Source organism: Lysinibacillus sp. HST-98 (genome assembly GCF_016757845.1).
Classification (GTDB): Bacteria; Bacillota; Bacilli; order Bacillales_A; family Planococcaceae; genus Lysinibacillus; species Lysinibacillus capsici.
On the sequence record NZ_JAENHX010000002.1, the window covers coordinates 400,394 to 515,736 of the forward strand.

Annotated in this window: 102 protein-coding genes and 1 pseudogene (2 of these 103 running past the window's edge); 5 read left to right on the forward strand and 98 right to left on the reverse strand. The window is 37.2% G+C overall.

Features of this window, described 5'->3' with window-relative positions:
* The 10 genes and pseudogenes from miaA to JIN86_RS23485 all read right to left on the reverse strand — a co-directional run.
* Nucleotides 1-513: the 5' portion of a tRNA (adenosine(37)-N6)-dimethylallyltransferase MiaA gene (gene miaA / locus JIN86_RS07655; protein ID WP_004225827.1), read on the reverse strand. It extends 390 nt beyond the left edge of the window; the window shows 513 of its 903 coding nt (coding positions 1-513); it begins with the start codon at nt 511-513; its stop codon lies off the left edge, out of view.
* Complete coding sequence (locus tag JIN86_RS07660; protein WP_004225831.1) at nt 500-1,417, reverse strand: alpha/beta fold hydrolase; 918 nt, start codon at nt 1,415-1,417, stop codon at nt 500-502. The genes miaA and JIN86_RS07660 overlap by 14 nt, the downstream gene beginning before the upstream one ends.
* A 3-nt stretch (nt 1,418-1,420) precedes the next feature.
* Nucleotides 1,421-3,067, reverse strand: a complete 1,647-nt coding sequence (locus tag JIN86_RS07665; RefSeq protein ID WP_202341622.1) for a glycerol-3-phosphate dehydrogenase/oxidase — start codon at nt 3,065-3,067, stop codon at nt 1,421-1,423.
* An 18-nt stretch (nt 3,068-3,085) separates the two neighbouring features.
* Entirely contained in the window at nt 3,086-4,579 is a 1,494-nt protein-coding gene (gene glpK / locus JIN86_RS07670) for a glycerol kinase GlpK (RefSeq protein ID WP_004225835.1), read from the reverse strand.
* Between the two features lie 18 nt (nt 4,580-4,597).
* The gene (gene mutL / locus JIN86_RS07675) at nt 4,598-6,460 is read right to left on the reverse strand and encodes a DNA mismatch repair endonuclease MutL (RefSeq protein ID WP_202341623.1); all 1,863 of its coding nucleotides are present in this window, start codon (nt 6,458-6,460) and stop codon (nt 4,598-4,600) included.
* 15 nt (nt 6,461-6,475) lie between these two features.
* A complete protein-coding gene (gene mutS / locus JIN86_RS07680; RefSeq protein WP_202341624.1) occupies nt 6,476-9,046 on the reverse strand; it encodes a DNA mismatch repair protein MutS in 2,571 nt (856 codons plus the stop codon).
* A 128-nt stretch (nt 9,047-9,174) separates the two neighbouring features.
* Nucleotides 9,175-9,828, reverse strand: a complete 654-nt coding sequence (cotE, locus tag JIN86_RS07685; protein ID WP_202341625.1) for an outer spore coat protein CotE — start codon at nt 9,826-9,828, stop codon at nt 9,175-9,177.
* Between the two features lie 133 nt (nt 9,829-9,961).
* The gene (locus JIN86_RS07690; RefSeq protein ID WP_004225842.1) at nt 9,962-10,399 is read right to left on the reverse strand and encodes a YlbF/YmcA family competence regulator; all 438 of its coding nucleotides are present in this window, start codon (nt 10,397-10,399) and stop codon (nt 9,962-9,964) included.
* Nucleotides 10,400-11,953 (reverse strand): tRNA (N6-isopentenyl adenosine(37)-C2)-methylthiotransferase MiaB, encoded by a 1,554-nt coding sequence (gene miaB / locus JIN86_RS07695; protein WP_004225844.1) that lies wholly within the window; start codon nt 11,951-11,953, stop codon nt 10,400-10,402.
* Between the two features lie 782 nt (nt 11,954-12,735).
* Nucleotides 12,736-13,939 (reverse strand): annotated as a pseudogene (locus tag JIN86_RS23485) (IS3 family transposase); the annotation flags it as partial.
* A 349-nt stretch (nt 13,940-14,288) separates the two neighbouring features.
* On the opposite strand from JIN86_RS23485, the gene JIN86_RS07710 reads away from it, so the two are divergent.
* Nucleotides 14,289-15,017, forward strand: coding sequence for a hypothetical protein (locus tag JIN86_RS07710; RefSeq protein ID WP_233732487.1), 729 nt, complete (start codon nt 14,289-14,291; stop codon nt 15,015-15,017).
* Nucleotides 15,018-16,673: 1,656 nt separating this feature from the next.
* Here the strand turns inward: JIN86_RS07710 and JIN86_RS07715 are convergent.
* The 60 genes from JIN86_RS07715 to JIN86_RS08025 all read right to left on the reverse strand — a co-directional run bounded on the left by JIN86_RS07715 (nt 16,674) and on the right by JIN86_RS08025 (nt 82,555).
* The gene (locus JIN86_RS07715; protein ID WP_004225855.1) at nt 16,674-17,942 is read right to left on the reverse strand and encodes a carboxylate--amine ligase; all 1,269 of its coding nucleotides are present in this window, start codon (nt 17,940-17,942) and stop codon (nt 16,674-16,676) included.
* Nucleotides 17,943-18,057: 115 nt separating this feature from the next.
* Nucleotides 18,058-19,068, reverse strand: a complete 1,011-nt coding sequence (locus tag JIN86_RS07720) for a histidinol phosphate phosphatase domain-containing protein (RefSeq protein WP_009371174.1) — start codon at nt 19,066-19,068, stop codon at nt 18,058-18,060.
* Nucleotides 19,065-19,850: a DeoR/GlpR family DNA-binding transcription regulator gene (locus JIN86_RS07725; RefSeq protein WP_004225858.1), complete on the reverse strand. Its 786-nt coding sequence runs from the start codon at nt 19,848-19,850 to the stop codon at nt 19,065-19,067. Before JIN86_RS07725 ends, JIN86_RS07720 begins: the two co-directional genes overlap by 4 nt.
* A complete protein-coding gene (locus JIN86_RS07730) occupies nt 19,847-20,848 on the reverse strand; it encodes an ABC transporter ATP-binding protein (protein ID WP_202341627.1) in 1,002 nt (333 codons plus the stop codon). The genes JIN86_RS07725 and JIN86_RS07730 overlap by 4 nt, the downstream gene beginning before the upstream one ends.
* Nucleotides 20,845-21,630, reverse strand: a complete 786-nt coding sequence (locus JIN86_RS07735; protein ID WP_202341628.1) for an ABC transporter permease — start codon at nt 21,628-21,630, stop codon at nt 20,845-20,847. The genes JIN86_RS07730 and JIN86_RS07735 overlap by 4 nt, the downstream gene beginning before the upstream one ends.
* Nucleotides 21,627-22,472 (reverse strand): ABC transporter permease, encoded by an 846-nt coding sequence (locus tag JIN86_RS07740; RefSeq protein ID WP_202341629.1) that lies wholly within the window; start codon nt 22,470-22,472, stop codon nt 21,627-21,629. Before JIN86_RS07740 ends, JIN86_RS07735 begins: the two co-directional genes overlap by 4 nt.
* 72 nt (nt 22,473-22,544) lie before the next feature.
* Nucleotides 22,545-23,381 (reverse strand): alkaline phosphatase family protein, encoded by an 837-nt coding sequence (locus tag JIN86_RS07745; RefSeq protein ID WP_202341630.1) that lies wholly within the window; start codon nt 23,379-23,381, stop codon nt 22,545-22,547.
* Nucleotides 23,371-24,459, reverse strand: a complete 1,089-nt coding sequence (locus JIN86_RS07750; protein ID WP_202341631.1) for an ABC transporter substrate-binding protein — start codon at nt 24,457-24,459, stop codon at nt 23,371-23,373. Before JIN86_RS07750 ends, JIN86_RS07745 begins: the two co-directional genes overlap by 11 nt.
* A 235-nt stretch (nt 24,460-24,694) precedes the next feature.
* On the reverse strand, nt 24,695-25,072 hold the full coding sequence (locus tag JIN86_RS07755) for an ELKS/Rab6-interacting/CAST family protein (protein WP_237497165.1): 378 nt from the start codon (nt 25,070-25,072) through the stop codon (nt 24,695-24,697).
* Nucleotides 25,073-25,144: 72 nt separating this feature from the next.
* Complete coding sequence (locus JIN86_RS07760) at nt 25,145-25,663, reverse strand: hypothetical protein (RefSeq protein WP_004225870.1); 519 nt, start codon at nt 25,661-25,663, stop codon at nt 25,145-25,147.
* Nucleotides 25,664-25,675: 12 nt separating this feature from the next.
* Complete coding sequence (locus tag JIN86_RS07765) at nt 25,676-26,893, reverse strand: aminopeptidase (RefSeq protein WP_004225873.1); 1,218 nt, start codon at nt 26,891-26,893, stop codon at nt 25,676-25,678.
* A gap of 28 nt (nt 26,894-26,921) precedes the next feature.
* On the reverse strand, nt 26,922-27,674 hold the full coding sequence (locus tag JIN86_RS07770) for an ABC transporter permease (protein WP_202341633.1): 753 nt from the start codon (nt 27,672-27,674) through the stop codon (nt 26,922-26,924).
* A gap of 3 nt (nt 27,675-27,677) precedes the next feature.
* Complete coding sequence (locus tag JIN86_RS07775) at nt 27,678-28,616, reverse strand: ABC transporter ATP-binding protein (RefSeq protein WP_004225877.1); 939 nt, start codon at nt 28,614-28,616, stop codon at nt 27,678-27,680.
* A gap of 506 nt (nt 28,617-29,122) precedes the next feature.
* Complete coding sequence (locus JIN86_RS07780) at nt 29,123-29,620, reverse strand: S-layer homology domain-containing protein (RefSeq protein ID WP_202341634.1); 498 nt, start codon at nt 29,618-29,620, stop codon at nt 29,123-29,125.
* 11 nt (nt 29,621-29,631) lie between these two features.
* Nucleotides 29,632-29,868 (reverse strand): InlB B-repeat-containing protein, encoded by a 237-nt coding sequence (locus tag JIN86_RS07785; protein ID WP_004225880.1) that lies wholly within the window; start codon nt 29,866-29,868, stop codon nt 29,632-29,634.
* Nucleotides 29,865-30,008 (reverse strand): hypothetical protein, encoded by a 144-nt coding sequence (locus JIN86_RS07790; RefSeq protein WP_153802593.1) that lies wholly within the window; start codon nt 30,006-30,008, stop codon nt 29,865-29,867. Before JIN86_RS07790 ends, JIN86_RS07785 begins: the two co-directional genes overlap by 4 nt.
* Before the next feature lie 73 nt (nt 30,009-30,081).
* The gene (locus tag JIN86_RS07795; RefSeq protein WP_202341635.1) at nt 30,082-33,009 is read right to left on the reverse strand and encodes a cadherin-like beta sandwich domain-containing protein; all 2,928 of its coding nucleotides are present in this window, start codon (nt 33,007-33,009) and stop codon (nt 30,082-30,084) included.
* A 160-nt stretch (nt 33,010-33,169) separates the two neighbouring features.
* Nucleotides 33,170-36,997, reverse strand: a complete 3,828-nt coding sequence (locus JIN86_RS23490; RefSeq protein WP_237497166.1) for an InlB B-repeat-containing protein — start codon at nt 36,995-36,997, stop codon at nt 33,170-33,172.
* 608 nt (nt 36,998-37,605) lie between these two features.
* Nucleotides 37,606-37,743, reverse strand: a complete 138-nt coding sequence (locus JIN86_RS07820; RefSeq protein ID WP_004224881.1) for a hypothetical protein — start codon at nt 37,741-37,743, stop codon at nt 37,606-37,608.
* 287 nt (nt 37,744-38,030) lie between these two features.
* Nucleotides 38,031-38,636, reverse strand: a complete 606-nt coding sequence (locus JIN86_RS07825) for a TetR/AcrR family transcriptional regulator (RefSeq protein WP_202341636.1) — start codon at nt 38,634-38,636, stop codon at nt 38,031-38,033.
* Nucleotides 38,637-38,823: 187 nt separating this feature from the next.
* Nucleotides 38,824-40,206 carry a sensor histidine kinase gene (locus JIN86_RS07830; protein ID WP_202341637.1) on the reverse strand — a complete coding sequence of 461 codons (1,383 nt, stop codon included), beginning with the start codon at nt 40,204-40,206 and terminating at the stop codon, nt 38,824-38,826.
* Nucleotides 40,194-40,856 carry a response regulator transcription factor gene (locus JIN86_RS07835; RefSeq protein ID WP_004224888.1) on the reverse strand — a complete coding sequence of 221 codons (663 nt, stop codon included), beginning with the start codon at nt 40,854-40,856 and terminating at the stop codon, nt 40,194-40,196. The genes JIN86_RS07830 and JIN86_RS07835 overlap by 13 nt, the downstream gene beginning before the upstream one ends.
* 26 nt (nt 40,857-40,882) lie before the next feature.
* Nucleotides 40,883-41,635, reverse strand: coding sequence for a lantibiotic immunity ABC transporter MutG family permease subunit (locus JIN86_RS07840; protein WP_202341638.1), 753 nt, complete (start codon nt 41,633-41,635; stop codon nt 40,883-40,885).
* A 3-nt stretch (nt 41,636-41,638) separates the two neighbouring features.
* Nucleotides 41,639-42,367: a lantibiotic immunity ABC transporter MutE/EpiE family permease subunit gene (locus JIN86_RS07845; RefSeq protein WP_004224892.1), complete on the reverse strand. Its 729-nt coding sequence runs from the start codon at nt 42,365-42,367 to the stop codon at nt 41,639-41,641.
* Between the two features lies 1 nt (nt 42,368).
* The gene (locus tag JIN86_RS07850) at nt 42,369-43,076 is read right to left on the reverse strand and encodes a lantibiotic protection ABC transporter ATP-binding protein (protein WP_202341639.1); all 708 of its coding nucleotides are present in this window, start codon (nt 43,074-43,076) and stop codon (nt 42,369-42,371) included.
* 154 nt (nt 43,077-43,230) lie between these two features.
* A complete protein-coding gene (locus JIN86_RS07855; RefSeq protein WP_004224896.1) occupies nt 43,231-44,097 on the reverse strand; it encodes a 2-oxoacid:ferredoxin oxidoreductase subunit beta in 867 nt (288 codons plus the stop codon).
* Nucleotides 44,097-45,836 (reverse strand): 2-oxoacid:acceptor oxidoreductase subunit alpha, encoded by a 1,740-nt coding sequence (locus JIN86_RS07860; RefSeq protein WP_004224899.1) that lies wholly within the window; start codon nt 45,834-45,836, stop codon nt 44,097-44,099. The genes JIN86_RS07855 and JIN86_RS07860 overlap by 1 nt, the downstream gene beginning before the upstream one ends.
* A gap of 263 nt (nt 45,837-46,099) precedes the next feature.
* Nucleotides 46,100-46,366, reverse strand: a complete 267-nt coding sequence (locus JIN86_RS07865) for a stage V sporulation protein S (RefSeq protein ID WP_004224903.1) — start codon at nt 46,364-46,366, stop codon at nt 46,100-46,102.
* Nucleotides 46,367-46,543: 177 nt separating this feature from the next.
* A complete protein-coding gene (locus JIN86_RS07870; protein WP_004224906.1) occupies nt 46,544-47,341 on the reverse strand; it encodes a TIGR00282 family metallophosphoesterase in 798 nt (265 codons plus the stop codon).
* Between the two features lie 139 nt (nt 47,342-47,480).
* The gene (locus JIN86_RS07875) at nt 47,481-48,590 is read right to left on the reverse strand and encodes an acyltransferase family protein (RefSeq protein ID WP_202341640.1); all 1,110 of its coding nucleotides are present in this window, start codon (nt 48,588-48,590) and stop codon (nt 47,481-47,483) included.
* 77 nt (nt 48,591-48,667) lie between these two features.
* A complete protein-coding gene (locus tag JIN86_RS07880) occupies nt 48,668-50,179 on the reverse strand; it encodes a lipopolysaccharide biosynthesis protein (RefSeq protein WP_202341641.1) in 1,512 nt (503 codons plus the stop codon).
* Nucleotides 50,169-51,260, reverse strand: coding sequence for a glycosyltransferase (locus JIN86_RS07885; protein WP_202341642.1), 1,092 nt, complete (start codon nt 51,258-51,260; stop codon nt 50,169-50,171). The genes JIN86_RS07880 and JIN86_RS07885 overlap by 11 nt, the downstream gene beginning before the upstream one ends.
* Before the next feature lie 5 nt (nt 51,261-51,265).
* Nucleotides 51,266-52,612, reverse strand: coding sequence for a hypothetical protein (locus JIN86_RS07890; RefSeq protein ID WP_202341643.1), 1,347 nt, complete (start codon nt 52,610-52,612; stop codon nt 51,266-51,268).
* The gene (locus JIN86_RS07895) at nt 52,609-53,790 is read right to left on the reverse strand and encodes a glycosyltransferase (protein ID WP_202341644.1); all 1,182 of its coding nucleotides are present in this window, start codon (nt 53,788-53,790) and stop codon (nt 52,609-52,611) included. The genes JIN86_RS07890 and JIN86_RS07895 overlap by 4 nt, the downstream gene beginning before the upstream one ends.
* A 118-nt stretch (nt 53,791-53,908) precedes the next feature.
* On the reverse strand, nt 53,909-55,027 hold the full coding sequence (locus JIN86_RS07900) for a glycosyltransferase family 4 protein (protein ID WP_202341645.1): 1,119 nt from the start codon (nt 55,025-55,027) through the stop codon (nt 53,909-53,911).
* A 94-nt stretch (nt 55,028-55,121) separates the two neighbouring features.
* Complete coding sequence (locus tag JIN86_RS07905; protein WP_237497193.1) at nt 55,122-55,877, reverse strand: tyrosine-protein phosphatase; 756 nt, start codon at nt 55,875-55,877, stop codon at nt 55,122-55,124.
* Between the two features lie 40 nt (nt 55,878-55,917).
* Nucleotides 55,918-56,619, reverse strand: a complete 702-nt coding sequence (locus JIN86_RS07910) for a CpsD/CapB family tyrosine-protein kinase (RefSeq protein ID WP_237497167.1) — start codon at nt 56,617-56,619, stop codon at nt 55,918-55,920.
* A complete protein-coding gene (locus JIN86_RS07915; RefSeq protein ID WP_004224928.1) occupies nt 56,619-57,347 on the reverse strand; it encodes a YveK family protein in 729 nt (242 codons plus the stop codon). The genes JIN86_RS07910 and JIN86_RS07915 overlap by 1 nt, the downstream gene beginning before the upstream one ends.
* Nucleotides 57,348-57,575: 228 nt before the next feature.
* Complete coding sequence (gene rny, locus JIN86_RS07920; RefSeq protein WP_004224930.1) at nt 57,576-59,135, reverse strand: ribonuclease Y; 1,560 nt, start codon at nt 59,133-59,135, stop codon at nt 57,576-57,578.
* Nucleotides 59,136-59,650: 515 nt separating this feature from the next.
* Complete coding sequence (gene recA / locus JIN86_RS07925; protein WP_004224934.1) at nt 59,651-60,715, reverse strand: recombinase RecA; 1,065 nt, start codon at nt 60,713-60,715, stop codon at nt 59,651-59,653.
* A 161-nt stretch (nt 60,716-60,876) separates the two neighbouring features.
* Nucleotides 60,877-62,136, reverse strand: coding sequence for a competence/damage-inducible protein A (locus JIN86_RS07930; protein WP_004224935.1), 1,260 nt, complete (start codon nt 62,134-62,136; stop codon nt 60,877-60,879).
* A 17-nt stretch (nt 62,137-62,153) separates the two neighbouring features.
* Nucleotides 62,154-62,732: a CDP-diacylglycerol--glycerol-3-phosphate 3-phosphatidyltransferase gene (gene pgsA, locus JIN86_RS07935; RefSeq protein ID WP_004224936.1), complete on the reverse strand. Its 579-nt coding sequence runs from the start codon at nt 62,730-62,732 to the stop codon at nt 62,154-62,156.
* Between the two features lie 47 nt (nt 62,733-62,779).
* Nucleotides 62,780-63,709: a helix-turn-helix domain-containing protein gene (locus tag JIN86_RS07940; protein WP_202341647.1), complete on the reverse strand. Its 930-nt coding sequence runs from the start codon at nt 63,707-63,709 to the stop codon at nt 62,780-62,782.
* A 16-nt stretch (nt 63,710-63,725) separates the two neighbouring features.
* Nucleotides 63,726-64,511 carry a DUF3388 domain-containing protein gene (locus JIN86_RS07945; RefSeq protein WP_026023397.1) on the reverse strand — a complete coding sequence of 262 codons (786 nt, stop codon included), beginning with the start codon at nt 64,509-64,511 and terminating at the stop codon, nt 63,726-63,728.
* A gap of 216 nt (nt 64,512-64,727) precedes the next feature.
* Nucleotides 64,728-64,985, reverse strand: a complete 258-nt coding sequence (locus JIN86_RS07950) for a DUF3243 domain-containing protein (RefSeq protein WP_004224939.1) — start codon at nt 64,983-64,985, stop codon at nt 64,728-64,730.
* A 45-nt stretch (nt 64,986-65,030) separates the two neighbouring features.
* On the reverse strand, nt 65,031-65,759 hold the full coding sequence (ymfI, locus tag JIN86_RS07955) for an elongation factor P 5-aminopentanone reductase (RefSeq protein WP_004224940.1): 729 nt from the start codon (nt 65,757-65,759) through the stop codon (nt 65,031-65,033).
* Nucleotides 65,756-67,057: an EF-P 5-aminopentanol modification-associated protein YfmH gene (gene yfmH / locus JIN86_RS07960; protein ID WP_004224941.1), complete on the reverse strand. Its 1,302-nt coding sequence runs from the start codon at nt 67,055-67,057 to the stop codon at nt 65,756-65,758. The genes ymfI and yfmH overlap by 4 nt, the downstream gene beginning before the upstream one ends.
* Nucleotides 67,054-68,325, reverse strand: a complete 1,272-nt coding sequence (yfmF, locus tag JIN86_RS07965) for an EF-P 5-aminopentanol modification-associated protein YfmF (RefSeq protein WP_202341648.1) — start codon at nt 68,323-68,325, stop codon at nt 67,054-67,056. Before yfmF ends, yfmH begins: the two co-directional genes overlap by 4 nt.
* A 170-nt stretch (nt 68,326-68,495) precedes the next feature.
* Nucleotides 68,496-69,455 (reverse strand): ABC transporter permease, encoded by a 960-nt coding sequence (locus JIN86_RS07970; protein WP_202341649.1) that lies wholly within the window; start codon nt 69,453-69,455, stop codon nt 68,496-68,498.
* A gap of 1 nt (nt 69,456) precedes the next feature.
* Nucleotides 69,457-70,503 (reverse strand): ABC transporter permease, encoded by a 1,047-nt coding sequence (locus JIN86_RS07975; protein ID WP_004224945.1) that lies wholly within the window; start codon nt 70,501-70,503, stop codon nt 69,457-69,459.
* Nucleotides 70,503-72,050 (reverse strand): ABC transporter ATP-binding protein, encoded by a 1,548-nt coding sequence (locus JIN86_RS07980; RefSeq protein WP_009371165.1) that lies wholly within the window; start codon nt 72,048-72,050, stop codon nt 70,503-70,505. Before JIN86_RS07980 ends, JIN86_RS07975 begins: the two co-directional genes overlap by 1 nt.
* A gap of 376 nt (nt 72,051-72,426) precedes the next feature.
* Entirely contained in the window at nt 72,427-73,512 is a 1,086-nt protein-coding gene (locus tag JIN86_RS07985; RefSeq protein WP_004224948.1) for a BMP family lipoprotein, read from the reverse strand.
* A gap of 53 nt (nt 73,513-73,565) precedes the next feature.
* The gene (locus JIN86_RS07990; protein ID WP_036080379.1) at nt 73,566-74,294 is read right to left on the reverse strand and encodes a GntR family transcriptional regulator; all 729 of its coding nucleotides are present in this window, start codon (nt 74,292-74,294) and stop codon (nt 73,566-73,568) included.
* Nucleotides 74,295-74,493: 199 nt separating this feature from the next.
* Nucleotides 74,494-76,785 carry an FtsK/SpoIIIE family DNA translocase gene (locus tag JIN86_RS07995; RefSeq protein ID WP_004224951.1) on the reverse strand — a complete coding sequence of 764 codons (2,292 nt, stop codon included), beginning with the start codon at nt 76,783-76,785 and terminating at the stop codon, nt 74,494-74,496.
* A 154-nt stretch (nt 76,786-76,939) separates the two neighbouring features.
* Complete coding sequence (locus JIN86_RS08000) at nt 76,940-78,607, reverse strand: ribonuclease J (RefSeq protein WP_004224952.1); 1,668 nt, start codon at nt 78,605-78,607, stop codon at nt 76,940-76,942.
* A gap of 278 nt (nt 78,608-78,885) precedes the next feature.
* Nucleotides 78,886-79,785: a 4-hydroxy-tetrahydrodipicolinate synthase gene (gene dapA, locus JIN86_RS08005; RefSeq protein ID WP_004224954.1), complete on the reverse strand. Its 900-nt coding sequence runs from the start codon at nt 79,783-79,785 to the stop codon at nt 78,886-78,888.
* Between the two features lie 13 nt (nt 79,786-79,798).
* Complete coding sequence (locus JIN86_RS08010) at nt 79,799-80,836, reverse strand: aspartate-semialdehyde dehydrogenase (RefSeq protein ID WP_004224956.1); 1,038 nt, start codon at nt 80,834-80,836, stop codon at nt 79,799-79,801.
* A gap of 82 nt (nt 80,837-80,918) precedes the next feature.
* Nucleotides 80,919-81,509 carry a dipicolinate synthase subunit B gene (locus tag JIN86_RS08015; protein ID WP_004224962.1) on the reverse strand — a complete coding sequence of 197 codons (591 nt, stop codon included), beginning with the start codon at nt 81,507-81,509 and terminating at the stop codon, nt 80,919-80,921.
* The gene (locus JIN86_RS08020; protein WP_004224963.1) at nt 81,503-82,282 is read right to left on the reverse strand and encodes an NAD(P)-dependent oxidoreductase; all 780 of its coding nucleotides are present in this window, start codon (nt 82,280-82,282) and stop codon (nt 81,503-81,505) included. Before JIN86_RS08020 ends, JIN86_RS08015 begins: the two co-directional genes overlap by 7 nt.
* Nucleotides 82,283-82,291: 9 nt before the next feature.
* Nucleotides 82,292-82,555 carry a YlmC/YmxH family sporulation protein gene (locus tag JIN86_RS08025; protein ID WP_004224966.1) on the reverse strand — a complete coding sequence of 88 codons (264 nt, stop codon included), beginning with the start codon at nt 82,553-82,555 and terminating at the stop codon, nt 82,292-82,294.
* 142 nt (nt 82,556-82,697) lie between these two features.
* On the opposite strand from JIN86_RS08025, the gene JIN86_RS08030 reads away from it, so the two are divergent.
* The 4 genes from JIN86_RS08030 to JIN86_RS08045 are packed head-to-tail and all read left to right on the forward strand — an operon-like array spanning nt 82,698 to nt 85,173.
* Nucleotides 82,698-83,075, forward strand: a complete 378-nt coding sequence (locus JIN86_RS08030; RefSeq protein ID WP_004224968.1) for a GntR family transcriptional regulator — start codon at nt 82,698-82,700, stop codon at nt 83,073-83,075.
* Nucleotide 83,076: 1 nt separating this feature from the next.
* Nucleotides 83,077-83,919, forward strand: coding sequence for an ABC transporter ATP-binding protein (locus JIN86_RS08035; protein WP_004224974.1), 843 nt, complete (start codon nt 83,077-83,079; stop codon nt 83,917-83,919).
* Between the two features lie 2 nt (nt 83,920-83,921).
* A complete protein-coding gene (locus JIN86_RS08040; RefSeq protein WP_009371162.1) occupies nt 83,922-84,548 on the forward strand; it encodes an ABC-2 transporter permease in 627 nt (208 codons plus the stop codon).
* Between the two features lie 10 nt (nt 84,549-84,558).
* Complete coding sequence (locus tag JIN86_RS08045; RefSeq protein WP_202341650.1) at nt 84,559-85,173, forward strand: ABC-2 transporter permease; 615 nt, start codon at nt 84,559-84,561, stop codon at nt 85,171-85,173.
* A gap of 250 nt (nt 85,174-85,423) precedes the next feature.
* Here JIN86_RS08045 and JIN86_RS08050 read toward each other — a convergent pair whose 3' ends face one another.
* The 28 genes from JIN86_RS08050 to JIN86_RS08185 form a co-directional block, all read right to left on the reverse strand.
* Nucleotides 85,424-86,647, reverse strand: coding sequence for a M16 family metallopeptidase (locus JIN86_RS08050; RefSeq protein WP_004224986.1), 1,224 nt, complete (start codon nt 86,645-86,647; stop codon nt 85,424-85,426).
* Between the two features lie 89 nt (nt 86,648-86,736).
* Nucleotides 86,737-88,851 (reverse strand): polyribonucleotide nucleotidyltransferase, encoded by a 2,115-nt coding sequence (gene pnp, locus JIN86_RS08055; protein WP_004224987.1) that lies wholly within the window; start codon nt 88,849-88,851, stop codon nt 86,737-86,739.
* A 615-nt stretch (nt 88,852-89,466) separates the two neighbouring features.
* A complete protein-coding gene (locus tag JIN86_RS08060; RefSeq protein ID WP_202341651.1) occupies nt 89,467-89,988 on the reverse strand; it encodes a DoxX family protein in 522 nt (173 codons plus the stop codon).
* A 434-nt stretch (nt 89,989-90,422) separates the two neighbouring features.
* The gene (gene rpsO, locus JIN86_RS08065; protein WP_008178982.1) at nt 90,423-90,692 is read right to left on the reverse strand and encodes a 30S ribosomal protein S15; all 270 of its coding nucleotides are present in this window, start codon (nt 90,690-90,692) and stop codon (nt 90,423-90,425) included.
* Nucleotides 90,693-90,866: 174 nt separating this feature from the next.
* Nucleotides 90,867-91,814: a riboflavin biosynthesis protein RibF gene (ribF, locus tag JIN86_RS08070; protein WP_009371159.1), complete on the reverse strand. Its 948-nt coding sequence runs from the start codon at nt 91,812-91,814 to the stop codon at nt 90,867-90,869.
* A gap of 12 nt (nt 91,815-91,826) precedes the next feature.
* Complete coding sequence (gene truB, locus JIN86_RS08075) at nt 91,827-92,738, reverse strand: tRNA pseudouridine(55) synthase TruB (RefSeq protein WP_202341652.1); 912 nt, start codon at nt 92,736-92,738, stop codon at nt 91,827-91,829.
* Between the two features lie 115 nt (nt 92,739-92,853).
* Nucleotides 92,854-93,195, reverse strand: coding sequence for a 30S ribosome-binding factor RbfA (gene rbfA / locus JIN86_RS08080; RefSeq protein ID WP_004225003.1), 342 nt, complete (start codon nt 93,193-93,195; stop codon nt 92,854-92,856).
* 77 nt (nt 93,196-93,272) lie between these two features.
* Nucleotides 93,273-93,551 carry a DUF503 domain-containing protein gene (locus JIN86_RS08085; RefSeq protein ID WP_004225006.1) on the reverse strand — a complete coding sequence of 93 codons (279 nt, stop codon included), beginning with the start codon at nt 93,549-93,551 and terminating at the stop codon, nt 93,273-93,275.
* Nucleotides 93,551-95,836, reverse strand: coding sequence for a translation initiation factor IF-2 (infB, locus tag JIN86_RS08090; RefSeq protein WP_202341653.1), 2,286 nt, complete (start codon nt 95,834-95,836; stop codon nt 93,551-93,553). Before infB ends, JIN86_RS08085 begins: the two co-directional genes overlap by 1 nt.
* A 14-nt stretch (nt 95,837-95,850) precedes the next feature.
* Nucleotides 95,851-96,159 carry a YlxQ family RNA-binding protein gene (locus JIN86_RS08095; protein WP_004225011.1) on the reverse strand — a complete coding sequence of 103 codons (309 nt, stop codon included), beginning with the start codon at nt 96,157-96,159 and terminating at the stop codon, nt 95,851-95,853.
* Entirely contained in the window at nt 96,156-96,434 is a 279-nt protein-coding gene (gene rnpM / locus JIN86_RS08100) for an RNase P modulator RnpM (RefSeq protein ID WP_004269250.1), read from the reverse strand. Before rnpM ends, JIN86_RS08095 begins: the two co-directional genes overlap by 4 nt.
* A gap of 136 nt (nt 96,435-96,570) precedes the next feature.
* Nucleotides 96,571-97,710, reverse strand: a complete 1,140-nt coding sequence (gene nusA / locus JIN86_RS08105; protein WP_131521881.1) for a transcription termination factor NusA — start codon at nt 97,708-97,710, stop codon at nt 96,571-96,573.
* Between the two features lie 24 nt (nt 97,711-97,734).
* Nucleotides 97,735-98,211, reverse strand: a complete 477-nt coding sequence (gene rimP / locus JIN86_RS08110) for a ribosome maturation factor RimP (protein WP_004269252.1) — start codon at nt 98,209-98,211, stop codon at nt 97,735-97,737.
* A 335-nt stretch (nt 98,212-98,546) separates the two neighbouring features.
* Nucleotides 98,547-102,878, reverse strand: a complete 4,332-nt coding sequence (locus JIN86_RS08115) for a PolC-type DNA polymerase III (protein WP_202341654.1) — start codon at nt 102,876-102,878, stop codon at nt 98,547-98,549.
* A gap of 268 nt (nt 102,879-103,146) precedes the next feature.
* Nucleotides 103,147-104,853, reverse strand: a complete 1,707-nt coding sequence (locus tag JIN86_RS08120) for a proline--tRNA ligase (protein ID WP_202341655.1) — start codon at nt 104,851-104,853, stop codon at nt 103,147-103,149.
* A gap of 131 nt (nt 104,854-104,984) precedes the next feature.
* Nucleotides 104,985-106,247, reverse strand: coding sequence for an RIP metalloprotease RseP (gene rseP / locus JIN86_RS08125; RefSeq protein ID WP_202341656.1), 1,263 nt, complete (start codon nt 106,245-106,247; stop codon nt 104,985-104,987).
* Between the two features lie 46 nt (nt 106,248-106,293).
* Nucleotides 106,294-107,439 carry a 1-deoxy-D-xylulose-5-phosphate reductoisomerase gene (dxr, locus tag JIN86_RS08130; RefSeq protein WP_004269256.1) on the reverse strand — a complete coding sequence of 382 codons (1,146 nt, stop codon included), beginning with the start codon at nt 107,437-107,439 and terminating at the stop codon, nt 106,294-106,296.
* A 62-nt stretch (nt 107,440-107,501) separates the two neighbouring features.
* On the reverse strand, nt 107,502-108,302 hold the full coding sequence (locus JIN86_RS08135) for a phosphatidate cytidylyltransferase (protein ID WP_202341657.1): 801 nt from the start codon (nt 108,300-108,302) through the stop codon (nt 107,502-107,504).
* The gene (locus tag JIN86_RS08140; RefSeq protein WP_004269258.1) at nt 108,299-109,093 is read right to left on the reverse strand and encodes an undecaprenyl pyrophosphate synthase; all 795 of its coding nucleotides are present in this window, start codon (nt 109,091-109,093) and stop codon (nt 108,299-108,301) included. The genes JIN86_RS08135 and JIN86_RS08140 overlap by 4 nt, the downstream gene beginning before the upstream one ends.
* 310 nt (nt 109,094-109,403) lie before the next feature.
* The gene (frr, locus tag JIN86_RS08145; RefSeq protein ID WP_004269259.1) at nt 109,404-109,961 is read right to left on the reverse strand and encodes a ribosome recycling factor; all 558 of its coding nucleotides are present in this window, start codon (nt 109,959-109,961) and stop codon (nt 109,404-109,406) included.
* Nucleotides 109,961-110,686, reverse strand: a complete 726-nt coding sequence (gene pyrH, locus JIN86_RS08150; RefSeq protein WP_004269260.1) for a UMP kinase — start codon at nt 110,684-110,686, stop codon at nt 109,961-109,963. Before pyrH ends, frr begins: the two co-directional genes overlap by 1 nt.
* Nucleotides 110,687-110,902: 216 nt before the next feature.
* Nucleotides 110,903-111,790 (reverse strand): translation elongation factor Ts, encoded by an 888-nt coding sequence (gene tsf / locus JIN86_RS08155; protein ID WP_004269261.1) that lies wholly within the window; start codon nt 111,788-111,790, stop codon nt 110,903-110,905.
* 100 nt (nt 111,791-111,890) lie between these two features.
* Nucleotides 111,891-112,610 carry a 30S ribosomal protein S2 gene (gene rpsB / locus JIN86_RS08160; RefSeq protein WP_004269262.1) on the reverse strand — a complete coding sequence of 240 codons (720 nt, stop codon included), beginning with the start codon at nt 112,608-112,610 and terminating at the stop codon, nt 111,891-111,893.
* Nucleotides 112,611-112,765: 155 nt separating this feature from the next.
* Nucleotides 112,766-113,344, reverse strand: coding sequence for a DUF6115 domain-containing protein (locus JIN86_RS08165; protein ID WP_004269263.1), 579 nt, complete (start codon nt 113,342-113,344; stop codon nt 112,766-112,768).
* Between the two features lie 9 nt (nt 113,345-113,353).
* Entirely contained in the window at nt 113,354-113,656 is a 303-nt protein-coding gene (locus JIN86_RS08170) for a hypothetical protein (RefSeq protein WP_004269264.1), read from the reverse strand.
* A gap of 23 nt (nt 113,657-113,679) precedes the next feature.
* Nucleotides 113,680-114,450 carry a FliA/WhiG family RNA polymerase sigma factor gene (locus JIN86_RS08175; protein WP_004269265.1) on the reverse strand — a complete coding sequence of 257 codons (771 nt, stop codon included), beginning with the start codon at nt 114,448-114,450 and terminating at the stop codon, nt 113,680-113,682.
* Nucleotides 114,451-114,666: 216 nt separating this feature from the next.
* Complete coding sequence (locus JIN86_RS08180; RefSeq protein ID WP_004269267.1) at nt 114,667-114,915, reverse strand: hypothetical protein; 249 nt, start codon at nt 114,913-114,915, stop codon at nt 114,667-114,669.
* Between the two features lie 212 nt (nt 114,916-115,127).
* Nucleotides 115,128-115,343, reverse strand: partial view of a hypothetical protein gene (locus JIN86_RS08185; protein ID WP_009371156.1) — the 3' portion only. 156 nt of this gene lie beyond the right edge of the window; only the last 216 of its 372 coding nucleotides appear in the window; the start codon falls outside the window, past its right edge; its stop codon occupies nt 115,128-115,130.

The following is a 115,343-nucleotide window of genomic DNA, read 5'->3' on the forward strand; positions in this document are numbered from 1 at the left end:
TGCACGAATAACACGACGTGTATTGTTAGGATGGATTGTCTCCGCTGTTTGAGGGTCTAGTTTTTTTAATTTGTCATGCATTGCTTCAGGGCCAAGCTTTTCTAATTCCTCATAGTAGGCTTTTCGTGCTTCTACATCTACTTTTTCATCAGTAAATTGGAAATCATAGAGGACAGCTTGTACATATAAGCCAGAGCCCCCTACTATTATAGGTAATTTTTGACGAGATTGAATTTCCGCGATCTTCGCACGTACTAATTTTTGATAATCTGCTACCGAAAAAGATTCTGTAGGCTCTAAAAAGCTTAGTAAATGATGAGGAACGCCCTCCATCTCTTCTTCGGTAATTTTAGCTGTCCCAATATCGAGCCCTTTATAAACTTGCATGGAATCACCATTAATGACTTCACCGTTATATTTTTTTGCCAGTTCAATGCTTAATGCCGTTTTACCAGAGGCAGTCGGCCCCACTATTGCTACGACCTCTGCCTGCTGCAATTTAGTTTCTATCATATTTTTCTAACCACCGTAATAAAACTTGAAAGACCGCTTCTTGATTGTCTTCATTTAAAATTTCATGTCGTTTTTCCTCGAATAAATAAACCGTTACATCCTCTACACCCACTGCTGCTAACTGTTCAGCAACTTTGTAAACGCCTAGCCCCTGTTCACCAACTGGATCTTTACTGCCACTAATTAAGAGAATAGGGAGGTCTTTTCTTACTTTTGCTAATTCTCTTTTACGATTTAGTGTGGCAAAGCCAGTTGTCAAATCCACGAAAAATTGATTCGTTGGAATAAAGCCACAATAGGGATCATCGATATACTTTTCCACCTCTTGTTGTACTGAACATAACCAATCATAGGCAGTCTTCGGATTGGGAAATTGCTTATTAAAGCTACCAAAGCTCAATTGATTTAACAGCTTACTTTCAGTTTCTTTTCCTAGTCCCTTAGCTAAAGCCTTGGCTACTAGATTTCCTACAGCATGCAAGGCTGTCACATTTCCAGTGCCACAGAGAATAACATTATCTACTTGCTCTCCATATAATTGAATATAGCGTCTAGTAATGAAGGAACCCATACTATGGCCAAAGAGAATTAATGGTACATTAGCGTATGGTACGTGAAGTTGTGTAATCACTTCATGAGCATCTTTTACAACACGCTCAAAGCCGTTTTCTTCAGCAAAAAAGCCCAATGTCCCATTATATGCTGCCGTTTCACCATGCCCACGGTGATCGTGCATCGTCACAACATAGCCTGCTGCGTTGAGAGTTTTCGCAAATGTTAAATAGCGACCACTGTGCTCTGCCATGCCATGCAAAATGTGAATATGTCCAATACATGGCGTTGAAGGCTCCGATGTTCGAGTGAAGACAAATTGTTCATCCGACATTTGAATATAACGCTCCATCCCTTACTCCCCTTCTTTCACAAAATTTGTTGCATCGTTAATGGCTTGCTCTAATTCAGCAATATAGCTATTTTTTTGTTCCTCCGTATAATTTAAGCGTTGTTGCATCACTTGCATCACTTGCTGTTTATAAAGCTTTACTGCTTCAATATCGAAGTATAATAAACCAGTCCGACGGATAAAGAAGTCGCTTGGTGTATAGACCATTTCGGCTTCAATGCCATACAGTAGCATCGCATGTAAGGCAAGAGGCATTGTACTGCCATGTTCATGTAAAAATTTCACGCGATCAAATAAGGCATCTACATTCGTGCCATACTTTTGTACGAGATGCTTGGCTTCATCATAATTTAAGCCATACTGTACGCCTTCCCGTGCTTTATAGGCAATATAGTCAGGGAAATTAATAGCGTTAATTCCCTTTGCACCAGAAAGTGCTAGCTCACGTGTTAAACAGGCACTTGCATGCTTGTAGCGACGGGCCTTCACAATTTTATCCACAATCGTTTCAGCCATTTGGCGATAGCCCGTAAGCTTACCACCCGCAATCGTCATTAAACCACTTGGCGCTGTCCAAATTTCATCTTTCCTTGAAATTTCTGATGGATCCTTGCCTTTTTCATAAATCAGAGGTCGGACCCCTGCCCAAGAGGATTCAATTGTGTCTCTTGTGATAGTAGCAGTTGGAAAGATCTTTTTTGCAGCCTCCATTAGATAATCCACATCTTGCTGTGTTGCCACTGGATGTATAGGATTACCTTCATAGACAGTATCCGTAGTCCCTACATAGGTTTTGCCATCTCGTGGAATGGCAAAGGCCATACGACCATCAGCAATATCAAAATAAACAGCTTGCTTTAGCGGGAAATCCTTTTGTTTGAAGACAATATGAACGCCCTTTGTTAGACGTAATTGCTTGTTATCTGCTACCTTATCTTTTTGTCGTACGTCATCAACCCAGGGACCTGTTGCATTCACAATTTGGGCGGCATGGACATTGAGCATTTTCCCCGTCACATGATCCCTCACTTTAATGCCAACAAGCTTTTTCTTTTCATAAATAAATTCCGTCATTTCAGCATAGTTGAGGCAAAGCGCTCCATACTCTACTGCCTTTTTTAATACTTCAATTGTTAGACGGGCATCATCTGTACGGTATTCTACATAATAGCCACCGCCGACTAAGCCATCTTGATTGAGTAAAGGCTCTAATGCCAGGGTTTCCTGAGCATTTAACATCGTTCTACGTTCATGTTTTTTGACGCCCGCCAAGCGGTCATAGACCTTTAATGCCATAGATGTTGTGAAGGGACCGAGTGAACCCTTTTTATATAAAGGTAATAGCATTTTTTCAGGCGTTGTGACATGTACAGCATTATCATAAACAATTTCACGCTCTCGCCCTACCTCGGCTACAACTCCTACATCAAATTGCTTTAAATAACGTAGACCACCGTGAATCAATTTGGTTGAACGGCTCGACGTACCAGCTGAAAAATCCTGCATATCAATTAATGCGACAGAAAGGCCTCTTGATGCGGCATCTAATGCAATTCCTGCACCTGTAATACCACCACCAATGACTAATACGTCAAAGCTATAGTGCTCTAGATAATATAAAATTTTTGGTCGCTGCTCAAATGAAAACATACCTTTCTCCCCCAATAGCTATGATTTAAAAATTCGTGTTGCCTCTACAGCCTTCTGCCATCCTGTATACAGAGCTGTGGCTTGTTCTTCATCCATGTGAGGGTGATAGGTTTCCCCACTCACCCATAATGCCGATAAAGCCTCTTGGTTTGGCCAGAAGCTTGTCGCCAGCCCCGCTAAATAGGCTGCACCGAGTGCTGTTGACTCATTCAGTTTTGCTAGCTCTACTTGTAGCTGTAAAACATCACTTTGGAACTGCATTAAAAATTGATTTTTGACAGCTCCACCATCTACACGGAGTACTTCAATCGGAGTACCTGCTGCTTCTTCCATTGCATCTAGTACATCTTTCGTTTGATAGGCTAATGATTCTAGTGTTGCTCGAATAAAATGTTCTTTTGATGTTCCACGGGTTAACCCAAAAATGGCGCCACGTGCATCTGTATCCCAGTAAGGCGTACCTAGACCAACAAAGGCAGGGACAACATAAACCCCATCAGTATGATCTACTTTTCTAGCATAGGATTCAGAATCCTCTGCTGTACGAATCATCCTTAGTCCATCGCGTAGCCATTGAATAGCTGATCCTGCTACAAATACACTACCTTCCAATGCATAGGTCACTGTCCCATCTATTCCCCACGCAATGGTTGTCAATAAACCATTTTCCGATGTCACTGCTTGCTCTCCTGTATTTAATAGCATAAAGCAGCCAGTGCCATACGTGTTTTTAGCCATTCCTTTGCTAAAACAAGTTTGTCCAAAAAGTGCGGCTTGCTGATCACCCGCAATCCCAGCTATCGGAATTTTTTCTCCAAAAAATATACTTGGAGCCGTTTCTGTGTATATTTCTGATGAATTTCTCACTTCTGGAAGCATGGACATTGGGATAGCTAAAAGCTCGCAAAGTTCCTCATCCCACTTCAATTCATGAATATTGTAGAGCATTGTTCGAGCTGCATTTGAGTAATCGGTCACATGAGCCTTTCCCTTTGATAATCGCCAAACAAGCCATGTATCAATCGTTCCAAATAATAAATCCCCATTGTCTGCCTTTTCACGAGCGCCTTCAACATTATCTAAAATCCATTTAATTTTTGTCGCTGAAAAATAAGCATCTAAGCGAAGCCCTGTCTTTTGCTGAAAATGTTCTTCATGTCCTTGTTCTTTTAAGGTATTCACAATGTCCTGTGTTTGGCGTGATTGCCAGACAATCGCATTGTAAATTGGCTGACCTGTGTGTTTATCCCACACCACTGTTGTTTCGCGCTGATTGGTAATGCCGATCGCATGAACCTCACTTGCTTCATGGCCACTTTCGGTTAATACCGCCGCAATAACGGACAAGATAGAACCCCATATTTCATTGGCATTATGCTCTACCCAGCCAGCATTTGGAAAGATTTGTTGAAATTCTTTTTGTGCTACATGAACAATTTGACCTTTTTTATCAAATAAAATGGCTCTTGAACTTGTCGTTCCTTGATCAATCGCTAAAATAAATTCACCCATCTATTTTCCCCCTCTCCCTTACATAACCCGTTTGAACATTTTTTCCACTTCATATGATGTAAAGTGAATAAGCACCGGACGTCCGTGTGGGCATGTAAATGGATTATCTGCATTGCGTAAATCTCGCAGCAATGTTTCCATTTGCTCTTTTGTTAAATAATAATTGGCTTTGATTGACTTTTTACAGCTCATCATAATCGCGGCTGCCTCACGTAGTTTTTTGATATCAGCCTTTTTAGTTGTCAACACCTGTTCAATTAAATCCTCAATGATTTCCTGTTCCTCCCCTTGTGGGAACCAACTCGGATGCTCACGTACAACAAAAGATGACTGTCCAAATTCCTCTAAAAATACGCCTACAGCTTCTAATTCATGACTGTGTTCTCGTAAGATCAGTGCTTCATCGGCTGCATAATGGAATGTTAGTGGTAACAATAATGCCTGACGTTCATGAGGATTAACTTGACCGACTTTTTCACGGAAGAATTCGTATTTAATGCGTTCCTGAGCAGCATGCTGATCAATTAAATAAAAACCATCCTCCATTTGTGCGACAATGTATGTGCCATGGATTTGCCCCACTACTTCGAGTTCAGGAAAGGGTTCCTTCGTAGGCATTTCTTCCAATATTTCCGACTGTTCAGCTATTGTTACTTCATCAATTGTTTCAGCCTCTATTTGTGGTGTAAGCTGCCAACTTTCCTCTCGAACCGTAGAAATTGGCTTAGGCTCATCTATCTGTTCAAGATTGTTTTCTTGAATGGTTTGGACATCATATAATTTTTCTACGATGGCATTCATTTTCTCCACATCAATCTTCGGAGCAGGCTTCCAAATGTTTAATTGCTCAGTAGCTGGTTTAACTATTTTTTCTTTCTTTTCCATTTGTGGGACTCGAATAATGTTGCGTATTGTTTCACGAATGGTTTCCTCTATTAACTTCAAAAGATCAGCCTCTTTACTTAAACGAATTTGATGTTTTGCAGGATGCACATTCACGTCTGTTAAGTAAGGATCACCCTCTATATATAGAACAACTATTGGGAAGCGCTCGATAGGTAAATACGTATGGTAAGCATCTACAATAGCCTTTTGTACTAAATAATGCTTGACCCAACGACCATTGACAAATAGAGTCATATAATTTTTAGAAGCACGTGTTACCTCTGGTAAGGATACAAAGCCAGAAATTCGATAATCATGTGACTCGCCTTGGAATGACACCATTTTCTTGGCATTATGTATTCCATAAATAGCTGCAAGCACTTGTTGTACATCTCCTCGGCCATTTGTTTGCAGTAATTGTTGACCATTATGCAATAATCTGAATGCTATTTGTGGGTTACCAAGTGCGAGGCGATTCATCAGGTCTATTGTATGCCCAAGCTCGGTTTGAATGGTTTTCATATATTTTAAACGGGCGGGTGTATTAAAGAATAGCTGGGAGACTGTTAAATCAGTTCCTTTACGCAACGGACCAGGTTTATGAGTGAGGATATGTCCACCTTCAAGTTCTAAATGTGTTCCGGATTCACCATTTGATGTAATCAATGTCATTTTAGAAACAGAGGCAATGGATGCTAAAGCCTCACCACGGAAGCCAAGTGTTCGAATACGAAATAAATCATGTTCCTGATGAATTTTACTAGTAGCATGACGAGAGAATGACATTAGTGCATCCTCTTCATCCATACCGCTACCATTATCTATTACTTGAATGGAAGTGAGACCTGCTTCTAGTAAAAAAACATCAATGGACGTACTCCCAGCATCAATAGCATTTTCCACTAGCTCTTTTACAACAGAAGCTGGCCTTTCTACTACCTCTCCTGCCGCGATTTTATTGGATAGCCATTCGTCCATAATTTGTATGTTTCCCACTACCGTATCACTCCTTTATTTTTTAACGTTCACTAGTTCTTGCTGTAGCTCATATAAAATATTCATTGCCTGCATCGGTGAAGTACCTAGAATATTTACCTTTTCTAATTTCTTTAGCACCTGTGTCTCGGCTGGGGAAATCGGTTCGTCCTCTGCAAATAAAGACATCTGTACTGGTTGTTCAGCTATCACCTGTGTTTCGGCAACTACTTCTTTCCCTGCCTCAAAGTTCTCAAGTAATACACGTGCTCTAGCTAAAATTTCCTCAGGTAATTGAGCAAGCTGTGCCACATGTATACCATAGGATTTATCAGCCGCTCCTTTTTTCACCTTATGCAGGAAAACGACCGTACCATTTTTTTCAGTGGCTGAAACATGCACATTTTGTAAGCGTGGCAAATCCTTTTCAAGTGCTGTCAATTCATGATAGTGCGTAGAAAATAACGTATTGGCCCCAATTTTGTCATGAATATATTCCATCATCGATTGTGCCAAACTCATTCCATCATATGTCGATGTTCCACGTCCAATTTCATCAAATAGCATCAAGCTATTTTTTGTTGCATGCGTAATTGCATGTTGCGATTCAAGCATCTCCACCATAAATGTAGATTGCCCTGCCGCTAAATCATCGGCCGCCCCAATCCGAGTAAAAATTTGATCAGTAATAGGCAGCTTCGCTTTTTCAGCGGGTACATAGCAGCCCATTTGTGCCATAACAACAATTAATGCAACTTGGCGCATATAAGTACTTTTACCTGACATATTCGGCCCTGTAATAAGCATCATATTGTTCTGCTCTTCTAGCACACAATCGTTTGGTACATACATTTGCTTATTCAGCATTTTTTCAACGACAGGATGGCGTCCTTCTATAATTTCTAGGGCACGTCCACCATGAAATTGCGGTTTCGTAAAGCGATATTTTTCTGAGACACTTGCAAAGCTTAGTAAAACATCCAATTCACTAATATTTGCTGCCAGTGCTTGGACACGCGGAATATAAGCTTTTAATACATCACGGATTTCTACAAATAGGTTGTACTCTAATGTTAAGCTTTCTTCTTCGGCATTTAAAATCAATGCTTCTTTTTCTTTTAGTTCCTGTGTAATATAGCGCTCCGCATTCGCCAGTGTTTGTTTGCGCTCATAGCGTGTTAAATCCGCTAAATGAATATTTGATTTTGTTATTTCAATATAGTAACCAAAAATGCGATTATAGCCTATTTTTAAATTTTTAACACCCGTTTTCACACGCTCTGCTTGTTCAAGTTGGGCAATCCAATCCTTACCATTACGAGCGGCATAGCGAAGTTCGTCTAAGCGTTCATTATAGCCGTCACGGATAACATCCCCTTCTTTAATGGTAATAGGGGGATTATCTGTAATCGCTTTTGCTAATAATGCCTCGACATCTGAGCATGTATCAAGTTCCGCACCTAATTGCTGTAATGTTTCTTTATTTGACCCCATCAACTGCTGTTGAATAGTCGGCACTTGGCGTAAAGAATCACGCAATTGGGCTAAATCTCGTCCACCCACATTGCCAAAAGCAACACGACCAGCCAAACGCTCTAAATCATATACTTGTTTTAAGGATGCTTGAAGCTCTGTTCGTACAAAATATTCTTCCAATAAATCCGTAACAATCGCTAGTCTAGCCTCTATTGCTGAACGTGTGGCAAGCGGTTGGTGTAGCCATTGCTTTAATTTCCGTCCACCCATCGCTGTCACGGTGTCATCTAATAGCCATAAGAGTGTACCTTTTTGATCGCCACCACGAATCGATTGAATCAGCTCTAAATTGCGCTTTGAGCTAGAATCAATGCGTAAATAATTTTTAATTTCATTAAACGTGAATGCCTGAATATGTGATAAAGATCTCATTTGCGTTTGGTCAATATAAGCTAACAGTCGAAGACACGCAATTTGTAACGGTTTTGGTACAGCTTCTAGATAACTTGCTGCTTTGTCCATAGGCATTTCATTCACTTCAATTGAAAGTACGATCCCAGCATTGACGGCATGCTCTGCTAATAATAGCTGCAAACTATCCGTTACAATCAGTTCTCGAATTCCGTAAGCCTGCATTTGCATTAATAAGGCTTTGCCATCGCCTTCAATAGAAGATGCTACTGCCTCACCTGTGGATAAATCTAAATAAGCATAGCCAAATGTTGTGTCATCTAATTGCTCTGCCGCTCCAATAAAATGATTCGATTTACCATCAAGAGCCTTTCCTTCCATAATTGTTCCTGGTGTGATAAGCTGAACCACTTCACGTTTGACCACACCTTTTGCTTGCTTTGGATCTTCTGTTTGTTCACAAATAGCCACTTTATAGCCTTTTTGCACAAGTGTTTCAATATAATTTTTAGCCGAATGATGCGGCACACCGCACATTGGTATTCGCTCTTTTGCGCCTGCATCTCGGCTTGTTAATGTAATTTCTAAAATTTGTGAGGCATTGATTGCGTCCTCAAAAAACATTTCATAAAAGTCACCTAATCTAAAAAATAAAAAGGCATCTTTGTAATCTTCCTTTACCTGTAGATACTGTTGCATCATTGGTGTATATGTTGTCATATCACTATTTACCTCGCTCTTGCCTTATAGATATATTTATTATAACAAAAGATACATGCGAAACGCTTCATTCACCTTTTTTAAGATGCTAGCATTTCGCATGTATCAAAAAATGATGTTTTTTAGACTTATCTTGGTCGTTCATCAGGAAACGATGAAGACTCTAACACATACCTGCCTTCTCCTTCAGAACTTGAAGAGGAGCTAGAACTAGAGCTTGATGAGGATGAAGATGAACTTTCATCATTAAGGCTCCAATCTTCTTCATAGTCTAGTGGATGGACACTAATACAAATTGTTGTTTCACCCATTACCTCAACAACTACTTCACGTTCCACTACAATTTCAAACTTTGTACCACATGGAGAGATAATCGCTTCAATACAATTTGGTTCTTGTATCACACGTACACGAACATCATCACCAACGCTAATTTCACCGTCTCGATAGTGAAGCTTCACTTTGTCTTTATAGTGAATCGTTTCAGAAAACACAGCTGTTTTCGAATGATTACTATAGGCATACCAAACATTTACATCAAATTTCCCTGTTACTTCTACAAATTTCCCGACTCTTTTTGCAGAGCAAGTGTGATTGATTACCCAGCACCCTAAAATACTTGTCGGTTTATTTGTTGGTGATAATGTTACACGTTCTTCCGTTCTCTTCTTCCCTTTGGCAACTACTGCTTTCGTCACGATTTGTCGTAAACGTTTCAGCGCAATTCCTCCTTCGACTCTTTTCACTCCATCATATGCAGATAGCGCCCATTGGGTGAACATATATTTTTAGAGAATGAAATGGACCATTTAAAACTTTTCGATAAGAGGTCTATTATAGTAGCTGAATGCTTCAATAGAAGAAGACGTAAAAAAGCTCGAATGACAGCATTCGAGCTTTGATTTCTATAATCTTTTAAGAGCAGCTACCTGGTTGAGTATTTTCTACGTATGAACCCGTTTCACCACGAAGAACATCGCCACCAGTTGAGCGAATAATTTCATTTGTAACATTATTTGCAATTGTATTTGAAACAAGTTGCAATAAATCATTTACATCGCCTTGTGATTCTTTAAATTGTTGCACAACAGGGATGGCATTAATTTCTTCCTCGATTTTAGCAATTTTATCTTCAATCATTTTTAATGCTTTTTCTTTCCCTAAGTGCTGGAAATTAACCGCTTGTTTTTGTAAGCTTTTTAAGCTTGCAATACGTTCACGTACTTGTTGATTTTCGTTAATTTGCGCTTCTGCCTTTTTGAAAAATTCAACCTCTGGCGTATTTGCAATCATATGTGCAATTTCATGTGATTTTTTAATTAAATCTTCTTTTGTATATAAGACTTGTGTCATTTATGCTTCCACCTTTTCATTTTTTACGACTTCCACAAATTCACCAGTAAGTGAATAGGATGTAGTCTCTGTTATTTTTACTTTCACTAATTGACCAATTACTTCTGCTGGTGCTTTGAAGTTAACTAAACGATTTTTCCTCGTATAGCCCGCTAACACATCGTCGCGTCGTTTACTTGTGCCTTCAACTAAAACTTCGACAACCTGACCATTTAAACGCTCCAATGCTTTGCGAGAGTATTCACCTACCACTTCATTTAAACGTTGAAGACGCTCTTTTTTCACCTCTTCAGGTACATTGTCAATCATTTTTGCAGCTGGTGTACCTTCACGTGGCGAATAAATATACGTAAACGCTGCGTCAAAGCCAACTTCACGGTATAAGGACAATGTTTCCTCAAACTGCTCCTCTGTTTCATTTGGATAGCCAACGATAATATCTGTTGTTAAGGTTACTTCAGGTATTGCCGCTTTAATTCTATCCACTAAACCAAGGAAATGCTCGCGTGTGTATTTACGCGCCATAATTTTTAGCACGTCATTCGAGCCAGATTGTACTGGTAAATGAATATGCTCCACTAAGTTGCCACGCTTTGCAAGAACTTCGATTAAATGATCATCAAAGTCACGTGGATGACTCGTTGTAAATCGAATACGTGGAATATCGATCTTTCTTAATTCATCCATTAAATCGCCAAGACGATAATCAATATCCTCAAAATCTTTGCCGTAAGCGTTGACATTTTGTCCCAATAACATAATTTCTTTGTAGCCCGCTGCCGCTAGCTCACGAACTTCAGCAATGATTTCCTCTGGTCGGCGACTGCGCTCTTTACCACGTGTATATGGAACGATACAATACGTACAGAATTTATCGCAGCCATACATAATATTAACCCAAGCCTTAATGGAGCCAAGACGTTTCTTCGGCAGATTTTCAATAACATCGCCTTCTTTAGACCAAACCTCTATGACCATTTCTTTAGACATGTAGGCTTCTTTTAAAATGTTTGGCAGACGATGAATATTGTGTGTACCAAACACCATATCAACATGTGGATAGCTTCTTAAAATTTTATTAACCACAGATTCCTCTTGCGACATACAGCCACAAACCCCTATTAGCATCTCAGGGTTTTTTCGTTTATATTTCAGCAGGAAACCAAGTTCTCCAAATACTTTGTTTTCTGCATTTTCACGAATAGCACATGTATTTAGCAAGACAACGTCAGCCTCTTCAATCACCTCTGTTGGTGTGTAGCCTAGCTGCATAAAAATCCCAGCCATTACTTCTGTGTCATGCTCATTCATTTGGCAGCCATAAGTCATGATATGATAACTTTTTCCCTCACCTATTCCACGGAAACCGTTTTCTAAAGCATATTGAATATGTTCAGCTACTGTTTTACGTTTTTTTCCATCGATCATTGATGGCCCTTGAAAATATGTTGAATAATCTTTTTCTGATTCTTTATTTTTATTTTTCGGTAATGTTTTTAGTTGTTCTTGCTCTAATTCAAAAACACTCTTACCTGTTCTCATTTCTTCACTCACTAAACGGACGCTCCTTCCTCACAAATGAATTATACAATTATTTTTATGTTTTATCATTAATAAGCAAAAAGTAATTGTTACAAAACTAAAACGTCACATTTCCTGTCCATACAAATAATTTTTACTAATCCTTTATAATAGATGAAACTTCACCTTTCTCAATAGTTATAACAATAATTAGAATAGTTTATAAATAATTCCAAACCTTTGTTATTATTGATTTATATAAAACAAAGTAGTTTAGGCGTTATAGGCTTTACTGTTGTAGCTGACAAATCAGTGGAATTACAAACGATCTTGAAGGAAAACCCGACATAAGTAATTTTGAGTACAAACCAGGGTATTTTTGAGTAGATAATGATATTACTTCAATTTATGACTTACATTCAACTGCAAAAGATGAATTGTTAGTTGTAAATGGAGGCACAGCTTTGGACAGATTGCATTGTTATCAAAGGTTACAAGTGAAGAATTTAAACCCCTTTTAGCTAAAGAAGGTGGCGGTTCAAAATATATAATGGCTTTAGCTCAAACTGTTATTGTTGATGGTAAAACTGTGTCGAACAATTTGTCTTCAGATTATTTGTTCTACAATCAAAACAGGCTATACTAATATTATTTTGGAAGCAACACCCTCAAAGTTATAAAACTAAAGCTAATGAATACGAAAATGTACGAACATTGAAAGATGGAGATATTATTGATCAATAATAAATAACAAAAGACACCAGAGTAATGAACTGCTCCCTGTCAAGTAGACAGTGGAAATAATAAAAAATGTATTAAGCGGCTTGAGCCCTGAATTCTAAAGGACTCAAGCCGTTTAATCGTTTCTGATAACGATAGTAATTATAAAAATGAATATAATCATCAATCGCTAGTTTTAACCCTTCATATGAATCGAACTTATGCAAATAATACTTCTCACACTTCAATGTGCCCCAAAATGATTCAATTGGTCCGTTATCAATACATCGACCAACACGGGACATACTTTGTGTCATATTGGCTGTTTCCACAATTCGTTTAAATCCCTTCGATGTATATTGAAAACCTCGATCACTATGTATTAATGGCTGCTCGCCTGATTGTAATGATTGAATAGCTGATTTTATTGTTTTGAAAACAAGGGAATTATTATTCGAATGACCTAACACATAACTCACAATTGAACCATCATATAAATCGATAATTGCACTTAAATAAGGTTTTTTCCCGTTTCTATACTTAAACTCTGTGACATCTGTACACCATTTTTCATTTGGCTTTTCCGAGGTAAATGCCCGATTAATACGTTCTCCGCCACTGATGCGCTGGAGATTTACGATAAGGCTTTCTCTTTCGCCTAATAACGGACTTCAATCCACTCACCTGCATTAAACGATAAATACGCTTCTCGTTAACCGTCGCTTGATTATTCTTTATTCGCTGACGATTGATTGTCAACGTCATACGACAATAGACGTAAATGCCATCTACTTGGTGGTAAAGGAGATCAATATCCTTTGAAATGGCTTCATTTTCAACTTCTCTGTTAGATGGCTTACGACTTAGCCACTCATAGTAAGCAGCGCGCGAAACACCCACGATTTCACATAATAAAAGAATCGAAAGTTTCTCCTCTTGGTGTAATTCTTGAATTGCTAAATAGCGTTGTTGTAAGCGAATTTGGCTTAGCGACGCCTCCTTTCGATTTCCTCTAACTTTTTTAAAAATAGATTTTCAGCACGTAAGCACTCATTTTCACGCTCGATTCGTTTGATTTCTAACCTTAAGTTTTTCTTCGGCTGTTAATTCAACTTCATTTTTTGTTCGACCGCGATGATCACGTAATCCCTCTTCACCAGTCGCTTCAAATTTCTTCACCCAATGGTATACCTATTGATACGAAACATCATAGGCTTGTGCTGCTAATTGATAATTTTTCTGGCTCTTTAAACAGTAGTTGACAATTTGAATATGTTCCTCAAACGTTTTCTTTCTTCCTTATATAGAACTATTTACTTATGCAATATTTGCACAGTATATAATAAATTATTTAAATTTAAAATGTACAGATTTAATATTTCATAAATCGAATATTTAAATAAAGCACTACGTTAAATAAAGATTATGAAAAGCTATATAATTTTATCTTTGGTTAAAACCCTATTAATAATTTCACAATTGGATAATCATTATTAAAATTGTTAATATTTATTTATTTTTGTAAATTATTATATTATTATATAAATAATCTACTAGAAGGAGGTTACTAAATGGAAATAATATAGTTACTTGATATTGGTTGTCACACAGTGTTGAGAATCATATTATTAAAAGGATGGGATAAAAAATGAAAAAAATTATTACAGGAATCGTTGCAATAATTTTTATGTTTTCAATAACAACGCAGTTTCCCGCAACCGCAGCACAAATAGAAAATGAAACAATAGATAATTTATCGACTATTCTTACAAGTGTATTAGAATTAGATAAAGAATTTGATAAAACAATAGGTTTCGATGGAGACTATATTGCTATAGATACTAATTTAGCAAAAAAACAAGGTGCAACAGATTCTGATATCAAGCTTGCAATATCAAAAGTAAATGAACATAATCAAATAATAAACGATACATTGGCTATACAGCCATTTGTAACATATGATGAAAATGGTTTTTATTTTGATGAAGAGTCAGCTAGAAAAGAAAATGTATCTGAAGACTTAATTGAGTCTACTACAAAAGACTTTGAATTAATGAATTCTGTCCAGCCGTTAGCTGCATGTAACGGTAAAAGTAAGTATGAAAAGACTTCAGTTGGATTCTATACTTACTTTGATAGTTGTCAAGCTTCCAAGATAATAACTTATATTCAAATTGGAGCAGGAATAGCTACACTTGGAGCTGCTATCGCTGCCTTTATTGCTCCTCCTCTTGGATTAGCTACTATTATTGCAATAGGATTAATTGATATTGGGGCAACTGCCTTAAACTTATCAAGCGTTAAGGACTGTGGATTATGGATTAAATGGACAGGTACAGTAAATCCAGATCCTTTCTGGATAGGTTCTCAATGTTAATTATTAAAAAAGGGGGATAGTTGTGTTATCTATAGTTCCTATTATTCTTTTTGGTATTTCACTCACCCTTTGTATTGTACTATTTCTTAGAATGAATCGAATCAAAGAACGTAAAGAGAAATTACCTCTAATAATTCTATTTAGTTTCACTCTACTTAGTTTTTTAGTGCTATTGTATTCTGCACTATTTCATTAAATAACATTGTTATTTTTTTGAAGTGAGGGAATGAGCAGAACCTCTGAATCAGACTACTATTCAGAACGATGAAAGCTGAAAAAACACTCATTTGTTTTAGAGTTAAAAACAAATGAGTGTTCTTTTTTATGCTATTCTAGGTCACGTGCGCACACGCCTTTTCTTATACTACACTATATTTACAATGTCATAAAATTACCATAAAATACACACTCATTTTCACTTATATATTTTGTCATTTAAACATAAATTGATATGATAATAGTGGGGATTAAAGAATAACTTAAAATAACAAATATACCTTTTTAAGAGTGATAAGAGATTGAGCTATAAGTATGATTTGTCGATTCGGCAAATATAAATCGGTAAAATTTAAATATTCTCATCAAAATATGTTTGAATATTCCGAAACTGTTATTGCAATAAATAACCAAAAGAAAAAGCACAGTCTGTAAAGATAAGATTAGATTCTATCATTTCATTTTTAAAAATTATTTCTTTAAAAGACCAATAATTCTACTAATTTTATAGGAAACTAAATAATTCTCTACATTTCTCTCTATCTCCACTTCCTTCTAAAAGCGAATATATTTGAAGTAATTCAAAATAACCTTAGTGCCCCACTATTTTTATTTGATATCTAAGTGACTTTTTTTAAAAGCCGCAGCAACTATATAATGTATTGTATCAGATACATAATTGTTATATCTGTAATCTGAATAGCTACTTTCTCTTAGATAATCAATTAAGCGAATTAAGTCTCCATCAAGAACTAGTAATTTTTCAATAAGTACTTTACTATTATTTGCATTAAAAATAAAGGGAGCTTTACCTTAGTTATCGAAAAAACCTTTGAGATATTTTCGTTGATATCATTTCAATATTAATAAGATTATTGGTTAAATCTTTTCCTACTGTTGGTTTAGTTTTTCTTCTAAAGTCAACAAATCAATCTTTATATCTTTAAATTCATTAGATAAACTTTAAATAATTTGATTTCTGATTTATACAATTTATGAAAATACTCTATAGCTTTTAATTGTTCGATATTATCCACAGCGCTCTCAAAAGAGTCTTTCCTAACCCTATTGTCATACACATGTGAACTCGCTATTAAAAGATTTTATAAGCATAATCAATATTATATTCACTAATTATTTTTAACAAATTGAAATACCCATCATTTTCAATTTTATTTTTGCGCAATTCATCCGTTATTTCCAATAAAGTACTACAATATTTTTTACTATATTTGAAGGTACCAATTTTTATTTATCAGCTATTCAAAGCTTTCTAAAACAATTTCATCTAAAAGATAATCCTTTCTTTGATTCATTCTTATTAAAGCATTTTTTATACCTAAATTTAATGTCTCATAACGCTTTTCAATATCTAAATCACTTAACAAAAATGAAATAATAAATACGAATCTTAAAGCCCTATCCTTCATTTCACATATGCTAACCATTGCTTTTGTTAAAATACTTGCTGTATTTTACCCGTAAATATGAATGATACAATTTCAGCTTTATCCAACGCTTGATATTCATATCTTCTTTATATAGTAATGCATCCGTGTATTGCCCTTCTTTCATTAATCGCTTGGCTTCTATTTTTAATTTTTCATTCTTCATGTATTTAAATAGCGTTTTTGAAGGAAGTAGTGACCATACATGCTTCGCCTGGACATATGTTCGTTCATGATTAACCTGAAATAAATAATCATCCACCACATATTGCATTAAATTATACCCGCTTGCAGTCACATAGTAGCTTGAAGCCCCAGCTCGCAAATTCATTTCAAATAGCTTGTATTTCCCGTCCCTGGCATCGTATTTCATATCAAAATTAGCAAAGCCCGTATAGCCGATGTCCTCTAAAAAATGCCGAATGGATTCCATTAGCTGTTCATCATAATCGGTCATAACAGCTAAAGAAATCCCTTTGTTTTGTGGAGATGGATCTTCGAGTAGCTTATTGCTTACACACATTAGTTTTACTTTTCGATCCCTTCCTACATATACATCTAGAACACGGATATAGGAATCGTCGCCTGGAATAAATTCTTGAACGATTAAGGTGTCTTGATAGCTAGAACGATAAATACAGCGAATGATGTGCTGCATCTCATCTGCATCATACACTAGATATATTTTTTTCTTTTCAGGAAAGGAACAGTTCGTATAGGTCACGGTATTGGAGGGTTTAATAATAATGGGATACTGGATTGGCATTTCTCTATTTAGATGATGTTCCTTTTTTATAATGATGGTTTTGGGGTATTCTAACTGATATTTATCACAAAGCTTGTAGAACTTCTCCTTTGTTTGGACCATTTTTAGTAAAGCCTGATCAATGTAAGGTAAAATAAAATACTTTTCAAGCTGCTCTTTATTTTCAATGATAAGCTCTGCATAGTAGCAGTCACAAACTAATAAAATCAATTTCTTTTGTTGGCACTGCATAGCCAATCCCACTAGCGCTTGTACAAAACGGGTAGGATCATCTAAATGTTCAACATATTGAAAATCCAGAATACTGCTATTCTGTGTGGCAATTCCTTGAGAGCCTCCCAAAAGGAGTGAGCGCATCGTTCTCCCTTTTTTTGCTGGCTCAATGACAAGACTTTTCATGCGGTAGGCTGCATAAAATGAGCGTGCTACCCCATATGCATGCTGACCCGATTGTATAATAATAGGTAAAAAGGGTTGTTCTTTAATGGATGTCAATTTGATTCGCCTCACATTATAAATATGAATTTAATCATTTGTATGCGAGTTGAATTGTACTTATGTAATACGTATAAAAGGCACTACATTGAAGCTTTAGTGCCCTTTACTCAACCTATAACGTCATCATTTTTTTTACTCGCTGTTCAAAGGAGACAATGGCTTCAACGCCATAACCCTTTAGTAGCTCTATATTGACAAATGTATATTTACCTAAATCATCTGGGAAATGCGCATCCGAGGATACAGTAAAAGCAACTCCATGTTCAAGTAAGGTTTGTAAAAAACGGGGACCCGGGCACATCTCCTGTACTGGGTAACGATAATACAGGCCTGCATTGATTTCAGTGGCGGTTTCAGTAGACGTTAGTGCCTTTGCAATACGTTTATACCAAACTTCAAGAAACGCACAATCCTCCACTTGATAATTAAATACTTTAAAATTATCTAAATGGGCAACAAAATCAAACATATTGGAAAGAATCATTTTCTCTACTACTTTAAAAAAACGCTCATAATTTTGTTGTAAAGAGGGTTGATCCATTTGCTCAAAAAGATACTGTGTTTGTGGATTATCAAAGCCCCACCCATCAACAAAATGAACAGAACCAATTACATAATCCCAAGGATAACCTGCTAGTAAAGCCGTTAATTCCTCCTCACCACCAACAAAATAATCTGCCTCTATACCAAGTCTCAGTGTAATGCCATGTTGACGCCATTTTTCCTTTGCCTGCTGAATGGTCGTCACAAAAGCGTCCATATTTTCTGTCATCACACGATCCAGCCAATAGCGCTGAATTTGTCCAATTTCACTATCATCCAGCCTCATAAAACGCTCAAAATAGGCACGCGTTTCTTGAAAACGATATAAGTGATCGACAATCCCCACCTCACGTAAGCCGAGCTGCTTTGCCTGTTCGAGATATAAATCCAACCATTCCTCACTATAACAGCCATTTTTCACACGCTTTGCTAGCCGCTGTAAATGACAAGTTATTTGTTGTTTGGAGCCTTTTTCCGTTTCATCATCCGAATGAAAAAACTCCAGTGCCTGCGATGTACGCTCTAGCCAGCGAAATGAATAAGGCCCCTCTTCTAAATGTACATGATAATCAATTGTCATCCACTCTTCCCTCCATTACATATCGTCCATTTTTCCTCATACGCCTGCCATTCTAATGGACAAGTGCTTTCGCAAAGAATTTCTGTGCATTCATCAAGATGACAGATTTGAAAAAATGATTTGCCATTGATTTTGGATGCATCAGCTAATAAATAACTCACTTTGCTATGCTTGAGCATTTTCTTTGAAATAAGAGATTCATCCAAATCGTAATCATAAACAATGCCCTCACTCATGCCACCGCACGATAGAAAGGCCTTATCAAAATTCATATTATCTAGCATCTCTAACGTCATAGCACCTGCCACAGAAGATTGTTTTGGATTCGCCGTGCCCCCTAGTAATATGACCTTGCCTGTCATGCGTCGTTCTTCTATGGCTAAATTAAATTGAATAGCTGCTGCAATTGAATTCGTTACAACCGTTATATCTTCCACAGCTAGTAAAAAATCGGCTATATGTACTGTTGTAGTACCTGTATCTACTGCAATAGTATCGCCATCGCAAATGCGTTTTGCTGCAATACGAGCAATTTGTCTCTTTGCGTCCTTGTGCATTTGTAGCTTGCGTAAAAATACCGGTTCATTACGTACATTCGTATATTTAATAGCCCCACCATGAACTCTTGATAATAAATGCTGTTGCTCTAATTCATCAAAGTCTCGGCGAATTGTTTCTGGTGCTACCTGAAGGGCATCAGCAATATTGGCAACAATAATTTTCCCTTCAGAATCTAATTGTTTTAAAATAAAATCAAATCTTTCCAGTTTAGCGTAAGTCATGATAGCGCAATCACATCTTCTTGTGCGACATAACATTTATAGGATTTTCCCATTTCAATCGAATACCCTTGTTGATGCAGTTGTTCCATTGCAAACGCCATTTCTCCTTCAAATGTAGTACGAATAATATTGCCGCTCATTAATGATTGTTTGGCAACCCCAGAGAGACATAAGTCTCCATCTCGTTGATCGAGATGTAATGCCTCAGGGCGTATTGCAAATTTCGTGGCTTGCTCTATTAAAGATGCTCCAAGCATTTTTTCTAAAGTTTGGCGTGGAAAAACATTATAATGACCGATAAAATTAGCAATAAATTCATTATTTGGTCTCATATAGATTTCCGTTGGCGTACCGTTTTGGGCAATGCTGCCATTATTCATGACAAATATTCTATCCGAAACAGCCATTGCCTCCTCCTGATCATGCGTAACTAGAATCATTGTCATATTTAATTTTCGTTGAATTGCTCGTAAATCTGCTTGTAGTTTTTTGCGAATTTGAGCATCAAGCGCACTAAGTGGTTCATCTAATAGCAGTACTTTAGGACGGACAATTAATGCACGAGCTAGAGCAACACGCTGCTGTTGACCTCCCGATAATTCTTTCGGGTACGCATTAGCTTTCTCACTTAGATGAACAAGCGCTAGCATTTCATGAACACGCTGCTCTATATCTGCCTTATTAACTTTTTGCATACGCAAACCAAAAGCAACATTTTCAAGCACCGTCATATTAGGAAAAAGTGCATAGGATTGAAAGACCATACCCACTTGACGATCCTTCGGTTGTACGCCACTCATATTTTTTCCTTCAATCAAAATCTTACCTGCCGATGCATCTGTTAAACCTGCAACAATACGCAAAATCGTACTCTTTCCACAGCCACTAGGACCTAATAGTGTGATAAATTCGCCTTTTTGAATTTCCATGTGAATATTGGTTAAAACAGATACTTGTCCATATTTTTTATGAAGCCCTTCAATAACAAGATAACTCATAGAATTGTAGCACCTTTCGATCGTTTCGTTACGATAGCAATGACGAATGTTAAAAGACCCATTAGTACGAGATAGATGAAAACAACAGCACTAGCAATATGTCCACTTGTGCTAAGCTTTTTCATTAAATAAATTTGAACGGTTTCAAAGCGAGAACCTACAACAAGATTAATTAAGACAAACTCACCAAATAAGACCGAGAAGGATAACAATGCCCCCGCAAATAAGCCTGGATAAACGGTAGGCAGTAAAATTTTTGTGAATGCCTGCCTTTTTGATGCGCCTAGCAATTGAGCCGCATCAAGCAGTTGCCTCGCATCTATATTTCTTAAACTATTTCGTGTACCTTGATAGATATAAGGAAGAATCCCCACAACATAAGCACCTAAAACAACAAATATCATCGGTATACCTATTTGGCTATAAACGCGTATAAGCCCTACAGCTAAAATAATTCCTGGAAAAGAATACACCATCACCACTGCCATCTGTATCCATTTTTCGTATCTTGGAAAGTATAGGACGATGACGAAAATGGCTGGCACAATGACAAGGAGCGCGATACTAACGGCACCCCCTGCTAAAAGAACTGAACGGCCGAATGCTTGAATAAAATCAGTATCACGAAACAATGTGGAAAGCCATTTTAATGTGAGTCCTTCTGGCAATATCGTTTTATTCCATTTTGTTGCAAACGCATAGAGCATTGTTGCTATCACTGGTAATAGTAAATATCCCACGAGCAGAAGGAAAAAGAAATCAGCCAAACCACGCTTTTTCATTTTACTTTCCTCCTTGTTTTAGAGATGCTCCACTCACTGATCAGCATGGCCGTCACCATTGTCACTGCTAATATAACTGCAATGGCGCTAGCTAGCTCTGGCTGAGCAAAAATATCACCTTTTATTAAGGAACCGATACGAATCGCCACTAAATTATAATTACTGCTTGTTAATGCATAAGCAGAGGCATACGCGCCCATTGCATTGGCAAACAATACACTAAAGGTTCCCACAATCCCCGGGAGCATAACAGGGAGACCAATTTTCATCCAAAACTGCCAGCCAGATGCCCCAAGAAGGGCTGCCGCCTCCTTCCACTGTTGCTGAATTCCATCATAAATGGGATATAGTAGCATTAGTGATAATGGCAGCTGAAAGTAAATGTAAATAAGTAACAAACCGCTCCAACTGTATAATGAAAAGGATGTCAACACATCAATATCCCATTTGTCAAATAACAGTGTAAATAAACCACTATTGCCAAGTAAAACGATAAAAGCAAATGCTAGCGGAATACCTGAAAAATTGGAGGTTAAGTTCGTAAGTATTAAAATCTTCTCCCGTACTGGCTCTGAAAAGTTCATCATGGCATAAACTGCAAACAAGGTGATAAGTAACGCAATCATAGCTGAGATAACAGATAATGTAATACTATTTTTAAAACCTTGAAGAATGTAGTGGTTCGTAAAAATTGATTCATACTGCTTCAGTGTAAAGCCCTCACTATTTTGAAAGCTGGTAATGAGCATATATAGGAGCGGTACTAAGAAAAACAATAATAGTAATACAAGAAAAGGCGAAAGCCAAGCAATGGATTGCCGCTTCGATATCAACACACTCACTTCTTTCTATAAATGACTTGCGGCTTATGGGGATAATAGTCGCTCCTTAGAATAAGAGCGACTACTATTTATTTAAACCTCTTTTGCTGTAAAGACACCTTCTAACAGGAGTGGCACCATATCTTCAGCAGGCTTGATATTTAATAAATGACAGCACAGTGGTGCAACTTGTAATTGAGAAATAATGCCTTCTTTTATACCTGCCTTTACAGCATCTGAAATGACAAATAGCGGGACATGACGATCCTCATGCGTTGTGCCGCCATGATTACCATCTCTTGTCATGCCATGATCAGCCGTAACGATAACCTCATAGCCCAGCGCCATACACTTTGGAATAAACAATGACAGTAAAGCATCCATCGCTAAAACTCGATTGCGATATTGAGCAGAATCTGCCGTAAATTTGTGACCATCATCATCAACATTCATTGGATGAATATACAGGAAATCAGGCTGCTTTTGAGCCATTAACCATGCTGCATCAGCAAATACATGACTATCTGGATAATGATCCTCAAAATAGAACATACCGTTGTCAATTGGTAATTGTGTATCGAGTTGTAGCCTGTCCTCCATATGATTAAATGGCGCTCTATTATAAAGCTCACTCACCCAATAATAGGCGGAGGCTGCTGTAGTTAACCCATGCTCCTTTGCGATATGAAAGACACTTTGCCCTTTCGATAAACGCACTGTCATATTGCTGGTAACACCATGTACAATAGGGGGTGTACCTGTTAAAATCGTCTCATACAATGGTCTTGATAAAGACGGCACCTCTGAGCAAACCTTATAGCGAGCAGCTACCTGACGCTCGACTAAATGGTGCAAGAACCCCATATGTGTGCAGGCTGTGTCAAAGCGCAATGCATCGATAACAATGAGAACCACTTTGTTATTTTGCATGGATTAACACCTGCTCTTGATAGAGTTGAGGGATTTGCTTCGTTGTATCTTCCCATGTCTTTTGGTCTTTAACAGGTTGTGCATTCGTATACATATCAGCGGGTAATAGTAAATCTTTTACATCCTGTGGTAATTTTACTCCGTCTCGAATTGGACGCGCATAGCCTTTTGCTAAATTTTCTTGACCTGCATCAGATAAAATATATTCACGTGCGAGCATGGCAGCATGTGGGTTTTTGGCATATTTATTAATTACCGTTGCATAACCAGAAGTGACAGATCCCTCTTTAGGTATCACTACATCAAAGCGGTCCTCATCAATTTGATGACGATAACCTAATGCATTAAAGTCCCATAAGATCGCAACATCTATTTCACCTTTTTCTAGGTTCGCTACTGATGGATCTCCCTGTAGACGTCCTTGCTTCGCTAATTCTGCAAAGAAATCTATACCTGGTTGGATGTTCGACTCATCTCCACCAAATGCCATAGCCGCTGCTAAGATGGCAAACTGTGCTTGGTTAGCCGTTAATGCATCCCCAATACTGACTGTGTAATCTCCATTTTTTAGATCTTCCCATGATGTTGGAGCATTCTTCACATTATTTTTATCTGTCAAGAAAGAAATGGTCCCCGTATAGCCAACAATCCAGTGTCCTTCATCATCTTTAGCCCAATCAGGTATTTCATCCCAATAAGACGTTTTGTATGGTAATGTTAAGCCCTTGTCCTTAGCGATTGGTCCAAAAGCAATCCCGACATCTCCAATATCTGCGGTAGCATCATCCTTCTCTGCTTCAAACTTCGCTAACTCCTCAGCACTCGACATGTCCGTATCCTTGTGTTTGATACTATATTCGGTCCCAAGTTCCTCCCATGTTTCCACCCAGTTCGCCCATGTATCTGGCATACCGACAGAATTAACAATGCCTTCTTCCTTTGCTTTTTCTGTAATGTCCTCAAGCGATAAGTCCTTTTTTACCTCATTTGCACTAGATGAACTGTCAGAACAAGCTGCCAACATGGAAATAGCTAATGCACCAATTAGACCTTTTTTCCACAGTTTTTGAATTGTCATGTGTTGGACCCTCCATTTGTTTTGCTTTATTTTTATTTGCTTACAAACGTAATGTTATAAAACAAACATTAAGCAAGTATGGAGGTGTTAAGAATATTTAGTAAAAATTATTGAGGAATTATAAAAATCTATGAATTTAATGAATAAATATAGTAGGCTTGTAAAGCTAGCGAGGGTAGATACGGAAAAACCTAAGTATGTGTACATTTGCTTTACAGACGTACACATACTTAGGTTATTTGGAGAGACCTAAAAAATCAGCATAGGTATGCGGCTCATTTTCCTTGAGAATTGTTAAAAATGTAAATGCCAATTGCACAACTGACCACCATCTCATATTGTAGGTCATTTCAAAACGAGGGGGCTCTAATGAAAAGACATCTTGAAAAATATCTAACGGTTCTATTTTCTCATCCTTTAAAATAGATAGAAAGCCAAGAAATAACGTATGATCTTTAACCTCAATCAATTTGTCCTCTACAAGAGCATCAATATTTTCAGGGTGTTGAAAATTACATTGTGTAGCTACATAACGTTCTAAATCCTGAGCACGCTTTCGGTCTTCACGTTCCTTTTTTTTTGCAATAAAATCAATGACGTTATTCACGTACATCGCCTCTTTTTTTCTTTTATTGTAGCATTTTTTATAGAAACATTGCCTGAAATAGCCCTTTATCCATTCCGTTTAAATGGTTTGTTTTTTATTAAATTCCTCTAAAAAAGTAGTCAATTTGTGAAATTCTACAGAGAAGACATCTTGCATTCCAAAATATCCTTCTTTTTCATCTATAATAGTGGCAAACTTTTTATATAGACGGTGAATATAGCCATGATGGCGATAAGCATAAAATTGGACTTCCTTCACTTCTGGGTGTTCTTCTAAAATATGTTTTAGCATTTGTAGAAAACCCTTAACAAAGGATCGACTATTTTGATATTCTTTCTTTAATAGTGCGCAATCAATAAAAACGATATGTTTATTTTTAAATTGATCTTCTCTTACACCCAATGTATAGCTTGCTGCAGCAAATACTTCCTGCTGTGTATTTTGAAAGAGGAGCAGATTTGTTTCCTCTATCATGACATATAAACTACCAAGTGTATCTAAAATCGGATACATATCATCAAATATATTTCTATTTTGCAAAAAGAAAACAGCGAATTTTTCATAATCCTTATCAGTCTTACACTGCACTATTTCCATTCATCTTCCCCCTTATTTAATTACCCACTTACCATTCACTAAAATTGCTTCGGCAGTACCGTCCTCTCGTATTCCATTCACCTGTAATTTTTGTGAGCCTATCATAAAATCAATATGGATCATACTATTATTTATGTTTTCTAGGTTTGCACCATCTTCTTTCAAGCCTGAAGCATAGGCTTGCCCAATGGCTAAATGACTGGATGCATTCTCATCAAATAAATTATGATAAAATAGTAGATTGCTCGCAGAGATTGCAGAATCATGAGGAACCAATGCAACCTCACCTATATATCTAGCACCCTCGTCTTTTTGAAGAATACTTTGTAATGCATCCATCCCTTTTTCTGCAAAGAAATCAGTAATTTCACCATCTTTAAATGTAAGTGTAAATTGATCAATGATCTGCCCTTCATAAACTAATGGCTTTGTATTTTTGACTATGCCATTTACTCCTTTTTTGAGTGGTGTTGTATAAATTTCTTCAGTCGGCATATTACAAATAAATGAGCTTCCCATGTCATTCGTTTCCAAGCCATTAACCCAACGATGATTTTGTGGTAGCTCTATTTTTAAATTTGTTTCTTCGCTAATGAAATGTAAATAACGGAAATACTTTTCATTCAATAATGTGGCCCTTTTATTTAATGTATCAACATGCTCTTCCCAGGCTTGTAGTGGGCTCTCTTCACTTAATTTTAGTATTTCAAAAAACTTTTCCCATAATTCCTCAAGAGCATTTTTGGGCTCTAAGTCAGGGAAAATAGATGCTGCCCATTGCTCCGTCGGATAAACAATAACAGTCCAACTAACTTGCATTTTAATCAATTTTTCGGTAAAAGAACGAAAAGCAAGTGCAGAAGCATACTCTGCTTTTTCTACCTTAACAAGGTCTATGCCCTCCATATTTTGCAGGTGGGGTGAAATAATATAAAGAAAAGCGGCACCACTACTCGCCATTTCTTCATACCCCTTCACAAGCCAATCTGGTGTATAGGCTAAGCCTTGCTCTGTCATATATTCATATTCAATTCGAGCAAGCTCTTCATCAATCCACTTTATATAAACATAATGTGCACCATTGAGATAGGCATGTCGGCAAACCCTTCGAACAAAATCGGCAGCAGCCATTGAGGCAGAAATCACTAAAGTCTGTCCTTGTTGAATATTAATCCCTACTTTTATGACCAATTCCGCGTACTGCTCTAACTTAGTTTCAAAAGTTTTCATTTTAAATTTAACTCCCTATTCAAATAATTTATTGAACACGCCAATGTATTTTTTTACTGACTAATAGATAAGAAAAACAGGAAAAAATGAGTAAGATTAGAACATCTATGAATGTAGAATTGGTCCATCCAACCGTTAGCATACCGTGTAATACATTCGCTACATATGTTGTTGGTAACACGTAGGAAATCCACTGCAGAACGATGGGAAGGTCTTTCAGCTCAATCATAACTGGTGTTAAGAAAGTAACAAACATCAACAAAAATTGCGCTACAATATTTGTAAATTGAGGATTTGGAGATAAAAACCCCATTAATACACCAATGCCTACTACACTAAAAATCGCCAATAAAGCGACTGGTAGTAGAAGCCACTCAAAATGAAGATTGACCCCGTAAATTTGCTGACCAAACGTAAATACAATAATAAACGAAGGTAAGGAAGTTAAAATACCATAAAACAACAAAGATAAAATAAAATTAACCTTTCGAATGGGAAGGGAGGAGTAATATGTAAAATAGCCCCCAAATTTTTGATACGAGATATCCTGCCCTAGAATATTCATCCCCATTAATAGAATACTAAAAATCATATTACCGATAATTAATCGTGCCAATTGTTCAGAGCTAGATTCACCCAGTAAAAATTCGAGAAACACTAAAGTAACTATTGGAAAAATGGAAGACATTGCAATAATCCATAATAATTGATGCCTTACGATGGCTATTTGTATACGAAATAAAATAAGTAATTCAACAAAGAATTGACTAAAGGCATTCATTAACTATTCACTCCTTTGCTGTTCTTGAAGTAGTGAATAGACATCTTCTAGACTTGGTGGAAACAGAGAGTATTGGTTAATGTTCAATGTCTCATCCTGTATTATTTCAACAATAGTACGAACCATATTTTTCTCGATTAACATCGTGAGTTTTGTATCCTCTACTAATTCTGCTTGTCCAAAATCTTTCAGTCTGTCTTTGATATTGTGAATAGAGGCCTCCTGCGCATAAATTTCTAAACGCATTCTTTGGTCTACTCTTCTCTTTAGCTTTTCGACATGGTCAATGGCTAAAAGCTTTCCGTTATCTATAACAGCTACACGATGAACAACTTTTTCAGCTTCCAAAATATTGTGAGTGACTAAAATAATTGTTGTACCCTTTTGGTTAAGCTCACGAATGATGTCCCATACTAATTTCCGTTTTAATGGATCCAGCTCATTTGTAGGCTCATCCAAAATCATAACAGATGCCTGACCAATCAAAGTTGCTCCTAAACTAATGAGTCTTCTTTGACCACCCGAAAGCTTTGACAGTAGCTTATCTCGATAAGCTTCCATGTCTAACCTCAGCAAAATATTATCTGTCTGTTGCTTCGACTCTTTTTTGGAAAGCCCCTTTAATCTACCCGTAAAATAAATGGCTTCCCATGTTTTTAAAAATGATAAAGCAAAAGTCTCCTGTGAATAATAAGCAGTCTGTTTCAATACATACTTCGGATTCTTAGATACTTCTTGTTGATGAAATTTCACGGATCCCTCTGTTGGTGCTAGCTGTCCTATCATTTGCTTTATCAATGTCGTTTTTCCTGCACCATTCGGGCCTAATAACCCAATTATTTCACCTTTATATATAGTCAATGAAATGCCATTATTTGCTTTAAATTTACCTTTTTTATAGTAGAAAGTTACATTTTCTAATTCATATATTGGTTCAAGCATGGTAAACAGCCTTCCCTGATTAAATTTCAAAAGATGAGGTCTGACTAAAAAGTCAGACCTTGAGGTAATAATTATTTACCGAATGGCTTTGTATCGCCTTTTGGGAAACCCATTGGAGGAAACATCATTACTTTTCACCTCACTTTCTTTTCTCTATTGAGTGAACAACCATCAGATAAGCTAATGATAATCACTGCTTATTTTTGATTCTATATTACTTTAAAGTAATATACAACTAGAAAAATAGAAAAATCAGTTTTTTCTACTTCTAATAATAGACTAATTTAACTTATAATTTCTTCTATCTATTGGACTATTTACAAATAGAAAATATTTTTACCCTTTGTTGCTATACGTAATATCCATTACTTTTCTTCTTTAAATTAATGAGCTTTCAAATGTGATTATAAAAATATCTATTCATCGCTAATCTATATTACTTAAAGTAATATTCGACTTTACAGTGTTCATAACGATGTGAAGCTGTTAGATTACACAAAAGATAGTTAAAATTGGAGTGCCCTGAATAAAAAGGTCGCTAGCTCGGCACGTGTTACTGGCGTTTTGGGATAAAATTCACCATTACTCCCCAATGCAATCTCAACCTGTTCTAGTGCTGCAATATAATCCATGCTCCAATGATTACTAGAAACATCACTAAATGAACTTGTACCCTCAGAAGTTAGTTGTAATGTTTTTGCTAAAATTTTTGCTACTTGTGCACATGTAATAGCTTCTAATGGTCGGAATGTGTCACCCCACCCATCAATAATTCCCCCTTGCTGTAGCGTGTTGATCTCTTCATAGTAGATAGGTTTTGGTGCTATATCAGAAAAGACTTTTGCTGAGCGAATTGATTCAAACTCGAAGGTGCGTGCAAATAATACTGCTACATGCATTCGACTAATTGGTTCATTCGGACGGAAAGTGCCATGTTCATAACCTTGGATAATCTCTAGTGTCGCTAGTTCCTCGACTATCTCTTTTGCCCAATGGCTATCCATATCATCGAACCTTACCAGTGCTGCGGTGTGTCTGATTCGTACACTGGCAAAGGTATCCACTTTGCATATATTACCAAATTCTCTCGAATAACTGTATCTTCATCCCACTTAATTTTAAATGCTGCATCCTCATACCAGCCTCCAAAGCGAAAACCATCTTTGGTAGGCAAAGGTAAATCACTTATTTTTGTATTATAAGCAACCTCTAATGGCGGAAGTATTGTACCACCATTTGTATTTATTGTCACCTGATGATGGATTCTGTTGTAATTGTAAAATGAAGTGTCTCATTTATATTTGCAAATACGGTCACATTACCACACACAGGTTGTATAAGTAACAACCAGATGACAAATAACGAAACCACTTGTTGCCATGTTCTTCTCATAACATCCCCTTTATCCCATAATCACACATGTTGATTAACAAAATTATACAAATATGAACCATGTTGGATTTTATTATTGTTGTAAGGCTCTGTATAAAAATGCTACAAATTGGGCACGTGTTACTGAAGATTCTGGTTTAAAGTAACCGTTATCCCCTAACGCAATATCATTTGCCGCCAGAGCGATAATATAGTCATGTGCCCAATGTGTTGATGGAATATCTTTAAATGTATGTGTGCTCGTTGGTGATAAGTTTAATGCTATAGCTAATACTTTCGCTATTTGAGCACGTGTCATATTTTCATTTGGCTTAAAGTATCCGTTAATACCTTGATACAGACCAGCTTGTTGCACCAACTTGATGGTTTCATAATACCGATGATTTAGTGGAATATCCTTAAATGTTTGTGCTTCCTGTATGGGATTTAGTTTAAAAATACGGGAAAATATTAACGCAACATGCTGACGAGAAATCGGATCATTTGGTTTAAAAGTACCATCCACATACCCTGTAATATATCCACGTTTAGCAAAATCACCAATCATTGTGTAAGCCCAATGATGCACGGGCACGTCTGAAAAGATAATATCTGTAATGGGCTCTTGCGGTTGCTTAGGATCAGTCGGTACCAGCTGAGGAAGCTCTATTGGTGCTGGTGCTGCTGGCTCTACAGGCGCTGAGTTTCCTGGAATTTGTGGTGAATCTACGGGTGCTGGTAGCTGCTCACGATATATTTCAACTTTGTATTTCTTTTTCGTAACCCCGTCTGGTGCTGTTATTTCTAGTAAAATAGTATTTGCCCCGAAGTTTAGTGACACTGTCATTTTCTTTCCACTGCTGCTTGGTATTCCATTAATCATCAGCGTTGCATCATGGTCATCCAGTATTGGTGTTAAATCTATACTATTCACATTTACATCAACATTAACTGAATATTTTTCAATTTGAGAATCAAATGACGGCTTCAAATTTCCATAATTCAACGTTAGACTTTTTAAATTTGCGTTACTCGATGGGAATCTCGTTACCGTTACTGTATAGGTCTGCGTTGTGTTATCTTCTGCTGTTACTTCTATTGTTACCGTATTCTGTCCTACATTCAGCGGAATCGGATCTGATGCTGTGCCACTACTCACCACATGCCCGTCCACCTTTATTTTAGCTGTGGCATCTGCTGCTGTTGGTGTTACTGTTAAACTAGTAATAGCATTCTCTACGCTTGCTGTATAGGTGAAATCTCCCCCATTAAATACAGGAAGGAATGACCCCGTGCTTAGAGTGAGATCACTCAGGTTAGCATTATTCGATGGGAATCTCGTTATCGTAATTGTATAGGTCCTCTGCGTTGTGTTATCTTCTGCTGTTACTTCGATTGTTACCGTATTCTGTCCTACATTCAGCGGAATCGGATTTGATGCTATGCCACTACTCACCGCATGCCCGTCCACCTTTATTTTAGCTGTAGCATCTGCTGTTGTTGGTGTTATTGTTAAACTAGTAATGGCATTCTCTACGCTTGCTGTATAATTGCTATCTCCTGAGCTAATTTCAGGAGATAGTATTCCTGAGCTTAAAGTAAGACTAATTAGATTAGCATTACTTGATAGCGCCCTCGTTACTTTCACTTGGTATGTCTTTTTTGTGCTATTTAAAGCTGTTACTTCTATTAATATTGTATTACTTCCAACATTAAGGGGAATTGTAGCTGATGTTGCACCACTACTGACTAGATTCCCATTAACCTTAACTGTTGCAGTTGAATCTATAGCATTTGGTATCACTGTAACGGTTGAAACTGTGTTCATTACATTGACATCATAAGAAAGTATTTCTTTAGAAAATTGTGGAGAAAGCGTTCCTTCATTTAAATGTAAGCCCTCTAAATCCGCTGAATATAAATGCACGGTGGAGATTGACTTATTTCCTGCATGATCTTCCGCAAACAATGTATATGTCCCAAAATTATCCACAACAATTTTATTCTCAGTGAACGGATTTCCTCCCGTCAAAAAATAAGATTCATTTTGATTTCCAAATGCCCATTTCTTCGTTTTCACTCCACTTTTACTATCAGTAATGGTAATTGGAACTTCTAATTTCTGATTGGTAATTATGGTCATATTGCCACTTGTAATGATTGGTGCATCTTTATCGATATTATCAATAGTAATCGTTTGAACAGTTGAATTTAATAAAATATCCCTTGCATACCACGTAATCGTTCGATTTTGATCTATACTAACAAAAGAATCTACTAATGAGTTTCCAGCTGTATTAAAATATGATTCATTTTGAATGCCATAATCCCACTTTTGAATCTTCAAATCACTTTCACTACTAATATTTGCCGTAACTGTAACATCACCATTTGTCCATCCTGTAGGGGACTTTGTTAAATTGATCACTGGTGGTGTTGGATTTAATTTTAATGTGTAATTCACTTTTTCATACCTTAAACGTTTATGTGTTCCATTAGAAATGGTTTCATAGTAGCTTAAATTAGCCCATAAAGCATTAGCAGGAACGGTAGCACTTTCCACAACATTTACACCATCTACACTATAGCGGTATTTTTGATTCGTTATTGGGTTTTTCCCACTCCCAATATCACCATCAAAATTACTTACTGTTATCCACTTAACATCAGAAGGAATATCAGTCCAATTGTGAACATACTGCTTTTCTACAGATTTTCCATCACGACTAAACATGTATTCTATACCATTATCTAATGGCAGAGTAATTGGAAAAAATGTTATCCATTTCGCATCTGTCGGTAAACTATCTCTATCGGTAAAATTTTTTGTTAAATAATCTCCACTATATATATGAAGAATCCCTGCAGAATCTCCTTCTAGGTATTGGATATAGGATAGAACCTCTCCATTAACTGTAATTTCTGCTGCCTTTGTTGCATTTGGTAACAAGCCCAAACTACATAAAATAATAACAACACTAGTGACTAACAATAGCTTCCACTTTTTTAACGGTTGTTGCATCAAATCCCTCCTTCTTCTTTATTTAGTGATTCATCAGAATTACCCTCACTATCTATTCACTACTTTATATTACTCAAAAGTAATATTCAACAAAAATATTACTCTTTCATAGTATAATGGCGCGAAGCTGTTAGATAGCCTCACGCCTAAAAAATCATTTTTATTGCTGCATTGCTCGGTATATAAAAACTGCCAATTGGGCTCTTGTCACAGAAGCTTCAGGGTGGAACTTGCCATTATCCCCTAATGTAATCTCTGCTCGCTCTAATGCCGCAATATAGCCAACACTCCAATGATTGCTATCTACATCCTTAAAAGAACTCTTACCTTCTGATTTCAGCTGTAGTGTATTTGCTAAAATTTTAGCTAATTGTGCCCGTGTAATATTGTCTGTTGGATGAAATGCTCCATCCGCTCCATCAATAATGCCTGCCTGCTGTAAGGTCATAATCGCATCATAGTACATATGATTTGGTGCTACATCCGAAAAGGCTGCTGTTGGGCGAATCACCTCGAATTCAAAAGCACGTGTGAATAATGAGGCAACATGCTGGCGGCTAATTGATTCATTCGGTCGGAAAGTACCATCTTCATATCCTTTAATAATGCCCTGCGTTGCTAATGCCTCAATCATATCCTGTGCCCAATGGTTTTCAATATCTTGGAAAGTCACCACGGAAGGCTTTGGCTGTGGGGATTGCTGTGGTTCTTTCTGTTCTTCCGTTGGCAATATTATCCATTTTGCATAGAGCGTTAAATTCTCCCTCATAAGCGTATCTTCAGCCCATTGTATCGTTAGCGCTTTATCTATATACCAACCGTCAAAACGAAAACCTTCCTTTGTTGGTACAGGTAAATCACTGACTCTTGTATTATAGGTAATCTCCATGTCCTCTAAAGATAGGCCACCATTTGTCTCGAAGGATATTTGAATAGACGTTGATGGATGAGAAGCACTACCTCCATCCGGCATTGAAGGACCATTGGCATTACCTCCACCAGGTGTTGAAGAATTCGCTATCCATTGAGCATACAAAATTATATCTGCCTCACCTATTATTAAAGGCGTATTTGCTATATAGGCTATACCCTTACCATCCTGTGCTGTATTCCAGCCCGCAAAAGTATAGCCTGTTCTTACTAGATTTCCACTATTTCCTTGTACCATTACTGTTTCATTTTCTTCATATAATGTACTATCCTTTGGCACTGTCCCACTTGTTGCACCATTTGCATTATATATGACTGTATAAGTTGGGTTCGCTGTCCACTGGGCATACAAGATGACATCGGCTTTTCCCATTTGAAAGGTTGCATTTTCGGCATAGGATATTCCCTTACCATCTGCTTGTGTATTCCAGCCTTTGAATGTGTAGCCTGTTCTTACTAGATTTCCACTATTTCCTTGTACCATCACTTTTTCATTTTCCTCATATAATGGACTATCCTGTGGCACTATACCACTTGTTGCGCCATTTGCATCATATTTGACTGTATATGTTTGGTTAGCTACCCACTCCGCATACAATATAATATTATCTGTACCCATTGGGAAGGTATCATCCACTGCATATGCTGTGCCTTTACCATCTGCTTGTGTATTCCAGCCTTTAAAGGTATAGCCTGTTTTCACAAGATTATCGCTATTAACCTTCACTGTCACAAGGGCATTTTCTTCATATTTCTGATCATCTTGTGGCACACTGCCTCCCGTTGCTCCATTTGCATCGTAGATAATGTTATAATAATTTGGCACTTCATACGCGCCTAAATCAATCGCCGCTCCTTGCACACGTTTTTTCCCAGCAAGGTCTGTCGTTATATCTGCTAATTCAGGATAACTAGCATTCCCTTGATCTATTACTGGAGAATCTGCTTTTAAGCGATAATCTTTCTTGCTTGAATCCATAAACACATCTGTTGGCAGATAAGTGGGCGTATCAACAGCCGTCCCAGTCGTATCAAATAGTTTCCCTCTTATGTTCTTTCCTACTTCCACATCGAGCAAGCTATTTTCAACTTTACCTTTATAATTATAAAAGGCGATTTTCTTGTTATTTCCGATAATAATACTATTTTGAATTTTACTAGCTGAGCCACCTCCAGAAATAGCACCCACTCCATATTTCGGAACATCGCCACTGATGGTCACATTCGTTAAGATGATATTACTAGTTGGAGAGTCAATACTTATAGTAGCACCATCAAAATCTGCCTTGTTGCCAGTAAATAACGTATTTCTTAAATTGGGGCTACTACTGCCATCATTGAACATACCGCCCCCAATATACGCTTCATTTCCAATGAATAGCATATTCGTTAAAATTGGATTACTGACACCATCATTAGACATAGCCCCTCCACCATAACCGGCCTTATTTTCACGAAATGTTACAGTTGTCATCATCGGGCTACTATTGGTATTGTGCATGCCGCCCCCGTTGATTGCATTGTTTTGATCAAACGTCACATCAGTTAAGCTTGGGATACTATAGTTCGTATTAAACATCCCTCCTCCTAACTGACTTGCCTGATTTTTATTGAATAGCACATTTTTCAATAGTGGACTACTATTGCTACCAGTATTAAACATCCCTCCTCCATACTCCGCCTTATTCTCGCTAAATGTTACCTCCATTAAGTTGGGACTGCTAGCATCATTGTATAGAGCACCTCCATAAAAAGTAGCTTCATTTTCATTAAAGGTTACGTTTGTTAAAGTTGGATTATTGGCATAATTGTACATGCCACCACCATGTTGAGTTGCCTTATTTCTATTAAATTCAACTTCCGTTAAGATGGGATTACTCATGTTACCGTTGTATATACCACCTCCGTATACTGCTTCATTGCTAGTAAATGTTATATTTGTTAAAGTCGGACTACTGCTACCACCATTATAGATAGCGCCTCCATAGCCAGTCGCTTTATTTCCATCAAATTTGACACCACTTAATCTTGGACTACTACTAGCATTGTAGATAGCGCCACCTAGGTACGCTTCATTTCCGCTAAATAGAACATTTGTTAAAATCGGGTTACTTCCTCTAGTATTATACATAGCACCTCCATAGCCTCCACCATCTCCCTGTGCCTTATTCCCGGTAAATAGGACATTTCTTAAGAGTGGGTTATTGCCATCGCTATTGTACATCCCACCACCATACATATGCGTCCCCTTATTAGCAAAACCTCCCGTAATGGTGACACCATCGAGAATGGCTGTTTCATTTAATACACTTACATCAGGGTCATATCGATGATAAAATACATGATAGGCATTTTCTCCACTAGGAAGTGCTCCACTTAGTATAGTTTTGTATGTGTTAAAATCTCGCTGCGCTAATGTCTCTTCATCACCTTTAAAACCGCCATAAATTTCCACACCATTTCTCATTCGGAATGCTACGCTGCGTGAATCATTTACATCCATTTTTCTAGTTGGTGTGTATGTTCCTTGGGCAATCCAGATTTGCTGTCCACTTTGTGCGCTATGTAAAGCGGATTGTAAATCTTGAAATGCATTGACCCAACTTGTACCATCATTATTCCCAACAGTAGCAGTTGCGTCCACATAAATAATAGAGTTACCTGCTGACAATAACGATGGCTTTTGTTCTGCGATGCGAATTACATGCTTACTAATGGCGGATTGCCCAATGATTCTAAACCAAATATGATAGTCCCCTGCATCTGTTAAAACAAGTGGCGTTAAAGTATTGAATACTGTCCATGTATTTCCTTTGTCGTTAGAAGTCTCTATCTGTAGACTAGCACTATCAACTGTAGTTGTTGTCGCTTGAATAGTAACAGGACTTGAAGCAATGTCACCATCTATATAAGGCTCTCCATCTGTTGTGAGTGTGACAGTTAGTATGGGCTGTTCATGATCATTCGTTTCAGCATACACTGGGAAACTACCAACTACAATCTGTGCCATTAACAAATAGATGACAAATACCGATACTGCCTGCTGCCATTTTCTCATAGCATTCTCCTCTTTCTATACATTTTACTTCTACCAATATGTGATTGAAAAAGAATAGGAGCACTCTCTTACATCAATCATGTTCTAATGCATATACGAATAACAAACATATACGATAATTATATTATTTAAAAATTTTAAATTGCTATAAAAGCAAAATGCGACTCTATTTTGGATTAATTTTACATATTAAACATTAAACATCAATCCCATGTACAATCTCCCTTCTTCTTAATGGTGTCACTCATTCACTAAGTCTATTTAAAGCCCCATCGATTTTTACAGTAGTTTAAAAGGTTTGATTTGATCCTAAAAAATCTGGATGAACGTTAACAGAGATGTTATTTTGGTACTCATAGATCCTTCTTTCTACATCTTGATATAAAATAACAATAAGCAATTTTATATTACTCAAAAGTAATATTCAACTATATAAAAGAAAAATCATTTTCTTTTATATAGTTATTTCCTCTATTTTCTCTAGTAAATATCCTTTCTATTACTAAAGTTACAATTATCTATCTCTTGGCTTTTTACTTTGGCAATAATTGAATGAATGCTAATCATTCAATCAATTCACTAAAACACTCTGAAACCCATATGTGTAACTAAATCTTTCCAAAAACACCCCTTGTCCCCTGAAATTTCACTAATCCATCTACAGTTGCTAATTGACCAATCAATTGCTTTATACCTTCTTTTCTGTAGTAGAAAGTTACATTTTCTAACTTACTCTGTTCAAGCATATTAAACAGTCTCTCCATTTAAAAGATAAAGGTCTGACTAAATAAGCCAGACCCTTAAGTAATAATTACTTAACAGTAATACGGCCACCTTTATCTCCTACATATGGCATTGGTGGATACATCATTACATTCACCTCCTCTTTTCTTCTTTAATTGAGTGAACCATTTGAAATACTAATGGTAATCACTACATATTTCTAATATTATATTACTCAAAAGTAATATTCAACTTTAAAAAAAGAAAAAATCAGTATTTTCTTTTTTTAAAATTATGAAGTGGTTGATTATTAGTCATGACTTCCCCTATCCAACATACCATCTATTAATAAATTCACAATATCAGTGGCTATCTCTTCTGGCGTTTTTTGCTTTGGCAGTAATTGAACAAATGTTAATCGCTCAATAATACCTATTAAGCTCTCTGCAACTATATGTGTATCTAAATCTTTCCGAAAATAGCCAGCATCTACTTCATAATCCAGATTCTCTTTAATTTGCTTGACGATTTGTGCCTTTATTTCATCAGCCTTTGTCGATAAATATAATCCAATCCTTGTTAAATTTGGGTTTTTAGCAAAAAATGCTAATAACTCCTTAACATTATGGATAATACGTGATTTTACTGTTGCTTGCTCTAATGCAGGCTGTAAGCGGCTTTTTTTGGCTAAATCCATCATTCGTAAACGAAAAAGATTCTCTAATTCTTCAAAAATGGACTCTTTATTTTTAAAATACAGGTAAAAAGTAGGCTGACTTAATGATGCACTTTTTACTATCGTACTCACCTTCGTTTCATGATATCCATGCTGCGCAAACTCTTTCGCTGCAATTTCAAGTAATAATGCGCGACTTTCTTCTCCACTTGCGCCTTTTGGTCTACCTCTTTCTGCCATAAAAAAACTCCTCCATTTAAGTACCCTTAAAACTTTTTTCTATAAAAAAAGCCCTTTATAAGGATAGTTAGTTGTAAAACCTTACTTCCAATAAAAAGGACTAAATTTATTACTAGGGTAACATGAAGGACTTCATTAGAGCAATGACTTTGATTTCTACCCGCAGTAAATTGGAAAAAATAAACTGTTACTCCATCCTCATAACAGGAATAGTGACTGTCACTTTTCCTCCACCCGTTATCGAATCATTAGCGAGTGTTATTACCCCATCATGCTTTTTAATAACTGACTCTGCAATATAAAGGCCCATACCATGATGATCTGTTGTATTTCTACTTGGGTCTCCACGATAAAATTGTTTGGTAGCCTCTTTTAAATCTTTTGCTGAAAAACCAGTACCACTATCTTTCACAGTAAAATGAATAACATCCCCCTTTCCTTCAACAGATAAAGTGACTTTGCCGTTATTTGGTGTGTGCTCAACTGCATTGACAATCACATTTAATAGAGCCCGATAAAAAAGCTCTTCCTCTATCATAATGGAAGTAGGTAGCCTGACCATTTCTACACTAACTTCAAGATTTTTTTCTAAAGCAAGAGCTTTCATTTGTTGTTCGACCTGTTGAATAAAAGAATGCATGGCGACATTTGATTTTGAGGTGACAATACCTTGCTCCACATTCGAAAGATCCATTAATTGCTTTGTGAACTTTTCAATTTCAACCGTATTTTTTAATATATAATGGTTAAATTCTTTTTGCATTTCATCTTGGGCGGTGTCCAATAAAAGTTCGGCATTTCCCCGAATAATCGTCAATGGTGTTTTCAGGTCATGTGCCAGTGCTGATATTTGTTCTCTGCGCAATCTTTCTGCCCGCCATTGCTGTGTCAAAGAAGTATTTAACGCTTCCTTCATTTGTTCGAAAGAAAGAGCAATATCATCAATTTCTTGGATTCCAGACGGTTGTAAATGAAATGCCAAATTTTGATGTTGTATTTTTTCAATAGCTTCTTGTAAGCCCATCATTTTTTGTTTTAGTCTTCTGCCAAAATGAACAGCAAGTACCGCTGCTTGTACAACAACTCCAATAATAAAAACTAATAAAACCGTTAATTGCGGATTAGGTAAATAATTTCTTATGATAGCAGAGCGATACTCAGGTACTAAACTATAGCGTAAAATACATACTTCCTGTTCGCGCTCAATAAATGCATAAAATCGAGAACTTCCCTGCTTTTCTCCTTTTTGTTTTAACTGCCATGCATAGGAAGCCTCTTCTTTAGTTAAATTGCCTGAAATAAACTCTCCCTGGTTTGAAACCACTGCATATTCTACAAGGTCAGGGATCATCTCATCCGTTACCGAGCTGCTTGTAGCAATTCGATCTTTTGCTAACGTGATTTGTGCCTCTGCATAATTTGCAGGTAAAATAATATTAGCTGAAAAGGCAAACATAAATAGACCTATTAATAGTGCCACTAAAAGAATGATGCCAATGCACAGAAAAAATAAATATCTCAGAAAAAATGTATGCAGACGTGTTCCTTTCCTCGGTTTTACGGTTTCCACTTATAGCCAATCCCCCAAACCGTATCAATGACTTCTATATCAAATGCATGCAGCTTTGAACGAATATTTTTAATATGCTCTGTTATCGCTGTACTGTCACTTTTGCCATCAAATCCAAAAATCGTTTCGTATATTTGTTCTTTAGAAAAAACTTGCCCGCGATGACGCGCTAAAAATTCACATATTTCATACTCACTTTTGGTTAACGGAATCCTCTCATTTTGAACAAATAGTTCTTTACCAGAAAGATTAAAATGAACTTTACCATGATAAAGAACATTCCGTTTCTCTCTATTTTCACGTCGAATATGAGCATTTACCCTTGCCCGTAGTTCGCCAATACTAAAAGGTTTGATTAAATAGTCATCTGCACCTAAGCCAAGACCAAACATAATATCTTCCTCTAAGGTTTTAGCGGTAAGAAAAAGAATCGGACAATCTACAGCATGGCGAATTTGCCTACATAGCGTAAAGCCATCAATAGCAGGCATCATCACATCAAGTAAGATTAGATCAAAGAAGCCTAGATCCATCTTCTCTACCTCTGTCGAATTAAACACAATATTTACTAAATGATTATCTTTATGTAGTGCATTTTTAACCAGCATTAAAATATCAATTTCATCATCAACTACTAATATATTTGCCATAATTTATCCTCAACCATCCATTCCTACTATTCAGCTGCTCTACCTTCCCATCTCCAAAACCATAGGCAAGATAATGCAAAAGCTAGTATGCTTCCAGCTAAGCACCATATTATACTAGTTTGGATACTTCCTTCGAGCAATGTTAAATTTGTGCCCGCCGAAGTTAGAATCCATAAAGAAACAAAGTGACCGCTCCATCCATACGGTAAAAAGGGCCAAATAGCATCACCTAAACCAGTAAGCAACAAAGCGACCAGCAGGGCTTCTACAATGCCTAAACCAATCGAAGCACCTTTTCCAAATTGGAAGCTTACAAATAAATGTAAAATATAAAAAATAATATGACTGCTGAATAAAATACAGGCAGCAACACTATAAAATAAATAGTCAAAATCTACTTCATGTAATAATTCTCTAAAGCCCATACTAAAAATAGCTACAGACATAAAGATGGCTCCAAAGCTATACATCAATAATAATATAAGCTTACTCAAGTATGCCTTTATTTTTATTTTTGTTGAGACTAGCATGCTTTGATAATGACCTGCCTTCGCCTCCTGATCGGATGCCATTGCACATACTAATCCTATAATCATAGGTAGTCCACACGCTAGGCCTTGAAAATAGGCAGTTACTTTTCCGTGAAAATCCCATGGTGAATAGGAATAGTAAGCTAAAAACAATCCAGAAATAGCAATGGGGACAAGTAGATGTGTAAGTAGTAATGGAGTTCGTCTTGTTTTAAGACTTTCTGCTCTCAATAATCGTAACATGTCCATTTGCTATTTGGCCTCCCTTTTTTGAAACCACTTTGTCGTGAGTGAAGTGATTATGATAAACCAAGTGATCGTTATCAATAATCCAGGAAATATAACATCGTTATTGAGTAAAGAACTACCCTCAGGTACTGGTAGACCATTTGGTAATATACCGAGAGTTGAGCATAATAGACGTGCACCTATTGCAAAAGGATAGCAATACCATAGCTCTCCATCAGCAAATACTACAATCCCTACGATATTGGCAACTACATTGAGCAAAATAGCCAAATAGGTTCCTAATTTAGCTGCCAGAAAAAGACATAAGGGAATTTGCCACAAAAACGTTACGAAAATAATTAGAGAACTTAATAAGCTGCTTGTTATTGGTAAGCTATGATCAAATAGCCAGCCCCCTACTGTAATTCCTCCAAAGAACATACTAGTGATAATGAAAAGCCATACACCTGATGAAAGTATTTTTCCCAACCAAACCTTTTTGAGGCCAAGTGGTAGTGCAAGTATACTATGGTATTTCAACTTCTTATCTTTTTCGATCACTAAGGCACAGCAAATCGTCAGTGCACCTGGCAGAAGCATCGTATACCACCAGTTATAAGCTCCTGTTTGAAAATATTCACCTCCCATCAGTACAGCGCCTATAAGTAAGGTTATAAGTGGCGTAAGCCACAGTAGTTTGGGAATAAAAGTTCGCTTCCATTTTAATTGTTCTGCTTTCATGATGGCTAACATACTAATGACCTACCTTTCTGTTGGCAGTAACAACCTGCATGAAGAGTGACTCTAATTCATGACCTTGTGGAGCTGGTCCCTGATAGCCAAGCTTGCCACCAGCAATAATGCCAATATCATCCACAACTTGTTCTACCTCATGCAAAATATGACTAGACAATATAACAGTGATACCTTGTTCTGGCAAGGAGCGAATGAGCTTACGAAGCTCTTGTATACCGATTGGATCCAAACCATTTGTCGGCTCATCTAAAATTAACAGTTTCGGTTTGTTTAACAGCGCAATTGCTATACCTAATCGTTGCTTCATCCCTAAAGAAAACTGACCTGCTCGTTTTTTCCCCGTATTCGTTAAATCTACAATCTCCAATACTTCGTCAATCCGACTTTGTGGTATGCCTAACGCTATCGTTCGAACTTTTAGATTCTCTTTAGCTGTTAAATTATCATACAAGGGTGGTGTTTCAATTAAGACCCCGATATCCTGCAAATCTTTTCTTGACCATAGATGTCCATTAAAAATGATATCTCCAGCATTAGGTCGTAGCATGCCCGTTATCATCTTTAAGGTTGTAGATTTTCCCGCTCCGTTAGGTCCAAGTAAGCCATAAACTGAATTACGTTTAATTTCTAACGATAAATTAGCTACAATGTTTTGTCCTTTAAACGCTTTATTCAGATTGTTTGTTTTCAATATCAAATCTTTCATAATTAGGCATCATCCTTTCGATGACCTTAGTGTAAAAAATAAATATAAGGATTTTATAAGGATTCCATAACAATTACTTACTTGCGATCGATTACTAAAGCATAAAAAAAGCATTTGGAATGACTTCATTCCAAATGCTTCGATCCTATCAATTTTACATAAATTCTTTTACTAAATCATTAAAATCATTTTCGCTCATTTTGATATCGATATCTGTTAATGGTAACTCAGAGTAGCCAGGTACTTTTTCTTGATACGACGTTGTTTCAGTATCATGATAAATAATGCCTGTTACTAAGCCCTCGTGTTCCATCACTGTACGCATTGCCATACCACGATCTGAGTGATCATAACCTTCAACATCTGCTAATTTTGTTAAATTTTCTTTAAACCAATCATATGTGTTCACTTTGTTATACGTTACACAAGGTGAAAAGACATTGATAAATGAGAAACCTTTATGGTTAATACCAGCTTCAATTAGTGCTGTTAATTCTTTAATATCTGTAGAGAAGCCCTGCGCCACAAATGTTGCACCACTTGTTAACGCTACCTCTAATGGTTTCAATGATGGCTCAATCGCTCCACCTGGTGTAGATTTTGTAATAAATCCAGCAGCTGAACGTGGAGATGTTTGACCTTTTGTTAAACCATAAATTTGGTTATCCATTACAATATAAGTTATATCAATATTACGGCGGATGGCATGAATTGTATGCCCCATACCAATAGCAAATCCATCACCATCACCACCAGAAGCGATAACATGTAAATCACGATTAGCCATTTTTAATCCCTGTGCAATCGGAAGTGCACGGCCATGAATACCATGGAATCCATAAGAATTGATATATCCTGAAATTCGACCTGAACAACCAATTCCTGAAATGACAGCAAGTTCATTTGGTTCAATGCCGACATTTGCAGCAGCACGTTGGATAGCTGCTTGTACTGAGAAGTCTCCACAGCCTGGGCACCAGTTTGGTTTCACTGTATTACGAAAATCCTTAAATGTTGCCATTAGCGAGTCAACTCCTTCACACGATTTTCTAATTCACCTGGCAAGAATGGTGTACCGTTATATTTAGTGATTGTCACGATTTTATCGTGACCACCAACATTCATTTTCATAATATTAGCTAATTGACCTGTATAGTTATTTTCTACAACGATCACCTTTTTCGCTTGTGCAACAAGAGGTGCTATTTCTGCAGATGGGAATGGGTGAATTAATCGAATATGTGCATGATTCACTTTCATTCCTTGCGCATTCAGTCGCTCTTGCACTTCTTCAATAGCACCTCTTGTTGAGTTAAAGCCTACTAATAAAATATCGGCTTCCTCATGTGGTGCATTGACAAAGACTGGGTTATCAAATTTCAAACTCTCTAATTTACGGAAGCGTTTATCCATTTGAGTTTGGCGATTACCTGTTGCCTCAGATGGCTTCCCTGTTTCATCATGTTCAACACCTGTAACGTGGTGAATACCATGTAATGTACCCGGTAATACACGAGGTGAAATGCCATCTTCTGTATCTTCATAACGCTTGAAGTAGGCTTTATCTGCCGCTTCCTCAAGATCATCCATCACAATTTTACCGCGACGAATTTCAATTTTCTTATAATCAAATGGCTCTACAGATTGTTTTCCTAAAGATAATTGTAGATCTGTCATTAAGATTACTGGTAATTGTAATTCCTCTGCAATGTTAAATGCTTGGATCGTATCAAAGAAAGCTTCCTCCATTGTAGAAGGTGCAATGACTACCTTAGGAATTTCTCCATGTGTACCGTAAAGCATAGCCATCAAGTCAGATTGTTCTTGCTTAGTTGGTAACCCAGTTGAAGGGCCGCCACGCTGTGTATCCACTACTACTAAAGGTTGCTCTGTCATACCTGAAAGACCGATTGCTTCCATCATCAATGAAAGACCAGGACCAGCTGAAGCGGTAAAGGAACGTACGCCACCAAAGTTAGCGCCAATAGCCATTGTTGCTGCTGCAATCTCATCTTCCGTTTGGATTACCGTACCACCGAATTTCGGTAATTTTTTAATCAAGTATTCCATGATTTCAGAAGCAGGTGTAATTGGGTATGCTGCCATAAAGCGTGTCCCAGCAGCTATTGCGCCAAGTGCTATTGCGTCGTTCCCAATCATAAACATACGACGTTTTCCATCCGCAGGTGCAAGCTCCCATTCCCCTATACGATCAACTAAAAGCTCATTCATAATTTGACGACCACGTGTAATGGCTTCCATATTTTTTTGAACGACTTCTTCGCCCTTTTTACCAAAAATATCATCGACAACATTTTGGAATACTGCATCTTCTAGATTTAGCAATGACGCAGTTGCTCCGATAGCCACCATGTTTTTCATTAACGAAGTACCAAGCTCTGCTGCTACTTCTGTGAACGGTACTGCAAATAATGGTGCTTTTGAATCCTCTGGTTTAACAGGATCAAATTTTGCATCGGCTAAAATAATACCCTTTTCTGTAAGCTCTTTATAATTGACATCAATTGTTTCTTGATCGAATGCCACTAAAATATCTAAATCATCCGCAATTGAACGTACTTCTGTTGGACGAACTGTAATTTTATTATTCGTATGGCCACCTTTAATTCGAGAAGAGAAGTGACGATAACCGTATAGGAAATAACCTAGACGATTCATTGCCATTGAGAAAATCTCACCTGTACTCTCAATCCCTTCACCCTGTTGCCCACCGACTTTCCATGAAAGCTGATGTAACATGTCAACAACTCCTTAAATCCAATGTGTACTATTATTTTTCCTTCATAAGTTTAACACGAAGAAACCGTCTGGACTATTGTTTCTCCACGATTTAGGCGAAAATCAGACCTTTGACTGAAAATCCTGTTCATAAAGTTGTAATTTTCAAATCTAAGCAAAATCACGCCCCTATTTCAAGTGACATCTATCATATGTAAAACAGGAAAACGAAAAAATGCTCCGTCACAATAGTATGTGACAGAGCATTTTACTTCATTACTTTTTTATCGAATACGTTTTTCCACTAACAGCTTTAATGCTGTTCGTTCTTCTCCAGCAATCAAAATATCGGCAAACGCCGGCGCGCAAATTAAATCTGTGCCACTTGGCGCTACAAATCCGCGTGCAATGGCCACTGCTTTCACGGCTTGGTTAAGTGCACCTGCCCCAACTGCTTGCATTTCTGCCTGCCCTTTTTCTCTGATTACCGCGACTAATGCACCTGCAACTGAATTTGGATTAGAGCGTGATGATACTTTTAATGAATCCACAATTATTCCTCCCCGTTTCGCGAATAGTGTTTACGCTCAACAACTTATGTCCCCCTTTTTGGACCTCAAGTTATTGTCCGTAGCACATTTTATGCTCCGCAAAACGGAAATAGACTAGTTTGACAAAGAAACCTATATCCCCGTAAAAGAAACGTAAAAAAACATTCTTCGACTTATCTACCCTTGAAATGGATAGTCTTCATTTATATAAATGCGTTCACAGGCTATAGCCTTTCCTGTTCGATCATCCATCTCTACAAAGAAACCACTTAAAACCTCTCGCCCTTTTTTTGGAACTTCAAAACGAGATGGCATGTTTGTTTGGAATTTATAGATGACACTTTCCTTCGTCATACCTAAAATTTCATCATACGGCCCTGTCATACCAACATCCGTGATATAAGCTGTACCTTGCGGGTAAATTCTTGCATCTGCTGTTTGCACATGTGTATGTGTCCCAACAACCGCTGAAGCCTTTCCATCTAAATGCCAACCAAGGGCGATTTTTTCACTAGTCGCTTCAGCATGAAAATCCACGAAGACAAGTGGAGATATTTGTCGAGCCTCTGCAATCAATTGATCTGCCATTGCAAACGGATCCTCATGTGGTGGTAAAAATACCCGACCATGTAAATTAATGACAGATAATGTCACGCCATTTTTAGAAATCTGGACCATACCTTTACCAGGTGCTTCACTTGAAAAGTTTGCCGGACGGATTAAGTAATCCGCGTCATCAATAAAATCAAAAATATCTTTATTATCCCATGTATGATTACCCATTGTAATAACATCTACACCGATTTGTAGCAAGCTATTATAAATATTACGAGTAATCCCTCGGCCTGCCGCAGCATTTTCCCCATTTGCAATCACAACATCTGGGTTATACTTCTTTTTTAAGCGAGGTAAATATTTTTCCACCGCATCTCGACCAATTGAACCAACAATATCACCAATAAATAGAACTTTCATTATGCAAGACCACACTTTCTCTAAATAACATCTTTTAGTTTACCATCTTTGCTTTGGCAATCGCAAAGTAAAAACGCAAGCCTTACTCAATTTACACGTTTAAATACTATTATCATCTTATTGATTAGTACCAGTTTATCTAGGATTGCTGGATGGGAAATTGTGCATCTTTTTTATTAGAGGAGTCCCCATTGGGATTGAGTTGCCCTATAAAAAACGCGCCGAATTTCCATTTACTCATTATATATGTTATACAAATGGAGCAACTGAGACTGACAATAAATGAAATGGCAATAACAGAAAATACACTTAATGTTTCGATAAAATTCGTTAAAAAAATTTTAAATAGGCTATTAACTAGGGGATGTAATAAATATATACCGAAGGAATAACGACTAATAAAAATGATAAATTTCGGCATTTTTCTTCTATTACTCGCGATGAAAAATAACAGAAAAGTTACACTGAATGTATAAAGGATAACGTCTATTCTCTTTGAATGAACTTCCGCAATAATACCTGATAATTGAGAGGTTAGCAAAATGCTTACTGTGATTAGTAATACTGCTAGTAACAAATAACGAAAACGCTGTAACCACGATAGAAATTTATTATAATTTTTTCCACAGTAATAAGCTACTACAAAATAAGCAATCCACGCAGGAAATGGCATCTTATTAAAAAAATCCCATTGTAAACTAGTATACGCTAAATCAGGAAAATACTTAAATGGATCTAAAAAATTAAAAAAGGCTAAGTAACTAAAATTAATGAAAAACGCAGTCATTATTACTTTATAGGCAGGGTATCTCGATACAATAAATTTAACAAAAAATGGATGTATGATATAAAATTGAAAAATGATCACGATAAAATAACCATGGAAATCACCTTCCAAATAATTTAATAGTAGTTTTTTGGCAAATTCCATAGAAGGCGATTCGATGGATTTAAGAACGGCATCAAGTAGTCCAATAAAAAGAAATGGCGTTAACATATATTTATAACGTTTTACATAAAACTTTTTCGGCAAACGATCTGAATAGGAATAGGCAATGACAAACTCTGAGATAAATATAAAAAGAGGTGTCCCGAACATAAAGATCAGCTGAATAGATGTCAGGATTACGAATAGTGGACCTTCTTCTAAGTCATACATGTTCAATGCCAACGTAACACTATGCATTAACACAATCCCTAAGCAAGCAACGAATCGTAGTAAATATATTTCTTTGATTTCTCGCTTCATCACCCTCACCTGCCATTTCAAAGGAATCAATTTGCCTTTCAATTATGCTACTTATCTTACTAAATGCAGGGATAAAATTATTTGCTATCGGTAATTGTTCGCTTTAATTGCACCAAAATATCTCGCATTGTTTGAGGCTCAATAATAAAATTACCTACTAATAAAATAAACATCGTCCACAAGGAAATACATATAGCGGCTACAAGCCATGAACCTGCAGATGTAATATGGAGCTCGATAAAAAATATAAATGGTGTCGCTGCAGTAAGTGCAAAGATACTATTTTGCACAATTTTTTTGACAGTATCTTTAGGTGAATTGTGTAAAATCTTTTTTGAAGAATAAATGATTAAATCATAAGTACGATAGCCGTATGAACAAATTCCGCCCAGTAATATTCCTTCTGCGCCAAAATACTGTACAAAAACAAGAGAAACTACTAGGTTAATTAATGCTTCCATAATGGCATGCTTTTTCGTCTCTCTAAAATGTCCTGCAGCGTTCACTAACGTATTTGCAGGAATCCGAATTGTGTTCGCTACTCCTACAATGACAAACAATATTGCCAACCAGGGCCTTATGTAATTGGCATCTTCAATACCTGCTGTATAAATCGTTATAAATGGCAATATTAAAATAGCTGTACATGTGTAACTAAAAGCAATGATGCCATAAAAAATATATTCAAAATGATGAAAATACTTTTGAAGAGCGTCCTTATCCTCTTTGACAAGAATGTCGCCAAAAGCTGCTAATATCGCCCCTGAAAAAGTGGATATAAACAATGTGACTGCATTAAACACCATACTATAAACTGTAAATACACTGACTTCTGTTAAGCCCAGAAAAATCGTTATTAAAATAAACGGTGTGTTAAATACCACTAACGAGGCAATTTGATGAATTAAAGCATCCCATTTATCTTTAATTGCTAACGGATTAGCTTGTTTTTTACAATTGAAATATGGATATTTCTTTTTAACATAGAAACTTAAAAAAAGAACATCCAGTAATAATAAGGCACTTGAACTAGCAACAACAATGACGATGGAAAAACCAAATGCTATCAAAGTAACTGACAATAATGCACTCGCAAAAAGCAACATTGTTTGAATGCGAAAAATAACATAGCTTTTTTGATCTGCCGACAGTAAAACTAAATATTTTCCTATAAAAAAATACTCCCACACGCCACTAATTCCCAAAATAAGTACCATGTAAAGAGCCGTACGCATATTCACTTCATCTTCTACTAATAACGGATAACAAATGGACAAGATGGCGACTAATCCAACAAAGACATAACCCGAACGTCTATAAAAACGATTAGTCGCTGAAAGAATTCCATTTATTTGGTCTTTATCACCCTTGGCTAGTGGCTTATAAAGTGCCACTATAGATGCATTACCAACCCCAGCTTCTACTATTTTTAAGTAACTTAAAAATTGCTTAATCGACGAAACAAGCCCGTTTGTAGCAGAGCCGTATGTTGTCATAAATAGTCGAGGTAAAATGAAATTAATAACCGCTGCAACAACTTGTAGCAATACATTAGACATTAAATTTAAAACTACTCTCTTAGTTCTCATGCTGGCAAGCACCTTTTCTTTTAGTAAAAGTAGGAATTAAACCTTTGCAATCACTGATCCGCCGATTAAGCCTATTCAACATAAAAAGTAAAAGAATTTGTTTTTTCTTTAATAGCCAAGTATAGACCTTTAATTTGAGCGGCATATTTGTCACTCGAATCGCATGCAACGATCCATGAATCGCTTCATGAATCAACATTTTCTTAATAAAGGTACGCTTTTCATGTAAACGCTTATGGTTGAATCTATTCAATTCATTATTCACCGCTGCCATCACTAAATAAGTAAAATAATACTGAAGTTGTTCAGCAAAATTAGGAACCTGGTCTGCTTTTCTGTACTTTAAAACTTTCAAATGTTCATATAACACAAGTATTTTTTTAAAAAACAACTGATCATAACTAGTTGTCATGGAAGAAGAATGCTGACGGTAATGATAGAGATACTGATTTTCTAATATATAAATACTTTCTGCATCAAGTAAGCTAGGATATGTACAAGCAGCATCGTCCCCCATGCAAATTTGATCATCCACATCAAATAGATTTTTCTCTAATAGGTCTCTTTTAAATATTTTATTAGATAAAGATGGATATAATCCAAAACGGTAATACTCGCCCGAATATAGCATAATTGGATATACTTCTTTTTCCATCCTATCCTTCCTGTACAAACCGGGCGCGACAAGCTGTGATCTCTTCACTTCTTGGAATGGATAATTTTCTACAATGTCACAAATAACAATATCTACATCAAAAATACGTGCAGTATTACATAATGATTTATACATATCAACTTCTATCCAATCATCACTATCTACATAACCAACATACTGTCCTTTGGCGACCCTTAGCCCTGCTTTACGGGCACTGACAGCACCACTATTTGCTTTATGAATGACGGTAATTCTTGGATCAGATTCGGCATATTCATCGCAGATTACCGAGCAGTTATCAGTCGAGCCATCATTTACTAATATCAACTCAAAATCTACGAAATTCTGTCTCAAAATACTATCAAGACACATTTTTAAGTAAGGTTCTGTATTATAGACGGGGACAATAATGCTTAAAAATGGCACTCACCTCACCTCTCATTCATAGTAGTTCCCTTACTTTTACTCATAGTCAGTGCAAACATAATTAATAAAATATGATATGGAAAATAATCCATGACAAATGAATCAAGTCCTATATTCGCTATTAACACGATATAGAGAGGAATAGCGTTAATTGAGAGGATTTGAAAGCCTGGTGTATTCATAATTCCAACATTCTCTCTAAGTACTTTATAGAGGCTAGAAATGTATAATACTGACAAGGCCACGCCAATTAAACCTATATAATAAGGGGTTGATAAGTACATTGTATGTGCCATTTTCACCTTCGCAAAGCTTGTGCCAAATCCTGCTCCCAAAACAAATACTTTCGTGTTTTGAAAGATTTCATTTATAAATAGGCCCCAACTACTCACTCGACCAGTGGTAATGGCATCTGTCGATATTCCTGACCCAAAAAACCGAATCCAATAAATTTCAAATAACTTCTCGTAAAAAAAGTAGAGAGCAACCCCACAAATAATCACGATAAAAGACGAAAATTTAATAGCTGTCTTCACATTATTTTTAATGAAGACAATAAATGTCATCATAATAAAAACGACTAATGTAATAATAAACATTTTGGAATATGTCAGTATGCCAAAAAAAGCTAATATTAAGAGTAATACAATTGACTTTTTTTCCTTTTTTCCATCCAGATTAAAAAGTACTAATAAACAAGCCATAGCTATTAATATTTGCAAACTAAAGTAATTTGGATCTAAATCTAAACCCGTAAATCTTGTACTAATCGAGTTCATTGTCTTCACTGTATTCACAATGGTCATTGATTCTATAAAATGATCGATTTCTGGAACGGAATAACTGATCAAGCGCACGATTGAAGCAGCTAGTAAACCCGATGTATAGATATACGTATACCTTCTGAAATATGCCTTATCATTGAGGGTCAATATTGCACAAAAGAGCACACTATAATTCAACACAAAGCCTAAAACTGCCATAAGATTACCACCACTAACTAACGTTACGGCCACCGTATAAAATGCAAATAAAAAATAGGTCAATAACAGTCGTTTTGAAATACCTTGCTTTTGTAAAAAGAGCGTCAGAATACTTAACAAAATATAGAAAGAACTAAGTACAACAAGTAGTGAATATCCTGATATATCGAATTTAATGACATAAACCCACGAAATAAAAAACAATAAATAGTCAATTCGATGCTGCTGCTTATCTAGCAGCATCGCTATACTGGTTAAAAGGAAGAAGAGCCAGAGAAATAGATTATGACCTGTATATATTTTGATTACGACAAAGATACTTGAAATTATACAAATGAGCACACTAAATTTCTTAGATTCCACTATCATGTAGCATCAAACTCCAATACAAGTTGCTCTTGAGCTTTTTCGTTTGTGTAGTGATTTTCTTCTATGTAATTTTTCATATTGTGTAGTAATTCTGTATTTTTCATAACACTAGAAATGACGTGAAAGATGTCTTTCATGTTAAAGCCTGTTATCAATCCGTTATGACCATGACAAATTTGTTCACCTGCTGCGGCAAAGTCTGTTGTAATAACAGGCGTTTGTACAATTAATGCCTCCCCTATGACCATTGGATAGCCTTCGTAGGCTGATGTTAAAATGAATACATCACTACATTTTATAAATGGATAGGGATTTTTCATTTCCCCTACAAATTCAACTACATCCTCTACACCTAGTTGCAAAGCTAATTGCTGATTCGAAAGTAGATCTGGTCCATCACCTAAAATGCGCCAGCGAAAATTACTTATAGAAGCTTCCTTTAACAACTTACACAGATGTGGAATAAGGTCGAACCTTTTTGTACTATTTTCAATTCGCCCAACAGATATTAAATCCAACTCGCATTTAAGAAACGGTGTATATTGACATGCCAGTTCTTTAATCTCTTCGATTGGAAAAAAATTATAAACCACTTGAATTTTATGTTGATATTCTGGAAGGAAACTTATTAAATTTTCCTTACATGCTTCTGAAACACATAACAATCGATCAAAATTTTTATAGGTTTTGACACAAGCTTCATAATTAAAATTCGCTTTAATGGGATCTGTATGAATCCATGCGAACTTACGATCTGCTATCACAAATTGATCTACAAATAAATTGGTCCCTTTATTGAAATATTGATTGGGTACATCATTAAAATAAGAAATGGCAATATCATAATGACAATTATTGCGATGTTTTTTTAAAAGCATCGAATAGAAATTGTGGGAACCTATTAATCGAACAACTATCATACACACAATACGTAAAATAATATGCCATATGTTATTTCTTTTTTTCACTTCAGCAAAAGGTGTAGCAATTAGTTGTAACAGTAAGTTCCCTGTATTTACCTTCACATTGGAAGGAATATCGTTCATTAATTCCCCTCCACTAAATGTGAAAACATCTATCTCATATTTCTCGTAGAGGTATATTTCTTTTAGCATATTAATTAGCGCCTTTTGGATACCACCCATTTGAAAATTTTGTGCAACAAATAATATTTTCATATTAGTCCCCCTAAAAATACTACTGTAAATTTTCATATTGCTCTTACGTTTGTGGATAAAAAACGGATCGATAGCCCCTACGAGCCATTCCCTTTGCTGCTCACGCTCCGCATAGCTTTTATAAATTACTGTATAAATCTGTTATCCGTTTCTCCATTTTCGCCCAGCTATAACCTTCTTCGTACAGCGCCTTCATTTCACGAGAAATTTCTGGCCATTCTTTCCTACGCTTTACCAAATTCTCAATTCCGTTTTGTAAACTCTCTCTATTGTAATCAATAAGTTCTCCAAAATTATTTGTTGCAACTACTTCTGACATTCCCGTATTTTTCACCATAATCAAAGGCTTACCAAGCATTAATGCTTCATAGAATTTATTGGGTGCAGCATAATAATGGTTAGAAATAGTAGGGTCATAAATAGCCGTCATAATGTCACAACTATTTTCTAACTCTATTGTTTTTTCATAGGGTAACTTACCATAAAAGTGTATATTGTCATGCATTTTCGAAGTTTCCAGCAAAGTATCAGCAAACTTACCAAATCCGCCAATATGCAGCTCATAACTTGGCGTATTCTTTACAACTTCAACCAATTCACTAATCAATCGATTTTCAGTAAGTATACCGACATAAACTATTTTTACTTTTTTCGGATTCAAATCTAAGCAATTATTTGAATCTATATCACGTGGAGTATTGTATATGACCTCTATTTTTTTAGGTGAAGCTTTAGCAATCTGTTCTTTGCGCTTTTCTGTACATATAATGACTGCATCCACACTATTCATAAGACATATATCTATACTAGCAATGACCTTTCCAATACTCTGTGGTCCATAAAATGGTGATGTATACGAATCAAATACGTCGTAGATTACTTTTTTCCGAAGTAATTTCCCACATATTGTACCTACTAGCGCTGTATCAAAATCACAAGCGTGAATCATATCATAGGTATTTTTATGGCGAAGTAACCATTGAAAAAGTTTAAGTTGAAATTTTATAAATGGGACTAAGTTCTTTTTCAAACCTTCTCCAAATGTTGCCGGAATACCAAACCTTGTAATACGAATTGCATGTTCACCTTCTAACAGTTGGTCCTTTATTTTATATTTTTTATCTCTATCCCAAGCTAAAATGTGTACATTCCAATTATTTTTTGCAAGGCAATGTGCCTCCTTTTCAACCCTTGGATCTGGAGAAACAGGGTTACTCCTCATAAAAACAACTCGCATCTCATATGACCCCCTTAAACACTGAATGTCTCTAGCGCTTCAGCTACTTTTTGCTACCTTTTATGTCCTTACAACTTAAAGATGCTTTCCCATTTTAAAAAAACTTCCACCATTTTTTTGTGAAAGTATCATCTGGTTCATATACAATTAATGGCTGATTATTAATAATTCGTTCGTTATTTTCAAGCAAAAAATCTACTACATCCAAATCTTTTTGTTTTTCTAAAAATCTAAGTCCCTTTTCAAATAAGAAAGGACGTGTACTTAAATTATGCACATCCGAGCCATATGTATGGACAAGATTCGAGCGCACTAAATTTAGTGAAAGCTTTTGGATCGTTTTTCCAAACAATCCTGCTAAACTTCCTGATGTAATTTGTGCAAGTGCCCCCACACGTATAATTTGTTCCAAATGTCTTGGATTTTCTGAAATGACTCTATTTCGCTCTGGGTGTGCAATAATTGGTGTTATGCCTGCTGTTAATAACGAGTAAATGATATCCTTTGTAAATTTGGGGATATGATTAGAGGGAAGTTCCAACAGCAAATAATTGGAGTTTGCTAATGTATGTATTTGTTTTTTTTCATACAATTCTAGAATGTTACCTGCCAAGCGTACCTCTTGTCCCGTGTAAAGTTTTAACGGCATGTTACGTTGGTCAATTGTCATTTGCAACTGTACAATTTGCTCATTCACGACATTAAATGGGACATTATACAATGGATGTAAAGCATGCGAAGTGGAAACAATCGTTGAAATCCCCTCCAAAATGGCCTGCTCAAATAAACAAAGTGTCTCTTCAAGCGTTTTCGGACCATCATCGACATCAAATAATATATGACTGTGCATATCAATCACTGTACTTCACTTCCCTGTCTAGATACTTGAATTAACGATAATATTGCTCATAATATTGATGGAGTGGCATTTTATAGTTATTTAATACTACGCCTAAAATATTTGCTTTTGAGGCTTCAAGGTATGACTTTGCTTTTAATACATTTTCATTTTCTGCAACTCCACTGTTCACAATTAATAATGTACCATCACATTTATTGGACAAAATTTGAGCATCTGTTACAGATAGCAATGGTGGCGCATCAAAAATAATGATGTCAAACCCTTTCTTTAGTTCCTCCATTACACTCCCCATTAAGGTAGAAGCTAGTAACTCTGCTGGATTGGGGGGGATAGGCCCACTTGTCAAGACATATAGATTAGCAATATCTGTATTATTGACGACTTCAGAAATTGTAAAATGCCTTGTTAGTAAATTTGATAGTCCTCTAGCATTTTGCAATAGAAACGTATAATGCATTGTTGGTTTTCGCAAATCTGCATCTACGATGACGACTCGTTTTCCTTCTTGTGCGAAAACAACTCCTATATTGGCTGCATTGGTTGACTTTCCTTCACCTGGTGTTGCAGATGTCACTAATATTGTTTTAATCTCTCTATCGGGCATTGAAAAAGTAATATTTGTTCGGATTGTTCGAAATTGTTCTGAAATAAAAGAATGACCATTGGCAATCGTCACAAGTTTTCGTGCCATTTTCACTAACTTCTTCTTTTTCTTTTTTTTCCAAAACATTATGATCCTCTCCTCGTTTTACGAGATTTTACCCTAGTGCTTTTATGGTGAGCATCACTAATTTGACTAATCAAGCCAATAATTGGTAACCCTACTAGCTCTTCGATATCTTGCTCCGTCTTGATTGTAGTATCTAAGCTCTCTAGTATGATTATGAGAGCAGCACTTATAACAAAACCAATAAACGAGGCTGCTACTATATAAAGGGTTTTATTTGGCGCAATCGGTACAGGTTCCTTATCTAATTGTGCAACTGACAAAATATTAACATTATCAACCGTCATTAAAACTTGGATCTCCTCTTGAAACACATCTGCTATTGTATTGGCAATATCGACAGCCAACTCTGCTTGCTTGTCTACAACATTAATATTGACAACTTGTGAGTTATTGGCACTGGATACAGTAATTTGATCCATTAAAACTTCAGGTGTGACATCCAAATCTAGCTTATTTATAACTTTAGATAAAATAGCAGAACTTGTTATGATAATGTTATACGTATTAATAAGTCGGAGATCTGTTTCAACCTGTTGTACACCTAAATGTGGTTGCTCTATATTTTTTTGATTAACTAAAATTTGCGTTTCTGCCTCATAGGTAGGTTTTAACACAAAGATGCTAATAAAGGCCGTAACCAACGCTGCAAAAAGTGTAAAACTTATGATAAAAAGAAAGTTTTCTCGGACTATTTTCAACATATCTTGTAATGTGATTGTTTCTTTCAAAGCTCTTCACTCCTTGTCAAAACATAAACCAGTTGTAAAAATGGAGTATAACTAGGCTGATTAATTTTTAAAAGGGTATTCATGCTGAGGCTAGTTCACTATGCTTTATTCCATACTATATTGTTGGAATCATCCATTTATTCTTACTCGGTAGATCACATCGAATTTTCTTCACATACAAAAAGGCATCCCCTGATTTTTTTCAAGGGATGCCTATTATTTTATTATTTATTTCGCGTATTCCACAGCACGTGTTTCGCGAATAACTGTTACTTTAATATGACCTGGGTAATCGAGTTCTTCCTCAATACGTTTGCGAATATCACGAGCAAGACGATGAGATGCTAAATCATCAATTTTCTCAGGTTGTACAATAATACGAATTTCACGTCCAGCTTGAATCGCATAAGATTTTTCTACGCCATCATAGCTTTCTGAAATTTCCTCTAACTTTTCAAGTCTGCGGATATAGTTTTCAAGTGTTTCACTACGTGCACCTGGACGAGCTGCTGATAATGCATCAGCTGCAGCGACTAATACCGCAATAACAGATGTTGCTTCAGTATCACCATGATGCGAAGCAATACTATTAATGACAACTGGGTGTTCCTTATACTTTGTTGCTAATTCCACACCAATTTCAACGTGGCTTCCTTCAACTTCATGATCGATTGCTTTTCCAATATCATGTAATAAGCCTGCACGACGAGCCAATGCCACATCTTCACCAAGTTCAGCAGCAAGTAATCCTGCTAAATGAGCGACTTCAATTGAATGTTTTAGAACATTTTGTCCATAGCTTGTACGATATTTCATGCGGCCTAAAATTTTCATTAAATCTGGATGTAAGTTATGAATACCAATTTCAAATGTAGTTTGCTCACCTGTTTCGCGGATTTGTTCATCCACTTCACGTCGAGCTTTTTCCACCATTTCCTCAATACGAGCTGGGTGAATACGACCATCCTGTACAAGTTTTTCAAGTGCAAGTCGAGCTGTTTCACGGCGAATTGGATCAAAGCCTGATAATATAACCGCTTCTGGCGTATCATCAATAATTAAATCAATTCCTGTTAACGTTTCCAATGTACGGATATTACGGCCTTCACGACCAATAATACGTCCCTTCATTTCATCATTTGGCAAGTTCACAACAGATACAGTTGTTTCTGCTACGTGATCTGCAGCAAAGCGTTGTAGTGCTAATGATAAAATTTCACGTGCTTTTTTATCTGAGTCTTCTTTCGCACGTGTTTCAGCTTCTTTCGTCATCACAGCAATATCAGTTGATAACTCTTTTTCTACTTCATTAAGGATAATTGATTTAGCTTCATCCCTAGTTAAAGCAGAAATACGTTCTAGCTCTGTTTTTTGTGATGCCATGAGCTCGTCCACTTTGCTCTCCATCTGTTCAATATGCTGTTGTCTTTCAGCTAGAGCTTGTTCTTTGCGCTCTAAGCCAGCTTCTCTCTTATTTAGAGCATCATCTTTGCGATCAAGATTCTCTTCTCTTTGCAATAAACGGTTCTCTTGTTTTTGAAGTTCTAAACGACGTTCACGAATGTCATTTTCAGCTTCAGTACGAAATTTGTGAGTTTCATCTTTGGCTTCAAGTAGTGCTTCTTTCTTCATTGCCTCCGCTTCTCGTTTTCCTTCTTCAACGATTGTTTCAGCGACATGTTTAGCACCAGTGATTTTTGAGTCATTCACTTTTTTCATGTAGATATAGCTAACAGCGGCACCAACGATGAGTCCAAGCAAAGCGGAGATGATAGTAATTCCATCCATATGAACACCTCCTCTTGCTATTTGGGTATTACAGTTTCAGTCGGCGCATACATCTATGTCGCCTTAGCTAAAATGCACCAGATTTTGGGAGAATTTATGCAAAACCCGTTTCATTGGCCAAAGGCATTATCTTCATCCAGTAGGCGTTTAGACATCCATTTTAAAGGATATTTCACTATAAAACATTTGCTAAATGAGGATAAAATGTACTGCCTATTTAAAGTCATAATTCAGAAATTATACATATTTAATTGTATAGCTAGCCTCAAGCTCTGTCAAGGATAGTCAGGCGTCTGTTCGCCATCTAAGCCAAAAAAAGTAAGTCCTATCCATTCAGTGAATTTTTTCCCTATTACTATTTCACTAGAAACTTTTTCATGTTCAATACAATTAATAAAAAAACAGTACATAAGAAATAAACACATAGCCTCTCTCTTATTATGTGTAAAAATTTAAGAATATAGACAAAAAAATGCATTGCCCCCTCAATAAAGTGGGAACAATGCAATCATTAATTATTCTTCTTCCAGAAGTAACATTAATTCTTCATCCATCTCTTCTTCATCATCATGGGCAGCAATTGTATAAGAAGAAGCCGCAATACCATAAGAAGCTCGGATTTTATTTGCTATGTCTTCTAGGACAGCAGTATTTTCTTTTAAATACTGTTTAGCATTTTCTCGTCCTTGACCTAAGCGCTCATCGCCATATGCATACCAAGAACCGCTTTTTTGCACAATGTCTAATTCCACGCCTAAATCGACTGTCTCGCCTTCTTTAGAAATCCCTTCTCCATACATAATATCTACTTCAGCTGTACGGAATGGTGGTGCTACTTTATTTTTTACAATTTTAATTTTAGTACGGTTACCAACAATATCATTACCTTGCTTAATAGCTTCTGCGCGACGCACTTCTAAACGGACAGAGCTGTAGAATTTAAGCGCACGTCCACCTGGTGTTGTTTCTGGATTACCAAACATGACACCAATTTTTTCACGAATTTGGTTAATGAAAATAGCAATCGTTTTTGATTTATTAATCGCACCTGAAAGTTTACGTAAAGCTTGAGACATTAGACGAGCTTGTAAGCCGACATGAGAGTCACCCATATCCCCTTCAATTTCAGCTTTTGGCACTAAGGCAGCAACCGAGTCAATAACAATAATATCAATAGCTCCACTACGCACTAATGCTTCTGCAATTTCAAGTGCTTGCTCACCTGTGTCGGGCTGTGATAATAATAGCTCATCAATATTCACACCTAATTTTTGAGCATAGATTGGATCTAATGCATGCTCCGCATCGATAAATGCTGCTTGTCCACCTGATGCCTGTACTTCAGCAATGGCATGTAGAGCAACTGTTGTTTTACCAGACGATTCGGGACCGTATACTTCAATAATACGTCCACGTGGATATCCACCCACTCCTAATGCAGCATCAAGTGCTAGTGACCCACTTGAAGATGTTGCAATTTCTAAATCGGTTTTTTCACCAAGTTTCATGATGGAACCTTTACCAAAATTCTTCTCAATTTGTTTTAGAGCCTGTTCTAAGGCTGCTTTACGATCACTCATTCATTTTCCTCCTTCGAAAACTGTTCACTGTTTTTATCTATCTCTACTATACTTGTTTTTGAGAAAACGCGCAAGAAAAAAGCGAACATTTATTCGTTTTTTCTTCAAAATAAAAATTTGGATAGTTTTCCTCTACCCAAATTCCTATGTTTTACTCTATTTTAATAACGTTTTGTGTAGCCACGTTCTTCTAAAAGCTGCATTAAATAATGGCATGTAAATTTCACCGCACGAAGTCGATTCGTATTACGCATGCCTGATAAATGAAGTAAATATGTAAGCGGCTCCTCATCATTTATGGCAATACCAATCCAAACCGTACCTACTGGCTGATGATCATGCGCAGTGGGACCTGCTTCTCCTGTAAGGCCAATCCCAATATTTGTAGCAAATTTCTCACGAACAGCACTTGCCATTGCCGCTGCACATTCAGCACTCACAACACCATGTGTATCAATTAATTCTTGTGAAATGCCTAGCTGTTTTACTTTCGCATCTGCTGCATAGGTAACAACGCCTCCTATAAGCGCATTGCCTACCCCAGGAATTTCCGCAAGCTCAGATTGAAATAAACCAGCAGTTAAACTTTCTGCAGCCGCAATTGTTAGCTCATTATCCAGTAGCATTTCTACCGTTTTTGAGGCAAGGGAATCATCATCTATACCATATTGATAATCACCAACAAGGGCTTGGATTTCTGCAACCTTTGCCTTAATAAGCTGCCTAGCTTGCTGCTCTGTTGCTGCTTTAGCTGTTACGCGTAATGTTACCTCACCATCAGAAGCAAGTGGAGCAACTGTTGGATTGGTTTGTGCATCTAAAATATTTTGAACTTGTACTTCAAGCTCGGCCTCACCAATTCCATAAAATCGCATAACATGTGATGCAATGATCCCTCCATCATTAAGCATCGCAGCAAGTTTAGGTTTAGCCTCAAATTGAAACATTGGTTCTAACTCTTTTGGAGGTCCTGGTAATAACATATAAGTGCGATCATTTTTTGTGAAGATCATACCTGGAGCCATTCCATGGTGATTAGCTAATACTTCACTCCCAGCTAAAATTAATGCCTGTTTACGGTTATTTTCCGTCATTGGACGTCCTCGTTTAGCAAAAAATTGCTCAATATACGTCAATGCTACTTCATCAAACTCAAGAGAAACACCAAGATGACGTGCAATCGTTTCCTTCGTTAAATCATCTTTTGTTGGACCAAGTCCTCCCGAAAAAATAATGAGATCTGCACGAGACTCTGCCACTTCGATAGCTTGTTCTAATCGCTTTGCATTATCGCCTACTACGGTATGATAAAAAACGTTGATGCCAAGCTCGGATAGCTGGCTTGAGATAAATCTCGCATTTGTATTTGTAATTTGACCTAATAATAGTTCTGAGCCAACCGCAAGAATTTCAGCATTCATGAACCCCAAGACCTTTCTTATTTAGACTCAAGTAATACACGTCGATTTAGATAGAAATAATCCCACCCTGACCAAAGTGTAAAGAACAATGCAACATAGAGCATGATTGTATCAAATGGAATACCAACCAATGTAAAGATTGTATTGTGTAAAAGAGCAGCAGCAATCGCTACAATTTGTGCCCAAGTTTTAATTTTACCAAGCTGATTGGCAGCTACGACTTCTCCTCCACCTGCCAAAATCAAACGTAAACCCGTTACAGCAAATTCACGACTAATAATAATGATAATTACCCAAGCAGGTGCCATCTTAAGCTCGACCATTAAAATAAAGGCTGCTGAGACAAGTAACTTGTCAGCTAAGGGATCTAAAAATTTCCCAAATGTCGTTACAAGATTATACTTACGTGCGTAATAACCATCCACCCAATCGGTTGTTGAAGCAAAGATAAAAATAAGTGCACCTATAAAATGATGAATTGGCATCTCTGCACCAAAAAGTGATAATGTTCCCCAGCCAAAATCAAACATCATAACAATGACAAAGAATGGAATAAGCAAGATTCGAGAGATGGTAATTTTATTTGGAATGTTCATTTTTCTAACACCTTTCATGATGAAAGAAAGTAGTCATCATGTGATGACTACTGTTCTTTATTGAAATTGATGACGATATTTTGCGTTACAATTTGTTGTGCATACGTTAAAAGTTCGTCATTAATATAGATTTTAGCTTGCGTTGAATTACCGAGACGAATACGAACATAGTTTTGTGTTGAAGCGTCAAATTCAACTACTTCCCCAGCATTGTAGACGCGTGTATCTGTTAATATTTCTTGTTGCTGTTGATTGCGAATACCAACAAATGTTGGGCCTGATACTTCGATTTTCAGTTTCATTGTATCCGTACCTGTTAACGTATAAGATGTTGTCGCACCATCTGCTTCAACAGTACCTGCGGAAATTGTTTGCTTCATCTCTTCTGTTTGATCCGTGTCATCTTCATCAGTTGGTGTTTCTTCTGTAGAATTTTTATCTTCTTTATCATTTTTTTGTGCATCTTTATTTTCTTGTTCCTTTTTATCCTTCTCACTATCAATTGGGTTGACATTTGTGTCATATTCAATTTCAGGAGTAGAATTGTTTTCCTCGCTTGTCCCTGGACTGTTTTTTGATTGCCATAGCACCCATATAACCACAATAATCACTACAATAAATAAAGCAACAATGATTTTGGGCATAGCCTCCATCATTTTATTCGAAGGGCCTTTCGTTACTTTTCTTCTGCTAGGGCTATTCGTTATTGATTGACTTACTTGATCGTTTGGAGTGCTCGGTAGTTCATTTTTATATGTCTCTAAAATTTCTTCCGCGTCCAAACCAACAGCTTCTGCATATTGTTTAATAAAAGCTCGTACATAAAACGAACCAGGCATAATGGAATAATTGCCCTCTTCAATTCCTACTAAATAGCGTTTTTGGATTTTCGTTATTTCTTGTAAATCGTCTAAACTGTAGCCTTTAGACAGTCTCGCCTCTTTCAGTCGAGTCCCTAATTCTGCCACTAATAACACCTACTTTAACATCAAATTAAAAATTAAATCCTCCAAAAGAATCGGATTCGGACATATGATTTTTCTCCATTATTTCATAAGTAATTTCTTCATCAGTGTGATGACGTAGTTCAATAATATAGTCAAAATCCTCTATTTTATATTCGGAATGCTGAACAAACATATCTGGATGCTCTACAACTTTGATACAAGGCATATTCATCATTTCACGCACTAATTGCAAATGTTTCTCATCGGATGAACGTCGAGTCACAATACCATCTAGAATAAAAATATTGTTCCGACTAAATTCATCTCCCACAAGCTTATTACGAACCGTTTGCTTAATCATTGTAGATGATAAAAAGATCCATTTTTTATTGGCACAGACACTGGCGGCTACTATGGATTCAGTTTTTCCAACACGTGGCATGCCACGAATACCAATCAGCTTATGACCCTCTTTCTTAAAGAGCTCTGCCATAAAGTCGACTAAAATACCTAGTTCATCTCTTACGAAATGGAATGTGTTTTTTTCATCTGCATCTCGAGGAATATAACGACCATGCCTAATGGCTAAACGGTCACGAAGTTTTGGTTGTCGAAATTTGGTTACGTTAATATGTTCCATTGTCGAAACAATTGTACGAAAACGCTCAATTGCCTCATCATTGTCTGTATGCACTAACATACCACGTCGATCCTCATCTACACCATTTATTGATATAATATTGACACGAAGCATCCCTAAAAGTGAAGCAATATCTCCTAATAATCCAGGGCGATTCACCTGAATTTCATATTCAAAGTACCAATCGCTCAACACACTCGTTCCCTTCCTATTAGTTAACGTAAAAAATCCTTTATAAGTTCCATCATAGCTGATTTTTTATGTAATGGAAAGTTAGAATACATGGAATTACAGCGTTATTTACTAATTTTTTTTGATGACTGTTAAATAGGCTTACATACGTTCCCGTTTTCACAGATAAAAAGTTTATAGTATAGCAAAAAGAGGAGATTGGCTCTCCTCTTTTATTTACTGCACATGCTTATTTTGTACGAGCTTAATGACACAATTCGCTAATGCATGTTTTTCATCTTCAGAGGCAACGCCCCATAAATCCGACAGCACTCGCTCTTGTTCGTTTTTAGGATCGACATTAGTCGCCAAATATTCCCCAATTTGGACAGCAGCCGTTTGAATCATTTTCTTCGGCATACCGCTTGATTCAGCTTGCATGACGTTTTGTCCTAAAAACGATGTCCATTTTTGCCAGTTTTCTAAAATGGTCATATTCTTCCTCCTCCTTTACACAAGTAGTATGTGCAAAAGAGATTATTATATGTACCAACCGCCATTTAATCGTACGATTTGTCCTGTCACATAATCAGCTTTACCAGACAAATAAAAACGTACCATTTCAGCCACATCCTTTGTTTGTCCAATGGAGCCTAGTGGGATATCGTCCAAAATGTATTGAAGCTCTTCTTGATTTAGATGGCTGTTCATTGAGGTATTTATAAAGCCAGGAGCAATAGCATTTACTCTAATCCGAGATAATGCCGCTTCTTTTGCATAGGATTTGACAAAAGCATGTTGCGCACCCTTAACAGTTGCATAAAGTGCCTCTCCAGCTGAGCCAGCCTCTCCCCAAATGGAACCTATAAATAGTACATAACTTACTTCATGCTTGCGAAGTTTTCCAGAAAGTAAAGCTGTCAATCTCATAGGATTTTGAACATGAACCCGCCATAAAGCATCCATATCCTCCACTGTCGTATCTTCAAGCAATGAATAATGGGCTTGTCCATTGGCAAAAACAATAGCCTGCACATTAAAAATTTGTGCGGCTACCATTTCTGCTCCATTAACGATTGAAAAATCGCCCTGTACAAGCATAAATTCTTGTGCAGGGAAATTTTCGGAAAGCCTTTCACATAACCTCTGTGCCGCATTTTGATTGTTTGAATAATGGACATAGATGGACCAGCCGTCCTCAGCTAAGAGTTGACAAATGGCATGACCGATATCACCTGATGCACCTAAAACAAGGGCAAATTTTTTCACTGTGCATCCTGCTTACTTGGCAGAATTTTAAAGACTGTTTGCTGTGTTTCACCTTGGATAGAAGCAAATGCTTTTTGTAAATCCTCCACGGTTAATGTCTCAAGTACTGGTACTACATCAAATAAATTCATGTCATTAAAGGAATATCGTGTGAATTGGTTTGCGATAAACTCGATTGAATTTAGTGCACGTAGGAAGAACCCAATTTTTTTGCGTTTTATACGATCCAAACCAGCACGATCAAATTGACTATTTCCTTCATATTTTGCTAGTTCATCCATAATTGTTTTTGCCAATTTATCAGGCTCTGCTGAATCTGATCCGATCATGGCAAACCCAAAGCCATTTTCTAAAGTAAAATCAAAAGCATATGTCTCATCAATTAAACCTTCCTCGTAAACACGTTCATAAAAATCAGAGGTACGTCCAAAAATAAGTTCAAGTGCAATTTGAACCGACAACTCATGCTTTAACATGTCCTGACCTGATAAATTAGTGTCTTTCGCTTTTAAACCTACATAAATTTTTGGTTTTTGAACATCCATATTTAATGTACGTTCTTTAATGGCTACCTCTGTTGGTTCTATATCAAAGAAACGTTGAATTGGCGTTGGTTCTGGGAATTCTTTTTTACCCTGATTCTCACGAATAAACGTCATCATTTCTTCTGGTTCAACAGCACCAATCACAAATAACAACATATTCGAAGGGTGATAAAACGTATTGTAGCACGTATATAAATGCTCCGCTGTAATGCCATCAATCGATTCTATTGTACCAGCGATATCAATTTTTACAGGATGATGATGATACATATTTTCGATTGTGCCAAAGTATAGACGCCAGTCTGGTTGATCATCATACATTGTAATTTCTTGCCCAATAATTCCTTTTTCTTTATTGACAGTAGCTTCTGTAAAGTATGGTTCTTGGACAAAATTCAATAAAGTTTCTGTACTTTTATAAATATTGTCAGTAGATGAAAATAAATAAGCTGTACGCGTAAACGATGTAAATGCATTCGCAGAAGCACCATATTCGCTAAATTTTTGGAAAACATCTCCATCCTCTTTTTCGAACATTTTATGCTCTAAAAAGTGTGCAATACCATCTGGTACAGTAATACTTTCTGTTTCACCAATTGGCACGAACGTACGATCGACAGAGCCGTACTTTGTTGTAAATGTAACAAATGTTTTGGAAAAGCCTTTTTTCGGCAATATATAAACATCTAAGCCATTGTCTAGTTTTTCATAATAAAGTATTTCATCTAATTGTTTAAATTCTATTGTTTTCATTGTGCGGCTTGCTCCTTTCCACATAAGAAATAGACCGCTTCAAGCTGCACTTGCTTTGCCATTGCAACAACATCTTCTTTTGTCACAGCTTTCCACTTATTTGCCCAGGCTTGAACTGAGAATTCCTCAGGTAAATCCTTATATTGATCAAAAATTTCAATTTGACCTCGTGCCGAATCTAAGGATTCTTTTAGCTGATTCGTCAGCATAGCCTTTGTTTGCTCCAGCTCTAAATCTGTAATGTCTCCAGCCTGCATGACAGCAAGTTGTTCTTTAATTAAAGATAGCGCTTTTTCTTCATTTTTAGCTTCAATCCCAGATACAACAAATAAAAGTCCGTAATGCGAAGCGTAGGAACTAGAAGCATAATAAGCAAGACTCTCTTTTTCGCGAACATTCATAAACAACTTGGCATGTGGATATCCACCAAAAATGCCATTAAAAATTTGCATCTTAGAGAAATCTGCATCACCAAATCTAACAGGTGTACTAAAGCCAATATGAAGTTTACCTTGTTTCATTTCATGCTGTTCTCTTACATAATCATTGTCTGGATGTTGTTGTGGGAGTACTGCTGGCACTTCCTCAGGAGTACGATCCTTAAATGGTAGCGCTTTTTTTAATTTCTCAACCATTTCCTCTTCATTAATGTCTCCAGCTACATAAATATCGATTTTGTCATTAGCTAGCATCGATTGATAAGCCTCAAATAATGAGGCAGGGGTAATCTTTTGAATTTCTTCGACACTACCATTCGCTGAAATTGATGCTGGCTCATTTGGTCTTAGGATTTGTTGTAGACGGAATTGAGCAAAGCGAGATTTATCATCAAAAATAGATTCAATACGTTGAATAACTGTCTTTTTCTCACGCTCAACAACGGATTCCTTAAAGACACCATTTTCTAGATTAGGCTCAAAAATAGCTGTATGCAATAAACCAAGGACTTCGTTTAAGACACTCGTATTCGCTAGATAATGATCATTAACAGTCTCTACATTCATAAGAACTGTATGCTCATTTCCACGCTTCGATGTATCAAAATACAAAACTGTACCATACAAGTCATCTAAAAAGCTTCGAAAAGCAGCAGTTGTCTTATATTTAGCATTACTGTGCTGCAGTACATTTGTTAACACTGTACGCTCTGATGCACTTTTAGCCGTTAATGCTCTTCTCCATTTAATTGAAAAATTTACGGTTTTAAATTGGGTCGTTTGTCGGATATGCAAATTGACACCTTTTGCAAAAGGTATTGTTTTAAACATATGAAACCCTCCTATCCTTCTTAATATAACGATGTACTACACATACTATACATGTCTATTGTCTATAATTGCAAAAGGAATCCAAAGTATGTATGGGAAAAATTAAAAATTACGCCAATTATATAGAAAAAGGACTGAGCATAGCTTGCCCAGTCCTTAAAATGCTTTTCTTAGCGTTTACCTTTAATATAAGGCTGTCCACTCGCTTTTGGAGCATTTGCTTTACCAATAAAGCCTGCTAAAGCAAGAATTGTTAACACATACGGTAAAATTTGTAGATAAACTGCTGGAACATTCTCGATTAGCGGAATTTGATTTCCTGCAATACTTAATGTTTGTGCTAAACCGAAGAATAGGGCTGCACCTAGTGCTCCAATTGGATGCCACTTCCCGAAAATCATTGCGGCAATAGCCATGAAACCTTGACCAGCAATTGTTGCGTGTGAGAAGTCGTGTGTAATTGTTTGTGCATACACTGCACCACCAAGACCACCTAATGCCCCAGAAATCATCACAGCAATATAGCGCATTTTATTTACATTTATACCCATTGTATCTGCTGCCATTGGATGTTCACCCACAGCACGCAAACGCAAGCCGAATGGCGTTTTATAAATGATAAACCATGCTCCGAATGCTATAGCAAAAGCTAAAATTGATGTACTGTAAACATCATGGAACAGTAAATGACCGAAGAACGGAATATCCTCTAAGTAAGGGACACCAAAACGACGAATTGGTTGGTCAATCATATCTGTTTGACCTTTATCATAAATCATTTTTACTAAGAATACGGTTGCAGCTAAACCAAGTAAATTAATAGCTACCCCTGATACCGTTTGATCGGCACGGAAAGAAATAGAAGCTACAGCATGGAAAAGTGAGAACACAGCACCAATCACAACAGCTGCTAGCATTGCCACCCAAACTGTTGCTGCCCCTAATGATGAAGCGAATTCTAAATTGACAAAAATACCAACAAAAGCACCGACAATCATTAAGCCTTCTAGCCCGATGTTGACAACACCAGAGCGTTCAGAGAATACCCCACCGATGGCCGTAAAAATCAAAGGTGTTGCATAAAGAATCGCTGAAGGGATGATGAAATATAACATTTCTAAAAAGCTCATGTTATTGTCCCTCCTTTTTCTTGCTCAGCTTTTGTAAGCCTACTCGAATAATATAGCCTGATGCAACGAAGAAGATAATCAACGCAATAATAATGGATACAATTTCTTCTGGAATACCCGCAGCATTTGGCATATTTAATGCACCATATTTTAAAGAACCAAAAAGGGATGCTCCAAACACTACCCCAAGTGGTGTATTGGCACCAAGTAGCGCAACGGCGATACCGTCAAAACCAATTCCCGTAAAGCCAGGTTTAATGGATGCGTTTTGGAATGTCCCTAAAGCTTCCATCGCACCACCAAGGCCTGCGAACATACCAGAAATCGTCATAGCTAAAATAATATTTTTATTGACACTCATACCTGCATAGTCAGCAGCATTTTTGTTAAAACCTACTGCTTTTAGCTCGTAGCCACGTGTTGTTTTTTCTAAAATGAACCACATCACAACTACCATTAAAAGTGCAACAATGATCCCATAGTGAAGACTTGAATTGTCTGTAAGCTCTCTTAAAAACGGAGAACGTAAAGAAGCTGACTCGTGGATACGTTCTGTTTTAAAGCTGCCATCGGACAATTTTTTAATCACTGCATTTGCAATATAAAGTGCAGTGTAATTCAGCATAATTGTCGCAATAACTTCGTGAACTTTAAATTTCGCTTTTAAGAAACCTGCAATAAAGGCCCAAAATGCACCTGCAGCAGCTGCCGCAAGCAATGCTAATGGTAAGTGAATGATTTTAGGAAGTTCAAACGCATAACCTACCCAAGCAGCGGCTAACCAACCTAAAATTAGCTGACCTTCCACACCGATATTGAAGAGCCCTGTACGGAATGCAAATGCTACCGCAAGACCTGCTAAAATATATGGTGTAATTTGACGAATTGTGTTCCCGATTGAATATGAATCTCCAAAAATACCTGTCCAAAGAGCGATATAACCTTGCACTGGGTCATAGCCACTGACTACCATCACGATAGCCCCTACAATTAAACCGATAATGATAGAGATGATAGGAACGAGGATATTAATGACACGATTTGACATTAGTCGTTCCCCTCCTTCGCATCACGCTTTATATTTTTTTTTCTTTGTCCTGCCATTAGTAAGCCTAGCTCTTGTTCAGTCGTTTCTTTCGGATTTAACTCATCGACAATTTGTCCATCATAGATAACAGCAATTCGATCCGAAACATTCATCACCTCATCTAATTCAAATGAGATTAACAATACGGCTTTCCCTTTATCACGTTGCTCAATTATACGAGAATGAATGAATTCAATAGCTCCTACGTCAAGTCCACGTGTTGGTAGAGCAGCAATTAATAGATCAGGGTTACGGTCAATTTCACGACCAATAATTGCTTTTTGTTGGTTACCACCAGATAATGCACGAGCTGGTGTCATCTCCCCATTACCAGTACGCACATCATACTCTTTAATGATTTGGCGAGCTTTCTCTGACACCTTTTTATAGTCCATCACAAAGCCCTTCGCTATTGGAGATTGGTAATAAGTTTGTAATGCAATATTATGCCCAATTGGGAAATCTAAAACTAATCCATGCTTATGACGGTCTTGTGGAATATGTCCTACGCCTTCCTCTGTAATTTTACGAGGCTTCATGTTAGTAATATCTTTACCATTCAGCTTGACTTTACCACTTTTAATTTTGCGTAGACCTGTAATGGCTTCTATTAACTCGGATTGACCATTACCATCAATACCAGCAATACCTACGATTTCACCTTTACGAACATTTAAATTAAGACCTTTAACTTTATCAATATTTCGATAGTCTGTAACAAACAAGTTCTCAATCGAAAGCACTTCTTCAGTCGGTGTCGCCTCCGTTTTTTCCGTTTTAAATTCAACTTGACGTCCAACCATCATTTCAGCAAGCTGATCAGGATTTGTGGCAGCGGTTACAACAGTGCCAATCCCTTCTCCCTTACGGATAATCGTCACTCGGTCTGACACTTCCATAATTTCTTTTAGCTTATGCGTAATTAAAATAATGGATTTACCCTCTGCGATAAGACGGCGCATTATTTGAATTAATTCGGTAATTTCTTGCGGTGTTAATGATGCAGTTGGTTCATCAAAAATTAAAATTTCGGCACCACGATACAATGTTTTTAATATTTCTACACGCTGTTGCATACCAACCGTGATATCCTCGATTTTGGCGTTCGGATCAACATCTAATCCATACTTTTCAGAAAGTGCTTGTACTTTCTTAGCCGCATCTTTTATATTCACAATTCCCATTTTAGTAGGCTCAGTGCCTAAAATGATATTTTCTGTTACCGTAAAGTTTTCTACCAACATAAAATGTTGATGCACCATGCCAATCCCTAAATCATTGGCAATATTCGGGTTTGTAATTTTTACAGCCTTCCCACGTACAAGAATTTCGCCACCCTCTGGTTGATACAAACCAAAAAGGACGTTCATCAAAGTCGATTTACCTGCACCATTTTCACCTAGCAATGCATGAATCTCGCCTTGTTTCAGTTGGAGGGTGATATTATTATTCGCCACGAAATTACCGAATTCTTTACGGATTCCTAGCATTTCAATCACATAATCCAAATTTGTCACTCCCTTAATAGGCACTATTATTAAGTATTTTCATCTTAGCGTATAGTATCTGCTGCTACATGATGGATGGTACAGATAAGCCATACGTCCAGTAATAAATTTTCTACTAGAGGCTATATTTTATTACCGATTTAATATCCCACCTATAGAAGTAGATGTTTTGCTAAATTAATACAGGAAAGGTCATCGTTAGAAACCTTTCTTCTATTAACTTGTTACCATCATTATTCAAATCATAATTACTACCTCTATAAGGTTCCTATAAATCTAGCTAAATAGAGTATTGCGAATAATCTAAATATAACGATAGATTGAAAAATCATCATAAGGTCCTTCTAAGAGTCCCTTATGATGATCAAAAGATGAATTATTTTTCCACTTTTTCTGGAACTTTGATTTCACCCTTAGCAATTTTTTCTTTATATTCGTCGATTACTTTTTGTACATCTTCTGGAATCGCACCGCGAGAATCCGCAAGTTTAACGCCATCTTCAGCTAAACCGTAAACAAGTGTTTCTCCACCTGGGAAATCACCATTTTTCGCTCTATTTGAAATATCTACTACTGCTGTATTAACACCTTTTAACATAGAAGTTAATGTAACGTTTGTTTTATCGTCTACTTTACCTTCTTCGTATTGGTCAGCATCTACACCGATAACCCATACATCAGCATTTGGATCTTTCGCTTTACGCTCTTTTGCTTCAGAGAATACACCGTTACCAGTTGCTCCAGCAGCGTGGAAGATTACATCTACACCTGAAGAATACATGCTGTTCGCTGTAATTTTACCAAGATCTGCTTTATCAAACGCACCAGTATATTTTACTTGAATATCGATATCTGGGTTTACTGCTTTAGCCCCTTCAACGAAACCAGCGTGGAAACGGTTAATAACTGGAATATCAACGCCGCCTACGAAGCCGATTTTACCTGTTTTAGATGTTTTCGCTGCAGCAACACCTGCTAAGAAAGCACCTTCTTGCTCTTTGAACAGTACGTTTACTACGTTGTCTGCCTCTACTTCAGCGTCGATTAATGCAAAGTGGTTATCTGGATTTTCAGAAGCAACTGCATCAATTGCATCAGCCATCATGAATCCGATACCAAATACTAAGTTAAAGTCACGACGAATTAAGTTGTTTAAGTTTGTTTCATAGTCAGCATCTGAAGCTGATTGTAGGTAGTCAAAACCACCATCACCCTTTGATAAATCGTGCTCTTTACCGTAAGCTTGTACACCTTCCCATGCAGATTGGTTGAATGATTTGTCATCAACGCCACCTACGTCAGTAACCATCGCTACTGAGAAAGCTTCTTCTGTGCTTTCGCCACCTGAAGCATTGTCATTTTCTTTCGCTGGCTTTTCGTCGTCTTTCGTACCACAAGCACCTAAAATAGCACTTGCCGCTAATACTGATGTTAATACTAAACCAAATTTACGTTTTTTCATTTAATTAACCCCCCAAAGGTATTGTAATTAGCAGGAAAAAATTTAGAAATGTTCTACACCCGTTTACGAACTACATGGAAGCTGAATTTATCAGCTCGGAAATAATTTTTTGAATAGAGCACTACTTGATCATGATCATCATAATGCAATTGCTTTAACACTAAAAGAGCTGTCTCACGTCCACAATTTAAAATCGGTGAGGCTTGTTCATGATACCCAACTGGATCAATATAGGTTACAGCATAAGCTACATGAATTTTGCCAGATTGCTCAAGTGCAGAGAACAGTGAAACTTCTTTTTTTTCGACAAAGTCAGTAGGCAGGAAGCTTGCAGGTAGCCTGTCTATGCAGTATACTACTGGCTCACCATCCGCTGTTCTGACACGTTCAATCGTGAGTATTTTATCGTCGCCATCACTTTGGAAGCGTTTTAAATCTTCCTCAGAAGGCACGTGCTCAGTCGCTTTTAAAAATCGCGAACCTGGCTCCATACCTGCTGCCTCGATCATAGAAGAAATACTAGATAAATGCTCGATGCCTGATGTAAACAACGGCTTCGGGTTAACAAAAGTCCCAACCCCATGTCGGCGCACAATCACATTTTCCTCTTCCAACAGTCGAAGTGCTTCTCTAAGTGTTGCTCGACTGACTCCTAGTGATTTCGATAATTCAAATTCTGAAGGCAGCTTTTCATTTTCTTTAAAAATGCCAGCCTCAATGTCAGATTTTAAACGATCGATTACTTGAAGATAGAGATGACGATGATCTGCTTTAATAGTCACATATATCACCACCAAAACTAGAGATCAGACATCTGATGTACAACATTCCTACTAATCGTTCATAAATATAACATTTTTGCAGAATGAAATAAACAGTTTTGAGTAAAATCTGTTATAGAATTCATTCTTTCTTTATTTTTTCTGCAAATTTTTGGACAAAAATACAATTGCTCTCACCATTTTCATCTTCATTTTTTGCTTAGTTATCGTATTGGTGAACAAGTACTTGACGAGGTTTACTACCCTCTGGAGGCCCAACAATACCGCGTTGCTCCATCTGATCAACAATACGTGCAGCTCTTGAATAACCAATACGGAAGCGACGTTGAAGCATAGAGACAGATGCTGTTTGCATATTGACAACTAATTGGACTGCTTCATCGTATAAATCATCTGTTTCCTCTAATATGGTTTCTTCTTCAGTAGGAATCATCTCCTCCTGATACTGAGCTTTTTGCTGTTCTATAACAAAATGAACGACTGCTTCCACTTCTTGATCAGATAAAAAGGCACCCTGCACCCTTTTCGGTTTAGAAGCTCCAGCAGGTAAAAATAACATATCGCCTCGTCCTAATAATCGTTCAGCTCCACCCATGTCTAAAATTGTTCTTGAGTCAATCGCGGAAGAAACGGCAAAAGCAATTCGGGATGGAATATTTGCTTTAATGACACCTGTTAAAACATCTACACTTGGTCGTTGTGTGGCAATAATCAAATGAATGCCAGCCGCCCTTGCCATTTGTGCTAAACGTGTAATCGAATCCTCTACATCACTTGATGCGACCATCATCAAGTCCGCTAACTCATCTACAATAACCACAATATAAGGTAGCTTTGGATGCTTTTCCTCTGTTTGATCATTAACCTTTTGGACATGTGCATTATAGCCCTCAATATTTCTTGTACCTGTATGAGAAAACAAATCATAGCGACGTTCCATTTCAGATACCACTTTTTTCAGTGCTTGAGAAGCTTTACGTGCATCCGTTACGACAGGCGCTAATAAATGTGGAATCCCATTATAAACGTTTAATTCAACCATTTTTGGGTCTATCATCATGAGCTTCACTTCATGCGGTTTTGTACGCATTAGTATGGAAACAACAATGCCATTTATACACACACTTTTCCCACTTCCTGTAGAACCAGCTACAAGTAAATGTGGCATTTTATTGAGCTCTGCTAATACAGCTTGTCCTGTAATATCACGACCAAATGCTACTTGTAATAATGCTTCAGGCTTAGCACCATCTTTCGATTCTAATACCTCACGAAGTGTTACAATGGCTACCTCACTATTAGGTACTTCTATACCAATCGCAGATTTCCCAGGAATTGGCGCTTCCATACGAATATCTTTAGCTGCCAATGCTAATGCAAGATCATCTTGCAAATTGACAATTTTGCTTACTTTCACTCCAATATCTGGTAAAATCTCGTATTTCGTAACAGCAGGACCTAAATGCACCTGTGTGACCTTTGCCTTTACGCCAAAGCTTTGTAATGTTTGTTCAAGCTTTTTGGCATTTGCTTGAATCACTGAATATTCACCACTTTGATCATGTTGTGGTGGTAATTGTAATAAATTATATGATGGGAGCTGATAATCTGCATTTTCTACTGCATCTGTCCCCTGAATCTGGACATCATCCGTTGCTTCTTCTAGTTCATTTTCCACCAAGTGAGTTGTATCCAACACTTCTCTTTCCTGTGAAACATTCTGTGTAAAAGCAGAAATAATCGGTTCATGTGGTATTTCTTCTTCTTGTTCAGGCATATCTATAGATTGATTAACGGCTGCTACTTCATCCCCACTCTCTACTCTAGAACGACGATTATTTGGTTTCTTCGGTGTATTTTTTTTCTTATCTCGGTGCTTTTTTTTCCATTTACCAAATATATCTGGCGTTTTTTCTGCTAAATAAGGCACTAATGCTTTACCAGTGACAAGAATTAAACCAATAAAGAAAATAACCCAAGCAACAACTTTTGCCCCTGAGGCCTCAAACAGCACATGAAGCCCGCTAAAGAGTAGGGCACCAATCATGCCCCCTCCCAAAGCATTACTACGATGAATGATACCATCTGTATTAATCAAAATTCGCCATGATTCACGTAGCACAGAATCAGATAGTAGACCACCTGATTTGGATAGTTGTTCAAATAATATGCCATGGCTAAAAATCGTTAAGCTCATAACAATGAGGAACATGCCAAGTATTAATCGATCCTTTATCCCAACTTTTTTACGACCAATCATCATTAACAATGCAACAAATATAAGCATAAATGGAACAGCAAAATGTAAATTACCAAAAAGGAACATGGCGATTGTTTGTAGAATCCGCCCGATCATGCCGTATTCAAAAATCATAATGACTGCTAATGCAATTAAGAGCAACCCTAATATTTCGTACATAAGCGGATGCATGTCTTTTTTTTCTGTTGTCGCTTTACTTTTAGTAACTTTTTTTCTCTTACTAACTGCCATCTAATTCACCTTCTTCTGCAATCCATTCTATATATGTAGCGAATCATCACATGTAGAACTTGAATATTTCAAAAAAAGGATTTTCCACCGCAATTGGGAGAAAATCCTTTTTCATTTATTTTTTCCTCAAAGCATATACGATGAGCTTGTTCAATTAATATTCCATAATAATAGGAATAATCATTGGGCGACGTTTTGTTTTTTGGAATAAATACGTATTTAGCGTATCTCTAATTTCTTGTTTAATATTCGTCCATTCAAAGGTTTCTTTCCCAACGTACTTTTCAATCACATTCTTCGCTATGTCAGAAGCCTCAATCATTAATTCCTCTGATTCTCGTACATAGACAAAGCCTCGTGATAAAATTTCTGGCCCAGAGGCAATTTTCTTTTGTGCTCGATTTAATGTTACCACCACAATGAAAATACCATCCTGCGATAATAATTTACGGTCACGAAGTACAATATTACCTACATCGCCTACACCAATACCGTCAATTAAGACATTACCAGCTTGTACACGACCACTCATGCGCATTTTATTATTTTTATATTCTACGATATCCCCTTTATCAGCGATAAAAATTTGGGATTTTTGCATACCTAGCTGTTGTGCTAATTTAGAGTGCGCAATTAGCATACGGTATTCTCCTTGTACAGGAATAAAATACTTTGGCTGCATTAAGTTTAACATCAGCTTTAAATCTTCTTGGCTACCATGTCCTGAAACATGGACATTTTTGCTAGAAGTCAAAATTTCAGCGCCTGCTTTTGACATTGAGTTCATTGTATTCGCCATTTGAACTTCCATGCCAGGAGAAGGTGTAAACGTGATTAGTACCGTATCACCTTGTTTAATTTTAATATCACGATGGTGCTTACGGACAATTTTTTCTAAAGCATCGAGAGGTTCTCCTCTGTTGCCAGTTGCAATAATAATAATTTCATCATCTTGATATTTTTGCATTTCCGAGATCGGAATAATTGTATCTTCTTCAACTGTTAAATAACCAAGCTGTACGCCTAAATCAACCGCTTTTTCCAATGGCTTGCCTACAATTACAACCTTACGGAATGATTTCTGAGCTTGAGCAAATACTTGTTGAATTCGAATAAAATTCGATGCGTAAACAGCTACTAAAATACGACCCGGTGCTGAGTGGAATGTTTTGGATAATTGTTCTTCAATGACAATCTCTGATGTCGTATATCCTGGTCGCTCAGCCTCGCAAGACTCAGATAATAGAATGAAAACGCCGTCTTCACCTAGCTGTGCCATTTTTGCTAAATCAGGTTTAAATTTACCTGTCGCTGACTGATCAAATTTAAACTCTCCTGTATGAACAATCGCGCCTTCAGATGTATGGAACACTACCCCTAACGAATCGGGAATACTATGTGTTGTGTGGAAGAATGTTACATACGTTGAGTTAAAATTCATACGACTACGGTTTGTTACTTCAAAAAACTTTACTTGATGTGGTGCAGGTAATTCTTTTAAATGTTCCTTTGCTAATGCAATAGTTAATTTCGAACCGTACACAGGTGCCTTTATTTTTTGTAATACATAGGCAATAGAACCAATTGCATCTTCATGACCATGTGTTAAGAAAATACCTTTCACACGTTCTTTATTTTCTTCTAAGTAAGTAATGTCAGGAATCACGATATCTATACCTAGCATTTCATCTTCTGGGAACATTAAGCCGCTATCCACCACAAATAGCTCTTCATCAATTTCTACTACGTACATGGCTTTCCCAATTTCGCCTACACCACCAAGAGGGATGATGCGGATTAATTCATTTTTCTTTTTTGTCAATTTATTTCCTCCTAAAAAATATCCCGAACAGCAACCACTTAACATTTATTATACGGTTTGCAAAGCTTTTGCACAAATTAAAAATACATGTTTCACGTTGGAAATAGATTTTCCTGCTATTTGCTTATTACTAGCAGATGGAAAACAAAAATTGGCTATCCTGTATAAATAGAGATAAATAAGTATTTGTAAGGACGACGAGTTACAAATTTGGTAAATACTTTTTATTTTATAAAATATAAAAAACGAGGCTGAAATGCTATCAGCCTCGCTGCTATTTATCTAAAACTTTTCGCTTTTTCTTGATACGTATCCCAAATTCGGTCAAAATTAGCTTTCTCTTCATCTGTCATTTCCATCATCGGCAAACGAACATTGAGTGTATCAAATCCTAATTTTGTCATCGCATATTTAATCGGTGAAGGGTTGGGCTGAGCGAACAGCGCACGTACTAAAGGTAATAAGGCTCTGTGAATTTGGGCTGCTAGCTGATGATTTCCTTCTTCAAACGCTTTAATCATTAATTGCATATCATTGCCTACCACATGGGCAGCTACAGAAATAACACCTGCTCCGCCAATGGCCATTAGTGGGAGTGTTAAACCATCGTCCCCACTATACACTAAGAAATCATCAGCTGGATCAACATTCTCAATAACATCACCCATCTGATCTAAGTTACCGCTCGCTTCTTTAATCCAAGCAATATTAGGAATCTTGCTTAAGGCAACAGAAGTTTCATAGGCAACATTGACCCCAGTACGCCCTGGAACATTATAAAGCATAACAGGGAGATTCGTTTGTTTAGCTATGGTTTCAAAGTGAGCATAAATCCCACGTTGATTTGGCTTATTATAGTAGGGAGCTACAAGCATAATGCCGTCTGCTCCGTTTTCTTCTGCCTTATGTGTCATTGCGATAGAGTAAGCTGTTTCATTATCCCCAGTACCTGCAATAACTGGTACGCGACCTGCTACTTTCTCAACTGTAAAGCGTACAACTTCAATTTTCTCTTCTGTAGACATAGTTGGGTTTTCAGACGTCGTACCACAAGCAACAATACAATCAGTACCATTGTCTATTAAATGATTAATAATACGTTCTAGTTCTGGATAATTAATCGTGCCATCATTTTTGAACGGCGTAATCATTGCCGTTCCAATTCGACCTAAATTCATCCTTACACCCCTCTTATAGTAAGTTATCCTCAAGCATTGCTTCTGCAATTTGGATAGAGTTTAATGCGGCGCCTTTTAATAAATTGTCAGAAACGATCCATAGATGGAACCCTTTGCTGTTGTCTAAATCTTGACGGATACGTCCTACAAAAGTAGCGTCTTCCCCTTCTGCATAAATAGGCATTGGGTAAGTTTGTGTTGCAATATCATCTTGTAATACCACACCTGGTGCATTGCGTAATACTTCGAAAATCTCTTGGATTGACGCTTCTTTCTCTACCTCAATATAAACAGATTCAGAGTGACCTGAAACGACTGGCACACGAACACAAGTAGCAGCTACTTTTAGCTCTGGTGCATGCATGATTTTTTTCGTCTCATTAATCATTTTCATTTCTTCGTATGTAAATCCATTATCTGTGAATTTATCGATTTGTGGAATGACATTACGAGCAATTGGGTAATGACGTTTATCACTACCAGACGGTAAAATATTTGCTTCTACATCTTTACCTGCATCCCAGTTTTCGCTTTGTGCCTTTAATTCTTGAATCGCAGAAATCCCCGCACCTGATACTGCCTGATAAGTTGAAACGATTACCTTTGTTAAACCAAATGCATGACGAATTGGTTCAAGTGCAGCTACCATTTGAATTGTCGAGCAGTTTGGATTCGCAATAATTCCCTTATGCTTCGCTAAGTCGCCTCGATTTACTTCAGGCACGACAAGCGGTACCTCTGGATCCATACGAAAATGGCTCGTATTATCAATAACTACTGCACCACGCTTAGCTGCTTCTGGTGCAAGCACAGCTGATACTGAACCACCAGCTGAGAATAAAGCGACATTGACGCCTTCGAAAGCCTCAGGTGTCGCTTCTTCAATTGTATATGTTTCCCCATTAAATTCGATTGATTTTCCTGCTGAACGAGCAGAAGCTAGAAATTTAATATGTCCAATCGGAAATTTACGTTTAATCAACTGCTCCATCATTTTCGATCCTACTGCACCTGTTGCCCCAACAACCGCAACTGTTAACTGCTTTGTCATCTGTCATCTCTCCTTGAATACATGTTCCATAATGTGTGCTATTGTATCACAAAAATACTGAAAATTGTGTGTAATCTCTTATTTATTTGAAATATTGTATCAACAGCGGTTGTAATTGCTTTTTCTGCGTAATTGCTGCATGAACAGTATCCACCATTTGCTCAAAATCAGCAATTAAAGAATTTGGTTTGGAGTGAGGGGCATCCTGACCAAAGGGAATAAAATATATATTTTTGGCATTTAACAGTTTCATAATATTTATGCCATTTAAGCCTAGTGCATCGTTTGTGGAAATACCTAAAACTACAGGCGAACCATTACGCAAAGTTGCCTTTGCTGCCATTAACACAGGACTATCTGTTGCTGCATTAGCAAATTTACTTATGCTATTGCCTGTCATGGGGGCTATGACCATTGCATCTAATGGATTGGATGGGCCAAATGGCTCCGCCTCTTTTATAGAAGAAATAACTTTTTCTCCTGTCAAAGCTTCTATTTTGGCAATCCACTCTTCACCTGTACCAAAGCGTGTAGCTGCATGTAAAACGGAATGGGTAATGATTGGAATAACTGTTGCTCCGACATCAATAAAATTTTGGATTTTAGGTACTACATCTTCATACGTACAATGAGAAGCAGTAATACCTAAGCCAATTCGTTTCCCCGTTAACAATTTTCTTCCTCCTCTATTGCCTTGCACAATATTGTAGCAGCATCATGTGCAAAGTATTTCCCAGGCAATGATGGCAATAGTACATATGTTTGTAATTGATCAGAATCTATATCTAAACATCCTGGCTCTGATGCCAAGTCATATAAAACAGTTGGAACATGCTCTATAAATGACTCTGTAATCCATTTAGCAGGAATTGTATTAATAAAAATGCCATCTGTAATAGACCATTGGCGATCATCTAAATTCGTGGCTTTATAACCATATGCTTTTGCTTCACTCACTTGTACAACTGAACGTGCAACAATATGAACATTCGCTCCCATCTTAACTAGTAAAGAGGCGAGCATTTTTGCAATGCGACCAAAACCTGCGATTGTGAAATTTTGTCCGTAAATACATTTTTGCTCGAGTCCGTAAAACGTGGCGATAAATCCCTCCGCTGTTAATCGAGCATTTTGCCAAATAAATGATTCTTGTTGTAAATAGCAAATAGATTCATTTTTCTCTAGTAATTGCTTCCAATGCATTGTTAATCGACCCGTATAAAATTTCACTTGTGATATACCATAGAGCTGCTCAACTTCTATTTTTAATGGAAGAATAGGTAATACGATTTTATTAGGCTGGAATTCTAAAACAAGTTTATTTAACTCTTCGTTCCATACGGTCGTTCTTTTATAAAATACTGTTCTCGATGGACTTCTTAGCATTGTAGCTAGTTCCTTTAATCGGGAGTCCTCACCGATAACAAGCCATTTTTCGTTTTCCAAAAGCTCACCTCACTGTAAATATTCTGACTGTACTGTAGATGTCTTATTAAATAAAATACGATCTTCACCAATTAAAATAATTTCGTGCCAAGGTATCATTTCACTAACTTTCATTTTCTTTTTTTGGAATGGTAGTTTATCTTTCACAATTTCAAAACCATGTATTTTCCCTGTTTGCACATCTAATAGGCATTCTGTATGTGCCAGGATGCCAAAATGTACGCCACCCTCAATTTGAATTAACTCCTTATCCACCATCTCAGATAGTAGCATGCCTCATCTCCCTCCTTGAGCCGTTACCTCAATATATGCGGACTTTTTGCAAATCGTGACCCCTACCTAAAGTACGAATATGTTGCATTTTCACCGCCTTCTGTATATAGTGTATATATACAGTTATAAGAGGTGATGATTTGTGCATATCCATTTAAGTAATGCGAGTGAAAAACCTATTTATGAGCAAATCACCATACAGCTCAAAGAGGCTATTTTAGCTAATAAATTACAGGCAGGTGATGCACTACCGTCTATCCGCGCTTTAGCAAAGGATTTAAAAATAAGTGTGATGACCACTAAACGTGCCTATGCTGATTTAGAGCGAGATGGTTTCATTGAAACAGTCGCTGGGAAAGGGAGCTTTGTCACAGAACGAAATCAAGACTTTCTACGTGAGGAGCTATTACGGCAGGTAGAGGGGCACTTGCAAAAGGCAGCAAAAATAGCGAAAACCGCTGGACTTTCTAGTGAAGAATTACAAGAACTACTATCTTTAATGTTAGAGGAGGATAAGTAATATGAATGCCATTGAAATTCATGATCTACATAAGGGCTTTGAAGGCTTTTTTCTAAAAGATATAAGTTTTTCCGTCCCTCAAGGCACTGTAATGGGTTTTGTTGGAGAAAACGGGGCTGGCAAATCAACAACGATAAAATGCATGCTGAATTTAATAAAAAAAGAATATGGCGAAATTTTGCTATTTGGCAAAGATCATGTCGAACACGAACTATCGATAAAAAACGACATCGGCGTTGTATTTGACGATTTACATGTACCCGAAACGCTAAATGCGACGCAACTCGACAAAATTATGAGAAAAGTATTTCAAACATGGGATTCAGACTATTATTTTGAAAGATTAGCTCAATTTAAGGTGCCAAAGAGGAAGAAGATTAAGGAACTATCACGAGGAATGAGGATGAAGCTATCAATTGCCTTAGCATTGGCACATCATCCAAAATTATTGATTTTAGATGAGCCAACAAGTGGATTAGACCCTATTATTCGGGATGAAATTCTGGATTTATTTTTAGCATTTATGCAGGATGAAACGCACAGCATTTTATTTTCTTCGCATATTACAAGCGATTTAGAAAAAATTGCTGACTATATTACGTTAATTCATAATGGTGAGATTTTATTGAGCGAGAGTAAAGATGCTCTATTATATGAATATGGTATTTTCAAAGGTAACAGTGAGGAAGTAAACGACTTGCCAGAGCATGCGATTCTAAGAACCCGTCCTGGCGCGTTTGGAATAGAAGCATTAGTTCTGAAAAATGAAGTAAATGAGGCTTTCAGACTTGAAAGACCTTCTATAGAAGATATCATGCTATTTTTCGTGAAAGGTAGTGTTTAAATATGGTAGGACTTATCCTAAAAGATTTAATGACCATTCAACGACAAATGAAAGCACAAGCATTTGTTCTTATATTTCTTCTTGTGATGGCGATTTTTATGCAGCAAAGCGCAATGCTTCTAGCTGTTATTGTTTTTATTGTTACAATACAAGCGATAACTGCCCTTAGCTACGATGAACAAAGTAAGTGGGATAAATACGCTAATACTTTACCAATTGCTAAAGCGGATATCGTTTTTAGTAAATATATACTCAGTGTAATGTTAATGATTTTCGGACTTGTTATGGCATTACCTATCCTATTTTTCATCAATTTTTTTACCAATAACGACATTACTTCAGAATTTTTCCTAACGTTTAATTTGATCGTAACATCGGCGCTCTGTTTATTAGCCGTATTACTACCTATCTATATTAAATTTGGCTCTATTAAAGGAAGAATAGTCCTCATAGCGTTTTGTTTTATCCCTGGCTTCTTAACGGGGATGTTTAAAGAATATATCCCTGATATGACTCAAAAGTTTTTATATTTAAAGCAATATGTCTATTTAGCACCTTTGGGCGGGCTAATACTGCTCTGCCTCTCCTCTCTAGTTTCTACTGCTATTTATAAAAGAAAAGAGTTTTAGGAGGGATCTCATGCGAGCATTGTTGTTACAAAGAATTGTCGTACAAAAATGGACTATTCTTTTTACAATGACGATATGTGTACTTCTTCATTTTGTGCATTTACCTTTTGTAGATAGTCCTTCTATCGGATTATTTGTTGTCGTTATTTCAGCCAACATCGTAGATAATCTATATAGAGGCGACCGTCAAGTAAAATGGACAATGTATGTCAATACGTTACCTCTATCAAAGAAAACACAATTGCAATCCGATTTTTTATTTTGCTATGGCCTTATTGCATTGCTCTTTATTATCCTTGCGCCTATGTATTTCTCACAACCTGATGCATCTGAAAATTTTATCGAGCATCTTGCTATGTACTTTGCTTATATAAGTAGCGCCTCTTTCCTCATCTGTAGTCAATTTTATATTCAGTATCTTGATGAAACAGAGGGAATGCGAACGGTTAGAATGCTTACAGCTATTGTGCTTATCATTCTGCTGAATTTTGTTATTCATTACTATTTATCACTAGTAGCTGCAAATTTAATTATCTTACTCATACCAACACTGGTTAGTATCCTCATCACTTCTCTTGTGTTTCACAAATGTCTTTATTTATATATGGCAAAGGAAATTTGCTAAACATTCATCAAAAAATAGGCTGCCTTATTTGGCAGCCTATTTTTAATCGTGTTGAATAACAAAACAAAAGGAATGGCTTTCCGTTGCAGGCTACTTGCTTTCCTACGTGCATGCAGAGCCGCTTCCTTCGCTACCTCTCCGTTTAGAGGCTGACATGTCTCGCTATCCCACGGGAGTCAAGTACCTTCCGCGCCCCCCGTAAAGTGTTACCTTTTATAGCTGGAACAAATGCTATCTTATTAAAATATCTTTATTCGCTAGGACCTATGATTGAGATAGCTGGTTCTGCTTTTAAAATTTTAGCGATCAGCCGATCCACCGACTCCATCGATACGGCATCGATCGATTTAAGAACCTCGTCTACTGTTCGATGCTTGCGATGGACAAGTTCACTTGTTCCATTACGATTCATACGAGCCCCAGTACCTTCTAGCCCAAGGACAAAGCTGCCTTTAAGCTGCTCTTTCGCATTATCAAGCTCCTCCTCTGTCACACCACCCGCTACAATATCTAATAAAGTAGCATCGATCGTGTGCTGAAGCTGTGCTAATTGCTGTCGACTAGTACTACCATAAATCGTAAAAGCACCTACATCGGCATAACATGATTGATAGGAAAAAATAGAATAGGCTAGCCCACGTTCTTCTCGTACTTCCTGAAACAATCGAGAACTCATATTCCCGCCAATAATATTGTTAAGCGCAATAAAGCTATACATATCTGGATCTTTTACACCGATTGCTGGATAGGAAATCGCGACGTGTGCCTGCTCTGTATCGCGTATTTTTGTAATTTCTCCTGGATAAAATGAAGGGTTTGTCAGCACAGGTGCCATAGCATGTGGTGAAGGTTGATAGTGACCAAATAAATCTTCAATCGTTTGCATAAGCTGAGATGAAATATTACCTGCAATAGAAATTACAACGGATTCTGGCCCATAATGTTTATCCATGTATTGTCGTATAGCAGCTGCTGTAAATGTCTTTAATGTAGCAGCAGTGCCTAGTATTGGACGACCGAGTGCATCATTCGGATACATGACACCCCACAGCTTCTCATGAACATCGTCATCAGGAGCATCTTCGCTCATTAAAATTTCTTCTAATACTACTTGTCGCTCTTTTTCTAATTCTTCTTCCGCAAATGTAGAATTGAAAAACATATCTGCTAGTATAGTGACCGCAAGCTCCGCATGATGATCTAAAACTTTAGCATAGTAACATGTATTTTCTTTCGATGTGAAGGCATTTAGCTCTCCACCGATTCGATCAAATTCTTCAGCAATTTGACGAGCTGAACGAGTTGTTGTCCCTTTAAACAACATATGCTCAATAAAATGTGTAATACCATTCTCTTCAGGTAGCTCGTAGCGAGAGCCCGCATTCACAAAGATGCCTAATGCCACTGATCTTACATGATCAATTTGCTCTGATACAATACGAACACCATTCTGACATGTATGTACTTGAACCAAACTATCTCCCCCAATTATAAAAATCCTCTACTTTTCTTCTTGCTACTATCGAAAAAGGCTGCGCAATTTACGCAGCCTTTTAATCGATATTATTTTTCTTGTTCAGCGCGCTCTTTTTCCTCTTGAATTACTACTTTGCGAGATAAATTCACACGACCTTGCTTGTCGATTTCAATCACTTTCACAAGTAATTGATCGCCAAGTTTTAAGACGTCCTCCACTTGCTTTGTACGTTCCTCTTGAATTTCAGAAATGTGAAGCAAGCCATCTTTCCCTGGGAAGATTTCGCAAAAGGCGCCGAATTTTTCAATACGTTTCACTGTTGATAAGTAGTATTCCCCTACTTTTGCTTCACGTACGATATCTTCAATAATTTGTTTTGCACGTGCATTCATAGCTTCATCAGCAGAAGAAATATAGATTGTACCATCTTGCTCTGTATCAATCTTAACGCCCGTTTCTTCAATAATTTTATTAATTTGTTTACCACCTGGTCCAATTACATCGCGAATTTTATCAGGATTAATTTTTACAATAACAATTTTTGGTGCAAACGCAGATAATTGTTTACGAGGCTCTGGCAGTGTAGCAAGCATTGATTCTAGAATATGCATACGTCCAACTTTTGCTTGTGTCAGTGCTTCTTCTAAAATATTGCGAGATAAACCGTCAATTTTTATGTCCATTTGTAGAGCTGTTACACCTTTAGCTGTACCAGCAACTTTAAAGTCCATATCGCCTAAATGGTCTTCCATTCCTTGAATATCCGTTAAAATAGAATAATGTTCACCTTTTTTAATAAGACCCATTGCAATACCTGCAACTGGTGCTTTTAATGGGACACCTGCATCCATCATGGCTAATGTAGACGCACAAATAGAAGCTTGAGATGTTGAACCATTTGATTCAAGTACTTCTGATACACAACGAATTGTATAAGGGAAGATCGATTCATCAGGAATTACTGCTTCAAGTGCACGCTCACCTAACGCACCATGACCAATTTCACGACGACCTGGCCCACGGATTGGACCCGTTTCCCCTACAGAAAATTGAGGGAAGTTATAATGGTGCATAAAGCGTTTTGACTCTTCCACACCCAAACCGTCAATAATTTGTACATCACCAAGCGCACCTAATGTACAAATAGAAAGTGCTTGTGTTTGTCCACGTGTAAATAAACCTGAACCATGTGTACGTTGTAATAAGCCTGTTTCAGAAGAAAGTGGTCGGATTTCGTCGAGCTTACGACCATCTGGACGAATCTTATCTTCCGTGATTTGACGGCGTACTTCTTCTTTTACCATCTTGTCAAGAATTGTGTACACTTGTTTCATTGTTTCGTCATCTGCTTCTTGCTCTTCGTAGGAAGCGATAACACGCTCTTTAACAGCTTGAATTGCCTCATCACGAGCATGTTTCTCTGCCGTTTGAATTGCGTCATGCATATCAGTCTCACAAGCTGCTTTTATATCGGCTTGAATTGCTTCGTCAATTTCAAATAGTGTCACTGGTAACTTTTCTTTACCAACCTCTGCCACAATTTGCTCTTGGAAAGCAATGATTTTTTTGATTTCTTCATGACCGAACATAATTGCTTCTAACATGATTTCCTCTGGTACTTCAAGTGCACCCGCTTCAACCATATTGATAGCATCTTTGTTCCCTGCTACAGATAAATGAATTGTTGAGCGATTCGATTGCTCTACTGTAGGGTTTACAATGAATTCTCCATCAATATAACCAACTTGTACACCTGCTATTGGCCCATCAAATGGAATATCAGAGATCGCTAATGCTAATGATGAACCAACCATTGCTGCCATTTCAGATGTACAGTCAGGATCATTTGACATAACCATAGAAATAACTTGTACTTCATTACGGAAACCATCCGGGAACATCGGACGAATCGGACGGTCGATTAAACGGCTTGCTAAAATCGCCTTTTCAGATGGACGTCCTTCACGCTTAATAAAGCCGCCAGGAATTTTACCTGCAGCATATAGACGCTCTTCATAGTTGACTGTTAATGGGAAGAAATCAAGTGGTTTAGGTGATTTTGACATTGTTGCTGTAGCAAGTACAGAAGTATCGCCATAGCGTACTAATGCGGCTCCGTTTGCTTGTTTTGCTAACTGTCCTACTTCAATTACAAGTGGACGGCCAGCCCATTCATAGGAATAGACTTTCTTTTCGTTCATTCAATGAACCCCTCTCTATTATAAAAACACTTACTTCGTCTGTATGTACTAATAGTAAGTGTACCAAAAATGCTTGTTCTATGCTAAATAATATTTCATGAAATAATCATACATTTAAATTCAGTTATTGCCAATTTATTTAAGATTTATTTCTTTATTTTATTGAAAAAGCATTTTTGGTATATGGATTTTTTTATATTGATTCCTTCTTGACGAAAAGTAATGTATGTAAATGGAAATAACTGCTTCGCTAACATTAGTTTTTCACGTACAAGTTTAAACAATAGACTTATTATAACATGGAGCTTATCATACAACATCCTATAAGGTAAAAGAAAGTAGGATCATCTTGGAAAGTTAGTAAGTCAGGCAAATAATAGTCGGATATACATAGTGTTGAAGAACAAAATCATCAATAAAATTTTTGTGAAAGTTGCGTAAGCGAGTATCGGACGCCCAGTGGAACGGAAATCACCCCATCACCTTGCAAGAAGGGCTTTTCTGCTAGTAACATTTCTTTTCTCAACAACATGAATACCCCACCCATATAATGGGCGGGGTATATTCAGGCTAATGAGTAGTCTCCTAATATAATATAAGATATGTAAAGGTTTATTATGTAATTTTAGAAACAGGTTGAACAACTTCTTTTTTCTTATTTCTCGCCATCTTTTCACCTATGATAGGCATAATGAAGCGGTCAAGCCCGAATTTTCCAGCATTGTAACCAGCAACGGCTATAAAGATTGCAAGTAAAATATCCCAAGGGTTGCTAGATATAGTACCTGCCATTAAGAAGGCAAAATTCATGACCATACCGAAAAATGCAGCATATGTCGTTAAGCATCCCAAAATTAATCCTAGCCCTACTAAAAACTCTCCCCAAGGCACCAGAATATTAATTAGCTCAGCATTTGGCAAAGCAAATGATTCAATAAACTTTACATACAGTGGGTATGCGAGCTCTTCTCCACTTGTCACTGGATTTGCAATAGCATTGGCTAAAAAGCCAGATGCATCAAAGCCATTAAACAGTTTTCCCCAACCTGCTGTAAGCCAATGCCAGCCTAAATAAACACGAATAACTGTTAAAATACCTGCAACAATATTATTCTCTCTTAATAATTGGTTAAACATCCTACTCACCCTTCTAAATGATTTAGTTTACATTTCACCAACTATTATTTTCTAACCCATAGCCATCGTTTACGAGTATCCAATGATAGCATTTAGATTGTATGATTGACGCTTATGTACCAATTGTCTTGAGCCTCTATCCTATAATTTGCTTGATTGTATTTCGTGAAATATAATAGCAATCTAGCATTCAATTTATCTACTTCAATTACACTTGAAAATGATGATTGCAATGACTATAACATGGGCTGTGAAATGTGATTAGAATATATCACCCTTTTATCAAGTATCAAATCATTTTTATCTATCGTTCATCGGAGTGTAGAAAAGTTATGGCTTATTGTTGAACAAAATTAACAAGATTATCGCAAAAAAAGACTGTAGACAAACATCAGTTTGTCTACAGTCTAATATAGGATTACTTTTGCTATTAATTAGCGACGTAAGCCTAAACGGTTGATTAATTCACGGTAACGTTGTACGTCTGTTTCACGAAGATATTTTAATAAGTGACGACGACGACCTACCATTTTAAGAAGACCACGCTCAGAGTGGAAATCTTTTTTGTGAGTACGTAAGTGAGTATTTAGAGCGTTGATTTCCGCTGTTAATACTGCAACTTGTACTTCTGGTGAACCAGTGTCACTTTCGTGAGTACGGTACTCAGCGATAATTTCGTTTTTACGTTCTTTTGTAATAGCCATTTGTATGGACCTCCTAAATTGTAATTAATCCCCATTAGCACAGTAAACGTTGGAGTCATCGATATACCGAGCTAAGGTTAAGCATTTATGCACTTATGAATATTACCATAAATCACATAGTCAAGCAAGTAAAACGTCGACTTGGATAATGTGACTACAGTAATGAAGTACTTCTTATAGCTGGTTAAAGTAATGGATTGCTTCTTGTTTATCCTTTTCAATTTGTGCTTTCAAGGCCTCAATACCATCGAATTTCCGTTCACTTCGTATACGTTTATACCATGCCACATGTACTTCTTCACCGTAGATATTTTTATCAAAGTTTAAAATATGGACTTCAATCGATAATTGCTTATCATTTGGATCTTTGAAAGTTGGCTTATAGCCCACGTTGCAAACACCATCATACCAGTTATTTTGTACAAGCAGACGTACAGCATAAACACCACTTGCTGGAATAAACGTTCCTTCTAAAGCTTGGACATTTGCAGTTGGGAAACCAATAGTACGACCACGTTTATCACCATGTACAACAATCCCATTTATTTCAAACGGTCTCCCTAATAAAACTGTTGCTTCTTCCATATCGCCTTCTTGCAATAGCTTGCGTATACGCGTAGAGCTGATTTTCTCAACATCATCTGTTTTCTTCTCAACAATTGTAACGCCATAATCACCATTACTTAATAAACGCATATCTTCCATTGTTCCCTTACCAAATGCTCCAAACGAATAATCGAAGCCAGCTGTCACATGCTGAATATTTAATCCACGGATAAATGTATCAATAAATGCCGCTGGTGAAAGTTTGGCAAAATCAGAAGTGAAGTGAACAACGAATACCGTATCCACACCCTGTTCTTCAAACAGCTGTATTTTCTGTTGTAAGAGTGTAATATAAAAAACCTTTTCGTTACGTCCACCAAGGACTAATGAAGGATGTGGATCGAATGTCATCACTGCAGTTGGAATTTGTCGTTTGTTGCCTTCTTCCTTAGCTGCCTTGATAACTGCTTGATGCCCTCTATGTACACCATCGAAAAAGCCAAGAGCTAATGAATACGGCTGCATGCTATCTCGTTGCTGTAATTGATGTGGGTATTTTAAATGAATGACCTCCATTGAAAAATCCTCCTACTCTATCGTCGGAAACATCTTATGTGGCTTCATCAAACCATCCTTTGTTGGGTGAGCTTGATAAACCGCAACTGCCTTTCCATTGATTCCATACACAATTTTATCATGACTATTTAATAATGCATCTGCTGGAAGCACTTGTCCATTGAAAATTTCTTTTTCATTGGCTTTCGTAATCTCAATAAATGGATAGTCTGCTAATGCATACTCGACAGGTAAAATACAGGTAGCTACTTGCTCAGCCTCCATTAGTTCAGCAACCTGCCCTAACGTAAAACAGTTTTCCCGTGTAAAAGTACCCGAAGCAGTTCGTACAAGCTCTTTCATATGCGCTGGATAGCCAAGAGCCTCACCAATTTGCACAGCTAATGTTCGAATATATGTCCCTTTACTACAAGCGATACGTACTGGAAATGTGATTTCTTGCCCCTCATAATGTGCTAGTTCATCAAGTAGCTCTAAATCATAAATTGTTACTTGGCGAGTTGGTCTTTCAACACTTTCGCCTTTTCGTGCATATTCATAGAGGCGCTTCCCATTTACTTTTACTGCTGAAAACATGGGTGGTGTTTGTTCAATAACGCCAGTTAATGAAGCTAAAACCTCTAACAACTGCTCCCGAGAAAAATTTTTTATCGTAAGATCTTCTTCAACGGTTTCACCTTCTGCATCCTCGGTTGTTGTGGTACGACCTATTGAAATAATCGCTTCATAGATCTTCCCTGCATCAGTTAGATATTCTGCTATTCGAGTTGCTTGGCCAATACAAATTGGTAGTACGCCCTCAACACCTGGATCAAGTGTCCCTGTATGTCCAACTTTTTTTGTCCGCAAAATTTTGCGTAATTTAAAGACACAGTCATGGCTTGTAATGCCTCTTTCTTTCCAAAGCGGTAAAATACCGTTCATATAGCTCCTCCCAAATTGCCTACTCTATAATTTATTTACTCATTGGCAATATAACCTTTTCCATAAAGATAAAAAGTCTGCCTGCATAAACATGCATGTGGCAGACTTTTTTAGCTTATTCTTTGTGTAAATCTCTAAGCAATGAATCAATACGGTTCCCATATTCAATCGATGAATCAAATTCAAAGATTAATTCTGGTGTACGTCGTAAACGAATGCGTGATCCGATTTCAGAGCGAATGAAGCCCGAAGCTTTTACTAAAGCTTTAAGCGTTTCCTCTCGTTCACGTTCATTGCCTAAAGATGTAATATAAATTGTCGCTTGCTGTAAATCACCCGTTACTTCAACACCTGTAACAGTCACAAAACCAACACGCGGATCTTTTATTTTACGGCCAAGTATATCACCAAGCTCCTTTTTCATTTGCTCGGCAACACGGTTTGAACGTAGAGACATAATTTGTCACCTCTATTTCGATGTACAGATAGTTGCTATTTTATTGCTGTGCATGCTTCTCAACTATCTACTGTTACTTATAAATAATCTCGCCACACATTAAGCTGTTCCCATGACGGATTTGACTGTAAATAATGGAGCGCGTGATTAATTTCCCGTTCAGCTGCTTCTTTTGATGATGAAACAGCAACAAGTGCTAATTTCGTTCGCTGCCATACATTTTGATGGTCAATTTCCGCAATTGAAACGTTAAATTTCTGCTTTGTGCGGGTAATCATACGCTGTAAGACAGCACGTTTTTCCTTTAACGAATGGGCAGTTTGAATGATAAATTCAACCTCTGCATACACGATCATTAGGCGCGTTTAATCTCTTCCATAATATAGGCTTCAATAATATCGCCTTCTTTAATATCGTTGAAGTTTGTAATTGTAATACCACATTCGTATCCTTTTGCCACTTCTTTTACTTCATCCTTGAAGCGTTTAAGCGTATCTAACTCACCTTCGAAAATAACGACATTATCGCGGATCACACGTACACCTGAATCACGTGTTACTTTTCCTTCAGTTACATATGAACCAGCAATTGTACCAACTTTTGATACTTTAATTGTTTGACGAACTTCTGCTTGACCAATAATTTTTTCTTCAAATTCAGGATCAAGCATACCTTTCATTGCTTGTTCAATCTCTTCAATTACTTTATAGATAATGCGGTGTAAGCGAATATCTACGCCCTCTTCTTCTGCAGCACGTTTTGCGTTAACATCCGGACGGACGTTAAATCCAATAACAATCGCATTAGAAGCTGCTGCAAGAGAAATATCAGATTCGGTAATAGCTCCAGCACCTGTGTGAATAATTTTCACATTTACGCCTTCCACATCAATTTTCATTAGGGAGGCTGCCATTGCTTCAACAGTACCTTGAACGTCAGCTTTCACAATTAAGTTAAGCTCTTTCATTTCGCCTTGGCTCATTTGTTCAAATAAGTTATCAAGCGTTACACGTTGTTTTTCTGAACGTTGTGCTTGAATCGCTGACATTGCTCTTGTTTCCCCAACTTGGCGCGCTGTTTTTTCGTCTTCAAAGACAACGAAACGGTCACCTGCTTGAGGTACATCATTTAAACCTGTAATTTCAACTGGAGTTGATGGACCAGCTTCTTTTACACGACGACCTTTATCATTTACCATCGCACGTACACGACCATACGTATGACCTACAACGATTGGGTCACCTACTTTTAATGTTCCATCTTGTACTAAAAGCGTAGCAACCGAGCCACGACCTTTATCAAGCTGCGCTTCGATTACTGTTCCAAGTGCTAAACGTTCTGGGTTTGCTTTAAGCTCTCCAACTTCAGCTACAAGTAAAATCATTTCTAACAATGTATCAATGCCTTCACCTTTTAACGCTGAAATTGGAACGAAAATTGTATCTCCACCCCATGCTTCAGGAACTAAGCCATGTTCTGTTAATTCTTGCATCACACGATCTGGATTTGCCGATGGTTTATCCATTTTATTCACAGCCACAATAATTGGTACTTCAGCTGCCTTGGCGTGATTAATCGCTTCTACTGTTTGTGGCATAACACCATCATCAGCAGCTACAACTAAAATTGTTAAATCCGTTACTTTTGCACCACGTGCACGCATTGTTGTGAAAGCCGCATGTCCTGGTGTATCAAGGAATGTAATTTTCTTGTCGCCTTCTGTAACTTGGTATGCACCAATATGTTGTGTAATACCACCAGCTTCTCCTGCTGTTACTTTTGTATGACGAATAGAGTCTAATAAAGTTGTTTTACCATGGTCAACGTGACCCATAATTGTTACAACTGGCGGACGTTCTGATAAATCTGCCTCGTTTACTTCTTCTGTTTGCTCGAAGTGTGTTTCTAAATCCGTAATATCTACACGAATTTCCTCTTCCACTTCTACACCATAGTCTGCGCAAATTAATTCAATTGCATCCTTATCTAATTCTTGGTTAATTGTTGCCATTACGCCAAGCATGAATAATTTTTTAATGATTTCAGATGGCTCACGGTGTAATTTTTTTGCTAATTCTGCAACTGATAATGATTCAACAAAAGTAATTTTTTCTGGAAGTTCCTTTTGTTTCACTGGAATTGATGGTTGATGCGTTTTTGGATGGCGACGTTTGCCTCCATGAATCCCTGGTTTTGGACGTTGGTTGTAACCACCGCCACCTCTACGATTATTATTGTTATTATTATTATTATTTTGTGTCATATTTCTATTTTGATTACCTTTTGTATTCTTAGATTTTTCGTTAGACGAATTTGAGTTTTGCTGTGCATGTTGCTGATTGTTTGCTTTTGGCTTAGAAGTAGCAGATTGCTGCCTTTGTCCTTCTTGCTTTTTCACCGAATGCTGTGGTTTTTGCTGGCCATTTGATTGAGGTTTTTGTGCCATGTTTTGAGTTGATTGTTTTGCTACATTTTTCTCAGGTGTTGCTTTAAATGTTTGATTTAACTTTGCCACAGCGTCTTTTTCCAACATAGACATATGGTTTGTTACACTCACATTTAATTTACTTAGTGCTTCAATAACCTCTTTACTCGTTTTATTCACTTGCTTCGCATATTCATGAACTCTGATTTTGGTCATCTGCTCACCCCCGATTAGTTTTCGTTGAGTAGACTAGACAATTTACTTGCAAAACCTTTATCGGTAATCGCTAAAGCCACTCGGGCCTCCTTACCTGTAGCATGTCCTAGATCATATCGATCTCCAATTACATGATACTCAACGTTGTAGTACGTGCACTTATCTTGAATTTTTTTACTAGAGTTTTTAGAAGCATCGTTTGCAAGCAGTACTAGTTTAGCATTGCCATTGCGGACTTCCTTTACTACTAACTCTTCTCCTGAAATCACTTTACGTGCTCTTGCTGCGATTCCAAGCAAATTAAATATTGCTTGATTTATCATAAAATTGACTCCCTACGAATCAGCAAAATAAGTTCCTCGTATATTTCTTCAGGAATTTTCACATCAAGTTGGTGCCCTAATACATTTTTCTTACGCGCAAGGTCAACTGCCTGCTCTGATTTAGAGACATAGGCACCACGCCCAGGCTTTTTCCCGGAGACATCTACACTTACTTCGCCCTCTTTCGAACGAACAACACGTATCATCTCTTTCTTTGGTAGCATTTCTCCAGTTGCTACACATTTACGAAGAGGTACTTTTTTGTTTACAGCCATAAGAATCACCATTCCTCTCTGAAGCTTGTCGTAAGAGGTGGACAAGTCATGCTCTACTTGACGCTCTGACAGTATTCAGTCGGCGTAGGGGGCCCACTGAATACTGTCAGCTAACTTGTCACACGGGCTTTCTTACTTATTCTTCGTCGTCTTGATATAAGTCAACTGCTACATCATCAAAATCACTTTCTTCATCATCAGCAGGGATGAAAGTGCTTGTAGCCGAAGGATAAATACCTAATTCACGAGCATCAGTCTCACTCTTAATATCAATTTTCCAGCCAGTAAGCTTCGCTGCTAGGCGAGCATTTTGCCCACGTTTACCGATAGCTAGAGATAATTGATAGTCTGGTACAACGACTGTTGTCGACTTTTCTTCTTCATTCACTTGTACATCTAATACTTTTGATGGGCTTAATGCATTAGCTACAAATACAACTGGGTCTTCAGACCATTCTACGATATCAATTTTTTCACCATTTAGTTCATTGACAATCGTTTGTACACGAGCACCCTTTGCCCCAACACATGAACCAACTGGATCCACTTCCTCATTATGAGCGAAAACAGAAATTTTAGAGCGATCTCCAGCTTCACGTGCGATTGATTTAATCTCTACAATACCCTCATAAATTTCAGGTACTTCCATCTCAAATAATCGACGTAATAAACCAGGATGTGTACGAGACACAATCACTTGAGGTCCACGAGTTGTACGTTCCACTTTTGTAATATACACTTTAATACGATCATGTGGATGATAAGATTCACCTTGGATTTGTTCATTAACAGGCAATGCTGCTTCTACTTTCCCTAAACCTACATAGATATTACGAGCATCTAAACGTTCAACAACGCCAGTTACGATATCATCTTCACGATCTACGTACTGCTCATAAATTAAACCTCGTTCCGCTTCACGTACGCGTTGTGTAACTACTTGCTTTGCTGTTTGTGCAGCAATGCGTCCAAAGTTACGCGGTGTTACTTCCTGTTCCACGATGTCCTCTAGCTGATAGGCTGGATTAATGACTTTTGCATCTTCTAAAGAAATTTGCAAACGATCATCTTCTACCTCTTCCACAACATCTTTACGTGAAAATACACGAATTGAGCCCTTATCTAAATTTAAGTCTACTCGAACATTTTGTGCTTGGTTAAAGTTGCGTTTGTAAGCTGTAACTAATGCCGCTTCAATGGCTTCGATTAACACATCTCTTGAAATTCCTTTTTGTTCTTCTAGCGCATTCAGCGCATCTAACAAATCACTACTCATTTTGTTTTCACTCCTAAATATGCTTTATGCTGAAAAATCAATGGCAAGTCGTGCCAATGCGATTTTTTCTTGTTCAATTGTTACTGTTATTTTACGTGTTTTAATACGCACTTCCATCACTAATGTATGTTCATCGTATGACGTTAAGTAGCCTTGGAATTCCTTCATGTCCTTGATGGGCTCATAGGTTTTTACATAAATAAACTTGCCAACTGCTTTGACAAAATCTGTATCTTTTTTTAATGGACGTTCCGCTCCAGGCGAAGAAACTTCTAAATAATAGTTTTGTGTAATTGGATCTTTTTCATCCAATAACAAGCTTAGTCGTTCACTCACTTGAGCACATTGATCGATGTCAATTCCACCCTCAGGTGTATCAACATAGACACGTAAAAACCAGTTTCGTCCTTCTTTTACGAACTCAATATCCACTAGCTCAAGATTTAACTCATCCACAATTGGTTTAGCGAGCTCTTCAATTAAAGATGGTACTTTGCTCATTATTTCCTCCTGTATTTATCAAATTCTAGCGTATGAATTGTTCATCACTATCAAGATAAAGCAGTGATGAACCATAATAAAACAGAAATTCCACCAGTTGCTTTGGTGAAATTTTACGGTCTTACCTGCTGTTAGTCAAAATTTGTTTTGCTACGGTTAAACAACAGAAAAGAGCGGGTATGCCCCACTCTTTTGCTGGAAAAATATCAACAAATTATTACCATAAGAATAGCACAGTTCTCGACACAATGCAAATTTCCTTCATTATAGATAACCATATTGTGTCAGGAATTTGAATTTACATTGTGACCTTTCAATGCAAAACAATTGCAATACTAGAATAGCGATAACTGATTAGCATCAGGCATGCCTTCTAAACAACCAAGCTGGTCCATGTATTCAATAAGTGTTTTGGAAACACGACCACGTTGTTGTAAATCTTCCTTGGATAAAAACTCTCCCTCTTCACGAGCAGCTACGATCGTTTTCGCCACGTTGGTTCCAAGACCCGGAATTGCATCGAACGGAGGGATGAGTGAATTGCCATCAATGACAAACTCACTAGCTTGGGAACGATATAGGTCAACCTTTTGGAAACTCATACCTCGCTCACACATTTCCAATGCAAGCTCCAGCACCGTTAATAAGTTTTTCTCTTTAGTGGAGGCATCTAAGCCCTTCATATTGATTTCATCAATCCGTGCTCGAATCATTTGCGAGCCTTGCACCATTGCAATTAAATCAAAATCATCTGCTCTAACTGTGAAATACGCTGCATAATAAAGAATTGGAAAATGTACCTTGAACCAGGCAATTCGTACTGCCATTAGCACGTATGCTGCGGCATGGGCTTTCGGGAACATGTATTTTATCTTTTTACAAGATTCAATATACCAACCTGGTACTTTATTGGCGAGCATCTCGGCTTCAAATTCTTCTGATAATCCCTTCCCTTTACGAACAGATTCCATAATTTTGAAGGCTAGTGACGGCTCTAGACCTTGATAAATTAAATACACCATAATGTCATCACGACAACCAATTACTTCTTTTAGCACACATGTACCGTTTTGAATTAGTTCTTGTGCATTCCCTAGCCATACGTCTGTTCCATGGGAAAGTCCAGAAATTTGTACAAGCTCCGAGAATGTCGAAGGCTTCGTATCTTCTAGCATTTGACGTACAAAACGCGTACCGAATTCTGGTATACCTAATGTCCCTGTCTTACAGCCAATTTGCTTTTCCGTAACGCCTAAAGATTCAGGAGAACTAAAAATTTTCATGACGACAGGATCATCGGTCGGGATTGTTTTAGGATCGATTCCCGATAAATCCTGTAACATTCTGATCACCGTTGGATCATCGTGTCCAAGTATATCTAGCTTTAAAATATTGTCATGAATAGAGTGGAAATCAAAATGGGTTGTACGCCATTCTGCATCCTGCGCATCTGCAGGGAATTGCACTGGAGAAAAATCATAAATGTCCATATAATCTGGAACAACAATAATTCCTCCAGGGTGTTGCCCAGTTGTACGTTTTACTCCTGTACAGCCTTGAACTAAACGATCAACTTCTGCTCCACGAAAATGTAAATTATGATCACTTGCATAGCCTTTCACATAGCCATATGCTGTTTTCTCGGCCACGGTACCAATTGTTCCAGCACGGAATACATAATCTTCACCAAATAGCACCTTTGTATAATTGTGTGCTTGAGGCTGATATTCACCCGAAAAATTCAAGTCGATATCTGGTACCTTATCACCTTTGAAACCAAGGAAGGTTTCAAATGGTATGTCTTGTCCATCTTTTTTATAAGGTGTTCCACATTCCGTACAGTCTTTATTTGGTAAATCGAAGCCTGAGCTGACAGATCCATCATCAAAAAACTCGGAATGTTTACAACTAGGACAAATATAGTGAGGAGGTAATGGGTTAACCTCTGTGATTTCCATAAAAGTGGCTACTAATGAGGAACCGACCGAACCACGTGACCCTACCAAATAGCCATCAGCTAATGATTTTTTCACTAGCTTGGCAGAAATTAAATAAATTACACCAAAACCGTGTCCCAAAATCGATTTTAACTCTTTTTCAATTCGAGCTTTCACAATTTCCGGTAACTCCTCACCATAAATACGATGGGCCATTTCATAAGTTAAATTGGTTACTTCATCATCAGAACCCTCAATTTTTGGTGTATATAGGTCATCCTTAATCGGTTTAACGTCCCCAATACTTGCTGCTACTTTTTGAGCATTCGTCACAACCACTTCTTTCGCAAGATCCGGTCCTAAAAAATCAAATTCTTTCAGCATTTCATCAGTTGTTCTAAAATGGACTTCTGGTAGCTTAGAACGATTTAAAATATTTGCTCCACCTTGTGAACCAATAAGTATTTGCCTAAACATCCCATCTGTCGGATCTAAATAATGAACATTTCCAGTTGCAACAACAGGTTTATCTAGCTTCTTCCCGAGTTTAACAAGTTTACGGATAATATCTTCTAATGTCCATTCATCACGTACAACATTGCGTTCGATTAATGGTGCATATACAGCCTTCGGTTGCACCTCAATATAATCATAAAAACGAGCGACTTTCTCTGCTTCCTCTGGAGACTTATTCATCATTGTTTCGAATACTTCACCATTACTGCAACCTGATCCAACTAATAAACCCTCACGATATTGTTCAAGCACAGCGCGTGTCACCCGGGGAACACGATAGAATGTTTTTGTATGAGAGTGTGAAACGATTTTAAATAAGTTTTTTAAACCTGCATTATCTACCGCTAAAATTGTACAATGCATAGGTCTACCTTTTTTATAAGCATCCCCACCACCAATATGCTTGTTGAAGTCATCATGGTATTTAATAGCTAGCTCATCAGCATCCTTTAATAGCTGCAGCAGTAGATATCCTGTCGCCTCTGTATCATAAATTGCTCGGTGATGCTGTGTTAATTCAATATTGAATTTTTTACACAGTGTATTCAAGCGATGGTTTTTCATTGTAGGATAAAGCAATCTTGCTAGCTCTAATGTATCAATGACAGGATGGACTGTGTCTTCAAGACCAAATTTTTTATAGCCTGTATATAGGAAGCCTATATCAAATGATGCGTTATGAGCGACAACGATTGCATCTCCAATAAAGGCATGAAATTCTTTAATGACCTGCTCTACCTCTGGTGCATTTCGAACCATATCATCCGTAATACCTGTTAATTCAATGGTAGTAGCCGAAAGTGGATGATGTGGATTTGCAAAACTTTCATATTTATCAATCACTTGTCCATCTTTAATTTTAACTGCAGCCAATTCAATAATGGTATCATATGCCGTTGATAGCCCTGTCGTTTCTACGTCAAAAACAACATACGTTGTGTCTGCCAATAAACGATGCTCTGGAGCATAGGCAATTGGTACACCATCATCAACTAAATTTGCTTCCAGACCATAAATAATCTTAATGCCATGTTTTTTGCCCGCTGCATATGCTTCAGGGAAAGATTGCACCACCGCATGATCTGTAATAGCTATTGCTGGATGCCCCCACTTTGCAGCTTGAGCAACAAGCCGATCAACAGGTGTAACAGCGTCCATTTGGCTCATTGGTGTATGCAAATGTAACTCAACACGCTTTTCACCCTCTGGTGCTAAATCTTGTCGTGTTTCTTTTTTGATTTCATTAATATCATTCGCCATGACGATTAAATCACGAATAAACGTATCGGTTTGAACAGAGCCTCGAACTTTAACCCACATGCCCTTTTTCAGATGTTGCATTAATTCAGCATCATCATTGTCACGAGAAAACATTTTAACAATGATGGAATCTGTATAGTCGGTAATTTTGATTTGTAATAAGGAGCGTCCACTTTTTAATTCTTTTATTTCCGTATCAAAAACAAATCCTTCAATAATAACACGGCGTTCTTCTTCAACAATCCGTTTAATTTCCATGATTTCATCATCTTTAATATGCATCCCAAGTTGGAATGGACGGTCGCCAAGGTTAGCCAGTGCCGGATTGTCTTTCTTCTCTTGCTCACGCTTTTGGAAATCTTGCATCGCTTGCTGTGCCAGAGCCACTTCTTCCAGACGTTTCTGCTCCATAAATGCTTCTTGTGCCGCGATCATTTCTTCCGTTTCTTCTTGTAGCACAAAGTCGATTGCCATACGAGGGAAACCAAATTGACCATAGCTTTCTGCTAGTTTGTCCGCATACTTCGTTTTGAGCATCATAAATTCCATTTCCTGCATACAGGATAAAGTCATTTTTTGGCCGTTCCACGTTGGTATTTGGGTGATGAGACAATTTTTAAGCGTTGGAGCCATCTCATCAATTTGTTCCACAACATTTAGCCAGTACGCCTGCACCAGTTCCTCTGTGATATTTTTTTCTAATGTTTCAAATGTTGTATTAACTTGTGCTATCGCTGAAAATTTCTCTGTCAAATGCGTACGGAAAAGCTGATATAACGGAAACGGTAATATATCCTTTAACTTAATTGTGAAATGCCAAAGTCTATCCTTTTTATGAACTGTCAGGCGTGATAGTTCACCTTCCTCAAAAAATGACATATATACATCATCTGTTAACTCTAGTTGTTGCAAGAGCATTCGAAGTCTCATTCTTGCCTCTTGTTGCTGTTCCAATCTAATGACACCTACTTTCAGAAAGAGGCAATTTCTTTAGCCTCATGTTCTAATTCGTCTCAAACGCATGATGAATTCAAGAAAAAAATTCGCTCCCACACTGCGGGCGCTCTTCAAGTTTAACAGATATTTTACCATCTGTTGTTGCTTGCTTGGCTCACTGTCCCGCAGAAGTGTCGCGAATTATTTATATCTATCTTATCAAAATTATACGAAAGCCTCTATTAAAAGCATCCAATTCTAATGATCACCAATTTTTAGCTCGTCATTAATTTTTACGGAAAAATTCATTCAGGCGATCAATTACTTCTTCTTTTTTCCATTCAAATGTTTCACCCGTTTGACGGAATTTCACTTCTACAATACCTTCTGTTGCTTTTTTACCAACAGTTACTCGAACAGGTAAACCAATTAAATCAGCATCAGCAAATTTTACACCCGCACGTTCAGGACGATCATCTAGTAACACATCATAACGGTATGATTTTAATAAGCCATAAAGCTCCTCTGCTAATGCCACTTGTGCCTCATCTTTTGTGTTAACTGGCACAACATGAATATCATACGGCGCTAATTGTGTTGGCCATGTAAAGCCATTGTCATCTTGGAAGTGCTCCGCTACAGCAGCTAGAATACGAGAAACACCAATACCATAGCACCCCATAATAAATGGTTGAGCCTTACCTTGCTCATCTAAGAAAGTACCATTCATTTTAGCAGAGTATGTAGTACCTAATTTGAAAATATGACCAACCTCGATACCTTCTGCAAACTTAATGTTACCTTGTCCATCAGGAGAAGGATCTCCCTCTTGAATAAAACGAATATCTAAATAGTCATTAACTGCAAAATCACGCTCTGGGTTAACATTGACTAAATGGAATCCATCTTCGTTGGCACCTGCAATACCATTACGGATAGATTTAATAGCATGGTCTGCTACTACTTTTACGTCTACTGGTAATTTCACTGGACCAATTGAGCCAATGCCACATCCTAATAATTCTTGAATCGCTGCTTCACTTGCAAGTTCCACAGATCCTGCATCAAGTGCATTTTTCAATTTGATATCATTAATTTCATGATCCCCACGAGCAAGGACTACAACAAGCTCTCCATCTACATCAAAAACTAGAGATTTGATGACATTAGCAGGTTCTACATTTAAGAATGCTGAAACATCTTCAATTGTTTTTTGCTCTGGTGTTGCTACTTTTTCTACATCTTTTAAAGCTTCATCAGATGGTTGATAGTCAACAATTACTTCAGCCATTTCGATATTTGCTGCATAATCAGAAGTATCTGAGTACGCAATTGTATCTTCCCCAATTTCAGAAAGGACCATAAATTCATGTGTTCCTTTACCGCCAATCGAACCTGCATCTGCAATAACAGCACGGTAGTTTAAGCCGAGACGGGAGAAAATATTAGAATAAGCACGATACATATCTTCATATGTTTCATCTAAACTTTCACGTGACGCATGGAAAGAATAAGCATCCTTCATGATAAATTCTCTTCCTCGTAGTAAGCCAAAGCGAGGACGTTTTTCATCACGGAATTTCGTTTGAATTTGATACAATGTTAGCGGTAATTTTTTATATGATTTAATTTCATCACGGACTAAAGTTGTAATGACTTCTTCATGTGTTGGCCCTAATGCAAAATCACGGTCATGTCGGTCTTTTAAGCGCATTAATTCAGGTCCGTATTTTTCCCAGCGACCTGATTCCTGCCATAGCTCAGCAGATTGTAGAGATGGCATTAGTAGCTCAATGGAGTTAATAGCTTCCATTTCTTCTCGAATAATTGTTTCAATTTTTGTTAGCACACGTTTTGCAAGCGGTAAATACGAGTATACCCCACTTGTATTTTGACGAATAAACCCTGCACGTAGTAATTGCTTATGCGATTTTACCTCAGCATCAGCAGGTACTTCACGTAACGTTGGGATAAATGTTTTACTTTGCTTCATTCAGTGTTCCACCTTTTTCAATAGATAAGTTTATACTCTCAATAGCATAAACAAATTTAGCTTTGAGCGCAATGTTTCATCGAAATTGCGCTCAAAGCTAGGAAATCAAATTTCATTTAACTGTAAATGATTTAAAAGAAAAATCGTTGTATATCGTTCCATGTAACAACCACCATTAGAATCATGAGTAGGACGATTCCTACAAAATGTACAATACCTTCTTTTTGACGGTCAATTGGTTTACCCCGTAAAGCTTCAAAGCCAAAGAATAATAAACGGCCTCCGTCAAGTGCTGGTAATGGAAGTAGGTTCATAATTCCTAAGTTAATACTTAGCATTGCGGCCCAATTCATTAAGTTCATAATACCATATTGGGCAACTTGCTCTGTTGCTTTATAAATACCTACAGGACCTGAAAGTGCGTCTATTGTGAACTTACCGGTAATTAGCATACCTAATAGTTCAAATATTTTCACAGTCATATTATAGGTTTCCTGAGCTCCATATACAACTGCCTTTAATGGGTTAAATTCTCTTGGACTTTCATAGCGTACACCTATTTGACCATATTTCTCGCCATCCTGCTGGATTTCCTTAACAGTCATATTTAAGTTCACTGATTGTCCATTTCGTTCAACTGTCACGGCAATATCTTCGTTTGGATGATCTTGCACGATTGCAGCTAAATCTTGCCATTTTTCAACTGCTTGTCCGTTAATAGCTGTTACTCTATCTCCTGCCTGCATCCCTGCCTGTGCAGCTGGATCATTCTCTACTACTTCCGTGATAATTGGCTCGTATGTTGGTACACCATGGATCAATCCAATCACTAAATAAATCACAAACGCGAGAATAAAGTTAAACAAAGGGCCTGCAAAGATAGTCATTGCTCGCTGGCCGACTGTTTTTGCATTAAATTGACGATCCTGTGGCGCAATGACAAGTTCACGACCATTTTCCATAAGCACACAGTCTCTAGCAACTTGATAACGAACTAGACGTTCTTCTTCATCGTAACCCTCTACAAATAAATCCTTCTCTAAATCAGCGCGTTCAACTTCTAAAAATAATAAATCTGGTAACTGCTTATTATTTTGATTGAAAATAATTTTTTTAACAACATTATCCTCATTCACAATAAGCCCTATTCGGTAGCCTGGCTGTAATTCCGTACCATCCATATCCTCGCCGGCCATCCGTACGTATCCCCCGATTGGTAATAATCGAATAGTATACATTGTTTCTCCATGCGTTTTTCCATAAATTTTGGGACCCATTCCGATCGCAAATTCACGTACTAAGATACCTGCACGTTTGGCGAATAAGAAATGTCCAAGTTCATGGAAGAAGACGAGCATACCAAATATTAATATAAATGCAATGGCTGTTTGCATAATACCCCACCTTTAATAGCGATTAGTTAACGATACAGTGCTTTCGTTATTTTACCATGTCTAACACTATTTTTCTTGTCTCACTATCCACATGTAATATGGTTTGTAAATCTGGTACTGCAATGTTTTGGTGTGCCTGCATCACACGTTCAATCGTCTCATCAATTTCAAGGAATGTGATTTTCCCTTGTAAAAAGGCTGCAACTGCCGCTTCGTTGGCTGCATTCATCGCTGTCAGAATCGTACCACCCATACGACCAGCCTCATACGCTAAACGCAAAGCAGGGTATCGCTCAAAGTCCATCTCTTGAAAATGTAGTTGACCAATTTGCGCTAAATTTAGTCGCTGACCATTTTGTAATGGTATACGGTCTGGGTAGCTTAGAGCATATTGGATTGGCACACGCATATCTGGTGTACCTAGCTGAGCAATAACACTAGTATCATGATACTCAACTAGAGAGTGAATAATACTTTCTCTATGCAAAAGTACATCTATTTTATCATAAGGCATATCAAATAAAACATGTGCTTCAATGACTTCTAATCCCTTATTCATCATTGTAGCGGAATCTATCGTAATCTTTGCACCCATAGACCAGTTCGGATGATTCAGTGCATCTGCAACCGTCACATGTTTTAATTGTTCTCGTGTTTTATCACGGAAGCTACCACCAGAAGCGGTAATAATCAAACGTTCAATATTTTTCGGATTCTCACCATTCATCGATTGGAAGATTGCAGAGTGCTCACTATCTACAGGCAAGATGGCTACTTTGTATTTTTTGGCCTCTGCCATCACTAAATGACCAGCAGTTACAAGCGTTTCTTTATTAGCAATAGCAATCGTTTTACCCATACGAATGGCTGCTAATGTTGATTCAAGGCCTACACTTCCAAGCACAGCATTGACAAGTACAGTTGAATCTGGATGTGTTGCTACCTCTACAAGTCCTTTTGCTCCAAACGTAAATTGGATATTTGGAAACTCTTTAGCTAGTGTTAGTGCGTCTTCTTCTAATTGCACAGAAACTAATTCGGGCTTTAATGTTTCAATCATTTCTCGCGTTTTCTCTAAGTTCTTTCCTGATGAAAAAGCTACTAATTGAAAAGCATCACGTTGTTCTTTTAAGATATCGTAGGTTTGCCAACCAATTGAACCAGTTGCACCTAATAAACTAATTTTTTTCACAACAAATTGTCCCCTTTTTCTATCTAAGCAAATGATTTAGCAAAATGTCTTTTCCTATACAATTAATTACCAAATAAATGTAAAAAATGAAGTAGAGGCACGACAAATAATAGACTATCAAAGCGATCTAAAATTCCCCCATGCCCTGGTAAAATATTGCCTGAATCTTTTACATCAAAGTGACGTTTAATAGCAGATTCTACTAAATCGCCCATTTGACCAATAATTGAGGCAAAAATCGTTACAAAAACAAGTGATATATAACCATTTGCGAATGGGTAAATGAGTTGCATACCTACTGCAAAAATAACAGCGATGACTATTCCACCTATAAAGCCTTCGATCGTTTTCTTAGGCGAAATTTCTGGCCATAACTTATTTTTCCCTAATTTTCTACCTACAAAATATGCACCTGAATCCGTTGTCCAAACAACTAATAAGCAATAGACAACATACTCTAATCCAACATTTCTAGTTTCAATTAGATAATGGAATCCTAATCCCACATAAAATGCGCCTAATAAAATAAAGCCAACTTCGTCAAAAGTAATTTTATTTTTTACTAAAACCACGTAAATAAGAAGTAGCATCATTAGACCATAGACTACCATTAGATTAGACGAATAGCCTATTAATTCTACAACCCTTTCACTCCAGTCCTTCGGGATAACCAGTAAAATTAAAGTGATCAGTCCTAAGAAGCCAGGCACAGAAAAGATGGAAATACCTTTCATCTTAAGTATTTCATAAAAACCGACAATAGCCATTGCTAGCACAAGTATGGCAAATGGTACTTTTCCATAAATAACGAATGGAATGAAAAGTGCTGCTGCAATTATTGCGGTAATAATTCGTTGTTTCAAGTTGTTTCTTCTCCCTTCAACCCACCGTAACGGCGATTACGTTTTTGATAGTTTTCCACCGCTTCGAGTAAGTTTTCCTCACTAAAATCTGGCCACAATGTATCTGTAAACCAAAATTCTGTATAGGCGAGCTGCCATAGCATAAAGTTACTTAATCGCACTTCACCACTTGTACGAATTAAAAGATCTGGCTCAGGTAAATGGGCCGTCATTAAATGAGAAGTTAAGCAATCTTCTGTTATGTCTTGCATTGTTAATTGACCATCCTGCACTTTTTGAAGCATCATTTTCATGGCATTGACCATTTCAGAGCGACTACCATAATTCAGCGCAAAATTTAAAATAAGCCCTGTATTATGCTTCGTTTCTTCCATTGCCTCATACAACGCTTTTTGTGTATGGGCAGGTAATAAAGATGGGTCTCCAATCATTTCGACACGTACATTACGCTCCATCATTTCTGGTAAAAAGGAACCTAAAAATTCAACAGGTAGCCGCATAAGAAAATCTACCTCAGGTTTTGGTCTCTTCCAATTTTCAGTGGAAAATGCATAGACAGTTAAGACTTTAATACCCAGGTCTGACGCAAATCTCGTCACCTTACGCACCGTCTTCATTCCTTCATGATGACCAGCCACACGTGGCATAGCTCTTTTCTTGGCCCAACGTCCATTTCCGTCCATAATAATCGCTACATGGGCAGGAATCGGCTCGCTTTTAGCTAGGGCCACACGCTCCTCCAATGATAGTGTATCCATATTTATTTGTTTACCTAATAGCTTTTTAAACATGCTAACTCCCCCACTACAACTAATCGGACGTATACTAACCTATCATATCAAACAAAAGCGCCTTTTGTCTTTTTTTTCCCTCTAAATTGACTATGTATGTACTAGCTTATTTTAGAACTATACACATATTAAAGAATGAGTTTGTTAAATAATAATTGATTGTATCATTAATGACCTTTTCACATTCATGCATGCTCTCTATTTGAGTAAGCAATTTGGCTATGAATAATAAAGAGAAAAGACGTCCTGTTAAGTATAGGACGCCTTCATCTCATCAAAAAGTTCCATCATAGACGTGTAAAAAGTTTATTTACACCTCTAAAATTTCTTTTTCTTTATCTTTCGCTACTTGATCTACTTTCACAATGAATTCATCTGTTAACTTTTGAATATCTTCTCCATAGCCACGTAGATCGTCTTCTGTGATTTCGCCAGCTTTTTCAAGTTTTTTCAAATCATCATTTGCATCACGACGAACATTACGTACAGCAATTTTTGCATCTTCCGCTTCTTTTTTCACTTGTTTTACTAGATCTTTACGACGCTCTTCTGTTAAAGCAGGAATCATAAGACGAATGACAGAACCATCATTTGTTGGTGTGATACCAATATCTGATTTCATAATTGCTTTTTCAATATCACCTAAAATTGATTTATCGTAAGGTGTAATTACTAATAAACGAGCTTCAGGTATAGAAACACCCGCAAGTTGGTTAATTGGTGTTGCTGCTCCATAGTAATCAACCGAAATACGATCTAATAGAGATGCGTTCGCACGACCTGCACGAATAGATGCTAGTTCGCGTGAGAAAGCTGCGATTGTTTTGTTCATTTTTTCTTTAGCTTGTTCTAATACTTGTTTAGCCATTATACATTCCTCCTAACAACTGTTCCGATTTTTTCGCCTTGTACAGCACGTTTAATGTTACCCGGCTCCGTAATTGAGAAAACAATTAGCGGGATATCGTTATCCATACATAAAGTTGAAGCCGTTGAATCCATTACTTGTAAGCCTTGTTGGATAACGTCTAAGTATGTGAGTGTATCATATTTAATGGCTGTCTCATCCACTTTAGGATCCGCTGAATAAACGCCATCGACATTGTTTTTAGCCATTAAAATTGCATCAGCATCAATTTCTGCTGCTCGTAATGCGGCAGTCGTATCAGTAGAGAAGAACGGATTACCTGTCCCTGCTGCAAAGATAACGACACGCTTTTTCTCAAGATGTCTAACTGCTTTACGACGAATGTATGGCTCCGCTACTTGAGTCATCACAATAGAAGATTGAACACGTGTTTCAATGCCTAATTTTTCAAGTGCATCTTGTAAAGCTAGGGAGTTCATTACGGTTGCCAGCATGCCCATATAGTCCGCAGCAGCACGATCCATTCCCATCTCACTACCTATTTTTCCACGCCATATATTACCGCCACCTACAACAACAGCAACTTCTACATCAAGATCTACTACTTCTTTTACTTCTTCTGCAACAGACTTGATTATTTTTGGTGATAAACCGAAGCCCGCTTCTCCAGCTAACGCTTCACCACTTAGTTTAATAACTACTCGTTTATATTGCGGTACACTCATTGTAAACCTCCGTAAGACTTTATTTAAAACATCCCTATTCCCTTTTCCATTATAGTATATCTAACAATAATTGCTAGTTGTGAATAAGGCAGAATAGAAAATTATCTTCACTTTTTCATTCACTTCGGAAAAATAGGGAACACGCTATGTTGTGTTCCCCATTTTTTTGTCTAGATAATCTAGATATTATTTGATTAGAATCAAATGCAAGCTAAATTAGTTACCTTTAACTTGGCTCATTACTTCTTCTGCAAAGTTATCTTCACGTTTTTCGATACCTTCACCAACAGCGTAACGTACAAAGCCGTTTACAGAACCACCAGTTGAAGCTACAAAATCACGTACTTTTTGATCTGAGTTTTTAACGAAAGTTTGGTCAAGTAAGCAAACATCTTCGAAATATTTACCAAGACGGCCTTCAACCATTTTTGCAACGATATTTTCTGGTTTACCTTCGTTAAGAGCTTGTTCAGTTAATACTTTACGCTCACGTTCAACTTCCTCAGCAGAAACTTCATCGCGAGAAACATAAGTTGGGTTAATTGCTGCAATGTGCATAGCAACATCTTTAGCAGCTGCTGCATCAGTAGAACCTTCTAAAGTTACTAACACACCGATACGACCGCCCATGTGTAAGTATGAACCGAATGCATCTGCATCAGATTTTGTTTTAATTTCGAAACGACGAAGTGTAATTTTTTCTCCAATTGTTGCAATAGCAGATGAGATTTGATCTACAATTTTTACGCCTTCAGCATTTACAAGCTCTAAAGCAGCTTCAACTGAAGCAGGTTTAGCAGCAAGTAATTGCTCAGCTAAAGATGAAACTAATACTTGGAATTTGTCGTTTTTCGCAACAAAGTCAGTTTCAGCATTTACTTCAAGGATGATTGCTTCGTTACCTTGTTCTAAAATGTAAGTTGTACCTTCTGCAGCGATACGGTCAGCTTTTTTAGCAGCTGAAGAAAGACCTTTTTCACGTAGGAAGTCGATAGCTGCTTCTAAGTCGCCATCAGTTTGTACTAACGCTTTTTTACAATCCATCATACCAGCGCCAGTTTTTTCACGTAATTCTTTTACTAATTGTGCAGTAATGTTTGCCATTTAGTGTTTCCTCCTCAATTGGTTGAACATAATTTAATGATAGGTTCTAAAAAAGGTGATAAGGGTTTTGAGCCACTTATCACCTTTTTGTAAACGTGAATTACTCAGCAGCAGCTTCTACAGCTGGAGCTTCTTCTTCACCTTGTTTTGACTCGATTAACGCGTCAGCCATTTTAGCAGTTAAAAGTTTAACAGCGCGAATAGCATCATCATTAGCAGGGATTACGTAGTCGATTTCATCTGGATCACAGTTAGTATCAACAATACCTACTAGAGGAATGTTTAATTTACGAGCTTCTGCAACCGCAATACGTTCTTTACGTGGGTCAACCACGAACATTACGTCTGGAAGATCGTGCATATCACGGATACCGCCTAAGAATTTGATTAGACGTTCGTGTTCTTTTTTAAGTTGGATTACTTCTTTTTTAGGAAGAACTTCGAAAGTTCCTTCTTCTTCCATTTTTTCGATTTGTTTCATACGTGCAACACGTTTTTGAATTGTACCGAAGTTTGTAAGAGTACCACCTAACCAACGTTGGTTGATGTAGTAGTTGCCTGAACGTTCAGCTTCATCTTTGATCGCTTCTTGTGCTTGTTTTTTCGTACCAACGAAAAGAACTTTACCACCATCTTGACCAACTTGACGCATGAAGTCATAAGCTTCCTCTAATTTTTTAACAGTTTTTTGTAAGTCGATGATGTAGATCCCGTTACGTTCAACGAAGATATATTTCTTCATTTTTGGGTTCCAACGACGAGTTTGGTGACCAAAATGTACACCAGCTTCAAGTAATTGTTTCATAGAAATTACTGACATGTGAATTTCCTCCTAATATTTTGGTTTTTATCCTCCGCATTTATCATCTACAACAAGCTACCCTAAGCTTAGAGCACCACTTACTGCATCAAAATGCGTGTGTAGTAATAACACCATTTGCAACTATATCATAGCTTTGAACGATTCGCAACAATTTAGTGATGGAATTTCAGTAAAAGCTCGATTTCTGTTTTACCCTTTTGCAGTTGTTTCGCTATTTCCTCTGGTGATTTTCCCTGCTTTGCTAATTCTAGAACCTGTTGTTCCACTGTCAGCAATTTTTCAGCTTCTTTTTGCTCCTCTACTTTTAGAGTTGGAGCTGTTTTCACCATTTTCGAGCCTGTATGTTGCTGACGTGAATAAGCATTTGCGACTATATTTTTAGGAACATAGATACGAGCATCCTTCTCTAAAGATAGAGAACTATCACTTTTCACCTCGTGTGCTACTGGCAAAGATGGTTGCTCCTGAGGTGTCATATATTGTTCCGTTTGCTGCAAGCTACTAGCAGCTATTTCTGACTGAGAGACATTTTGTAGCTCTTTAATAAGACGGTCATTTTCATCTTTCAATTCCGTTAAATACACACTAATGGTGTCGTCCATTTCCCTCATTAATCGTTCTTGCTTCTTTTCCAAATCTTTAAACTTTGCTAATTTTGTATTTAAAATGATAAGAAAGTAAAATGAAATTAGCTGTAAAAAGAATAGCACCGCTATTAGAATGGTTGTCATTGTAAACTCCTATCCACTAAAATCCACGAAATTCCCTTTAAACGGATGTTGTGCCTGTTTTTCCTGTTGATCCTTTTTTTTCTTTTTATGAATCCCTGTTAAATACTCACCACCGGCATCTTCATCCTCACTAATTTCATCCATACCTTCTGATGTGTTGACAATTTTTTGCTTGCGCTCTACTTCTTTTTTTAATGCTTCATTTGCATGTGCTTGCTGAGCCAATACTTGCTGCTGTGCCTGATCCGCCATTTTTCCTGCTTCAAATGTTTTTGGAATAGCAATCTGTAACTCGACACCTTTTAAACTCATTGAAATCTCTCCCTCAAGGATATTTACGCATTAATCATTTCACTAGATAATAGCTTTCGTAGCTTTAATAGCGCTTTTGAATGAATTTGTGAAATACGAGAGGTTGATAGTTCAAGCATTTCACCAATTTCTGTCAAAGTTAACTCCTCCGTGTAAAATAAACTAAGGACAAGCTGTTCTTTTTCATTGAGTTTCTGAATATTTTCCGCAAGATCATCTAACAACTCAGATTTAATGATAGCTTGCTCAGGTGTTTTTGTTGTATCGTCTCGTATGACAAAAGTCTTGCCATCTGTTTCTTCTTGGTCTTGTTGTTCATTAATAGAAAGAACATTTGAAAAAAAATGCTCTTGCACAGTTTGATAGACATCTTCAACAGATACTTCCATATGCTCCGCAAGTTCCTCAGGTGTTACATGACGCATATATTTTTGTTCTAGTTGTTCAATTTGTGCATCTAATTTTTTGGCTTTTTCACGCGCTGACCGTGGTAACCAGTCTTCTTTTCGTAAACCATCAATGATAGCTCCTCTTACTCTAAACGAAGCATATGTATCAAATTTTAAATCTCTGTTAATGTCAAATTTATTTAATGCATCAAAAAGTCCTACCATCCCTAAGCTCGTTAAATCGTCTCGTGATACGCTTTTTGGCAGACCTGCACCAATACGTTGGACATGATAGGATACTAAAGAAATGTATTTTTTTATAAGTAAATCGCCAGCATCTGGATCACGCTCATGTATCCAGCGATTCCACAGTTTTTGCTCATCGTTCAGAATTGGTTGTGTCATGAAATCCACCTCTCTAAAAAACGCTTTTTCACGCCTGTTTACTAACGACTACTTGCGCTCTTAAAATTTATCATTCAACAGGATTTCTCAGTTTTTTTTATAAAAATCCACATTTAAGCTAATCTAGACGTGAGCCCTGAGTAGTTAAAGCCCGATAAGCAGTTGCCATCTTTCCTATATTATAACAAGAATCGACTATAATTTCATTTGTTTCTCTTAGTCTCTAATATATTCCTTTGTTTTTGAAAGACATAGAAAAACTGTATCCTGATTGTGTAATGACACTTGGATACAGTTGGATATGATTAAGCTTTGAGTTAAAGAGATTTGAACACCCTTTTGATCTAATAACGGAATAGGAATGGTATGATCCAATGGAACAGACGAAGTAATGTCAATACCATGATGAGCTAGTAACGCTGCCACTTCACTTGTTTCTTCTACAAGACCAGTAAATGGTGCCATAATTAATATCTTTTCTGTTGATAGATTCCCAGAACAAGCTACATTTTTATAATTTGGAGCTTTTAGATTTAAAGCTTTTTCCTTTGTATAAATATGCTAACATGAGGACTATATATGAATAAAATAAAAATAATTAATTTCACTTAAGTTTTTCGTATACTACAAACTCCACAGCCACAATAAAAAAGAGTCGTTATTCACGACTCTTACTTTTACGCATTTACTTGTTGATCTTCTTCTCGATTCATCATCGTTCTTACTACTTGTGCAATTTCCTCGGAATTTTCATCTTGAAATTCAACCGTAGAATTAGCTATTGGCACTTCTTGTATTACGCCTTCTATTGATTCAAGTTCCTTTTCTTCTATATCGCCTTCAACCGCTTCCTCATCTTCCTCTGGTGTAAACAAGATGTAAGCAATTAGAAA

What these genes read in the sequence shown, in the direction of transcription:
- JIN86_RS07660 (WP_004225831.1), bottom strand. Translation starts at nt 1,417, where the DNA reads ATGGAGCGTTATATTCAAATGTCGGATGAACAATTTGTCTTCACTCGA.
- JIN86_RS07665 (WP_202341622.1), bottom strand. Translation starts at nt 3,067, where the DNA reads ATGTTTTCATTTGAGCAGCGACCAAAAATTTTATATTATCTAGAGCAC.
- glpK (WP_004225835.1), bottom strand. Translation starts at nt 4,579, where the DNA reads ATGGGTGAATTTATTTTAGCGATTGATCAAGGAACGACAAGTTCAAGA.
- mutS (WP_202341624.1), bottom strand. Translation starts at nt 9,046, where the DNA reads ATGACAACATATACACCAATGATGCAACAGTATCTACAGGTAAAGGAA.
- cotE (WP_202341625.1), bottom strand. Translation starts at nt 9,828, where the DNA reads ATGTTCACCCAATGGGCGCTATCTGCATATGATGGAGTGAAAAGAGTC.
- JIN86_RS07690 (WP_004225842.1), bottom strand. Translation starts at nt 10,399, where the DNA reads ATGACACAAGTCTTATATACAAAAGAAGATTTAATTAAAAAATCACAT.
- JIN86_RS07710 (WP_233732487.1), top strand. Translation starts at nt 14,289, where the DNA reads ATGAAAAAAATTATTACAGGAATCGTTGCAATAATTTTTATGTTTTCA.
- JIN86_RS07720 (WP_009371174.1), bottom strand. Translation starts at nt 19,068, where the DNA reads ATGACAATTGATTATCATGTACATTTAGAAGAGGGGCCTTATTCATTT.
- JIN86_RS07725 (WP_004225858.1), bottom strand. Translation starts at nt 19,850, where the DNA reads ATGACTTACGCTAAACTGGAAAGATTTGATTTTATTTTAAAACAATTA.
- JIN86_RS07730 (WP_202341627.1), bottom strand. Translation starts at nt 20,848, where the DNA reads ATGAGTTATCTTGTTATTGAAGGGCTTCATAAAAAATATGGACAAGTA.
- JIN86_RS07735 (WP_202341628.1), bottom strand. Translation starts at nt 21,630, where the DNA reads ATGAAAAAGCGTGGTTTGGCTGATTTCTTTTTCCTTCTGCTCGTGGGA.
- JIN86_RS07745 (WP_202341630.1), bottom strand. Translation starts at nt 23,381, where the DNA reads ATGCAAAATAACAAAGTGGTTCTCATTGTTATCGATGCATTGCGCTTT.
- JIN86_RS07750 (WP_202341631.1), bottom strand. Translation starts at nt 24,459, where the DNA reads ATGACAATTCAAAAACTGTGGAAAAAAGGTCTAATTGGTGCATTAGCT.
- JIN86_RS07755 (WP_237497165.1), bottom strand. Translation starts at nt 25,072, where the DNA reads ATGTACGTGAATAACGTCATTGATTTTATTGCAAAAAAAAAGGAACGT.
- JIN86_RS07760 (WP_004225870.1), bottom strand. Translation starts at nt 25,663, where the DNA reads ATGGAAATAGTGCAGTGTAAGACTGATAAGGATTATGAAAAATTCGCT.
- JIN86_RS07765 (WP_004225873.1), bottom strand. Translation starts at nt 26,893, where the DNA reads ATGAAAACTTTTGAAACTAAGTTAGAGCAGTACGCGGAATTGGTCATA.
- JIN86_RS07770 (WP_202341633.1), bottom strand. Translation starts at nt 27,674, where the DNA reads ATGAATGCCTTTAGTCAATTCTTTGTTGAATTACTTATTTTATTTCGT.
- JIN86_RS07775 (WP_004225877.1), bottom strand. Translation starts at nt 28,616, where the DNA reads ATGCTTGAACCAATATATGAATTAGAAAATGTAACTTTCTACTATAAA.
- JIN86_RS07780 (WP_202341634.1), bottom strand. Translation starts at nt 29,620, where the DNA reads ATGGATAGCCATTGGGCAAAAGAGATAGTCGAGGAACTAGCGACACTA.
- JIN86_RS07790 (WP_153802593.1), bottom strand. Translation starts at nt 30,008, where the DNA reads ATGAGAAGAACATGGCAACAAGTGGTTTCGTTATTTGTCATCTGGTTG.
- JIN86_RS07795 (WP_202341635.1), bottom strand. Translation starts at nt 33,009, where the DNA reads ATGCAACAACCGTTAAAAAAGTGGAAGCTATTGTTAGTCACTAGTGTT.
- JIN86_RS23490 (WP_237497166.1), bottom strand. Translation starts at nt 36,997, where the DNA reads ATGAGAAAATGGCAGCAGGCAGTATCGGTATTTGTCATCTATTTGTTA.
- JIN86_RS07820 (WP_004224881.1), bottom strand. Translation starts at nt 37,743, where the DNA reads ATGCTTGAACAGAGTAAGTTAGAAAATGTAACTTTCTACTACAGAAAA.
- JIN86_RS07825 (WP_202341636.1), bottom strand. Translation starts at nt 38,636, where the DNA reads ATGGCAGAAAGAGGTAGACCAAAAGGCGCAAGTGGAGAAGAAAGTCGC.
- JIN86_RS07835 (WP_004224888.1), bottom strand. Translation starts at nt 40,856, where the DNA reads ATGGCAAATATATTAGTAGTTGATGATGAAATTGATATTTTAATGCTG.
- JIN86_RS07840 (WP_202341638.1), bottom strand. Translation starts at nt 41,635, where the DNA reads ATGGACATGTTACGATTATTGAGAGCAGAAAGTCTTAAAACAAGACGA.
- JIN86_RS07845 (WP_004224892.1), bottom strand. Translation starts at nt 42,367, where the DNA reads ATGTTAGCCATCATGAAAGCAGAACAATTAAAATGGAAGCGAACTTTT.
- JIN86_RS07850 (WP_202341639.1), bottom strand. Translation starts at nt 43,076, where the DNA reads ATGAAAGATTTGATATTGAAAACAAACAATCTGAATAAAGCGTTTAAA.
- JIN86_RS07855 (WP_004224896.1), bottom strand. Translation starts at nt 44,097, where the DNA reads ATGGCAACATTTAAGGATTTTCGTAATACAGTGAAACCAAACTGGTGC.
- JIN86_RS07860 (WP_004224899.1), bottom strand. Translation starts at nt 45,836, where the DNA reads ATGTTACATCAGCTTTCATGGAAAGTCGGTGGGCAACAGGGTGAAGGG.
- JIN86_RS07870 (WP_004224906.1), bottom strand. Translation starts at nt 47,341, where the DNA reads ATGAAAGTTCTATTTATTGGTGATATTGTTGGTTCAATTGGTCGAGAT.
- JIN86_RS07875 (WP_202341640.1), bottom strand. Translation starts at nt 48,590, where the DNA reads ATGAAGCGAGAAATCAAAGAAATATATTTACTACGATTCGTTGCTTGC.
- JIN86_RS07880 (WP_202341641.1), bottom strand. Translation starts at nt 50,179, where the DNA reads ATGAGAACTAAGAGAGTAGTTTTAAATTTAATGTCTAATGTATTGCTA.
- JIN86_RS07890 (WP_202341643.1), bottom strand. Translation starts at nt 52,612, where the DNA reads ATGATAGTGGAATCTAAGAAATTTAGTGTGCTCATTTGTATAATTTCA.
- JIN86_RS07895 (WP_202341644.1), bottom strand. Translation starts at nt 53,790, where the DNA reads ATGAAAATATTATTTGTTGCACAAAATTTTCAAATGGGTGGTATCCAA.
- JIN86_RS07900 (WP_202341645.1), bottom strand. Translation starts at nt 55,027, where the DNA reads ATGCGAGTTGTTTTTATGAGGAGTAACCCTGTTTCTCCAGATCCAAGG.
- JIN86_RS07905 (WP_237497193.1), bottom strand. Translation starts at nt 55,877, where the DNA reads ATGCACAGTCATATATTATTTGATGTCGATGATGGTCCGAAAACGCTT.
- JIN86_RS07910 (WP_237497167.1), bottom strand. Translation starts at nt 56,619, where the DNA reads ATGTTTTGGAAAAAAAAGAAAAAGAAGAAGTTAGTGAAAATGGCACGA.
- rny (WP_004224930.1), bottom strand. Translation starts at nt 59,135, where the DNA reads ATGGATGGAATTACTATCATCTCCGCTTTGCTTGGACTCATCGTTGGT.
- recA (WP_004224934.1), bottom strand. Translation starts at nt 60,715, where the DNA reads ATGAGTGATCGTAAAGCAGCCTTAGAACAGGCTCTAAAACAAATTGAG.
- JIN86_RS07930 (WP_004224935.1), bottom strand. Translation starts at nt 62,136, where the DNA reads ATGAATGCTGAAATTCTTGCGGTTGGCTCAGAACTATTATTAGGTCAA.
- pgsA (WP_004224936.1), bottom strand. Translation starts at nt 62,732, where the DNA reads ATGAACATTCCAAATAAAATTACCATCTCTCGAATCTTGCTTATTCCA.
- JIN86_RS07950 (WP_004224939.1), bottom strand. Translation starts at nt 64,985, where the DNA reads ATGACCATTTTAGAAAACTGGCAAAAATGGACATCGTTTTTAGGACAA.
- yfmH (WP_004224941.1), bottom strand. Translation starts at nt 67,057, where the DNA reads ATGAAAACAATAGAATTTAAACAATTAGATGAAATACTTTATTATGAA.
- yfmF (WP_202341648.1), bottom strand. Translation starts at nt 68,325, where the DNA reads ATGTTTAAAACAATACCTTTTGCAAAAGGTGTCAATTTGCATATCCGA.
- JIN86_RS07970 (WP_202341649.1), bottom strand. Translation starts at nt 69,455, where the DNA reads ATGAGCTTTTTAGAAATGTTATATTTCATCATCCCTTCAGCGATTCTT.
- JIN86_RS07975 (WP_004224945.1), bottom strand. Translation starts at nt 70,503, where the DNA reads ATGTCAAATCGTGTCATTAATATCCTCGTTCCTATCATCTCTATCATT.
- JIN86_RS07985 (WP_004224948.1), bottom strand. Translation starts at nt 73,512, where the DNA reads ATGAAAAAACGTAAATTTGGTTTAGTATTAACATCAGTATTAGCGGCA.
- JIN86_RS07995 (WP_004224951.1), bottom strand. Translation starts at nt 76,785, where the DNA reads ATGGCAGTTAGTAAGAGAAAAAAAGTTACTAAAAGTAAAGCGACAACA.
- dapA (WP_004224954.1), bottom strand. Translation starts at nt 79,785, where the DNA reads ATGAATTTAGGTCGAATTGGAACGGCAATGATTACGCCGTTCAAAAAT.
- JIN86_RS08010 (WP_004224956.1), bottom strand. Translation starts at nt 80,836, where the DNA reads ATGACAAAGCAGTTAACAGTTGCGGTTGTTGGGGCAACAGGTGCAGTA.
- JIN86_RS08025 (WP_004224966.1), bottom strand. Translation starts at nt 82,555, where the DNA reads ATGCTACTATCTGAGATGGTGGATAAGGAGTTAATTCAAATTGAGGGT.
- JIN86_RS08035 (WP_004224974.1), top strand. Translation starts at nt 83,077, where the DNA reads ATGAATGCCATTGAAATTCATGATCTACATAAGGGCTTTGAAGGCTTT.
- JIN86_RS08040 (WP_009371162.1), top strand. Translation starts at nt 83,922, where the DNA reads ATGGTAGGACTTATCCTAAAAGATTTAATGACCATTCAACGACAAATG.
- JIN86_RS08045 (WP_202341650.1), top strand. Translation starts at nt 84,559, where the DNA reads ATGCGAGCATTGTTGTTACAAAGAATTGTCGTACAAAAATGGACTATT.
- pnp (WP_004224987.1), bottom strand. Translation starts at nt 88,851, where the DNA reads ATGAACGAAAAGAAAGTCTATTCCTATGAATGGGCTGGCCGTCCACTT.
- JIN86_RS08060 (WP_202341651.1), bottom strand. Translation starts at nt 89,988, where the DNA reads ATGTTTAACCAATTATTAAGAGAGAATAATATTGTTGCAGGTATTTTA.
- rpsO (WP_008178982.1), bottom strand. Translation starts at nt 90,692, where the DNA reads ATGGCTATTACAAAAGAACGTAAAAACGAAATTATCGCTGAGTACCGT.
- ribF (WP_009371159.1), bottom strand. Translation starts at nt 91,814, where the DNA reads ATGGAGGTCATTCATTTAAAATACCCACATCAATTACAGCAACGAGAT.
- truB (WP_202341652.1), bottom strand. Translation starts at nt 92,738, where the DNA reads ATGAACGGTATTTTACCGCTTTGGAAAGAAAGAGGCATTACAAGCCAT.
- rbfA (WP_004225003.1), bottom strand. Translation starts at nt 93,195, where the DNA reads ATGTCTCTACGTTCAAACCGTGTTGCCGAGCAAATGAAAAAGGAGCTT.
- JIN86_RS08085 (WP_004225006.1), bottom strand. Translation starts at nt 93,551, where the DNA reads ATGATCGTGTATGCAGAGGTTGAATTTATCATTCAAACTGCCCATTCG.
- infB (WP_202341653.1), bottom strand. Translation starts at nt 95,836, where the DNA reads ATGACCAAAATCAGAGTTCATGAATATGCGAAGCAAGTGAATAAAACG.
- JIN86_RS08095 (WP_004225011.1), bottom strand. Translation starts at nt 96,159, where the DNA reads ATGATAAATCAAGCAATATTTAATTTGCTTGGAATCGCAGCAAGAGCA.
- rnpM (WP_004269250.1), bottom strand. Translation starts at nt 96,434, where the DNA reads ATGGCTGTAAACAAAAAAGTACCTCTTCGTAAATGTGTAGCAACTGGA.
- nusA (WP_131521881.1), bottom strand. Translation starts at nt 97,710, where the DNA reads ATGAGTAGTGATTTGTTAGATGCGCTGAATGCGCTAGAAGAACAAAAA.
- rimP (WP_004269252.1), bottom strand. Translation starts at nt 98,211, where the DNA reads ATGAGCAAAGTACCATCTTTAATTGAAGAGCTCGCTAAACCAATTGTG.
- JIN86_RS08120 (WP_202341655.1), bottom strand. Translation starts at nt 104,853, where the DNA reads ATGAAGCAAAGTAAAACATTTATCCCAACGTTACGTGAAGTACCTGCT.
- rseP (WP_202341656.1), bottom strand. Translation starts at nt 106,247, where the DNA reads ATGCAAACAGCCATTGCATTTATATTAATATTTGGTATGCTCGTCTTC.
- JIN86_RS08140 (WP_004269258.1), bottom strand. Translation starts at nt 109,093, where the DNA reads ATGTTTAAAAAGCTATTAGGTAAACAAATAAATATGGATACACTATCA.
- frr (WP_004269259.1), bottom strand. Translation starts at nt 109,961, where the DNA reads ATGGCTAAACAAGTATTAGAACAAGCTAAAGAAAAAATGAACAAAACA.
- pyrH (WP_004269260.1), bottom strand. Translation starts at nt 110,686, where the DNA reads ATGAGTGTACCGCAATATAAACGAGTAGTTATTAAACTAAGTGGTGAA.
- tsf (WP_004269261.1), bottom strand. Translation starts at nt 111,790, where the DNA reads ATGGCAAACATTACTGCACAATTAGTAAAAGAATTACGTGAAAAAACT.
- rpsB (WP_004269262.1), bottom strand. Translation starts at nt 112,610, where the DNA reads ATGTCAGTAATTTCTATGAAACAATTACTTGAAGCTGGTGTACATTTT.
- JIN86_RS08165 (WP_004269263.1), bottom strand. Translation starts at nt 113,344, where the DNA reads ATGACAACCATTCTAATAGCGGTGCTATTCTTTTTACAGCTAATTTCA.
- JIN86_RS08170 (WP_004269264.1), bottom strand. Translation starts at nt 113,656, where the DNA reads ATGAGTTTAAAAGGTGTCGAGTTACAGATTGCTATTCCAAAAACATTT.
- JIN86_RS08175 (WP_004269265.1), bottom strand. Translation starts at nt 114,450, where the DNA reads ATGACACAACCAATTCTGAACGATGAGCAAAAACTGTGGAATCGCTGG.
- JIN86_RS08180 (WP_004269267.1), bottom strand. Translation starts at nt 114,915, where the DNA reads ATGGCACCATTTACTGGTCTTGTAGAAGAAACAAGTGAAGTGGCAGCG.